General features: G+C 65.8%; 100 protein-coding genes (2 of these 100 running past the window's edge). 50 read left to right on the top strand and 50 right to left on the bottom strand.

The features are described 5' to 3' along the window. The 3 genes from AB4Y72_RS08725 to AB4Y72_RS08715 all read right to left on the bottom strand — a co-directional run. Positions 1-72, bottom strand: the start of a protein-coding gene (locus AB4Y72_RS08725) for an NERD domain-containing protein (RefSeq protein WP_441425761.1). Its footprint begins 1449 nt before the window's first position; the window shows 72 of its 1521 coding nt (coding positions 1-72); it begins with the start codon at positions 70-72; the stop codon falls past the left edge of the window. Beyond that, the gene (locus tag AB4Y72_RS08720) at positions 69-4784 is read right to left on the bottom strand and encodes a sacsin N-terminal ATP-binding-like domain-containing protein (protein WP_441425760.1); all 4716 of its coding nucleotides are present in this window, start codon (positions 4782-4784) and stop codon (positions 69-71) included. The genes AB4Y72_RS08725 and AB4Y72_RS08720 overlap by 4 nt, the downstream gene beginning before the upstream one ends. Before the next feature lie 357 nt (positions 4785-5141). Then, entirely contained in the window at positions 5142-5999 is an 858-nt protein-coding gene (locus AB4Y72_RS08715) for a DUF3883 domain-containing protein (protein ID WP_441425759.1), read from the bottom strand. A 636-nt stretch (positions 6000-6635) separates the two neighbouring features. On the opposite strand from AB4Y72_RS08715, the gene AB4Y72_RS08710 reads away from it, so the two are divergent. Beyond that, the gene (locus AB4Y72_RS08710) at positions 6636-8234 is read left to right on the top strand and encodes an SIR2 family protein (RefSeq protein ID WP_441425758.1); all 1599 of its coding nucleotides are present in this window, start codon (positions 6636-6638) and stop codon (positions 8232-8234) included. A gap of 78 nt (positions 8235-8312) precedes the next feature. Here the strand turns inward: AB4Y72_RS08710 and AB4Y72_RS08705 are convergent, their stop codons facing one another. Beyond that, positions 8313-8981 carry an NUDIX domain-containing protein gene (locus AB4Y72_RS08705; protein ID WP_441425757.1) on the bottom strand — a complete coding sequence of 223 codons (669 nt, stop codon included), beginning with the start codon at positions 8979-8981 and terminating at the stop codon, positions 8313-8315. Between the two features lie 93 nt (positions 8982-9074). Here AB4Y72_RS08705 and AB4Y72_RS08700 point away from each other — a divergent pair, with 93 nt between their 5' ends. The 25 genes from AB4Y72_RS08700 (at position 9075) to AB4Y72_RS08580 (ending at position 35580) form a co-directional block, all read left to right on the top strand. Then, entirely contained in the window at positions 9075-10040 is a 966-nt protein-coding gene (locus AB4Y72_RS08700) for an ARPP-1 family domain-containing protein (RefSeq protein WP_441425756.1), read from the top strand. Next, positions 10037-11530 (top strand): ADP-ribosylglycohydrolase family protein, encoded by a 1494-nt coding sequence (locus AB4Y72_RS08695; protein ID WP_441425755.1) that lies wholly within the window; start codon positions 10037-10039, stop codon positions 11528-11530. Before AB4Y72_RS08700 ends, AB4Y72_RS08695 begins: the two co-directional genes overlap by 4 nt. Positions 11531-11590: 60 nt before the next feature. Next, on the top strand, positions 11591-13282 hold the full coding sequence (locus tag AB4Y72_RS08690) for an NERD domain-containing protein (protein WP_441425754.1): 1692 nt from the start codon (positions 11591-11593) through the stop codon (positions 13280-13282). An 84-nt stretch (positions 13283-13366) separates the two neighbouring features. Then, a complete protein-coding gene (locus tag AB4Y72_RS08685; protein ID WP_441425753.1) occupies positions 13367-13921 on the top strand; it encodes a hypothetical protein in 555 nt (184 codons plus the stop codon). Then, complete coding sequence (locus AB4Y72_RS08680; protein ID WP_441425752.1) at positions 13918-14520, top strand: hypothetical protein; 603 nt, start codon at positions 13918-13920, stop codon at positions 14518-14520. The genes AB4Y72_RS08685 and AB4Y72_RS08680 overlap by 4 nt, the downstream gene beginning before the upstream one ends. 145 nt (positions 14521-14665) lie before the next feature. Further along, on the top strand, positions 14666-15088 hold the full coding sequence (locus AB4Y72_RS08675) for a YybH family protein (protein ID WP_441425751.1): 423 nt from the start codon (positions 14666-14668) through the stop codon (positions 15086-15088). 164 nt (positions 15089-15252) lie between these two features. Next, positions 15253-16953 (top strand): alpha-amylase family glycosyl hydrolase, encoded by a 1701-nt coding sequence (locus AB4Y72_RS08670; RefSeq protein ID WP_441425750.1) that lies wholly within the window; start codon positions 15253-15255, stop codon positions 16951-16953. A gap of 407 nt (positions 16954-17360) precedes the next feature. Then, positions 17361-17948, top strand: coding sequence for a PASTA domain-containing protein (locus tag AB4Y72_RS08665; protein ID WP_441425749.1), 588 nt, complete (start codon positions 17361-17363; stop codon positions 17946-17948). 339 nt (positions 17949-18287) lie between these two features. Further along, the gene (locus tag AB4Y72_RS08660) at positions 18288-18923 is read left to right on the top strand and encodes a YbjQ family protein (protein WP_441425748.1); all 636 of its coding nucleotides are present in this window, start codon (positions 18288-18290) and stop codon (positions 18921-18923) included. 625 nt (positions 18924-19548) lie between these two features. Then, entirely contained in the window at positions 19549-20865 is a 1317-nt protein-coding gene (locus tag AB4Y72_RS08655) for a GmrSD restriction endonuclease domain-containing protein (protein ID WP_441425747.1), read from the top strand. Between the two features lie 241 nt (positions 20866-21106). Then, positions 21107-22213, top strand: coding sequence for a DUF475 domain-containing protein (locus AB4Y72_RS08650; RefSeq protein ID WP_441425746.1), 1107 nt, complete (start codon positions 21107-21109; stop codon positions 22211-22213). Between the two features lie 57 nt (positions 22214-22270). After that, positions 22271-22861 (top strand): TerD family protein, encoded by a 591-nt coding sequence (locus AB4Y72_RS08645; protein WP_441425745.1) that lies wholly within the window; start codon positions 22271-22273, stop codon positions 22859-22861. Positions 22862-22923: 62 nt separating this feature from the next. Beyond that, positions 22924-23433 (top strand): TerD family protein, encoded by a 510-nt coding sequence (locus AB4Y72_RS08640; protein ID WP_441425744.1) that lies wholly within the window; start codon positions 22924-22926, stop codon positions 23431-23433. 15 nt (positions 23434-23448) lie between these two features. Next, complete coding sequence (locus tag AB4Y72_RS08635; protein WP_441425743.1) at positions 23449-24030, top strand: TerD family protein; 582 nt, start codon at positions 23449-23451, stop codon at positions 24028-24030. Between the two features lie 30 nt (positions 24031-24060). Continuing rightward, positions 24061-25257: a toxic anion resistance protein gene (locus AB4Y72_RS08630; RefSeq protein WP_441425742.1), complete on the top strand. Its 1197-nt coding sequence runs from the start codon at positions 24061-24063 to the stop codon at positions 25255-25257. Between the two features lie 34 nt (positions 25258-25291). Then, positions 25292-25813, top strand: a complete 522-nt coding sequence (locus tag AB4Y72_RS08625; protein WP_441425741.1) for a hypothetical protein — start codon at positions 25292-25294, stop codon at positions 25811-25813. 8 nt (positions 25814-25821) lie between these two features. Beyond that, positions 25822-26364 (top strand): TerD family protein, encoded by a 543-nt coding sequence (locus AB4Y72_RS08620; RefSeq protein ID WP_441425785.1) that lies wholly within the window; start codon positions 25822-25824, stop codon positions 26362-26364. Between the two features lie 2 nt (positions 26365-26366). Continuing rightward, the gene (locus AB4Y72_RS08615) at positions 26367-27158 is read left to right on the top strand and encodes a hypothetical protein (protein ID WP_441425740.1); all 792 of its coding nucleotides are present in this window, start codon (positions 26367-26369) and stop codon (positions 27156-27158) included. 34 nt (positions 27159-27192) lie between these two features. Continuing rightward, positions 27193-28374 carry an HpcH/HpaI aldolase/citrate lyase family protein gene (locus tag AB4Y72_RS08610; RefSeq protein WP_441425739.1) on the top strand — a complete coding sequence of 394 codons (1182 nt, stop codon included), beginning with the start codon at positions 27193-27195 and terminating at the stop codon, positions 28372-28374. Then, positions 28371-31001, top strand: coding sequence for a phosphoribosyltransferase domain-containing protein (locus AB4Y72_RS08605; RefSeq protein WP_441425738.1), 2631 nt, complete (start codon positions 28371-28373; stop codon positions 30999-31001). The genes AB4Y72_RS08610 and AB4Y72_RS08605 overlap by 4 nt, the downstream gene beginning before the upstream one ends. Then, positions 30998-31843, top strand: coding sequence for an HAD family hydrolase (locus tag AB4Y72_RS08600; RefSeq protein WP_441425737.1), 846 nt, complete (start codon positions 30998-31000; stop codon positions 31841-31843). Before AB4Y72_RS08605 ends, AB4Y72_RS08600 begins: the two co-directional genes overlap by 4 nt. Before the next feature lie 311 nt (positions 31844-32154). Then, the gene (locus AB4Y72_RS08595) at positions 32155-33048 is read left to right on the top strand and encodes a potassium channel family protein (protein WP_441425736.1); all 894 of its coding nucleotides are present in this window, start codon (positions 32155-32157) and stop codon (positions 33046-33048) included. A gap of 151 nt (positions 33049-33199) precedes the next feature. Next, complete coding sequence (locus tag AB4Y72_RS08590) at positions 33200-34072, top strand: PhzF family phenazine biosynthesis protein (protein ID WP_441425735.1); 873 nt, start codon at positions 33200-33202, stop codon at positions 34070-34072. Positions 34073-34237: 165 nt separating this feature from the next. After that, entirely contained in the window at positions 34238-34822 is a 585-nt protein-coding gene (locus tag AB4Y72_RS08585) for a histidine phosphatase family protein (RefSeq protein ID WP_441425734.1), read from the top strand. A 23-nt stretch (positions 34823-34845) separates the two neighbouring features. After that, positions 34846-35580 (top strand): YoaK family protein, encoded by a 735-nt coding sequence (locus AB4Y72_RS08580; RefSeq protein ID WP_441425733.1) that lies wholly within the window; start codon positions 34846-34848, stop codon positions 35578-35580. A gap of 54 nt (positions 35581-35634) precedes the next feature. Here AB4Y72_RS08580 and AB4Y72_RS08575 read toward each other — a convergent pair whose 3' ends face one another. Next, entirely contained in the window at positions 35635-36108 is a 474-nt protein-coding gene (locus tag AB4Y72_RS08575) for a hypothetical protein (RefSeq protein WP_441425732.1), read from the bottom strand. A gap of 162 nt (positions 36109-36270) precedes the next feature. Here AB4Y72_RS08575 and AB4Y72_RS08570 point away from each other — a divergent pair, with 162 nt between their 5' ends. After that, entirely contained in the window at positions 36271-36696 is a 426-nt protein-coding gene (locus tag AB4Y72_RS08570) for an HD domain-containing protein (RefSeq protein WP_441425731.1), read from the top strand. Between the two features lie 28 nt (positions 36697-36724). Here the strand turns inward: AB4Y72_RS08570 and AB4Y72_RS08565 are convergent, their stop codons facing one another. Further along, entirely contained in the window at positions 36725-37039 is a 315-nt protein-coding gene (locus tag AB4Y72_RS08565) for an ester cyclase (RefSeq protein WP_441425730.1), read from the bottom strand. Here AB4Y72_RS08565 and AB4Y72_RS08560 point away from each other — a divergent pair. Genes AB4Y72_RS08560 through AB4Y72_RS08550 form a run of 3 tightly spaced genes read left to right on the top strand, consistent with a single transcriptional unit; the run spans position 36953 to position 38734 of the window. Continuing rightward, positions 36953-38038: a sigma-70 family RNA polymerase sigma factor gene (locus tag AB4Y72_RS08560; RefSeq protein WP_441425729.1), complete on the top strand. Its 1086-nt coding sequence runs from the start codon at positions 36953-36955 to the stop codon at positions 38036-38038. The genes AB4Y72_RS08565 and AB4Y72_RS08560 overlap by 87 nt on opposite strands. Positions 38039-38042: 4 nt before the next feature. After that, entirely contained in the window at positions 38043-38531 is a 489-nt protein-coding gene (locus tag AB4Y72_RS08555; RefSeq protein WP_441425728.1) for a hypothetical protein, read from the top strand. Then, positions 38528-38734 carry a hypothetical protein gene (locus AB4Y72_RS08550; RefSeq protein ID WP_441425727.1) on the top strand — a complete coding sequence of 69 codons (207 nt, stop codon included), beginning with the start codon at positions 38528-38530 and terminating at the stop codon, positions 38732-38734. Before AB4Y72_RS08555 ends, AB4Y72_RS08550 begins: the two co-directional genes overlap by 4 nt. Before the next feature lie 90 nt (positions 38735-38824). On the opposite strand, the gene AB4Y72_RS08545 is transcribed toward AB4Y72_RS08550, so the two are convergent. Further along, positions 38825-40186: an MFS transporter gene (locus AB4Y72_RS08545; protein ID WP_441425726.1), complete on the bottom strand. Its 1362-nt coding sequence runs from the start codon at positions 40184-40186 to the stop codon at positions 38825-38827. Between the two features lie 585 nt (positions 40187-40771). Between AB4Y72_RS08545 and AB4Y72_RS08540 the strand changes: the two genes are divergently transcribed. Continuing rightward, on the top strand, positions 40772-41506 hold the full coding sequence (locus AB4Y72_RS08540) for a TM2 domain-containing protein (protein ID WP_441425725.1): 735 nt from the start codon (positions 40772-40774) through the stop codon (positions 41504-41506). Positions 41507-41682: 176 nt separating this feature from the next. Here AB4Y72_RS08540 and AB4Y72_RS08535 read toward each other — a convergent pair whose 3' ends face one another. The 4 genes from AB4Y72_RS08535 to AB4Y72_RS08520 form a co-directional block, all read right to left on the bottom strand. Then, the gene (locus AB4Y72_RS08535; RefSeq protein WP_441425724.1) at positions 41683-42450 is read right to left on the bottom strand and encodes an amino acid ABC transporter ATP-binding protein; all 768 of its coding nucleotides are present in this window, start codon (positions 42448-42450) and stop codon (positions 41683-41685) included. After that, positions 42447-43481, bottom strand: coding sequence for an amino acid ABC transporter permease (locus tag AB4Y72_RS08530; protein WP_441425723.1), 1035 nt, complete (start codon positions 43479-43481; stop codon positions 42447-42449). Before AB4Y72_RS08530 ends, AB4Y72_RS08535 begins: the two co-directional genes overlap by 4 nt. Positions 43482-43487: 6 nt before the next feature. Then, positions 43488-44390 carry an ABC transporter substrate-binding protein gene (locus tag AB4Y72_RS08525; protein WP_441425722.1) on the bottom strand — a complete coding sequence of 301 codons (903 nt, stop codon included), beginning with the start codon at positions 44388-44390 and terminating at the stop codon, positions 43488-43490. 81 nt (positions 44391-44471) lie between these two features. Continuing rightward, positions 44472-45743 (bottom strand): alpha-hydroxy acid oxidase, encoded by a 1272-nt coding sequence (locus AB4Y72_RS08520; protein WP_441425721.1) that lies wholly within the window; start codon positions 45741-45743, stop codon positions 44472-44474. Positions 45744-45849: 106 nt separating this feature from the next. On the opposite strand from AB4Y72_RS08520, the gene AB4Y72_RS08515 reads away from it, so the two are divergent. Beyond that, a complete protein-coding gene (locus AB4Y72_RS08515; RefSeq protein WP_441425720.1) occupies positions 45850-47505 on the top strand; it encodes a PucR family transcriptional regulator in 1656 nt (551 codons plus the stop codon). A 39-nt stretch (positions 47506-47544) separates the two neighbouring features. Here the strand turns inward: AB4Y72_RS08515 and AB4Y72_RS08510 are convergent, their stop codons facing one another. From AB4Y72_RS08510 to AB4Y72_RS08500, 3 genes are all read right to left on the bottom strand, one after another. Next, on the bottom strand, positions 47545-48945 hold the full coding sequence (locus AB4Y72_RS08510; protein WP_441425719.1) for a diacylglycerol/lipid kinase family protein: 1401 nt from the start codon (positions 48943-48945) through the stop codon (positions 47545-47547). Positions 48946-49127: 182 nt separating this feature from the next. After that, positions 49128-49463 carry a cupin domain-containing protein gene (locus AB4Y72_RS08505; RefSeq protein WP_441425718.1) on the bottom strand — a complete coding sequence of 112 codons (336 nt, stop codon included), beginning with the start codon at positions 49461-49463 and terminating at the stop codon, positions 49128-49130. 106 nt (positions 49464-49569) lie between these two features. After that, a complete protein-coding gene (locus AB4Y72_RS08500; protein WP_441425717.1) occupies positions 49570-49887 on the bottom strand; it encodes an acylphosphatase in 318 nt (105 codons plus the stop codon). A gap of 257 nt (positions 49888-50144) precedes the next feature. Between AB4Y72_RS08500 and AB4Y72_RS08495 the strand changes: the two genes are divergently transcribed. Beyond that, complete coding sequence (locus tag AB4Y72_RS08495; protein ID WP_441425716.1) at positions 50145-50405, top strand: YegP family protein; 261 nt, start codon at positions 50145-50147, stop codon at positions 50403-50405. 126 nt (positions 50406-50531) lie between these two features. Here AB4Y72_RS08495 and AB4Y72_RS08490 read toward each other — a convergent pair whose 3' ends face one another. The 3 genes from AB4Y72_RS08490 to AB4Y72_RS08480 form a co-directional block, all read right to left on the bottom strand. Continuing rightward, a complete protein-coding gene (locus AB4Y72_RS08490; RefSeq protein WP_441425715.1) occupies positions 50532-51011 on the bottom strand; it encodes a hypothetical protein in 480 nt (159 codons plus the stop codon). Between the two features lie 22 nt (positions 51012-51033). Continuing rightward, positions 51034-51348: a hypothetical protein gene (locus tag AB4Y72_RS08485; RefSeq protein WP_441425714.1), complete on the bottom strand. Its 315-nt coding sequence runs from the start codon at positions 51346-51348 to the stop codon at positions 51034-51036. Positions 51349-51458: 110 nt separating this feature from the next. Beyond that, entirely contained in the window at positions 51459-52223 is a 765-nt protein-coding gene (locus AB4Y72_RS08480; protein ID WP_441425713.1) for a hypothetical protein, read from the bottom strand. 306 nt (positions 52224-52529) lie between these two features. Between AB4Y72_RS08480 and AB4Y72_RS08475 the strand changes: the two genes are divergently transcribed. Both AB4Y72_RS08475 and AB4Y72_RS08470 read left to right on the top strand, forming a co-directional pair. Beyond that, entirely contained in the window at positions 52530-53786 is a 1257-nt protein-coding gene (locus AB4Y72_RS08475; protein ID WP_441425712.1) for a mechanosensitive ion channel family protein, read from the top strand. Between the two features lie 173 nt (positions 53787-53959). Further along, on the top strand, positions 53960-55735 hold the full coding sequence (locus tag AB4Y72_RS08470) for a glycoside hydrolase family 13 protein (protein ID WP_441425711.1): 1776 nt from the start codon (positions 53960-53962) through the stop codon (positions 55733-55735). Positions 55736-56149: 414 nt separating this feature from the next. On the opposite strand, the gene AB4Y72_RS08465 is transcribed toward AB4Y72_RS08470, so the two are convergent. After that, positions 56150-57049 carry a pullulanase X25 domain-containing protein gene (locus AB4Y72_RS08465; RefSeq protein WP_441425710.1) on the bottom strand — a complete coding sequence of 300 codons (900 nt, stop codon included), beginning with the start codon at positions 57047-57049 and terminating at the stop codon, positions 56150-56152. A 290-nt stretch (positions 57050-57339) separates the two neighbouring features. Then, positions 57340-59073, bottom strand: a complete 1734-nt coding sequence (locus tag AB4Y72_RS08460; protein WP_441425709.1) for a SulP family inorganic anion transporter — start codon at positions 59071-59073, stop codon at positions 57340-57342. Between the two features lie 219 nt (positions 59074-59292). On the opposite strand from AB4Y72_RS08460, the gene AB4Y72_RS08455 reads away from it, so the two are divergent. Further along, positions 59293-60267 (top strand): aldo/keto reductase, encoded by a 975-nt coding sequence (locus tag AB4Y72_RS08455; RefSeq protein WP_441425708.1) that lies wholly within the window; start codon positions 59293-59295, stop codon positions 60265-60267. Between the two features lie 89 nt (positions 60268-60356). Here AB4Y72_RS08455 and AB4Y72_RS08450 read toward each other — a convergent pair whose 3' ends face one another. Continuing rightward, positions 60357-61472 carry an adenosine deaminase gene (locus tag AB4Y72_RS08450; protein WP_441425707.1) on the bottom strand — a complete coding sequence of 372 codons (1116 nt, stop codon included), beginning with the start codon at positions 61470-61472 and terminating at the stop codon, positions 60357-60359. A 48-nt stretch (positions 61473-61520) separates the two neighbouring features. Between AB4Y72_RS08450 and AB4Y72_RS08445 the strand changes: the two genes are divergently transcribed. Then, on the top strand, positions 61521-64178 hold the full coding sequence (locus AB4Y72_RS08445) for an ABC transporter (RefSeq protein ID WP_441425706.1): 2658 nt from the start codon (positions 61521-61523) through the stop codon (positions 64176-64178). Between the two features lie 272 nt (positions 64179-64450). Beyond that, positions 64451-65116, top strand: a complete 666-nt coding sequence (locus tag AB4Y72_RS08440; protein ID WP_441425705.1) for a transglycosylase family protein — start codon at positions 64451-64453, stop codon at positions 65114-65116. Positions 65117-65307: 191 nt separating this feature from the next. Here AB4Y72_RS08440 and AB4Y72_RS08435 read toward each other — a convergent pair whose 3' ends face one another. Further along, complete coding sequence (locus AB4Y72_RS08435) at positions 65308-65835, bottom strand: hypothetical protein (RefSeq protein ID WP_441425704.1); 528 nt, start codon at positions 65833-65835, stop codon at positions 65308-65310. A 275-nt stretch (positions 65836-66110) separates the two neighbouring features. Between AB4Y72_RS08435 and AB4Y72_RS08430 the strand changes: the two genes are divergently transcribed. Next, positions 66111-67007: an MSMEG_6728 family protein gene (locus AB4Y72_RS08430; protein WP_441425703.1), complete on the top strand. Its 897-nt coding sequence runs from the start codon at positions 66111-66113 to the stop codon at positions 67005-67007. A 777-nt stretch (positions 67008-67784) separates the two neighbouring features. Further along, positions 67785-68792 (top strand): response regulator transcription factor, encoded by a 1008-nt coding sequence (locus AB4Y72_RS08425; RefSeq protein WP_441425702.1) that lies wholly within the window; start codon positions 67785-67787, stop codon positions 68790-68792. Here the strand turns inward: AB4Y72_RS08425 and AB4Y72_RS08420 are convergent. Then, positions 68789-69487, bottom strand: a complete 699-nt coding sequence (locus AB4Y72_RS08420; RefSeq protein ID WP_441425701.1) for a signal peptidase I — start codon at positions 69485-69487, stop codon at positions 68789-68791. The genes AB4Y72_RS08425 and AB4Y72_RS08420 overlap by 4 nt on opposite strands. Positions 69488-69580: 93 nt before the next feature. Beyond that, a complete protein-coding gene (locus tag AB4Y72_RS08415; RefSeq protein ID WP_441425700.1) occupies positions 69581-70195 on the bottom strand; it encodes a TasA family protein in 615 nt (204 codons plus the stop codon). A 182-nt stretch (positions 70196-70377) separates the two neighbouring features. On the opposite strand from AB4Y72_RS08415, the gene AB4Y72_RS08410 reads away from it, so the two are divergent. From AB4Y72_RS08410 to AB4Y72_RS08385, 6 genes are all read left to right on the top strand, one after another. Then, a complete protein-coding gene (locus tag AB4Y72_RS08410) occupies positions 70378-71313 on the top strand; it encodes an SDR family oxidoreductase (RefSeq protein ID WP_441425699.1) in 936 nt (311 codons plus the stop codon). A 42-nt stretch (positions 71314-71355) separates the two neighbouring features. Next, positions 71356-71745: a DUF1622 domain-containing protein gene (locus AB4Y72_RS08405; RefSeq protein ID WP_441425698.1), complete on the top strand. Its 390-nt coding sequence runs from the start codon at positions 71356-71358 to the stop codon at positions 71743-71745. Positions 71746-71786: 41 nt separating this feature from the next. Further along, positions 71787-72575, top strand: a complete 789-nt coding sequence (locus AB4Y72_RS08400; RefSeq protein WP_441425697.1) for an isocitrate lyase/PEP mutase family protein — start codon at positions 71787-71789, stop codon at positions 72573-72575. 77 nt (positions 72576-72652) lie between these two features. Continuing rightward, positions 72653-73486, top strand: a complete 834-nt coding sequence (locus AB4Y72_RS08395; RefSeq protein ID WP_441425696.1) for a YqjF family protein — start codon at positions 72653-72655, stop codon at positions 73484-73486. 97 nt (positions 73487-73583) lie between these two features. Next, on the top strand, positions 73584-75644 hold the full coding sequence (locus tag AB4Y72_RS08390; RefSeq protein ID WP_441425695.1) for a DUF222 domain-containing protein: 2061 nt from the start codon (positions 73584-73586) through the stop codon (positions 75642-75644). A 315-nt stretch (positions 75645-75959) separates the two neighbouring features. Then, positions 75960-77126 (top strand): alpha/beta hydrolase, encoded by a 1167-nt coding sequence (locus tag AB4Y72_RS08385; RefSeq protein ID WP_441425694.1) that lies wholly within the window; start codon positions 75960-75962, stop codon positions 77124-77126. A gap of 41 nt (positions 77127-77167) precedes the next feature. Here AB4Y72_RS08385 and AB4Y72_RS08380 read toward each other — a convergent pair whose 3' ends face one another. The 5 genes from AB4Y72_RS08380 to AB4Y72_RS08360 all read right to left on the bottom strand — a co-directional run bounded on the left by AB4Y72_RS08380 (position 77168) and on the right by AB4Y72_RS08360 (position 83774). Then, entirely contained in the window at positions 77168-78934 is a 1767-nt protein-coding gene (locus AB4Y72_RS08380; RefSeq protein ID WP_441425693.1) for a gamma-glutamyltransferase family protein, read from the bottom strand. A gap of 106 nt (positions 78935-79040) precedes the next feature. Next, positions 79041-79169: an MFS transporter small subunit gene (locus AB4Y72_RS08375; protein WP_441425692.1), complete on the bottom strand. Its 129-nt coding sequence runs from the start codon at positions 79167-79169 to the stop codon at positions 79041-79043. 1 nt (position 79170) lies between these two features. Further along, positions 79171-80565 carry an OFA family MFS transporter gene (locus tag AB4Y72_RS08370; RefSeq protein ID WP_441425691.1) on the bottom strand — a complete coding sequence of 465 codons (1395 nt, stop codon included), beginning with the start codon at positions 80563-80565 and terminating at the stop codon, positions 79171-79173. Positions 80566-80726: 161 nt separating this feature from the next. Next, positions 80727-83201: a Tex-like N-terminal domain-containing protein gene (locus AB4Y72_RS08365; protein WP_441425690.1), complete on the bottom strand. Its 2475-nt coding sequence runs from the start codon at positions 83199-83201 to the stop codon at positions 80727-80729. Positions 83202-83228: 27 nt separating this feature from the next. Next, the gene (locus tag AB4Y72_RS08360; RefSeq protein WP_441425689.1) at positions 83229-83774 is read right to left on the bottom strand and encodes an SOUL family heme-binding protein; all 546 of its coding nucleotides are present in this window, start codon (positions 83772-83774) and stop codon (positions 83229-83231) included. 232 nt (positions 83775-84006) lie between these two features. On the opposite strand from AB4Y72_RS08360, the gene AB4Y72_RS08355 reads away from it, so the two are divergent. Further along, positions 84007-87642 carry a TM0106 family RecB-like putative nuclease gene (locus AB4Y72_RS08355; protein WP_441425688.1) on the top strand — a complete coding sequence of 1212 codons (3636 nt, stop codon included), beginning with the start codon at positions 84007-84009 and terminating at the stop codon, positions 87640-87642. Between the two features lie 379 nt (positions 87643-88021). Here AB4Y72_RS08355 and AB4Y72_RS08350 read toward each other — a convergent pair whose 3' ends face one another. The 15 genes from AB4Y72_RS08350 to AB4Y72_RS08280 all read right to left on the bottom strand — a co-directional run bounded on the left by AB4Y72_RS08350 (position 88022) and on the right by AB4Y72_RS08280 (position 103347). Next, the gene (locus tag AB4Y72_RS08350) at positions 88022-88837 is read right to left on the bottom strand and encodes a triose-phosphate isomerase family protein (RefSeq protein ID WP_441425687.1); all 816 of its coding nucleotides are present in this window, start codon (positions 88835-88837) and stop codon (positions 88022-88024) included. Positions 88838-88890: 53 nt separating this feature from the next. After that, positions 88891-90240, bottom strand: a complete 1350-nt coding sequence (locus tag AB4Y72_RS08345) for an MFS transporter (RefSeq protein ID WP_441425686.1) — start codon at positions 90238-90240, stop codon at positions 88891-88893. Between the two features lie 91 nt (positions 90241-90331). Continuing rightward, complete coding sequence (locus tag AB4Y72_RS08340) at positions 90332-90460, bottom strand: hypothetical protein (RefSeq protein WP_441425685.1); 129 nt, start codon at positions 90458-90460, stop codon at positions 90332-90334. Between the two features lie 13 nt (positions 90461-90473). Next, complete coding sequence (locus AB4Y72_RS08335; RefSeq protein ID WP_441425684.1) at positions 90474-91241, bottom strand: SDR family NAD(P)-dependent oxidoreductase; 768 nt, start codon at positions 91239-91241, stop codon at positions 90474-90476. A gap of 34 nt (positions 91242-91275) precedes the next feature. Next, complete coding sequence (locus AB4Y72_RS08330) at positions 91276-92298, bottom strand: 3-hydroxyacyl-CoA dehydrogenase family protein (RefSeq protein WP_441425683.1); 1023 nt, start codon at positions 92296-92298, stop codon at positions 91276-91278. 2 nt (positions 92299-92300) lie between these two features. Further along, the gene (locus tag AB4Y72_RS08325) at positions 92301-92783 is read right to left on the bottom strand and encodes a ribose-5-phosphate isomerase (RefSeq protein WP_441425682.1); all 483 of its coding nucleotides are present in this window, start codon (positions 92781-92783) and stop codon (positions 92301-92303) included. Further along, positions 92780-94552 carry a dihydroxyacetone kinase family protein gene (locus AB4Y72_RS08320; protein WP_441425681.1) on the bottom strand — a complete coding sequence of 591 codons (1773 nt, stop codon included), beginning with the start codon at positions 94550-94552 and terminating at the stop codon, positions 92780-92782. Before AB4Y72_RS08320 ends, AB4Y72_RS08325 begins: the two co-directional genes overlap by 4 nt. A 134-nt stretch (positions 94553-94686) precedes the next feature. Further along, positions 94687-95691, bottom strand: coding sequence for a sugar phosphate isomerase/epimerase family protein (locus tag AB4Y72_RS08315; protein WP_441425680.1), 1005 nt, complete (start codon positions 95689-95691; stop codon positions 94687-94689). 78 nt (positions 95692-95769) lie between these two features. Continuing rightward, entirely contained in the window at positions 95770-96861 is a 1092-nt protein-coding gene (locus AB4Y72_RS08310) for a 2-hydroxyacid dehydrogenase (RefSeq protein ID WP_441425679.1), read from the bottom strand. After that, positions 96858-98198, bottom strand: coding sequence for an MFS transporter (locus tag AB4Y72_RS08305; RefSeq protein WP_441425678.1), 1341 nt, complete (start codon positions 98196-98198; stop codon positions 96858-96860). Before AB4Y72_RS08305 ends, AB4Y72_RS08310 begins: the two co-directional genes overlap by 4 nt. 132 nt (positions 98199-98330) lie before the next feature. Next, on the bottom strand, positions 98331-99041 hold the full coding sequence (locus AB4Y72_RS08300; RefSeq protein WP_441425677.1) for a GntR family transcriptional regulator: 711 nt from the start codon (positions 99039-99041) through the stop codon (positions 98331-98333). A 293-nt stretch (positions 99042-99334) separates the two neighbouring features. Continuing rightward, positions 99335-100405, bottom strand: coding sequence for an alkene reductase (locus tag AB4Y72_RS08295; protein WP_441425676.1), 1071 nt, complete (start codon positions 100403-100405; stop codon positions 99335-99337). Between the two features lie 78 nt (positions 100406-100483). Then, on the bottom strand, positions 100484-101539 hold the full coding sequence (locus AB4Y72_RS08290; protein ID WP_441425675.1) for a 2,3-butanediol dehydrogenase: 1056 nt from the start codon (positions 101537-101539) through the stop codon (positions 100484-100486). 267 nt (positions 101540-101806) lie between these two features. Next, positions 101807-102307, bottom strand: coding sequence for a hypothetical protein (locus AB4Y72_RS08285; protein ID WP_441425674.1), 501 nt, complete (start codon positions 102305-102307; stop codon positions 101807-101809). Positions 102308-102753: 446 nt separating this feature from the next. Continuing rightward, entirely contained in the window at positions 102754-103347 is a 594-nt protein-coding gene (locus AB4Y72_RS08280; protein WP_441425784.1) for a DUF6318 family protein, read from the bottom strand. 725 nt (positions 103348-104072) lie between these two features. Here AB4Y72_RS08280 and AB4Y72_RS08275 point away from each other — a divergent pair. The 3 genes from AB4Y72_RS08275 to AB4Y72_RS08265 all read left to right on the top strand — a co-directional run bounded on the left by AB4Y72_RS08275 (position 104073) and on the right by AB4Y72_RS08265 (position 105600). Next, positions 104073-104507 (top strand): pyridoxamine 5'-phosphate oxidase family protein, encoded by a 435-nt coding sequence (locus tag AB4Y72_RS08275; RefSeq protein ID WP_441425673.1) that lies wholly within the window; start codon positions 104073-104075, stop codon positions 104505-104507. Positions 104508-104622: 115 nt separating this feature from the next. Beyond that, positions 104623-105057: a very short patch repair endonuclease gene (locus AB4Y72_RS08270; protein WP_441425672.1), complete on the top strand. Its 435-nt coding sequence runs from the start codon at positions 104623-104625 to the stop codon at positions 105055-105057. Positions 105058-105243: 186 nt separating this feature from the next. Beyond that, entirely contained in the window at positions 105244-105600 is a 357-nt protein-coding gene (locus AB4Y72_RS08265; RefSeq protein ID WP_441425671.1) for a hypothetical protein, read from the top strand. Positions 105601-105612: 12 nt separating this feature from the next. Here the strand turns inward: AB4Y72_RS08265 and AB4Y72_RS08260 are convergent, their stop codons facing one another. From AB4Y72_RS08260 to AB4Y72_RS08230, 7 genes are all read right to left on the bottom strand, one after another. Next, positions 105613-106863, bottom strand: coding sequence for a 5-methylcytosine restriction system specificity protein McrC (locus tag AB4Y72_RS08260; RefSeq protein WP_441425783.1), 1251 nt, complete (start codon positions 106861-106863; stop codon positions 105613-105615). 100 nt (positions 106864-106963) lie between these two features. Beyond that, positions 106964-109192 carry an McrB family protein gene (locus AB4Y72_RS08255; protein WP_441425670.1) on the bottom strand — a complete coding sequence of 743 codons (2229 nt, stop codon included), beginning with the start codon at positions 109190-109192 and terminating at the stop codon, positions 106964-106966. 93 nt (positions 109193-109285) lie between these two features. After that, positions 109286-109594 (bottom strand): hypothetical protein, encoded by a 309-nt coding sequence (locus AB4Y72_RS08250; protein ID WP_441425669.1) that lies wholly within the window; start codon positions 109592-109594, stop codon positions 109286-109288. A 58-nt stretch (positions 109595-109652) separates the two neighbouring features. Continuing rightward, the gene (locus AB4Y72_RS08245; protein WP_441425782.1) at positions 109653-110084 is read right to left on the bottom strand and encodes an acyl-CoA thioesterase; all 432 of its coding nucleotides are present in this window, start codon (positions 110082-110084) and stop codon (positions 109653-109655) included. Positions 110085-110182: 98 nt separating this feature from the next. Then, complete coding sequence (locus AB4Y72_RS08240) at positions 110183-112123, bottom strand: ABC transporter ATP-binding protein (protein ID WP_441425781.1); 1941 nt, start codon at positions 112121-112123, stop codon at positions 110183-110185. Between the two features lie 146 nt (positions 112124-112269). Then, entirely contained in the window at positions 112270-114003 is a 1734-nt protein-coding gene (locus AB4Y72_RS08235; protein WP_441425668.1) for an ABC transporter ATP-binding protein, read from the bottom strand. A 321-nt stretch (positions 114004-114324) separates the two neighbouring features. Next, positions 114325-115343: the final stretch of an MDR family MFS transporter gene (locus AB4Y72_RS08230; protein WP_441425667.1), read on the bottom strand. It continues 1066 nt past the right edge of the window; the window shows 1019 of its 2085 coding nt (coding positions 1067-2085); its start codon lies off the right edge, out of view; the stop codon is at positions 114325-114327.

Here is a 115343-nt window from a genome sequence, read left to right as displayed (position 1 = left end):
CCGAGCAAGCGATCGTTCCCCGGCGCTTACGGACTTCTTCTCAATGTCGGCCAGGCTTGGAACCAGGATCATCCCTGCTGCTCCTTCCAGAGCTCTTGGTAATCGTGGTATCCGAGGAAGTCGTTCATAGCACCCCAGTTGTCGGCAACGTCGACGATCAAGCACTCTTCCTTGCCGCCGTTCTCCTTACCGCGCAGTCCTCGTCCGGCCATCTGGATGTAAGCCCCAGGGCTGAAGGTTGGACGCGCGATGTACAGGGCGCGTACGCCCGGTGCGTCGAAACCCTGGACCAGCAAGTCACAGTTAGCGAGCACCTTGATTCCGCCATCCTGGAACTCCTTAATGACGTTCCGGCGTTCCTGGCGTCCGGTCTGGCCACTCACCGAGGCCGCCTTCACACCGCGATAACGCAAGGACGCGGCCAGCACCTGGGCGGATAGCACACTCGGCGTGAATACGAGGATCGGCCAGTCCGGATCCTGCTGCAGGATGTGCTCCACAAGGATTCGCATACGCTGCTCGTTACGGCCGATTCTCTCGTAGATGGAGCGGTCGATGAGCCGGCTCGACTGGAGCGTGTTGCGTTCCGCGTGACTGAGATCGACCTCGACGCCCGTCGGAAGCACCTCATGCCGGACGCTCGCGAGGACGCCGAGCTTGACGAGCTCCTTATATGCATCGGACTCGAACGCCGTGAGCCGCTTGGTACCGAACCTCGCGACTAGCTCCTTGGTACCGCTGTGGTCTCCTGCCCGGCCCCTGAACGGGGTCGCCGATAGGCCCACCAACGGACGTTCCCAGTTACGTCCGTCCACGCCAAGCCATCGCAATATCGTCGTGTAGCGCGTCGATCCACCCGCACGATGTGCCTCGTCAATAAAGACCGCGGTCGGCTTGCTGAGCCACTCATAATCCGGGCGATCCATAATCGCCTCAATCTTGGCGTCTGTAGCGACGACTACGGAGAGCTCGGTGTCAGGCTCGTGGACTGTATTGGTGTCCCACAGCCGACAGATTGTCAGAGGGCGCTCGTCACCCAGGTATCGCCAGACTGTCTGGAAGGTCTGCACTGCCTGCTCGCACAACTCAGCGGACTGGGCTATCCACAGGATCGTCCCGGACAGGACCTCATCGACGAATAACTTGAGCGCCGTCTCAGTCGCCACACGGGTCTTGCCCGCTCCCGTCGGCAACTCGACCATTCCCTTCTGCGCGGGGCCGTCCGCCGACGGCTGGGTCAGAACCGTCCGAAGCTCCTCGCTGATCTTCTTCTGGTAGCTGTGGAACTTGTTGAGTCGGACGGCTCCGGCAACTATGAATTCTTCCGGACGCGGTTGGTTCCGCTGCCCTGCGAACTCCGGGCCGAAGCCCATCTTGCGCACCCAAGAAATGGCTGCCGGGGTACCCGCCCAGGCCGACGGTACGTCCGAGAAACCCTCCTCCCGAAAGCGATCCGCAAGTATTCTCAGCGAATCGGAGCCGTAGACGGTCAGGAAGAGCTCGGCGACCGAGGTGTTGTCGTCAACGAGCCCCTGGGCCTCCAACGCGGTCCACAGGCCAGTCGGCAGCGCGTCCCGCAAATCGTCGGGCCCGATGTACAAATCGAGACGATCAGCGTCGGACTCGATTGCTTGCGCCTGCTGACGCAGGAGTTCCAGCCGATGGTCGAGCCCGGCCTTTAGCACCGCCGCCAGCCGCGAGTTGTCGAGGCGAAGGCCGAATGCTTCGTTCACGAAACCCAAGATCCGTCGTTCGTCGGCATCGTTACTAACAATCAGCTCAGACCCATCGAGGTGCCAGTCCAATGGCTGATCCTCGACACCATCCTCGGTGGTTACGCGCTTGGCTATCTGGAGCGCCCGGGAAACCCTGGAGGAGCCCAGACGCACTCCGAACTCCTTACGCAGCCCGGTGTACACGTCGAGGATCCGCTGAGCGTCCTGCTGCCCGTCGACAACCATGGAGAAAGAGAAACTGTCTTCGAACCGACGACAACCCACGAACTCGACCATCTCGTCAATCTGCTCCGTCGCTACCCGCAGATACGGGCGTTGGCGGGTGCGCAGGAATTCCTCCTGCTCGTCGGTCGTGGCGAGGTAGACGGTCGAAGGTGCATGCGCCTCAATCGTCTGCTTGACACGCGCCGGCACCGTCGCAGGTTTAGTGCCCGCGAGTCCGATCTTGCTCGCAGTCAGCACGAACTCGATGAGGGTGCCGTTGTCGTCCACACGTGGGAAGAGCTCGCCCTCAAGCATCTCGCGCAGGACGTGAGGGGGGACCGCATCGAGCGTGTCCGGGAGGTCGAGTACGTTCAACGCCTGGTGCGGCCCCTTGTAGAGCGGCAATAGGCCACCGAAACGCACCAACGAGGGCGCGACGACGTCACGCAGCGGACGGTATCCGCGGGTCGTATTCAACAGGCCCGCCTGCTCGATCGCCCAACGCGCAGGTGACGTAGCCGCGAATGTACGTCCAGTGTCGGCGTCCTCAAAGATCCATTCCCCTTCGGCGAAGGAGAGAAGGGATGATGTCCAGTTCTCGCGGATCTGAGGTGACGCACCCGCGTCACGGAGCATGAAGAGCACCGAGAAGGGTCCTGGGCCTTCACCGGGGCTCAACTCGATGGACCTTATCGGCCTTTCACCAGGCCCTTGCTTCGCGTTAAGCTCGGTGAGCGTTGCCTCAACGAACGCGCCATACGCCAGCTCATCCTCCAGCGCAAAGTCCTTCACCGGCTGCTGCACCACACCCAGCCTGTGGGCGACGTCAGGTACGCAGCGACGACGGTCGAGGAGCCGCGATGCGACATCGTCAGGGAGAACAACGTCAAGGTCGATCACCTGCTGCGGCCAGGCCCAGCCACCGTCACGAGTCGGCACTTTGATCGACGCCCTCGACGACCCCATTAACTTCGCAGCAGCAGGGGCGGCCACCGACAGAACAGCGTCCCATAGCTTGACAAGGTCGTCGTCATGAGGTTCAACGGGAAGAGTAGCCAGCCGTGCGTTGAGGATTGCCTCGGGGTCGAGGTCCCGGAACCCTCGTCCCCGGAGGAGCACTTCGACGCCTTCCTGGGCGAGGAATGCGGTGTCTACGAAGACGGCCCCTTCTATTTCAAGGTCTTCCTCTTGGTGGAGGAAGACAATGTCCCTATCGATTAGTGCACGCATGCCTGCCGACGTCGGGATTACCTTGGCCGTCGCAATCTCATCAAGACCAGGGTTTTTACTAACAGTGCGGAACGCATTGGCCGCCGACGTGGGGTCATCACCCTCGGCCCACTCTCGGAGCCAAGACAGAAGGCCTCTCTTCGGCATCTGCTCCAAAGCCAGTTTGGTGTCCCGTGCGCTCGGATCGAAGTTAGAACTGGTCGCGGCTAGGAGTAGATCCCGCAGACGGGACGCGCGTGTGCTATTCGAATAACAGCGCCAATGCGGGACATCGTCCCCTGTGTTCGGAGACAGGATCCAGCCCTTATGAACAGGCTCCTCGAAGCGGACGGTTAGATCGAGCGGGCGCAGTTCAGCACCATTGCAAAGTACAGCTACAGCATTTGGAATGAGCGCGTCCGCTCCCGCGAGTCGCAGCACATGCGATGACAAGTTCTCGTCGCCAAAACCGTGGCTTTCCTGGCCACGGCCGCGGGCGGGCATGTAGTCCAGGTGTGCTGCGGGGTCGGCTTGGGTCCTAAGCCGAGGCAAGAGACCCACGAAAATCTCGGCAAGTGTTCGAAGCATTTCCCGGTTGTACTCGTTCTTGAGCAGGGTAGTCCGGTCATCGTTTACGCTCCAAGGCGCGTTGAACAGCGCAGACGCGGATGTGGTGTCCTGCAAGCGGAAATAGGACCAGAACTGGCCGATCCGCAGAAGATTCTGTTGGGCTGGTACCGCAACTGTAACCTTGACCTCGCTGCGCGACACCGCTTCTCCAACCAGCTTTCGCGCCTCGGCCGAGGGGGCGTGCATCCGGCTCTCGACCATCCACTCGCTACCTTCGCCATCGGGGCCTTCAATCCTAAGGACTCCCCCGCCCAAGTCTCGAGAGACATGGGTAGTTTCAAAGGGGTCAGGACCAACGACACGGAGCTTGACTTCACGAACAGCCTCAACAAAAAGCAGGAACTCCGAGTTGAAATTCTCGATCTCCTCGCGAAGGTGCTCAAGGTTGGATGCGAACGGGAGCTTCACGATCGTGGACGCCCAGACTGCCAGCTCAGCAAGGACCGCATCTTCCTGGATCTCTTTTGCTGCATCCAGGAGTGTCGCCGTACGTAGGACCGGAAGTCGCTGCCCGGTTGATACCCCGGCAAGGGCCTGGCGTGCGTGTGAGGAGTTGAACTCGAATGAGACGGACCGGCTAATCACTTGCGGCGACTCGCTCACGGCAAGTACCGACTTGAACCCGAGACCGAAACGCCCAATCTCATCACCACGCTTGCCACTGAGGTGTGCGTGCGTAATGGCGACTAATCCGGACTTCGAAAAGGGGCGTCCCGAGTTTGCGCAGTAGAGGGTGCGCGAAGCGAAATCGAGTACGATCTCAACTCTTCCGACGCCACCCAACTCGGCGTCATCCCCACCAGCCATCGCGTCGGCTGCATTCTGGACAAGTTCGAGAAGTGTGCGATTTGCATATCCCCCGGTCCGGATTGACTCCTCGTGGTTCGCATGCTCAGCGATCAACGTGGGCTTCGCCCTATAGGCAGCTATCGCACTCGCAAACTGATCGTTTATTTCCCGAACCAGCACTTCGTCGGCGACCCAGCCGGTAGTTGCTTGTGCCATCCACTCCCCCAAATCTTGCCGATGCTGCCTTGCACGGTCGTGGCAGGCACCGACGCCTAAAACAAAGATAAATATGATGCAAAAACAAGTTCTACCATGCTGGAGCCTGGGGGCCGCGACACCTGCGCCAGATACTGACTCCGAGTCGTGAACAGGCCCTTCAGGAATCAACAAATTCAGGCCTTGGAACGCTCGGGCGGTGCGACATCAAGTTGCACAACAACCTCCCAGCCGGCGCGTACGGCCGCGCCGGTGCGCGCAGGCGGCCTTATCCCCCTATCGTGTCTAAGCCGAGGAAGCCTCCGCATGCCCGTAGTTACGATTTCAGGCGTACTCATCATCCGGCTCGAGTAAAAGTCAGTGGGCCAAGGCTGGACGCGGCAGGGCCGAAAAGCCGTTCGATTCAAGGACGCAGCTGGCGTCCAGACTGCCGCGTAGTCGGAACCATGCCGGAGCATGCCCGAAGTTGAAAACGCGAACCAGCTGATAGAAATCGGATTGCTCTCTGGATACTTTTAGCTCATTAGTCGTTACAAAAAAAGCTGTTTCCGCGCGGGATCTCGTCGTTTTTACCTCGATCAGCTTTTCCTTGCCGCTCTCTTCAAACGAAAGGATGTCATAGCCGTCTCCGTCACCGCGCGACCGGCTGACGTGATCGATTTTCCGGGCCAGGTTGGCTTTGCCCGCTTTGACAAGTCGTCGATGTTCGAGGTCCGCTACGGCAAGTTCGCCAGCCAGCCCGAGCGCCCGGTTTCTGGCTTCAATTGCAGCGTAGTCCGGGCGGCCGATTTGGGCCCTCATCGGATTCGATGCGTCCGGGACAATTATCGATGGAACGCTGGAGTTGACGAAATCAAGAGCGCCAACTGGCCTCACCTCGGGCGCTTGCAAAGCTTCGGCGAGTACGAGCTCGATGATGGATGGGCTTGATGCCAACTGGCGCTGTACCTCGGGAACCACCGACTGCTGGTAGTTCTGAGCCGGCTGGTAACCGCGGATGGGCCTCAAACCAAGTTTCATCAGCACTGCCGAGACGTTTTGGTGTTTGAACTCAACAGCTGATTCAGACCTGTTGGAGAGCAGCGGCAGAAGCGCCTTCCGGTGTTGGCTCTTGTTGTACGGCTGTCCGGATACCTCCAGTCGCAGCATGTCCAAGTAGCTTCGCACGGTCGCTGCCACTTCAGCTTCCGACCAATCCGTTGGTTTGCCTGCCATGCCGCCCCCCATACCTGAAATATCAATTGCTCCGGGCCAGGCTACATCACGCAATTGAGCGCAGGGGGCTTTTGACGGCGCGGAATAGATGAGTGATGAGCCGTTAGGAGCAACGCAGAGGGCTAGGTCAGCTTTGGGAGCGGTTCCCATCACCTCCGTTCCACGTCCCCAGGAAAATCACAAGAAACGATCTCAAGCTCGCGCTGACGGCTGACCGGCGGAAATGGCTAAGCCGCCAGCAGGAGGAGCCACCTTCGAGACGTGACTTGTTACAGGTACGCTCCGGGACGTTGGAAGGCCGGACGGGCACTTGGCCGGGGGTGAGGCGGAACCTCGACCAGAGCTTGTCGAGCCGTTGCTCTCCACGAGAGAGGCAAGATACGGGTTCCAGCAAATCACTTGCGTGGAGGCTGGCTTCGCTACCGAATATCGCTCCTAGATTGGCTCCGGACTGCCGAACCTGATGCAGACCGATATAGCGCCCCGTCGTGAGCATCTTTCGTGCAGACCCCCGGGGCTGTCGCTGATCTGCCGCTCTCCCAATAAAGTTAGCCACAGCACCAGAACGTTCGCCGGAACGGTTGGCAGGCCGGGCGCCGCAAACGAAATGTAGAGCAACAGGGTAGAGGTACAAAAATGACTGACTCACACCTATTCGTGACAATGGGGAACATTTTGCGCTTCCGCTGCGACGCCTGGCTAGCTCCGACCGACGAAGAGCTCAACTTTCACGACGGTTGGACGGACGGAGTCAAGGAGCTGGCCGAAGCTGCATTTGCGTCTGCCGGTCCGTCGTTCCGGCAGGGGAAAGCCTTCGCGGTGGCAGCAGAGGACTGGCCCCGCGATGAACCCCTTCCAGTCTTCACGTCAGTCCCGTTTCGAGGTGTGGAGTCAGCTAACGACTTGGGTCCTAGGATTGCGGCGTTCCTCCACGAGGCGGCACGCGCAGTCTTGTTGAGTCCGCGCGCCGGGACAGTACAATCACGCCGGGTGCCCTTGCTAGCACTTCCTTTCTTCGGCACAGCAGCCGGAGGCGGAGATCTTCAGCGAGGGGAGATCATGCGCACCATCCTTCGGACTATCGTCCGAGAATTGCCAAGGCTGGAATGTGATGTTGTCCTGATCCTCAAGGACGAAGCCGCGTTCGCTCTCGCTCAAGATATCCGCAGAGCAAACGAGGACACCTACTGGTCGCGGCTTTGCCAGGAGCACTTGGCCCAAGCCAAGAACCTGGCTCTCAAGGCCAGGAGAGGGCGGCTAGTTCCTTTCATGGGCTCTGGGGTGAGCGTCACGGCAGGTGCCCCTTCCTGGGAAGGTCTGCTGGACAAGCTGGCAGAAAGCGTCGGTTTGGACGGCGGTTTGGCGATGCCGTTTCGGAAGCTCAGTCCCCTTGACCAAGCCAATATCCTGCAGTCCTTGCACGAATCGCGGCAAAGAACCGCTGATGAGGAGAGAGGATCTTTTGGCTCCCTCGTGGCGAGCTTCGTGAGAGTTGAAAAATACGGACTCGCACCCACGCTTTTGGCGAATCTGCCATCTGACGGAGCGATCACGCTGAACTACGATTCGCTTTTCGAGACCGCGAGTGCCGATGCAAGTCGGAATCGGGCCATAATCCCCCAAGATTCGACGACCGCAAATGTCGACACGGGTTCGCGTTGGCTCCTCAAGCTTCATGGCTCCGTTTCACAGCCGGACTCAATCGTGCTGACGCGCGATGACTACCTCGGCTACAACACGAATCGGGAGGCCTTGTCAGCACTCGTCAAAGCGCACCTGATGACCCACCATTTGCTGTTCGTCGGCTTCGGACTGAAGGACGATCACTTCCACGAAATAGTCCATGATGTTCGCCGCGCAATGCCCAATGATGCTGGCGGTTCCGGGAGTCTTGGCACGGTGCTAACGCTCAATACAGATCCGCTACAGGAACTCGCATGGAAGGATAAGCTCAGTTTTATTTCCATGGAGGATCCTTCGTCAAGCGACTCCGCGCGTACCCTGGAAATCTTTCTTGATGCCCTGACCTGCTATTCAACCGAGAGCCACTTCTACTTCCTGGCGCCCAAGTATGAAGGTGGACTCAATGCAAAGGAGAAGCAATTGAGAAGAGAAATTCTCAAGTTGAAGACTCTCCCGGCAGCTGTCGGCGAAAGCAGCGTAGTCGGAGTCATCGACGAAATGCTGAGGACCCTGGGTTGGTCCGAGAACGCATCCTACGAGGGGGAGCTCTAAAATTGCCGCTTACGTCAGCGGCGCCGAGAGCGCGCGATTAGCCCCAGAGCACGCGCAAAGACAGAGACTTCTCGAAAATTAATTGCCTCGCATCCACAGCCTTGACGGCCTCCCCCGCGTCCCGTCGGACATCCGGCCCGTTCCCGCCAGCTTCGGCTCCATGAATCGCCGGAACGTGTCGCGCATCAACGTCGAGTCCGCGACCGTCTCGTGCAGTTCCCGCAGGTCCTTCAGCGTGAACGGCTCCGCCAGCAGCTCCCCCGGGTCCGGCGCCTCCGCGTAGGCGGCCCGAAGCCACTCCACCGCCTTCGCCACTATGTCCGCGTGGCCGTACGGCAGCCCGGCTATCAGCTCCGGCTCCCCTGTCACGGAGGCCAGCCGGACGCCGTCGGACTTGAGCGCCTCCTCCAGAGCCGGGAGCGAGACCACGGCCACGTGCGCCACGGACAGCACCCAGCCGCGGTCGTCGCGCCCCGGCTCGTCAAAGACCTGGAGCTGGCGCGGCACGCGTCCGGAGATTCCGGCCTTCTCCCGCAGGCAGCGCAGCACCGCGTCCGCGAGGGTCTCGCGCTCCCGCAGAAAGGTGCCGGGCAGCGCCCACCGTCCGTGCTGATGATCCTCCGCGCGGCGCACCAGCAGCACGCAGACGGAATTGTCCGCCACCGTCAGCACCGCCGTGTCCACCGCCACCGAGGGGCGCGGGTAGTCGAGCAGGGACGTTCCGGGGCCGTTCTGGGAATCCTTCACGGGATTATTTATTTCAGTATTGCGCTAAAGATGCAAGCCGTGCATACTGGATTCAATTAGCGCAGAACTGATCTAAATCAACCGGAGGTTCCCATGAAAGTCCCCCAGCTCCACGTCGGCGCCGGCAGCACGCTCGGCCCGCTCAGCATCTTCCCCGTCTGGACCTCCGGTCCCGGCAGCCTCGGCATCAGCACCGGGACCCACGCCGACGTGGCCGTCACCGAACTCGCCAGCGGCGCCCAGGTCGCCCGGCTCACCGTCACCAACAACGGCCCGCACCCGGCCCTGCTCCTGGAAGGCGAACTGCTCGAGGGCGGCCAGCAGCACCGGACCTGCGCCCGCGACGTCGTCCTGGGCCCCGGCGAAACCCGCGACATCGACACCTTCTGCGTCGAGGCCGGCCGCTGGGAGGCCGGGGAAACCACCCACCGCCGGCAGGCGCGGCGCGCCCCGCTGAACGTCCGGTCCGAGCTGGCCAACGGCCCCGGCAGCCAGCGCGGAGGCAACCGACAGGGCCGCATCTGGGAGCGGGTCGGCCGCTTCGACGCAGCCCGAGGCGCCTCGGCGACCAGCTCCCTGCTCGAGCACATGGACCTATTCACAGAGGGCCGGAACGTGCGCAACCGCGTCGACGCCGCGGATGGCCCGACCGCCCTGGAAGGCCAGCGCGGCGTCGTGATCGGCCTGGGACAGCAGCCGCTGCTCCTGGAGGTCTTCGGCACCCACACGCTGTTCCGCCGGCACTACCGGCAGCTGATCGATTCCGCGCTGCTGGACCTGGAACTCCTCCCGCCCCAGGCGCTGGCGTCCGGTCCGATGCCGGGCCAGCGCGCCCGCGACTTCGCGGCCCGCGTCCAGGCGATGGACTTCGGCACGTTCGACGGCGGCGCAGCGGCCGTCGAGGTCCGGAGCCACGGTTCGCTCCGCAGCCGCAACATCGCCCGTGCCGCCGGCACGGTGTCCGCCGCCGGCATCGCCGTCGAACTTCCCACCCGCCGCCCCCAGCTGGCCCACCTGACCGGCTGGAACACCCAACACCCCCTGATGGAGTTGGCATGAAACTGACCCCCTTACAGAATGACCGCGCGGCCGGCGTCCTCGTCGCACTGGCCGCGGGCGACGCCCTCGGAGCCGGCTACGAGTTCGGCGCACCGCTGCCGGACGGCGTCGAGGTCACCATGAAAGGCGGCGGACCGTTCGGGTTCGCGCCGGCCGAGTGGACCGACGACACGTCCATGGCCATCCCGATCGCCCAGGCACTCCTTGAATCGGCGTCCGACGCCGGGGCCCCCTTCCCCGCGGCGCTCACCACAATCGTCCGGGCCTGGACCTCCTGGGCCGCCGAGGCCAGGGACGTCGGCGCCCAGACCAGCGCCGTCATCGCCGCCGCCGGTCGGCTGGCTTCTGATGCAGGCCGGAGCAAGGTCCGGGCCGCGGACTTCAGCGCCGCGGCCGCCGACTTCCATGCCCGCACCGGCCGGAGCGCCGGCAATGGTTCGCTGATGCGCACCGCACCACTGGCGCTTGCCTACCTGGACCGGGACCCGGCCGAGTTGATGGCTGCCGCCGGGGTACTGAGCGCTCTGACCCACGCCGACCCGGACGCGCAGGAAGCCTGCGGCCTGTGGTGCGTGGCGATCCGCGCGGCGGTGCTGACCGGGCGGATCGACGTCCGGGCCGGGCTGCCGCTGGTGTCCGCCGAGCGGGCGGCCCTGTGGCTGGAGCGGATCGAAGTTGCCGAGCGGTCCCGGCCCCGGAACTTCACCAATAATGGCTGGGTAGTCGAGGCGTTCCAGGGCGCCTGGAGCGCCATCCACTTTGCGGGCCTGTCGGCGTCCGGTCCGGCGCATCTGCGGGCGGCGCTGAAAGAGGCCGTCCGAGGCGGCCGGGACACCGACACCGTCGCCGCCATCGCGGGCGGCCTGCTCGGTGCCGCCTACGGCTACACGGCAGTGCCCTTCGAATGGCGGCGGCGCCTGCACGGATGGCCCGGGCTTCGGGCACGCGACCTCATGATGCTTGGCATGGAGCTGGGCCGGGGCGAGGGCCGGCGGCCCATGTCATGGCCGCGCGCCGAGCGCCAGGACTACAGCATGTGGAGCCGCACCGACGCACTCGTCCAGCACCCGCAGGACGCGGGCGTCTGGCTGGGCGGCGTCGGATCCCTCGCCAGGGCGGCCGATTTGGGAATCGACGCATTGGTATCGCTATGCCGGCTGGGGACTTTGGACGTGCCGGGTGTGGCGCCGGAAGACCACGCCACATTCTGGATCATCGACTCCCCCGTTGCGGAAGACAACGCGCACGCCGCTTTTGTGCTGGGCGACGCGGCGGCCGCCGTCGAACGTTTCCGCGCTGAAGGCAAGACAGTGCTGCTGCACTGCGTCCGCGCCGAGTCTCGGACTCCCACAGTGGCGGCGCTATACGGGGCGGGGGTCGCGAGGATCACGGCGTTGGAGGCACTGAAGGACCTGCGGCAGGTGCTGCCCGGGGCGCGGCCTAACGAGTTGTTCATGGAAGTCCTGACCAACAACACTGGCGCGGCATAGGATTGGGCCAAAATTGGGGATCTTTTCGACGCGTTTTCAACGCGGCAGTGAGGGGCAGCTGTGAAGTGCATTCCGGAGGAACCTGATTTCAGCGATGGCCAGATGGCCGAGAAGGTCCTTTGGGAGGCGCTCAAGAAAAGCCTTCCGGATGACGCGGTCTTGGCCCACTCGGTTCAGGTTCGGAACGGACGGGCGGAACATGAGATCGACATCTTGGTCCTGTGGCCCGGCGTCGGCATGGCTGCCATCGAGGTGAAGGGAGGGCGGGTCTCCATTGAGAACGGTCAGTGGTACCAGTCCGACAGAGTCGGGGCCCACCGGATTCATAGTCCTGTCGCGCAGTCCCAGGGATCGCTGCATGCCTTCAAGAGCTGGATTGGCGACCAGCTCGGCACCCCACTGACGAGCCGCTTCGCCTATATGACCGCTCTCCCCTACACCCCGGTGCCACGAAATTGGGAGATGGCCGGTTGCCCCCGGACGCTGGTCCTCGACCAAAACGACGTCGTATCTCCCGCAGATCTGGTCCGGACTGCGATTGAGCGCGAAGGCGGCGGAGCCTCGCCGCTGGCCCCGGCGTACATGGAACGCATTGTCCGTCGGCTGGAAGGCACCCTCGGCTCCGGCTCCGAGGGATCACGCGACCCCAAGGAACTGGAAGACGCTCAGGATCATCTGACCCAGCGCCAGTCCATCCTGTTGCAAGCTACCCGATCACTCTCCCGGATCAGATTTACGGGCGGGGCCGGTAGCGGCAAGACGTGGCTGGCCGTGGAAAAGGCACGGATGCTGTGCAAACAAGGCAAGCGGGTGGGCCTTTTCAGCTACAACAAGGGTCTCAGCCAGTATCTGCAGGACCGGGTGTCGGGCTGGCGTCATGCCCAGCCCGCCTTCACCGGCGAATTCCACGACTACGCCCGCAAACTCGGGGTGCCGGACGGGAAGGGTTCCTCCTACTTTGAGGAAGAACTGCCTCAGCTGCTCAAGGATCTCGCGGTCGACCTGCAGCCGCACCAACGGCTCGATGCCGTCATCGTCGACGAAGCCCAGGACTTTGCCCCTTTGTGGTGGCAGGCGCTGCTTGCCACCACCACGGACGACGCCGAGATCTATGCCTTTCTGGATGATCACCAGGATGTCTACCGGCGCTGGGGCAGCCCGTCCACCAATGGTTCGAGCTCCCTCGAAGAACTGGTAACAATCCACATCGACGAAAACCTCCGCAACACACGGAAGATCGCCGAGACCTTCAAGTCCTTCGCCGGCGAGCATTTCACCCCCAGAGGCAGCACGGGCCTGCCCGTTCGGCGAGTTCAATGCGCCACTGAAGACGCCCTCGACGTTGCGGGCGACTGCATCGATGCCCTGATCGACGAGGGCTGGGCGAACAACCAGATCGCGATGCTTACCACCAAGGACCGGCATCCCATCCATCAGGGCTACTTTGACCGGGATGCCACAGCCGAATACTGGCGCGAGTTTCATGCCAACGACGGCGAATTCTACGGCCATGTCCTGGGATTCAAGGGCCTGGAACGCTCCGTGGTGGTTCTGTGCGTGAACGGCTTCAAGGATCTGGGTCGCGCCGCGGAACAGCTCTATGTTGGGCTGTCCCGGGCGCGGAGCTTGCTGGTCGTTGTCGGGGACTCTGACCTGCTGGAACAAGCGGGCGGACCGGACTTGAAAACCGCACTGTCCCGGGCCGAGGCATGGGTGCCCGCCGCCGTCGGCCCCTTGCGCGGAAACGACTAACCCCCGAGGGCAGACAATGTCAGTGGGGTGCGTCAGAATTAAAGCAGCGGGGCCGCCCCGTCTGATACAAGTTCTGAGGGATCCATGGGAGAACCGGCACAGGTCACCGACAACTACGCCCAGTTCATCGCCCGGCTTGACACCGCCACCGAGGATCTCAGTAACCGGCGTCAGTCACTGAACAGGTCACTCGCGATCCTCACCCTGCTCAGGGATCAGAACCTCGCCGGCCTGGAGTCGTGGGAGCAGCGGCGGGCCAGGACCAGCAAGTTACTGGCGGACCACTCCCACGGGCCGGAAGCGGAATCCCTCAGGGAGCTCCTGGAGGTCGCACTCCGGATGGAGCCGATGTTCCGCAACCGAACCGAACGGATCGGGCAGCGGCTAGAGCTGCTCCGAAGACGGTCCGACGAACTCACAAAATCGCTGGCGGCACTTGAGCAGAGCAAGGCCAAGCTGGAGTCCTCCAGAATGCTTGCGCAGGAGCGGGATAATTTAAGTAGGGCTGTGGCGACGTTGGCGGGCACTCCGGAAGGCCCGGTTGGGGGCCTGTCCGACGCGGGCATCCTCGACGATCTCAAGAAAGCCCGTGAGGCAATCGTCCTCGCCGAGGCACTTCTGGAAGTGAAGGGAAAATGAGCAACTCTCTCTCCAAACCCGAGCAAAGGTTGCTCGTGACGTTTACATCCCAGCAATGGAGCGGTCGGCCGGGTATGGATGCCGTTTATTTGTGTCTGGGGCTCGGATTCGTCGGGTTCGTCGTTTGCCTGGTGCTGATGATCTTCATGGCCGGCCTTCGGGACCCCGGAGCCGCGGCACTCTTCATCGTCGGCTTTGCAGTCGCGTTGACAACTTTCATCGTCTTGGCGAAATCTTCCAGCGAGAAGAAATTCCTGATCGGCATCAACCAGAGGGTCAATGACACCATCCTCGAGCTGACCGGCAATCCGGACGACCAACTGTCGCTGCGTGGTTTCAGGAGGTTCATCGAGAACGGGCAGCGCATTCCGTTTGCTGTCCACGGGGTGCCCGGCCTTGAGCTGGTCGCCATCAGGGAAGGCGAATCCGCCGTCGCAGGGCGAAAGCATCCAGCGCAAAGCCTGACGGCACCGCCGAGTCCATCGTCAATCCACCCGCCGCTCGTTATAACGACCGAATTGATGATTGCCGTAACGCCGCCTGATTACGGAACTACCAGCTTCGACCGACTTCTGAAAGCCACCCTCGACACCGGCTGATCGCAGACTCGAGTCGCCCGGCGGAAGGCTCCCCCTCCGGCAGCACGCGCCGGTCTGGAAGATTCTGGAGGCCGGGAGCGGGCGGGCGCGGAGCCGCTAAGGTGCGTCAGACCCGGTCGCCCCGACGAGTTGGATGGTGAGAACCATGGACCTTGACGACGTGAGAGACCAGTTTCTTCAGGCTGTAGATCAGTTTGCTAAAGGCGACCCGGGACCCGCCAAAGCCATCTTCTCCCATCTGGGGGACGTATCGCTTGCCAATCCCTGGGGCCCTCCTGCTGTGGGCTGGGAGCGGGTGTCCGAGGCCCTGGATTCAGCGGCGGCACGATTCAAAGACGGACGCGTCACCGCTGTTGATACCCTCACCAAGCACATCACGTCCGATCTCGCCTGCTTCCTGGACATCGAACACTGGCAGGCCAAAGTCGGAGGAGGAGACGAAATATCGCCGTTTGATCTGCGGGTAACAAGCATTTATCGCACAGAGGGCGACACCTGGGCACTCGTGCACCGCCATGCAGACCCGATCACCACACCGCGGGCCCCGGACGCCACGCTCGGAAAGTGACGCCCGGGAAGGTTCACCGGTTCCCCGGAAATTCAGGCGCCGTCGGCGAGGAGATACCCGGCGGCAAGATCGCCACCGTACCGTTGGTCATTGTGGCGCTCACCCCTCCAGTGCCGGATCGTCGAAGGCCTCACGGCCGGTACCAGTGAGTGAGCGTTGCATCCTTGAGTTTCGAATCGTTGCCGCTGGAGCACTCCCCCGTGCCCTCTGAGGCGCCGCTGACCGCCGCGGCCGACTGGTGGCAGTCCGCCGTGATCTACCAGGTCTACCCGCGCTCGTTCGCCGACGGCGACGGCGACGGCGTGGGCGACCTCGCCGGGCTCATCGCCCGGCTGCCGTACATCGCCTCCCTTGGCGTCGACGGGATCTGGATGACCCCGTTCCAGCCCTCCCCGCAGGTGGACCAGGGCTACGACGTCAGCGACTACTGCGGCGTGGACCCGCTGTTCGGCACCATGGAACAGTTCGAATTCCTGCTTTCTAAGGCCCACGCGCTCGGCCTGAGGATCCTGCTCGACGTCGTCCCCAACCACTGCTCCTCGGAGCACCCGCTGTTCCAGGCGGCCCTCGCGGCCGGCCGGGGCTCACCGGAGCGGGACATGTTCCACTTTGTGCCGGGTCCGGTGGGCATGTCTGACGGCGGCGGCAGCGCCGACGCTGCGTCCGACGACGCCAACGCGTCGGCCCGCGACATCCCGCCGAACAACTGGCCGAGCGTCTTCGGCGGCCGGGCTTGGAGCCGCGCCACCCCCGACTCGGCCACGGACCCGGACTGGTACCTGCACCTCTTCTCGGCCGGCCAGCCGGACTGGAACTGGCGCAATCCCGCCGTCGGCGATTTCTTCGACGGCGTGCTGCGCTTCTGGTTCGACAAGGGCGTGGACGGGCTGCGCATCGACGTCGCGCATGCCCTGTTCAAGGCCGACGGGCTGCCGGATTCGCCGTCCGAGGGCGGGGTGGTGGACGGGCTGCGGTCCAACCCGCAGGTCTCGGACCAGGAGGATGTCCACGAGGTCTACCGCCGCTGGCGCACCCTCGCAGAGAAGTATGAACCGCACCGCCTGCTGGTGGGCGAGGTCAACCTGGAGCCCGCCCGCGCGGCCCGCTACACGCGGGCGGACGAGATGCACCAGGCCTTCGCGTTCGCGTTCGTGAAGCTCGGCTGGGACGCGGAGGCGTGGGCCACCGTCGGGAACGAGCTCGAGGCCGCCCGGCAGCTGCACGGCGGTGCCCCGACGTGGGCACTGGAGAACCACGACATCGTCCGTTCCGTCACCCGGTTTGGCGGCGGCGAGCTCGGCAGCCTCCGGGCGCGGGCCGCGATGGTGGCGCTGCTCGGGCTGCCCGGCGCCGCGTACCTCTACCAGGGCCAGGAGCTCGGGCTGCCCGAGGTCGACGTCCCCGTCGAGGCCCGGGTGGATCCGATGTGGGCCCGCGGCGGCGTCTGCCGCGACGGCGCCCGCGTGCCGCTGCCGTGGACCGAGGACGCGGCGCTGAATCACGGGTTCTCGCTCGGCAAGAACGCGACCGCGCCCTGGCTCCCCATCCCCGCGGGCTGGGGCAGCCACGCCGTCGAGCGTCAGGAGCAGGACCCGAACTCCGCGCTCAACCTGACCAAAGCGGCGCTGGAACTCCGCCGGCAGCTATGGAAGAACGAAATCTTCACCGCGGACGACGGCGGCACCTGGCGGGTCGAAGCCGGGCACCTGCTCATCTGCGAACGTAACGAGCACTTCCTCGTCGCCGTCGCGATGGGCACCGAACCTGTGCGGCTGCCCAGCGGCACAATTCTCCTGACTGCAGCGCCGCTGGCTGAAGAAGGCTGGCTGCCGCCGAACAACGCCGCGTGGGTGGTGCAGGGTTGAGCATGCTTTGTCACTGCGTGGGATCGAGCCAAGGGTGGCCCCCATTACGGGAGCTTGGCCGTCTGGGCGAATGCGTCGGTCTCTAGAGCGCAGACATTTCTGCCATCACCCTGTGCATCCGGGCGGACACCGCTAACTCCGTCGACTCTGCCGCTGAATTCTGGACCTACCTTGCCGGGGCCCGGGACTTCGCCGGGCTGGCCGAGAAGCACCTGGCCCGTTTGCGCGGGGCGTGGAAGGCCGCCGAGGTGACCGATGGAATGGTCTCCGATAGAGGGTGCACACGCCTTGGAATTGTGATCGTTTTCCCAGAGAACTGATAGCTTATTCCCAGCGAGCCCATCGGAAGCATCAGGCAACCACGCCCTTCCCGACAGTTGCGGCCTCGCTGCAAGCAGGGGGAAATCTTGAAGAAAACACTCACTCTCGTAGTGCTCGCCGGTCTCATGCTGACGGGCTGCGGCAGCAAACAGGCATCGGTCCAGGCGGAAACCGCCAAGGCAACGGCGGTAGCCGAGAACACCATCGAGGTACCCGACGTCGTCGGCCTCACCCTCGACAAGGCCATTGACCAGCTCAAAGACCTCGGGCTGAAAGGCCGCGCCACGGATGTGACCGAGGGCAAAACGATCATCATCAGGAAAAACTGGCAGGTGGCCAGCGAGGATCCCCTCGCCCACGCGAAGGTCGCCGAGGGTTCCACCGTAGAGCTGGGGGTCAAGCACCTCACAGATGAAACGCCGACGCCGACACCGACTTCCACACCTACCCAGGTCGCGGCAAAGGTTGTGGTTCCTGTGGCCCCGCCGGTCGTGAAGGCAAAGCCGGTGGCCCCACCCGTAGTGAAGGCACCGCCCGTGGCGCCGCCGGTCGTGGAAGCTCCGCCCGCCGTGGCGCCGCCCGTTTACAGCGGGATCATTTGCAACGACGGCTACGCCTGGCCAAACCCGACCCGCCGCGGCGCCTGCCACGGCCACGGCGGCATCCGAAACTAGGACTACTTGACAGGATGTCGCTGGCCCTTGAGCCAGCGACATCCTGCCTAATGCGCTCACGTTGCCGGCAACCGCAAGTGGAGGTTGACGCCGTCGGCGAGTCATGGGCGGCGAGTCTTATGGGACCCTCGGCACCCAGGCCCGAAGACCACAGGCCTGGAGCGAATTCCTTTTCGCCGTCGCGACAGGCGGAACCCCGGTCGATTCACCTTCGGACATTCTAGTGCTCGGTCAGAAGTGTGAACTAGAACCGGTGAATTGCTATCTCTATGCAACCTTGATCATCGATATCGATCCCACCAACCAGCACGCCGTGCAGTATCCACGATAGAGAGCTACGTGAAAACAAGAGACATTGCCAAAAAATACCAACTCGATCCAGGCGTTTTCGATCAGTGGCTAAAGCAATCCGACTTCCAGTGCAGGTCCGGAATTACTGGCCTAAGCGTCGACGACGACGTCAACACGGACGAAGTAGTCGCCCGTTACCACGAGCACCTTATCCAGGAGAAGGCCAGGATAGCTCAGGAGCAGGAACGCCTCGCGTCACAGCGGGCCACAGCCGAGCAAGCTGAGCTTGCGAAGCAGCAAGCACTAGCGAGCATGCTAATCACCTCCGGCTTCAACTTTGACGGCCACACCGTCACCAAATACTCAGGCTATATCTCTGGCGACGGTGCGGTATCGATGGACCGCCCAACGCACGGCTGGCTTGGGGGCGTGAACAAGGATGTCGGCGCCGACTTACTGTCCGGGCTGTCGCACATCAGGCAAACCGCTCTAAAGGAATTGAAGGAAGCAGCGTACGCACTCGGATGTAACGCTGTCATCGGAGTGGACTTCGACTACTTGACCTTGGACCCCGAGACTGCGACTAGCTCAGGCGGAACACTGTATCTGCCGTTCTTATTTGCTGTGACCGCGAATGGCAACGCTGTTGTGATCGAGAAGAACGAACAGACTAGTTTGGCGTAACGGGCTGTTCCGCGCGCAGAAGACCATCCCCAAGGGTGGGATAAACGGCCCCTCATTCGGCCCGCCACGACAAGACCAGTTTGGTAACCCCAAAGGTTTGGTCTGCCTAACCGGTCTTGCCGTCTCGACTAACGGTGTGAACTATCGCCCGGCAAAGCCTAGGTCTATTGCCCACGGAGGTTAGTGACGGTCGGGAGTGGAAGCGCCACCACCGCTACAGCCTCGACGGGACTAGGGATCAGGTCCTGGCCGCCTTGTTAAGTCGCGCCGATGCTGCCGGGTGATCGTTACCTTCAACAAAATGAAAAGGCATGGGCACGGACCTTCGGGCAAGCGGGGGCGGGCCGGTTGGGAGCCCAGTTGATTGCGTCGTTGGGGACACGCGTATTGACGAAGCAGTATGACGGAAGTCAATCGACGTCGTTGCGAGGCCATATACTCCCCATGGCGCACTACAGCGTCAAGGGTCGGGCACCAGCGGCGAAGCTTTTGGGGCCGAAAACATGGGGATGACAAATTGAATAGGTTCAAATCACTGGGCAAGCAGGACTCGTACTATAAGCCCAAGTCTCTACGGAAGCCGAGAGCTTCAACATTCGTTGTCGGAGCACTTGCTCTGGGGGCCATGGCTTTGGGCGCCAGCAGCGGCGGGCTCGGTGGGGCACTCATATTCCTTGCCATATTTGCCGCGCTGACCGGCCTCTACGTCGTGATCACGGGCCGTCGCTCGTGGGCACGGCTGCCAGGCAGCCGAAAAGTTGGCGGCGTCGTCCTTGCGGCCTCTCTGGTGCTTTTCGTGGTCGGCGCGATAGCACTCCCGCCCCGGTCGGCTGAAAGCATTGCTGCCGAGGCTGCTTCGGCGAATGAAAAGCAAGCAGCAGAAGAAGCGACCCGCGCTTCCGACGCTTCATCACAGGCTTCCTCGCCCACTCCTTCCCCAACGCCATCGCCGACGGACACGGGGGAACCAATGGACCCTGAAAGTGTTACGAAACTCGCCACAAGCGTCAGCTACAAAGCACCGAAGAGCCAACCAGCATACGCAACGAAGGCACTCGACCTTCTCGCAGCGCTGCCCGTCAAGGAATCCGCGGCGACGCCAGCGTACGACCGCGCCGAGTTTGGCCAAGCCTGGGCCGACGTCGACAGGAACGGTTGCGACACTCGGAACGACATTCTCAAGCGAGACCTGACCGACGTAGTTTTCACTAGCGACTCGACGTGCAAGGTAGACAGCGGCACTCTGGCCGACCCCTACACTGCAACAACTATTCAGTTCCAACGCGGTCCCAGCACGAGCAGCGCCGTACAGATTGACCATGTCGTCGCCCTCGGTGATGCATGGATAAAAGGGGCCCAGCAGTTGACGGAAGCTCAGCGTATGGCGTTTGCCAACGATCCCCTGAACCTGCAGGCCACAGATGGACCGACCGACGTCCAGAAGGGGGAAAGCGACGCTGCTGCGTGGCTGCCGCCGAACGAGAGTTTCCAATGCAAATACGTTGCACGACAGATATCCGTCAAGGCGACTTACGAGCTGTGGGTAACGCAGGCCGAGCACGACGCGATGGCCCGCGTACTGGCAGACTGCGCCAGCCAGTTGGTCCCGACCAGTGAGAAGGCGGCGGCCGCGGTGAAGGCCGCCAAGACTTCGACGGTGCCTAGCCCCGCGCCAAAGGTGGCCGTGGTTGCTCCGGCACGGAGGACGCCCGCACCTGCTCCGCACGTTCCGGCGCCAGTTTACGTCGCGCCTGCCCCGGCACCCTATGTCCCACCGGCGCCTGCCCCGGCACCCTATGTACCGCCAGCGCCGGCACCCGCGTCAGTGTATTACGCCAACTGCACCGCAGTGAGACAAGCAGGGGCCGCCCCAATCTATGCAGGCCAACCCGGTTACAGCAGCAAGCTCGACCGTGACGGCGACGGCGTCGCCTGCGAGTAACAAATATCGCCCGCTCCTGGTCCGGCTAGTGTGCGATAGAGCCGCCCTCGCAGTTGGACCAGGGCTATGGCGGGAAGAGAACGATCACAATCAAAAAAACTTGGGGGCGTCGCAGGACAAAGCGTCGCACCCGGCGCATATGATGTTGCCACGAAGTCTTGGGGGATAACTTCCGGGACGTTTTCTGCCGTCCTGCCGGCGCCGTTCGGCCAGGGCCCTTCGTTCCGGGAGTTGTTCCAGCGTGTTCCTCAAGACATTCGGGTGGTCGTTTGCGGTCACCCTCATCGCATTGGTGGTCGCTTTCCTCTATGGCGGGCCCCAAGCCCTGATCCTTTGCCTCATCCTGGGCATTCTTGAGATCAGCCTCAGCTTCGACAACGCCGTGGTGAACGCTCGAATCCTCGAGCGGATGAACCCGTTCTGGCAAAAGATGTTCCTCAGCGTGGGCGTCATCATTGCCGTCTTCGGGATGCGCATTTTGTTCCCGTTGCTGATCGTGGGAGTCACCGCCGGTCTAAACCCGATGGAAGCCGTCAGCCTGGCCATGGAGAAGGGTGACCCGCACACCCCAGGCAGCTACGGCTATCTGCTGCACGAAGCCCACCCGCAGATTGCGGCCTTCGGTGGAATGTTCCTGCTGATGCTGTTCTTGGACTTCATCCTGGCCCACCGCGATATCAAGTGGATCAAGTTCCTTGAGATCCCGCTCGCCCGTTTGGGCAAACTCGAAGGCGCATCTTTGATCATCGGCATGGCGGCACTGGCCATCGCCGGGGCTGTTTCCGGGGAGAAGCAGGGCATCGTCCTGCTCGCGGGCCTCCTCGGCATGATCACCTACTTCCTCGTAAACGGCCTTGGAAACCTCTTCGACGTCGATGAAGACGGCGACATTGATGCAGCGGATGCGGACCTCGTAGTGCACTCGGGCCCCTCCGGTACGGCTCAACTTGCCGGCAAGGCCGCCCTCATGCTCTTCCTGTACCTGGAAATCATTGATGCATCCTTCTCCTTCGACGGCGTCATCGGAGCTTTCGCCATCACCTCCGATCCCATCATCATTGCCCTCGGACTTGGGTTCATCGGCGCCATGTTCGTGCGCTCCCTCACCGTGTTCCTGGTCCGGCAGGGGACGCTGGACGAATTCGAATACCTGGACCATGGTGCACACTGGGCTATTGGCGCCCTGGCAGTCATCCTTCTGGTAACAATTGTGATTCCAGTCAACGAGATCGTTACCGGCCTCATCGGCGTGGTATTTATCGGGGCCGCATTTATCGGCTCGATTCGACGCAATAAGAGGGCACTTGTCGCCGATGAGGCCAAGACCTTTGAGCCAGCGAACAGCTAGCACCCCGGCGTCACAGAAAAATCAGCATCAGTCATCACTAGGAAAGTGAGTAGTTCAATGGGTTTGAGTTTGCAAAAAGGCCAGTCGCTGTCACTAACGAAACAGAATGGCGATTCGATGACGAACGTCCGTCTGGGCCTCGGCTGGGACTCCGCCGTCCCCGCAAAAAAGGGATTCTTCGGCGGGACCAAGACGGTGGAAATCGACCTTGACGCGTCGGCCATCCTGTTTGACGCGCAAGGCAAACACCTCGACACGGTGTTCTTCAACCAGCTCACGAGCAAAGACGGCTCCATCCGACACACCGGGGACAACCTGACGGGCGAAGGCGACGGCGACGACGAAACACTCATGGTCAACCTGCCAAACGTGTCACCGGCCGTCTCGCACATCGTGTTTGTCATCACCAGCTACAGCCAGCAGACCTTCGACATGATCCAGAACGCCTTCTGCCGCGTTATCGATGACTCCGCGGCAGGCAGCCCGGAAGTCGCCCGCTACGACCTCACGGAATCGGGACGGTACACGGCGATGGTCATGTCCAAACTTTCGCGAAACGGGAACGTCTGGAACTTCCAGGCCATCGGTACGCCAGCTAACGGACGTACGCCCGGCGATGTCCGCGGCGCCGCAGCGTCGGCCCTTTAGTCCGATTGGACCAGCGCTCTCAAGCGCTAATTAACGTACACACCAAACTTAAGGAGTACCTCTTGTCTAGCCTGACTCTGAGCAAGGGCAGCAATCTGTCGCTAACCAAAGCCGATCCGGGCCTCCGCAAAGCCATGATCGGCCTCGGCTGGGATCCGCGGACCACCGCCGGCGAACAGTTCGACCTCGACGCCTCGGCACTTCTGGTTCGTGCAGACGGCAAAGTTCGCTCTAATGCTGACTTTATCTTCTACAACCAGTTGTCCACGCCCGACGGCTCGATCGTGCACCAGGGCGACAACCGCACGGGTGAGGGTGAAGGAGACGACGAGCAAATCCTAATCGACCTCGATGCCGTCGCCGCCGACATCGCGAAGATCGTCATCGTCGTGTCGATTGACCAGGCAGAAGCGCGCCGCCAGAACTTCGGCCAAATTCGCGATGCCTTTTGCCGGGTCGTCAATCAGGAAACGGACAACGAAGTTGTCCGTTACGACCTCACTGAAGATGCTGCGGCGGAAACCTGCATGCCCCCCCCCCCCCCCCACCACCCCGAACTTTCACCAGACTGAACAAGGAGAACAACCATGGCAGGCCTGACTCTTACCAAAGGCAGTAACCTCTCGCTCACCAAGACCGATCCGGGGCTGAACAAGGTTCTCGTCGGGCTGGGCTGGGATCCCCGCACGACTACGGGCGACGCCTTCGACCTTGATGCCTCCGCGCTCCTGCTTGGCGCCGACGGCAAGGTCCGTAGCTCGGCGGACTTCATCTTCTACAACCAGCCGGCGGCAGCCGACGGCTCGGTGATCCACAAGGGCGACAACCGATCCGGCGAGGGCGACGGCGACGACGAAGTGGTCGCCGTCGATCTCTCGGCCGTCGGCGCAGATGTTGAACGAATCGTCTTCGTGGTCTCGATCGACCAGGCCGACACCCGCCGCCAGAACTTTGGCCAAGTGCGCTCCGCCTACTGCCGGATCGTCAACCAGGAGAGCGACGCAGAGGTGGTCCGCTACGACCTGAGCGAGGATGCCGCGCCCGAGACCTGCATGATCTTCTCAGAGCTCTACCGGCACAACGGCGAGTGGAAGTTCAAGGCCGTCGGACAGGGATACGCCACAGGCCTCACTGGTATTGCCGCGGACTTCGGCGTTCAGCTCGGCTAAGTCCGAGACCACAGAAAGAGAGACTTAACAATGAGCATGCAACTCACCCCGCCTGAGACTTCGGCCGCCAACCCCCTCGTCCTGAATGCCCCGGAGGCTCCGGGCATCGTCAAGGAAGACGACGCTCCGGGAATGGTCCCCGTTCCTGCGGAACGTCAGCAGGAAATCAATGCACAGGCGCGTGCCTTCATCACCGAAGTGTCGGCCATGAGCCCGTTCAGCCCCGAGTACTCCAGCAAGATCGATGGCATCAACCGGCTTGGCGGCCAGCAGCTCGTGGCATCCGCCAACACTTCGAGCCGGCTCCTGGAGCGGTCCTCCACCTCGCTGGCCGGCGCCAAGAAGTCCGGCAGCAGCGCCCAAGTGCAGGTCGCCTCAACGCTCGGTGAGCTTCGTTCCACAGTGGAAGACCTGACGCCGAGCAACGCTGACTTGGGCGTCGGCCGGAAGATCCTCGGAATTATTCCCGGCGGCAACAAGCTGGCCAAGTACTTCCAGAGGTACGAGAGCGCCCAGACCCAGCTCGATAAGATCATCAAGTCCCTGATGGCAGGCCAGGACGCCCTGCTGAAGGACAACGCCTCGCTGGCACAGGAAAAGACCCAGCTGTGGGAGACCATGCAGGGACTGAGTGAATACGCAGTCTTTGCCAAGGCCCTGGACACAGCAACAGCCAGCAGGATCGACGAGATGAAGATGCAGGGGCAGATCGAAGAGGCGGGCAAACTCGACTCCGATGTGCTGTATCCGATCCGCCAGCGCCACCAGGACATCCTGACCCAGCTGGCCGTCTCGGTCCAGGGTTATCTCGCCATCGACATGATCCGCAAGAACAACACCGAACTGATCAAGGGCGTGGAACGGGCGCGCACGACGACGATCTCCGCTCTGCGGACCGCCGTCATTGTGGCCCAGGCCCTGGCCAACCAGAAGATGGTGCTGGACCAGATCGACGCCATCAATACAACGACGAACAACATGATCCTCAAGACAAGCGAAATGCTCAAGGATCAAACGGCGCGGATCCACCAGCAGGCGGCGAGCTCCGGTGTCAGCGTGGAAACGTTGCAGAAGGCATTCGACAACGTTTTCCAGACCATGGACGCCATCGACACCTTCCGTTCCCAGGCCAACAAGAGCATGGAAGGCACCGTGCATGCCCTCGAAACCGGCCTTGAGCGGGCCCGCCCCTACCTTGACAGGGTGCGGCAGCAGGAGGGGAATTAGTGGCCGTCAGCCCTGAGCAATAGGCTTACGGGCTATGGTCGCAAATTTCTTAGGCTCGCTGTTCGGCGGCGGAGCGGCACCCCGCTCCGCCGCGGTTGCGGGTACCGAACCTCCACTTGTCCCGAATCCGGCTGCGGACGAACTAGCAGTCACCGGGGCCGCGCTCGAAGAGCTGCGGCGGACTGTACTGGGCAATGGCGCGCAACTGCCCACGGTCGTAGTGTCACGGCTCCTGCAGCTGGCCGACATCCTGGGTGCCCTCATTGCCTATATCGGCCGGTCAGGTGCATCGACGGAGCAGCGCGTGCTGCTGAACGCCGTCATCACCGACTATCTGCCGTCACCGCTGCGGGCATACCTGATGCTGGCCGCCGGGTCGCGGCGAGACGAATCCACCGACACGGCTGTGCTGCTGGAACAGCTCGACACGCTCTACTCCACCGTCAAGAACCTGGACAACCAGGTCCGTACGGGGGCCATTACGGAGCTGGCAGTCCACGGCCAGTTCCTCAGGGACAAATTTGATATTGATGGTCTACATCTGGAAGGACGCTAGTGGCTTCTATGGTCGCGGGCAGCAACGCCGCCCTTACTGCTGAGAACCCCGGACTGGACAAAGTGCTTCTGGGAATCGGCTGGGACATGGTCCCTAGCCGCGGCCCGCAGGCCGAGCTGGTTCCGATGGTGATCATGTGCGGGACGGACGGCCGCGCCATTTCCGATGAGCATCTGGTCTTCTTCAACCAGATCGCCAGCCCCGAAGGCAGCATTTCCTTCGCCGGCGCGGAAGACCAGGAACAGATCGACGTCGACCTCAACCGAGTGCCCGAGTCCGTCCACAAGATCGCCGTGCTGCTCTACGTGGATCCGGAGGTGCGGGGACCGGGTACCTTCGGGGCCGTCAAGAACGCCTACCTGCGGGTCGCCACCGACCAAAATCGGGAACTGCTTCGTTTCACGGTGCCACGGGGAAACCTCGACACGATCAATGCCATGATTCTCGGGGAGCTCTATCGGCACGCCGGGGGCTGGAAATTCCGTGCCCTCGGCCAAGGCTACGAGGCCGGGCTCGCAGCCGTTGCCGCCGACTTCAAGTTGAGGCTCTGAGCATGGCGCTAGACCGAACCTCGCTGCGGACCGACATCGGATACCTCAGCCGGCGCAGGAAGGCCGCGACGCAGCCTGAGCCGCTTCGACCCGCTGCGCAAATTGCAGCAACGTCCCCTGAGCTCGGCACCAGCCGGCCTTCGCCCAGCGGACTGACGCTGGGAGCAAACCGGGCGCGCTCCGGCGGACTCACGCTCGATGCCCGCCCGGCGCCCGCGCCGTCCGCGAAAGCCTCAGTGGCTTCAGAGCCGGGGCCCCGGCCCGCTCCGCACACGTCGGAGCGGCTGTTCCCGGCCCCGGATTTTGGCAGCGTCCGCGAGTTGGGGGAAGCCAACCCGGTAGTTCGCCTGAACGCGAGACAATCCGCGATTGGCTCGCTCTTGGTGACCGGGGTTCGCTCGGTGGCCTGGGAAGACCAGCAGCTCACCACAGGTGCCCACCACGTGGAGGGGCACAAGGCCGGCACCGCCATCCTTACTCCCGGAAACCGGCCCCTGGCCGGCATGCAGGACGGTGCCGGCATCGTGTCCCTGCGCCACGTCCGGCTCGTACGTCGCCTGCTGTTCGTCGCAGGAGAGACCCCGATGACGATCGGAGTCTTCGACGGCGCTGCCGCCGCCATTTCCCCACGAAACGATGCCGGGTTGCGGAGCGTCCTGTATTTCGCGCGGGTCGGTGCGCTCCTGGAGCTTCGCGCCGAATTTGTCGCGGCAGACGCCTCCGACGCAGCCATCTGGGCAATTTTCGGATTCAATATGACTATTCCACTGGACCAACGGGTCCTGCTGCGCTGACCGGGCAGCGCACTATGGCAACAACTAGGGGACAATGCAGCACTTCAAAGCCTTGGCTGATTCCGTCAAAGATCGGCTTTTCCACCTGCGCCCCGAATACCTTCACCGCACGTCGGACCCCGGTCTGCTCGCCGTCGCGCTGGGCGCCACCCTTTACTCGCCGGCCACAAGGGGCTCGCTGGCACACGGAATCCGCAAGCAAGCGGCGGCGGGGTGCCTCAGCATCGTCGTCTGCCTCGAAGATGCCGTTCCCGACGAGGATGTGCCCGCCGCGGAGGAGAACCTGCTTGTTGCTTTGGCTGAATTGTCCCAGGACGATCCGGGCGAACTCCCGCTGATCTTCATCCGGTGCCGTACGCCCGAACAGCTTCTCGACGTCGGACGACGGGCGGGTGCCGCCCTCAGAGTCGTCTACGGCTTCGTCCTGCCCAAGTTCGAGAACGAGACCGGGCGCGGGCGCGCCTTCCTGAAGGCACTACAGGTGTTGAACGAAGAAGCCGGACGCACCGGGGACTCCGAGGAACACCCCTTGAAGGCGATGCCGATCATCGAGGACCTTTCGACAACTCACTTGGAGTCGCGCGTCCGAGTGCTAACGGACAACCTGGCCCTGGTCGAAGAATTCCGTGACTTGGTGCTGTGCGTCCGAATCGGTGCCACGGACATGTCCAGTGCCTTCGGCCTGCGGCGTTCGCGCGACCTGACCATCTACAACGTCAAGGTGGTCGCCAACATCATTGGCGACGTCGTGAACATCTTCGGCCGCCCAACTGACGGCTGGGTCATTTCCGGACCTGTCTGGGAACACTTCGTCAACACAGAACGGATCCTGCGGCCTCAGCTGCGGTCCACCCCGTTCGAGGCCGTCAACGAGGGCCGGCTCCGGCAGCGCATCCTGCTTGACAACCTGGACGGGCTGATTCGCGAAATCGAGCTGGATCTCGCCAACGGCCTGCTGGGCAAGACGGTCATCCATCCCAGCCACGTGCCCGTGGTACACGCCATGTGCGTCGTAAGCCACGAGGAATACCTCGATGCCCTGGATATCGCCGGGAGCGACGGCGGAGGCGTGCAGGCATCGTCCTATGGAAACAAGATGAACGAGTTCAAGCCACACCGCGCCTGGGCGGAGCGCACTCTGCTGCGTGCCAGGGCCTTCGGGGTCGCAAGGCCCGGCGTCAGCTTTGTCGAACTACTAGAAGCGAGCATGCGGTGAAGCAAATCTCTACGGATGCTCCCTGGAGCGGTGGCTACGTGCGCCATGCTCTGGGCGTCAACGTGGCCTCGGACCACAGTCGCAGCGTGCTGCCGGTAGAAGCACTGGTCGGACTGGCGCTGCGGCGCAATCCCAAAAGGGCCCATCTGCTTGTCTCCCGGGTGCTCGCCAAGCACGTCCCCACGGAACCAGGGATCGCGACGTCGGCGGGGCAGCTTCTGGGGCTCCTGGTCCGCCGGGAACTCCAGGTCCCCTCCGCTGCCGGTCCGGACGCCGCCACCGGATCACTGACAGCCGTCATTGACGAGGCCGCGGGCAGGCTGGCGCGTTTCCTGGACGGGGACACGGCCCCGAGCGACGGCACGGCCCCCGACGAGGACGGCCGACGCCGCAGGCTTGCCGATTTGGCGGGCTTGGGCGAATTGCTCGCCCGATGGCAATCAGAACTTCCCGGCGTCGTGACCATCGGTTATGCAGAAACCGCCACCGGGTTGGGCCAACTGGTGGCCGGACAACTGGGGACGTATTACATCCACTCCACCCGGCAGAGCAGCAGCGGGGTGGAACCCTACGGCGCGTTCGAGGAAATGCATTCGCACGCAACTTCCCACCAGTTGCTGCCGACTAGCCGCGCCGCCCTGAACCTTGCCGAGACTGTGGTCCTGGTGGATGACGAACTGAGCACAGGCTCCACGATTATCAACACCATCCGCGAATTGCACCGCACCGCACCGCACCGCCATTACGTCGTCGCCTCCCTAGTGGACTTGCGCTCCCCTTCAGACCGGGACCGCTTCGAGGACCTGGCGCGCGAACTCGGCTCCAGAATCAGCGCCGTGGCGCTGGCGCAGGGAAGCATCCAGCTGCCGGAAACGCTCGCGTCGGACGCGGCGGAGCTGATCAGCAGGATCCCGCTCTCGCGCGCAGCGGTCCCCGCGTCGAGCCGGATTCAACTGCTGGACCTGCGCGGCATCGTGCCGCCATTCCGCAGCGCCCGCTTTGGGGTTGCCGGGCGTCTTGATCCGGACCAGCCGGAGGGCATCGCAGACGCTCTGGCCGCGAACCTCGGCGGCCGCGGCGAGGCAGGGGCCCGGGTCCTGGTCCTCGCCACGGAGGAATTCATGGCGCTGCCCCTGGCGGTCGCCGGCGCGTTGCAGGACCTACGCCCTGACACCGACATCCGCTATTCCACCAGTACCCGCTCACCGATCGCAGCGCTGGACGAACCGGACTACGCGATCCGTTCGGGGATTGCCTTTGGCAGCGACGACGACGCCCCGGACGGACCCGGGCCTCGGTTTGCCTACAACTTCACGCACCCAGGAGGGCGCTTCGATACCGTGCTGATCATGGCGGAACCCGGCACCGCGGAGTCCGGGCTCCTAGGCCCCGGCAAGATCGCCGAGGCCGTTTCCGCCTGGGCCGACGATGTCCGGTTGGTAATGTTGCCGGTCCAGCAACCGTTCCCGACGCCACTGCTCGGCCCCGCCTTTGGTTCTTATCCCCCGGAAGACGTCCAATGGCTGCTGAAGGACCTGAGTTCTGCCCAGCTGGAAGCACCGAGAGAAGAGCGTGAGGCCGCCATCCAGTCCGGCAAGGCCAGTTACGCCGAATCGCTGCCGCAGGAGTTCGAACCCTCGCCCGAATACGGCGCCCTGTTCCAGTCCGCTCTGGAGAGCACCGCGGTCCGGATTGCGCACGCCGTAGGAACGCTTACCGAGCAGGTCCTGAAGCTGCGCGGCAACGCCCCAGTGTTGGTTTCCCTTGCCCGCGCCGGAACTCCCATCGGGATCCTGATGAAGCGTTGGGCCTGGGAGGTCCACGGACTGAAGCTGCCGCACTACGCCATCAGCATCGTCCGCGGCCTCGGCATCGACCAGACCGCCCTCGGCTATCTCGCGTCCCGACACAACCCGGACGACGTCATGTTCGTCGACGGTTGGACCGGCAAGGGTGCCATCGCCCGCGAACTCGCCGCCGCCGTCGAACTCTTCCGACAGACCGACGGGCCGGCGTTCCGTCCCGACCTCGCGGTCCTCGCGGACCCGGGACACAGCGTCCGGATATTCGGCACGCGGGATGACTATCTGGTCCCCTCAGCCTGCCTGAACTCGACGGTCTCCGGTCTCGTCTCCCGCACCGTTTTCAACAAGGCGCTGATCGGCCCCGGCGATTTCCACGGGGCTAAGTTCTACTCGGAGCTCTCCGGCAGCGACGTCTCCCGTGACTTCCTGGCGGCCGTAACGGCCCAGTTCTCCGGGGTCCGGGACGACGTCCTGCGAGCAGCAGCCCACGCCCCCTCAGACATCGCCGGGCTCCCGGAAGCAGACTGGTCCGGATGGTCCGCTGTCGAGCAGATCAGCCGCAGCTTCGGCATCAACAACGTAAACCTGGTCAAACCGGGTGTCGGCGAAACCACCAGGGTCCTCTTGCGGCGGGTGCCTTGGAAGGTGCTGGTGCGCCCCGAGGCTGTGCCAGAACTTGCCCACGTGCTGCATCTGGCCGAACAGCGCGGCGTCGAGGTACTGGAGGTCCCTGACCTGGCCTACAGCTGCGTCGGACTGATCCATCCTGTACACACGCCGGGAGCAACGGGCGCTGACGGCAGGGCCGTGGTAGACGTATGAGCGTCCAGTCGAGTGGCGCGCCGGTAATGGTGGCCAGCGACCTGGACCGCACGTTGATCTATTCGGCGAACTCCATGGCGCTCGTGGGAAGCGACCACCTTGCGCCCCGGATGGTGGTCGCCGAGGTGTATGACGCAGCACCGCTGTCCTTCATGACCCGGACAGCGGAGGAGCTGCTGGAGGGGATCGTGGAGCGGAGCGTCTTCGTTCCGGTCACCACCCGCACACGGGCGCAGTTCTCCCGGGTGCGGCTGCCCGGCTCCGGCCGTGGGTACGCCGTGACGACGAACGGCGCCGAGCTGCTGCACGACGGCGAGCCGGACGGCGACTGGTCGCGGCACATCCAGCGGTCTTTGGAGTCAGCCTGTGCGCCCCTGGACGACGTGTTGGGCCACCTCAGAGGCGACGCGGCAGTCCCCGCCGTATTGAGGGTCCGGACCGCCGAAGATTACTTTGTGTACTCGATCGTTGACCGACAGTCGCTGCCCGACACGTATCTGGACGAGCTCAGCGCGTGGTGCGCGGCCCGCGGTTGGACGACGTCGTTGCAGGGACGGAAGCTGTACTGCGTGCCGGCCCCGATCACAAAGGAATCCGCGGTGGACGAGGTCCTGCGGCGGAGCGGGTCAGGTCTTCTTGTAGCCGCGGGCGACTCCCGGCTGGATGCGGGCATCCTCAAGCTGGCGGACATCGCGATCCGTCCATCCCACGGCGAACTCGACAGCGACTCGTTCACCCTGCCGAACCTGACTGTGACTTCGGCTTCAGGAATCCTGGCCGGCGAGGAGATCCTGCGTTTCGTCAGCGGCGTCCTGGCGGAAACCCTGGCTCCGCTCCCCTAGCTTGTCCCCGGGCAGGGGCCGACTGACCAAGCCGCGTTCCAACCCGTCTTCCGCCGGGTGCGCTCCGACCGGCACCCTGATTGCGGATCATTCGGAGGTGTCGAATACTGCACGCTACCCCTTGACGTCGTTCCGGCCCGCCCACAGGCTGCGGCAATTTGACGGTCGCACGCTAGGCACGCACGTGCTCGCAATCGTCCTAGGAGAGGTCGGCGAGCAGCTGGGGAACCCGCCCGTCGGGGGCTATCCCGTGGGCCGGTTGCCCGGAACGTGAGGCTGCTCGTCGAAGAGTGCCGCCTCTAAGATGAGGCATGGACTTCGAGGACACGCTCTGGACGGTTTTGGGGGCCGGGCTAGTTCTGCTGATGCTCGTTGACGTCTTTCGTACCCTTCTTTATCCGCACGGTTCCGGTCCTCTGGGCAGGGCGATCATGCGCGGATTCTGGCTTGTATCGAGAAAACTGCGGGGCCGGGGCTCTTTCATCGCAGCACCCTTGGCGATGGCCGCTGTCATTGGTACTTGGGCAGGCTTGGCGGCCATCGGCTGGGCTCTGCTCTATCTGCCTCATCTGACGGACGGTTTTGTTTACGGAGCCGGGGTTCCACTGCGGGCCGACTTTGCCGAAGCCCTCTACATCTCTATGGTCACCCTTTCCACTGTGGGGTTTGGCGATATCGTGGCGGCGGATCCGCTGCTCAGGCTGGTTGTTGCCCTCCAGGCCGTCGCCGGTTTCGGGTTGCTGACAGCAACGGTCACTTGGATCCTGCAGACGTTTCCGGCCCTGAACCGCCGCCGGGCCCTTGCCCACCAGCTGACCCTGTTCAGGGACGCCGCAGGTCCGGCAGGTGTATTGGCCATGGATCCCAGTCACGCTACCGGACTGTTGGAGGCAATTGCAGGAAACATGGCTACGGTGACCATAGACCTGCTTGCGTTCCATGAAACCTACTACTTCCGTGAAATTGAGCAGCGCGGGTCCTTGCCCGCAACGGTGGCCTACGCCCAGGAGCTGGCATCCCAGGCCCAGCACAGCGAGAGCCCTGAACTGCAGTTCGCTGGACGGATGCTCCACGCGGCGCTGGACGGACTCGCGGAGGTCCTTCGCGGCAAATTTGGCCATTCCGGAGCCACATCTTCCGATGTGTTCGACAGCTACGAGCTGCATCACCGGCACCGACGGCCAGGGGAACCGGACAAAAATTAGCATCACGGTCATCGCTGACGCTGGCGCGGTGGCTGGACTGATTCGTTTGAGAAGTTGCGCGTGATTACGACGCCCCGGCACCAAGAAATAAGGGCAGGCACGGCGCCCATCACGGCCTCCGCCATCTGGACCGCTGTGCGACGATGTCCGAATGGAACCGACGTCGGAAGTACTGCGCTATGCCGCCTTCACCACTACCCCGGACGGAGGAAATCCGGCGGGCGTAGTCCTGGACGCAACCCGGCTCGACGACGCCCGGATGCAGGCCATCGCGGCCGACGTTGGCTATGCGGAAACGGTCTTTGTCACGGAGGCCGCGGTCGACGGCGACGCCCGCCGAAACCGTGTGCGGTACTTCTCCCCCATCGCCGAGGTGCCGTTCTGCGGCCATGCCACGATTGCGTTGGCCGTCGCACTGTCAGGGCGTGATGGGGCGGGGACCTTTATCTTCGACACGCCGGTGGGGCCCGTCGCGATCGAGACGGCAGGCCAGGGCGCGGCGGTGACGGCCAGCTTCACGAGTGTGGAGCCGCGGGTGACCGAGTTCCCCGACGGGGTTCTGAGCGCCCTGCTCGGGTTGCTCGGCGTGGACCGGGGCGAGCTGCACCCCGCGTACCCGCCGATGATCGCTTTTGCCGGAAATTGGCACCCCATTCTCGTCTTCGCAGAGCGAAAGACCTTTGATTCGTTCGTTTTCGACCCGGATTCCGTGCGCACGCTAATGGATGCCCAGAACTGGGCCGGCACCGTCACGACGCTGTATGAGATGAAAGCAGACGAGATGGGGCCGGGCGAGTTCGACGCGCGCAACCTCTTCCCGGTGGGAACGATCACCGAAGATCCGGCGACCGGGTCGGCTGCCGCTTCCTTCGGCGGATACCTCCGTTTGCTCTCGCTCGTGGAGCCGCCCAGCCGCGTGATCGTGCACCAAGGCGGCCATGTCGGCCGCCCGAGCGTGCTCACCGTCGACATTCCTCCGTCCGGCGGGATTATCGTGAGCGGTGGGGCCGTCGAAATCAGCTGAGTCGTACGAGTCGACGACGGCGCCATCGCCGTCACCGGGAGCGGACAACATTTCCAGTCATGGACTTCAGGGAGCCAGCCCGGGGCCTGCTGCGGGGCAGTCTCCTTGCAGCTTCACGAAGCGCCGGTTTCCGGGGCCAGTCCCCACTCAGGGCAGAATGGGCGAATGACCCTTACGACTTTCGCACTCATTCGCCATGGCCAGACCGACTGGAATGCGGAGCGCAGGCTCCAGGGATCCACCGACATTCCGCTGAACGACGTCGGCCGCACCCAGGCGCGGGACGCCGTCGCTGCCTTGTCCGGTTATGAGTGGGACGCGATCGTGTCCTCGCCGCTGAGCCGTGCCGCGGAAACGGCGGACCTGATCGCCGCCGGGCTCGGGCTCAGCGTGACCCGGCGCCTCCCGGAGCTCACCGAGCGTAGCTACGGACCCGCCGAGGGCCTGCAGGACGGCCCCGAATTGGACGCCCTGCGCACCCCAGGCGGTTTCCGCGGCGCCGAAAGCGACGACGACGCGGCCAACCGCGGGTTGGCCGCGCTGGAGTCCCTGGCCGAGGAGTTCCGCGGCGGCCGCGTCCTGGTGGTCGCGCACGGTTCGCTGCTGCGTGTGAGCCTCAGCAGGGTGGCCGGCCAGGATCTGCCGAGCATCGATAACGCCGCACTGAACCTGGCCCACCACCACGCCGTCGACGGCTGGGAGCTCGAGTACCTCAACGGCGAGCGGCTGACCGCGGCCGCCATCAACTGACCCGGCCCGGAAAGAGTGAACCCATGCTGAAACGACTGAAGGCCGCCGAACAGGCCAGGCTGCACCTGATCCTCATGCTCGTGTTGACGTTCTCCACCGGCGTCATCGACGCCGTCGGCTATCTGGGCCTTGACCGGGTCTTCACCGGCAACATGACCGGCAACGTGGTCATCCTGGGCATGGCCCTGATCGGTGCCGACCACCTGCCCGTCGTCGGGCCCTCGATTGCCCTGGCCTGTTTCATGCTCGGCGCCGTGATCGCCGGCCGCGCCCTTCGGCCCGAGGCCGCAGGCTGGAGCCGGCGCACCACGGCCCTGCTGACCGCCGTCGGCGTCACGATGGCCGCCGTCGCCGTCGTCTTGTTCTTCCATGCCCCGCACGCCGGCGACCCCGTCACCCTGGCGATCACGGGCGCGCTGGCGGTCGCGATGGGAATCCAGGCGGCCACGGCCCGGCACCTGAGCGTCAAGGACGTCACCACCGTGGTGGTGACCTCGACGCTGACCGGGCTGGCCGCCGATTCCCGCTTCGGCGGCGGCAAGGGCGCGCACGCAGGCCGCCGGTTTGGCGCCGTCGTGCTCATCCTGGCCGGCGCCACCGTCGGCGCGGCCCTGCTGCACGTCCATCCGGGCTACGGCGTGCTACTCACCGCGCTGCTCACCACGGGTGTGGCCCTCACCGGTGGCATCGCCCGGCATCAGATTCTGGACGGAAATCCTGCCATCGGAGAATCCGCGACGGTGGCTTCACACCGCTGAGCTCGTAGCTGTACTGCCAGAGGCGTGAAGGACTCCGCCGTCGTACTTTGCGTCTTAGGCCCCCCGGTAGATCTTCAATGCCGCACCGTAGCCCAGCGGCAAACCGTGGCCGTGCAGCCAGGACACTAGGACTTCCAGCGCTTCTGCCTGGCTGAGAACCTGGCTCCGTTTCGGCCCCTTTTTCGGCTTGTTTCCGGCGTCGTCGGCCGCGGAACCGAGGCCAATGCGCCAGTTGTGCGTAGTTTCGCCGTTGGTCTGGGCAACCTCCACCAAATAGCCCTTACCGGTATTCGCGGCCTGGGCGTAACGTCCGCGGCTTTGGCCATGCAGGTCCTTCGTCTGGACCGTAAACCAGTCGTCTTTGCGGGTGATCGAGCGAGCAAGAGCGATCAGCTGATCCGTTGACTCCAGATCATGCCAGCCCATGTATTTTCGTTTCCGCTGGGCCTGCCATTCCAGCGACTCCTCCGGCTGAACGCCGAGCATCAGTTCAAGTTGTGTATCGGGTAGCGCCAGAGTTTCCAGCATCCCTCGCCCCTTTCGTGGGTCATGTACAGGACCACGATGTGCCATGGCACTGACATTCTCGGGTCCACGCGAGGAATGTCGCGACCGGTTGATAGCCTGCGAATACCGGCCAAGATCTAACTTGGCCGGTCGACAGAGAGGGTCTCCATGGAAACCCAAGAATTGACTTCCGAAGTAGCCGCCGCGAAAGCGATCGCGACCATCGCCCACCGGGGGCAGACGGACAAGGTTGGCGTCACTTACATAGAGCATCCGCGCCGCGTGGCCGCCCGGCTCACGGACCCGAAGCAGGTCGCAGTCGCCTGGCTGCATGACGTGATCGAGGATTGCGGCGTCACGGCCAACGACCTGATCGCCGCCGGAATCAGCCGTGAGGTGGTGGACGCCGTCGTCCTCCTGACGCGGACCGAAGCGAACGAGGGCGACGGATACTACCGGGCAATCCACAAGAACCCCAATGCCCTCGCAGTGAAGTTGGCTGACATTGAGGACAACACGGATCCGGCGCGCACCGCGTTACTGACTGCAGAAAAGCGGGAGCGCCTAGCCGCCAAATACGCACACGCCCGGGAGATCCTCGAGGCCTAACCCTCCCGGGCCGACATGTCGGCCGCCGTCATGCGGGCAAAGCTCCGATCTGCTGCACGAGGGTCATGGTGTCCGTGGTTCCCCAGTGCTCGGCGATCTTGCCGTCCTGGAGGCGGATGATGTCGATCCGGCCGGATTCGACCGTCCCGCCCGTGGCCGCAATGCCCAGCAGTGGTGTCTGCCGGTTGCCCCGGAAATTGTCACACCGACCGCATAGTCTGCCCTCACGAGCTTGAACCGTCCGGCAGGGGATGACATGGCTGACCTGATCCACAAGGCAATCGGCAGGACACCATCCCCGCCTGCACGGGCTGCCGCGCTCCCTGAACCATTCGAGCCGCATGATCCTGGCCGGCCGGAACTGCTGGCAGCTGGCGGCGGGTTCACCGACGACGCCGTCGCGGACTACCTGCGCCGGCTGAGCCGCTACGACCTGCTCACCGCCGAGCAGGAAGGGGAACTGGCGCAAGAGATCGAGGCGGGCCTTTTCGCGGAACACCTCTTGGCGGACGGAACATCGCGGCCCGGCCAGGATGCCGACGAGCTCCGGACGATCGTCCTTCTGGGCAGGCGTGCCGGCGACACACTAATCCACGCCAATCTCCGGCTGGTGGTGTCCATCGCCAAGCACTACACCCGCCGGGGACTCGACCTTCAGGACTTGATCCAGGAAGGAAACCTGGGACTGCTCAAGGTCGTCCGCACGTTCGACTTCACCCTGGGTTTCCGATTCTCCACCCACGCCACGTGGTTCATCCGGAGCGCCATCACGCGGGCATTGGCCGATCAGGCCCGTCTTATCCGGCTGCCGGCTCACGTCGTCGATCAGCTGCAGAAGGTCCGGTCAGCGCAGCGGACCGCCGCGATGGCAGGGGCCGTCTGTAGCAGGGAAGATCTCAGCCGGATGACACACTATTCGATCGGGAAGGTCGAGTGTCTGCTTTCCGTGGACCAGCCGGTCCTCTCCCTGGACGCGTGGGGGCCAGATGGCCAGGGTGGAACCGAGGCCCTGGCCGAACACCTGTGGGATCCCGCCCCCGACGCGGCCGAACCGCTTTTCCATGAACAAATGAAGGCGCAGGTCCATGCCGTCCTCGACACACTCGAGGCATGCGAAGCCCGGGTCATTGCGATGCGCTTCGGCATGACGGGTGACGGAGGGAAATCCTTGGACGCCGTCGCGGAGGCGTTCGGCATGTCCCGCGACCGCCTACGCCACATCGAGGTCACGGCGATGGAGAAGCTCAAACACCCGTCCCGGTCCAACGCCTTGCGGCCGTATCGGTTTGACGACGACAGCCCATTCGGCACCGGTAACCGTCCGACCCGCGGCTTAGGCTGATCGCATGTCACCAACTCCGTCTCCGACACCGATCGAGGTCTTCGTGCACACCGGCCCCGCCGAGTGGTGGCAGATTCTTGCCGCTCTTGGCCCGCTGGCTGTGCTCCTCGGCGCGCTGGTCGCTGGGGTTATCGGCTGGCGGACCCTGAAGCAGAAAGCTGAAGCGGACAACCGCGCCGAATGGTGGAATCGGACCCAATGGGCCTTGGACGCCGTCTACTCCGGGGACAAGAAGCGCGGCACCATCGGGCTGAAGGTCCTCAAAGTCCTGGGTGAAAGCGAATTGGCCGGCGAGGGCGAGCTCGCCGTCCTGGAAGCGGCATCGGAGAAGCCTCTCGACCAAGCGGCCCAGGCCCGTGCGGCCCGCGCGATGGCCGAAGCGCCGGCTCCGGCGCGCCTCACGCCGTCGGGCGCCACAGTGGACGGCGAACCCGCATCGGGCGACAATGAAGACGACCGCAATCCCGGCGAAACTGGAGGAGAGCCACGATGAGCGCCTCAACGCCCCCGGTCCATCACGGCGCCCACGCCGCGTCTGCACAGGTCGAACCGGAAGCAGTTTTCGACGACGATGACCGCGCCATGCAGATCGCGGCGGCCCAGCTTCGTGAAGTTACAGACCGCCGGCTGGGCAAGGTGACCCCTGAATGGGTTAAGGCCCTCGCCCAAGAACCGCCCCCCGGCCGCACCGACTGAGCGCTGCGGGCCAGGGACTCGGCACGGTCGGCGGCTGCTGGCTGGCTTGCGGGGCTGCGGCTTGGGCGCCCGGGTGCGAGCCGGCGTCCCTCAGACCCGCCGCTCCCGCCAGCGTAGCGACACCGCGAGCACCAACGCGCCCAGCCCCAGCATCACGAACACCATCAGCCCCCAGTTCGCCTGGTTGACGCCGGTGCCGTAGAAGATGCCGATCAGCACGGTCGCCGTGATCGCGCCGAGGTAGCGGCAGGTCTGGAAGATGCCGGCGGCAACCCCGCGCTCCTCCCGCCGGGTGGACACGTACATGCCCTGGCTCGAGGAAATCGCGACCACACAATACGGGACCCCCAGCAGGGCGGTCAGGGCGAGCACCACCGGGACGGCCAGGGACACCGTCAGCAGCCACATCGCCCCCGACGCCACGATGAGCAGCACGACGCCGGCGATCAGCACCCGCCGTACGCCGAATCTGTCGATCGCGCGGACCGCGAACGGCGTCCCGACCACGGAGATCGCGGCGAGGGGCAGCATCAGCAGGCCCACGACGCCGGGGTCGTAGCCGCCGGCGGTCTGCAGCAGCTGCGGCAGCCCGAAGAACGCAAAGTAGTAGACGCCGTTGAACAGCGCGAAGCCCAGGTAGACCAGCAGCAGCGGGCGGTTGCGGCCCAGCAGCCGCAGGTCCAGGAACGGCGGACTGAACCGCAGCTCCCGCCACGCGAACAGCACCGCGAGGAGCAGCCCTCCCCCGAGAAGCCACCACCGGTAGGCGGGCAGCACGTTCAGCAGCGCCATCATCACCAGCACCAGGGCGCCGATGAACGCCCCGATGCCCGGCAGGTCCGAGTCCCGCAGCAGCTCCGAGACCCGGCCGCGCTCCCGCCCGCCGTCCGCCGGGGCAAAGCGCCGCACCACGAAGATCGCCACCAGGGAGAGGGGGACGTTGATCAGGAACAGCGCCTGCCATCCCACCAGGCTCACCAGCAGACCGCCCACCACCGGCCCGACAGCCGCCGCGGACGTGTTCGCCATTTGGATCCGGCCCAGCGGCCGCGTGGACTTCACGTTCGCCTGCCGTGCCAGCGCCGCGACCATGACGACGGCGCTCGGGTAGGCGGTCGCGGTGCCGAGGGCCATGAACGCCCGGGCCACGCAGAGCAGGGCGAAGTTCGGCGCGAACGGAGCGAGCGCACAGGTCACGGCCACCAGCACCATGCCGAGCATGAAGAGCCGGCGCGGGCCGAAGCGGTCGGCGAGCCGGCCCATGAGCGGCTGGCCGGCCGCGGAGGTGAGGTAGAACGCCGTGATCACCCAGGTGACCGTGGCGACGTCGAGCCTAAAGTCCTCGCGCAGCACCACCAGGGCGACGGCGATCATGGAGGAATTCAGCGGGTTCAGCGAGGTGCCGAGACTAAGTCCGGCGACGGCGAGTCCCGTCCGGGAAGAGTTGCTCACGGCAACAGTCTGTCCCAAGGCCGCCGCTGACCGGAACTTCGTGACGGGCAAGTTCGACGCCGGCTTCTTCAACTGCGGGCGTTCAGCGAATCATGACCCGTGGGCGATCATGTCGCGAGAATTGCCGACTGTATCCGCGTGCTTTGAATTTGACCCATCCTGCACGTTGCTACTCGAATGCTGAATCGTCGAGTCCTCGGGTGAATAGGTCTTATCCGAAGTTTTCCGGGGCGACGATCACTCTGGTATTCCAAGAATCAGATGGCACTCTGTTTGCTGACCCCGGCTTCGAGCTCCTGATAAAAGTTGCGTTCTTCGCGACAGCGTAAGGCGATGATGACGTCAAACTCGATTGCACGGCACTCTTCTGTGTATTCTCTGAATGGGCAGCGATGCCGCACATTGCTTTGGGGGAAATGGGCTCGGATACGATAAAAATCGGGCTTGGTCCGCAGCGGTCCCGGCTGCTCCCAGCGCACAATTTCGCGCCCAGAACTGGCCAAGTTGCCAGCCAATAGATCTCGAACCGCATCCCGCATTCAACCTCCGCCGCCCGCCACAGGGCTGCCCAAGAAAAGGGTCTCAATGAGCCAGCCAACACCCCCTCCCGCAGGGCCCCCAGCATCGTACCCGCCGGCGCCCGCACCCTACCCGGGAGCTCCTGCGGGTTATCAAGATGTCCCTGAAGCATTTCGGAAGACTCAGTCCGGCCAGCAGTACGCCGTCGGCGGCAAGTCGTTTTTGACAGCCTGGCTTCTGTCCCTGCTCCTCGGTGTCTTCGGTGTTGACCGCTTCTACCTAGGCAAGAACGGTACCGGCATCCTCAAGCTCGTCACATTTGGTGGCTTCGGAATCTGGGCTCTTGTGGACCTGATCCTCATCCTCACCAACAAGCAGACAGACAAGCAGGGAAACAAACTTTCGGGTTACGACCAGCACAAAAAGGTCGCCCTCATCGTCACCGGGATCGTAATGGTGCTCGGCTTCATCTTAAACTCGACCCGACCCGCTCCGGCGTTGACCCCTGCCGCTACTCCTGCAACTTATCCGGCCGCTTCGACTGCTGCCCCCGCCCCTGTGGCAGCCGCACCAGCAGCTCCGTCCGCGCCCCTGACGGCTGTCATTCCGGCAGCCGTAGCGGGGACCAACGCCGAAGCATTGGACGATGATCTCAAGGCTCTCGGCTTCAAGAAGGTCATTTACAATGCGGATACAGGGAAAACCGTTCTCTTGCTCAGTAACTGGACCGTAACGGGCATCGACAATCCCGGCGTGGAACAGTCGATTAATAAGGCCGTGGTCGTCCACGTGAGAAAGTAGTCCACCGGGCTCCGACGCGGACGGACCACGAAGTTGGTCCGTCCGCGTCGGAGCCGCGAACCGCGGTAAACACTGTAGCGAGTCACTGACTGCGGGCGACGAAGTCCTAGATGTTCCAGGCCCGCACGTCGATGCCGGCGCAGCGGCAAAGCCACAGCGTAAGGCGGAGAACGACGTCAGAGGACCTTGGACAGGAACGCCTTGGTACGGTCGTGCTGCGGGTCGTTCAGGATCTGGCGGGGCGGCCCGGCCTCCACCACCACGCCGTCGTCCATGAAGACCAGGGTGTCCGCCACCTCGCGGGCGAACCCCATTTCGTGGGTCACCACGATCATGGTCATGCCGCTCTTGGCCAGCCCCTTCATGACGTCCAGGACCTCGCCCACCAGCTCCGGGTCCAAGGCGCTGGTCGGCTCGTCGAAGAGCATCAGCTTGGGGTCCATGGCCAAGGCGCGGGCAATGGCCACCCGCTGCTGCTGGCCGCCGGAAAGGTGCGCCGGGTAGGCATCGCCTTTGTCCCCCAGCCCGACGCGCTCCAGCAGTTCCATGGCCCTTGCCGTGGCGGCGGCCTTGGAAATCTTCTTCACCCGCATGGGAGCGAGGATGATGTTCTCCACTGCGGTCAGGTGCGGGAACAGGTTGAACCGCTGGAAGACCATGCCGATTTCCTGGCGTTGGAAGGCGGCTTCCTTGAGCTTGAGTTCGTAGAGCTTTTCGCCTTTTTGCCGGTAGCCGACCAGCTGTCCGTCGACCGAAAGCCGGCCGCCGTCGACCACCTCGAGGTGGTTGATGCACCGCAGGAACGTCGACTTACCCGAACCGCTGGGCCCCACAATGCAGAGGACCTCCCCGGGGTCTACTTCCAGGCTGATCCCGCGCAGGACCCTGTTGGATCCGAAATTCTTGGAAACCTTCTCCGCAAGAACCATTGGCACTTCGGTCATCCCTTACCTCCAAAATCAGTGCCGGGCGGCGTACCCGGTGTACCCGGTGCGCCGGGGCCGGCCATCGGTGCCGGTTCGGGCGCGGCGGACGCCTTGCCTGACTTGGCCCGCCCGGTTCCGCGGGAGAACCGCTTTTCGATGAAGTGCTGGCCCACCATCAGGACGGAGGTGAAGAGCAGGTACCAGAGCGACGCCACAATCAGCAGCGGCACCGGAGTGAACGTCACGGCGGAAATGCCGCGGGACACCCCGTACAGGTCAATGCTCAACGGGATCGCGGCCACCAGGGAGGTGGTCTTGAGCATCGAAATCACTTCGTTGCCGGTCGGCGGAATGATGATTTTCATGGCCTGTGGAACCACGACGTAGCGCATGGTCTGGCCCCAGGACATCGCCAGGGCCGTCGAGGCCTCGGCCTGGCCCTCGTCCACGGACAACAGACCGGCCCGCACGATTTCAGACATGTAGGCGGCCTCGTTCAAGGCCAGCCCGATCACGGCGGTGATGAACAGGTTGGTGAAGATATCGTTCGGGACGGTGATCCACGGCGTCGTGAACGGAATCCCCACTGTGAACACCGGATAGATCAGGGCCACGATGCCCCAGAACACCAGCTGCACGTAGACAGGGGTTCCGCGGAAGATCCAGATGTACAGCCAGGCGATGCTCTTGAGCACCGGGTTGGGCGAGAGCCGCATGATGGCCAGCAGCAGGCCGATGACGATTGCGCCGATCATCGCGTAAATGGTCAGCCACAACGTGACCCACGCGGCCTGGCTGATCCGGCGGTCAAAAATGTACTTGCCCACATCCGGCCAGCCGTAGTCCGAGCGCTGGGCGGCGTCCAGGACAAAGACCGCCAACCCGAGCACCAGCACGACGGCAATCACGATCCGCCACGGGTGCCGCAGCGGGATGGCGACTATCGCCTCCGCCGGTGCGGTGTCCGTGTCCGGTCCGCTCCGGGTCCGGGCCCGCAGCTTCCTCTCAGGCTCCGACTCAATCATCCTGTCGGATTCCGGCTCGCTCATTTGCTATCACCCTTTGGCTGCCACGTTGAGGGTTGCCGTCTTGACGCCGCCGGATTCGACGCCCCACTTGGACAGAATCTTGTTGTAGGTGCCGTCGTCGATCAGCGCCTGGAGCGCCTTCTGCAGGACCGGCGTAAATGCACTCCCCTTGGCCACGGGCATCCCGTAGGGTGCCACCTCAAAGGCGTTGCCGGCGGTCTGCAGCTTGTCCTTGGTCTTGGAGATGGCGTAGAGCGTGACGGGCGAGTCGGCGCTCATCGCGTCGACCTGTCCCACCACGAGGGCGTTGGTCGCCTGGTCCTGCGCGTCGTACTTGAAGATGGTGATCGGCGCCTTGCCCGCGTCCGTGCACGCCTTCGACTTTGCCGGAACCTCGTGGGTGTCCTCATAGGTGGTGGCCTGGACGGCGACCTTGAGCCCGCACGCGTTGTTCGGGTCCACGGTCTTGCCCTTGGGGGAAGCCCACTGGATGCCGGCAGAGTAGTAGTTCACGAAATCAACCTGCTTTTCGCGTTCCACCGTGTCGGAGAACGACGACATTCCCATGTCGTCCTTCCCGGCCTTCACGGCCGGGAGAATGTTATCGAAGGTGCCGATGTCGAAGTTGACCTTCAACCCCAAAACCTTGCCCAGGGCGTTGGTGAGGTCCACGGACCAGCCCGCCGGCGCGCCGTTGTCGTCCTTGAACTCGTTGGGCGGGTAGTTGTTGGCCATGCCGACGTTGAGCACGCCTGAGCTCTTCATTTTTTCCGGGAGCGAGGCGGCAAGGGAGTCATTCTTTTGCACCTCGATGGCGTCGGAGGTCCCGCTGGCGCCGCTGGTGGCGGCGGGTTCGCTGTTGTTGACACAGCCTGAGAGCGAGACCGCCGCGGCTATGGTGAGAACGGGAAGAAGGTATCGGGTGCGCATGGCTTCCTTAGCTGTTCGGGGATTCTCTAGGCTCCCGCAACGCTGCGGGAGGGCACTGCATGACTGCTTATTCAGAACTCATCAATTCGTGTTTCCCGGCACTCTCGTTTCCAGAATCTCTCCGGAATGACGAATGTCCCGAAGAATTTCCCCGCCTCGAGCCTTCAACTCGGAAATGCTGGAGACGCCCACTAACGTCATGGTACGCCGCAGTTCATCGGCGAAGATGTCTATGATGCGTTCGACGCCGGGTGAGCCGGCCGCCACCAATCCGTACAGGTAGGCCCTGCCGATTGAACAGGCATCGGCTCCCAGTGCCAGCGCCTTGAGGACGTCGCTCCCCCGGCGGATGCCGGAGTCCACATAGATCTCGATCGAATTCCCCACCCGGTGCCGCGATTCCTGGAGGACATCCATGGGGCTCAGCATGTGGTCGAGCTGGCGTCCGCCGTGGTTGCTCAGCTGGACGGCGTCCAGGCCAATGCGGGAGGCCTTCGCGACGTCGGCCGGGTTGACGCAGCCCTTGAGCACGATCTTGCCGTGCCAGGCCTGCCGCAACGCTTCCAGTTCCTTCCATCCGCTGCTGGCGTCCGAGTGGCCCAGGATGTGCTGCCACATGGTCGGGGTGACCACGGAGGTGGCTGCGGGACTGCGCGGATCCAGATTGGGAAAACTGATGCCGTCCGACTTCAGGAAGTTGATCCACCAGGACGGACGCCGGGCGATATCCGCGATGGTGGACAGCGTCAGCGCGGGAGGCGCGGTGAAACCGTTGTGCAGGTCCCGCTCCCGGGATCCCAGCGCCCGGGTGTCGACGCCGATAATCAGGGTGGTGAATCCGGCGGCTTCGCAGCGCGACAGTTTGTCCCTCAGCGCCTGGGCGTCGGGGGTGAGTCCGAAGTTAAACCAGCGGTCGAGATCCGGGTGCTGCTCTGCGATGGTTTCCATCGGAACAGTGCTGAGCCCGGCCAGCCCGTAGGGGATGCCGGCCCGGTCGGCGGCTGCCGCTACGGCCAGCTCGCCCTCGGGATGGAACAGCCGGGTCGCTCCCGTAGGGGTGAGCGTGAGCGGCAGGGCGCTTTCTTTTCCGAGCAGGGTGGTGGTCGTATCGGGTCCGGACACCGGGCCCCAGGTGGGCATCAGGGCCCACGCGTCGAAGACGGCCCGGTTGCGGCGGAGAGTCACCTCGTCTTCGGACCCGCCGTCGAGATAATCAAAGATCCCGGCCGGCAGGACCTTGCGCGCTGCCTTCCGGAATTCCTCGACGTTGTAGGCGCCCGCCAGCACGCGCCGTTGGCGGGACAGGACGGGGGCCTTCACCTGTACGAGTTGCCTGGCTTCGCTGATTTTCAATGACGACCTTCCGTTGTACTGTCCTGCGTTATGGTTCAGCGTAGGAAATGACGCTCCGCATCACTATGGAGTTATCGACAAATGAGGGGCTAATCATTAGTAGCGAATGCCAAACAGCATCTTTGGTGTCCCGGTGACGACGCCGGCGGTGGAAACGCACGCACTGCCCACGCTGGCCGACGTCGCCCGCTCCGCGGGATCGGAAATTCTCAGCCTGGTGGAGATGCCGTCCGATGATCAGCAGATCGTCGCCGGCTCAGTCCTCTACGACTCGACCGCCCGGCCCGCCAAATTCCCTGGCGCCGTTGCCCTGGCCATCGGCTTGTCTCTTTCCGGGAAGCGTCTGGGCGCAAAGGTGCGCGAACTCAGCGACGCCGGTTACGTAGCCATTGTCTACAAATCCAACGGCACCTCGGACGAAGCCTTGCGGGCGGCCGCCCGGGACAACGGGATGGCGCTCTTCCGTGCCTCCGACTCGGTGCCGTGGAACCAGCTCGCGGAGATCATGGACGCCGCGGTCATCCCCCACCGGCAATCGGGACGCACCCTGGTGGACATCCGCCCCGGCGACCTTTTCGACCTGGCCAACACGGTGGCGGCCCAGGCCGGCGGTGCCATCGCGATCGCCGCGCCCGATCAGACGATCCTGGCGTATTCGACACTGCCAGATCAGCCCATTGACGAGACGCGCAGGAGTTCCATCCTGCGTCTGCAGGTACCGCATTCGGTGGAAACCGACCAGGACTACCGCCGTGTCCATGCCTCCGCCGACCCACTGAATGTCACGACGGAGGATCCTCTACTCCGGCGCACGGCCATCGCCATCCGGGCCGGCGACTCCGTCCTGGGCTCGCTGTGGCTCCTGGAACTCGCGGACCACCACAACGAGGACGCCAACCGGATCCTGCGCGAAGCCGCCAACGTCGCCGCGCTGCACATCCTGCACAAACGCACCAGCTACGTCTCGAACCTGACCCGGCAGATCGACCTGGTCAAGCCGCTCCTGTTCGACCCCAAACGGGCAGAGCTGGCGGCTATCAGGCTCGGGATCTCGGCGGCGTCCGTCCGGGTCGCGGCGGTCGGCGTCTGGCCATCCGATGCCGCAGCGGCCGAGACCCTGCAATCCCGGCTTCGGCTCTTCGACACCATCCGCACCGCCTGCGCCATCAGGCTGCCCTCCGCCGTCTGCGGGCTCTCGGACAACATCGTCTACATCGTGCTGCCGCAAACCACCGAATCTTCACGCCAGTTCCAACGCGGCGCGCTTCTGAAAATCGTGCAGAATGCCCGGCGGCTGCTCTCCCGCCCGGTCCTGGCCGCGCTGGGGGTCGCGGCGACGATCGACCGAATTGAAGATTCCCGCGTCAATGCGGAACTGGTCCTGTCCGAGCTGGTGCGCAGCGTCGCCGAAGGCCGCGTCGCCGAGGATTCCGACGACATCGTTGCCGACGACGACGCTCTCGGCTCTCGGCTGCAGCTGCGCCAGCTCGTCTCGTCGCTGACGACGTCGGGCCAGTTGCCCGGCGCCCATGCCCTCCGCATCGCTGCCTACGACGAACAGCACAAGAAATCCTTCGAGGAGACCATCTACGCCTACTTGAGCTGCGGCGCGAACGCGATCGAGGCCGCCAAGTCTCTGGACGTGCACGTCAACACGGTCCGGTACCGGTTGTCCCAAGTGGAGCCGCTCTTCGGCATCGACCTCGACGACGGGGACACGCGCCTGCTGGTGTGGCTGCAGTTGTGGGCCAGACACAACTAGCAATTCACACGGTTCACAGCCTTGTTCCGCCGGGCCCGGTCAGTCACCCGCGGACGGCGGAGCTGCCGGCGGAGCAGCCGGAGCCGACGGCGCGGCGGGTGCGGACACTGCGGCCCCGTGCCGCCGCCCCCAGGCCAGTTCACGGAGCCGGACCAGGTCCAGGGAGGGCTGGGGCGGGGGGACGCCCGGCCGATTCCGCGGAACCAGTACCCGCAGCGCGCGGGGTTCGATGGTGCAGCGCACCGGGGTGGTCATCAGCAGGGCCTCGCCGTCCACTCCGACGGGGATCTCCGGCACGTCGGCGCCGACCACCACCTCCGAGGCGGCGCGTTGGATCAGGCCGTGCTTGGTCGCCCGACGCAGGAGGCCCACGGCTTCGCGGGTGCTTTCAGCTGAGATAGTGACTGCGCCGAGCACGCCGCGGTCCAGCTTGGTCCGGCGGCCCAACCCCGCGAGATCATTGCTGCCGTAGGGGCCGTTGCTCACCAGCACCGCCTGCGGACCGTCCACGGTCTCGCCATCCATCTGGGCCCGCAGCCGGGCGCCCTTGTCGCCCCTGATGAGGTCCGGAAGCATCTCCAGCACGGTCCCGGCCTTGTCGTCCCGGTACGCCGGGCTCTGCACCACCTCGGCGTACACGCCAAAGGACGAGTTGTTGACGAACGTGCGGCCGTTGATCTTGCCGAGGTCCACGTGGAGCTCCACCCCGTCCCGGAGCGCGTCCAGGCAGCCCGTCGGATCCTCCCGGTCCAGCCCGAGATCCAGGGCGAAGTGGTTGCGGGTGCCGGCGCTGATCACCAGGAACGGCAAGTTGTGCTCGGCCGCAATGCCGGCGACGAGCGCCTGGGTTCCGTCACCGCCGGCGACGCCGAGCAGATCGGCCCCGCGCGCCACGGCCTCCCGGGCCAGCGCGTCGACGTCCACCGGCCCCGGACCCTCCAGGAGGGCCACCTCGGCGCCGAGCTCCTCCGCCTTCCGTTGAAGATCGAACTTCACCACCTTGCCGCCGCCGGACCGCGGATTCATTACCAGGAAGGCATGTTTCCAGGTGGGGGCGGGGTACTCGGTCATCGTCGTGCCATCGCTCCGCTCCCGGAGGGCCGCACGGGCACAGGCCACCGCCACGACCACCAGCGCGATCGCGATCGTGACCTCCAACACCAAGCCCGCCCGGATGTGAAGGATCAGGATCACCAGAGGGGCGAGCACCGCCAATCCCAGCGCACACCAGCGCAGCACACCGCGGCTGATGAGAAACCAGTAGATCCCGGCCACGGTCACCACGAGGCCGCCGGCAGCCGTCAGGAGCAGAAGAACAGTCCCTGCGAAACCCGCAGCCCCCAGGAGGACGGCCGCGGCGAGGAGCACCGCGACGTACGCTGCCCTCGCCCACCACCGCCGGGACTCCGGGACGTCCTCGAAGGAGCCGACGGCAGTCACTGTGCGCCCCGGTCCTGCGTCATCACGACGGCGGCGGTCACCCTGGTCCGTGCCGTGCCCTTCGCATTGCGCAACTGGCGCGGGTGCATGAACTCTTGGACGTCCCTCGATTTCACTTTCGGCCTCTCCTTCGCCTGGCTATCTGGCCGTGGCTGCGGGCCAGACAGAACCAGGCCGTCGGTTCAGGTTTTGATCTTGGCCACGGTCATCAGGATCGCCGAGTCTTCCTCGGCCTCCAGGCTGTGCAACCCCTCGGGCACAATCAGCAGATCGCCGGTCTTGCCCTGCCAGGATTCGGTGCCGGCGCGCAGCCGCACACAGCCGCGGAGCACAAACACGGTCGCCTCGCCGGGGTTTTGGTGCTCGCTTAGTTGCGTCCCGGCCTTGAACGCCATGACGGTCTGGCGCAGGACTTTCTCGTGCCCGCCGAACACCGTGTCAGCGGCCCGCCCGCTCCCGGCCGCAAGGGCAGCCGTGACCTGCTGCCGGGCAAGGGCATCGATCGAAATTTTCTGCATGGGCACACGCTACTCGCCTCGCGCCGCGCTGCCGAGGGTCCTTTGCCCCGGACACTGGCCTCAGGTGGTCTCAAGGCATCGGTCTCGGACGCTGGTCTCGGCAGAACTAGTACGACACCTGGAACCCACCGAACTCCCCGGTCGCCGCCGAGACCGACTCCTGGACCTCCTCCACCCGGCCCGGCGCCTCAGGCGAGCGCAACCAGCGGCGCAACTCCAGCACCACAGGCTGCGGCCCCTCCGCCACGATCCCCACCGTTCCGTCGTCGTTGTTCCGTACTGTGCCGGTGAGCCCGAGCTCCTCGGCCTTCCGGACCGTCCAATAACGGAAGCCGACCGCCTGGACCACACCTGACACCCGCGCGTCCAGGCGCACCGGCTCGCCCAAATCCGTGGAAAACTGCGCAGAATGCTTGTCAGCCATGCTCCCAATGTAGCGCCCGGGCCGCCCCGGGGGTCAGGCCTCGCAGACTCCGTCACACGGGTCCAGTCTCACCGTCCAGACACCGCAAGCTCAGCCTCACCGTCCAGACATCAAGGGACCTTTGCCTCTTTCGCCGATGCCAAAGTCCGCGCAAGGCTGGTTCGCACCACTGAGCAGTATGTCGAAGACCCGGCAACAGCACGACGAAGTGCTCTTACCCTCCCCCGGCGGCAACAGCTGCCCGAAAGGACAAGACAATGGCTGGACAATTCGAAATCTTTACCGACGCGGAATCCAACGTCCGGTTCCGGCTTCTCGCCGCCGACGGGACCGTATTGGCCATATCCACGGCATTCGAGGACAAACGCCAGGCGGCGAACGGCATCATGGCCGTCCGCGAGTGCGCCGGCACCGGACTGATCCGGGAGGCCCGCAGCAACCCGTGGACCGGACAGCGCGCCGGCAAGACCGCCTCGCCGGCACCGACACACCGCCGCAGGCACCTGCCCGCCGTGTAGCGCACGGCGTGCACGGCGCCTGATGCACTGCCTCTTGTAGATCACTCCACAGTTAGATCACCCCGCAGGTGCCCAGCCAGCTCGCTGGCCGACAACGTGGTCGGCTGGCGGGCGACACCGCTGTGGCTACTTCGCCGGTTCAGTGGCTGTTTCCGTGCCGGCGGGACGAAGCGACGTGATCATCTTCTTGACGTCCTGGTACTCCGCCGTGGTGGCGTAGAGCTTCGCCTTCTCCAGATACGGCAACCCTGCGTCGCCCGGCGTCGTGTTCATCGCGGGGTCGTAGACCTGCCCGAACAGCGCGCCGCTCGGCGGCCAGAGGAACAGCTGGAACATGGGGCATGACGTGGGGCCGGTCTCCTCCGGCATCATGGTGATCCCGTACGACGCAATCGTTGGCGGGGATGGCTTCGCCGCGCTGAAATCACCGCGGGCTTCAAAGACGTAGCGCGGCGGCCTCTGGTCCGCCGTACCGGGTTCGGCGAGGGCCTGCATCGGCTGAGAATCGATGAGCAGGTAGGGCTGTTGATCGCCGCATTCGGCGCCCGTGACGATGTTGGTGCGCAGCGCGGCCATCTGCTTCCCGGCGGCATTCACCACGTCCACGAATTCACCGCCCAGCGGCGCTTTACCGGCCGGGTCTTTGACGGTCCATGCGGCCGGGTAGTCGAAACTCAGCGTCCCGTCCGACGTCGTGAACGTCTTCCAGCCGGACGACGACGACGGCGCCGCCGACGTCGGTGGGTTGCCCGGCGTCGTGGTCCCCTGCGTTGACCCCGATGTGGTCCCCGGCGTTGTTTCTGACGGCGTTGTCGACTGCACGTCCGACGACGACGGTCCCGGCGTTTCCGGTGGAGCGGTTGCCGACGGCGCGGATCCAGAGGATGTCCCCGGCGTAGTCGCTGCCCCGGAGGTGGCGGGCGGAGCCGCGGGAGATCCGCAACCGGCCAAGAGCAGGGCTGCGAGCGTCAGCGCCGTAAGGGGCCGTGCCAGAAACGCCGCCGAAGACGCCGCCACCCGCTGTCTCATCCGCCTTGCCACGAGCCGCGCCGCCTACTGCCCAGCCGGACGCAGCGAGGTAATCATTCTCTTGATGTCCTTGTACTCGGCGGTGTCCCGGTAGGCCTCCGGCGTGTCGACATTGGGCTCGTTGCCAGGGGTGGTGTCGAAGGGGTTGTAGACGCCGCCGAACGACGCGGCGCTGGGCGGCCAGGTGAAGGACTGGGAGATCGGGCAGGCATCACGCCCGGACGGTTTGGGCGCCGAATTGATGCCGTACGCCATGACGTTGGCCTTGGTGGGGTCCGTCTCCGACGGATACAGCCGCAACTCAAAGATGAAGTGCGGGGTCACCCCTTGCTGGGCCAGGGCCGGGACGGGGTCGAGATCCAGCACCGAGTACGGGATCCTTTCCGTGCAATCAGACCCCGCGGCCACATTCGTCCGCAGCGTGGCCAGCGATTTGCCATGCGGGTTGAGGACTTCGAGGAACACCCCGGACGGCGAGGCCTCGGCGCTGCGGTCCTTGATGGTCCAGTCGGCCGGGTAGTCGAACTGCAACTGCCCGTCCGGGGTCTTGAGGGTCTGCCAGTTCACCGCCCTCGGCGCGGGCGTGGCCGAGGGCGAAAGCGACTCGGCCGGCGGCGCGACGCTTGGACCGCTGCTTGCGCCGCTGCTGGCGGGTGCGGACGTCAGCGGAGGCACGGTGGGCACCTCTGGCGAGGCCGTGTCCGGGCCGGGGGCCGCGGCCGAACCACAGGCTCCGAGCAACGCCGCAACCAGGAAGCCGGTCGCCGCCGCCGCGCTGATTCTTGTCACGCCAATTCTTGCCACGCTGATTTTTGCCGCGCTGATTCTTGCTGTGCCGGTTTCTGTCGTAGCGGTGCTTGCTGTGCCGGTTACCCCGAGTACCCCGAGTCGACGCATGTCACCCTTCCCCTGGACGCACGTGGTTGGACCATTCTGTGCGGTCCGGGCGCAGAAACTAGAGCCAAAAGTCCCAGGCGTGCGGCCGAGGCGCGGCCGGTCCTGCCGCGGCGTCGCCTGTCTGCAGCGGCGTGACCGGACCCACGTTGACATTCGGCCGATTTCAATTGGCCGCGGAAGCTTGCTAGAGCTTAACTAATGCAAGAGTTCCTCACCCAAGCAATGCCGTTCCTGGCCATGGCCCTCGCCGTGGTTGCCGGACTCATAGTGTCCTGGCTGGTGCGCAAGATTGTGCTCCGGCTCAACCGGAGCAAGCCCGAGCTGCGCGAGACCTCCCGCGTGGCCCGGTTGCCGCTGCGCTTCTCCCTATGCCTGATCGCCGTCCGGATCGCCTTGGCCACGTCCACCGGAGACTTCGAATGGCGCCACGGCCTGGACCATCTGCTGTTGATTGCGCTCATCGCTTCCCTGGGCTGGCTGGCCATCGCCATGCTGCTCATCGTCGAGTCGATGGTCCTGAACCGGTACCGGGTGGACGTCGCGGACAACCGCCGTGCCCGGCGGCTGCGCACCCAGGTGATCCTGGCCCGGCGGATCGGCGTCGCCCTGATCGTGGTGGTGGCCCTGGGCAGCATGATGCTGACATTCCCCGCCGTCCGGGCCCTGGGTGCCGGGCTGCTGGCCTCCGCCGGCGTCATCTCGATCGTCGCCGGTCTCGCCGCGCAGACCTCGCTGGTCAACGTCTTCGCCGGCATCCAACTGGCCTTCACGGACGCGATCCGGGTGGACGACGTGGTGGTGGTCCAGAAGGAGTGGGGCCGGATCGAGGAGATCACCTTGACCTACGTGGTGGTCCACATCTGGGACGACCGCCGGCTGATCCTGCCCTCGACGTACTTCACCACTACCCCGTTTGAGAACTGGACCCGGCGGCAGTCCGAGGTCATGGGCACCGTGGAGTTCGACCTCGACTGGCGCGCACCGGTCGACGAGATGCGCGGCGAGCTGAAGAAGGTCCTGGCCGAGACCCCGCTGTGGGACAAGCGCGTGGGGATCCTGCAGATCACGGACGCCACCGCAGGCTTTGTCCGGGTGCGTATCCTGGTCAGCGCCGCGGACAGCGCCTCCCTCTTCGACCTCCGCTGCCTGATCCGCGAGGAACTGGTGCTGTTCCTGCAGCGGAACCACCCGACGTCGCTCCCCCACGTGCGCCTCGAGTCGCTGCCGTCGGGCGCCTCGTCTGCCGCGTCCGACGCCGGGACAGGTCCCCAGCGACCGGGGTCCCGCCGGCCGGGCAAGGTTTCCGCAGCCGACGAGCACCCGCATCACCCGGACCCCCACGACTCCCAGCTGTTCACCGGGTCCATCGAGGCAATCCAGCGTTCCAAGGCCTTCTCCGGCCCCGGCGAGGATGTCTTCGAGGACCGCGACGCCGCGATCGCCTCGCAGAACTAATCCCGCCCGGGGAGAGAACTAGTCGCGCCCGGACCGTTCGAGTCTGACCTGCCCGGGCCGCCCGCGGACCGGGCAGGTCTTCCCAGCCTCCGCCGGCTGGTCGATAATCAGACGTTGGCGGGACTGCAGCAGCGCTGCCCCCTTTTGCCCGCCGGAGCAGCTGAGGAGTCCCCATGACGGTCGAACAAGCCCCCGCGGAAACGATTGGGGCGCCGGCCCGCGACTGGTTCCAGCGCGCCGTCGTCTATCAGATCTATCCGCGCAGCTTCGCCGACTCGAACGGTGACGGGATCGGGGACCTCCCCGGCATCATCAGCAAGCTGGACTACCTGCAGCGGCTGGGGGTCGACGTCGTCTGGCTCTCCCCGATCTACACCTCGCCGCAGGACGACAATGGCTACGACATCAGCGACTACCGCAACGTCGATCCGCTCTTCGGCACCCTCGAGGAACTCCGGGAACTCACCGACGGGCTGCACGCCCGCGGCATGAAGCTGGTCATGGACCTGGTGGTCAACCACACCTCCGACGAGCACCCCTGGTTCATCGAATCCCGGTCCTCGAAGGACAACCCGAAGCGCGACTGGTACTGGTGGCGGGAACCGCGCGGGGGCGCCGGCGCCACCCCGGGGCCGGCCGCGGCACCGAACAACTGGGGCTCGGCATTCTCCGGACCCGCCTGGGAGTTCGACCAGGGCACCGGCGAGTACTACCTCCACCTCTTCTCCAAGAAACAGCCGGACCTGAACTGGGAGAACCCCGAGGTCCGCGCGGCGGTCTACGAGATGATGAACTGGTGGCTGGACCGCGGCGTGGACGGCTTCCGGATGGACGTCATCAACTTCATCTCCAAGGACACCACCCTCCCGGACGGCCCGGTCGCCGACGGCAAGCTCTTCGGCGACGGCACCCCGTTCTACATCGACGGCCCGCGCATGCACGAGTTCCTCCAGGAGATGCACCGGGAAGTCTTCGCCGGACGCACCGGGGAACTGCTCACCGTCGGCGAAATGCCCGGCGTGACCGTCGCGGACGCCATCCTCTACACCGACCCGGCCCGGGCCGAGGTGGACATGGTGTTCCAGTTCGAACACGTCGCCCTCGATCAGGAACAGGGCGACAAATGGCGGCCCAAGAAACTCCAGCTCACCGAGCTGAAGCAGACCCTGGGACGCTGGCAGGACGGCCTCGCCGAGACCGGCTGGAACAGCCTCTACTGGGGCAACCACGACCAGGCCCGCGCCGTGTCCCGCTTCGGCGACGACAGCGCCCAGTACCGGGAGCTCTCCGCCATGATGCTCGCCGGGATCCTGCACCTGCACCGCGGCACGCCCTACATCTACCAGGGCGAGGAACTGGGCATGACCAACATGACGTTCGGCGCGATCAGCGACTACCGCGACATCGAGGTCCTCAACCACCACCGCGAAGCCACCACCCACCTCGGCCACACCGACGCCGAGGTCCTCGCCGCCCTCGCGCCGCTGAACCGGGACAACGCCCGCACCCCGGTCCAGTGGGACGCCACCCGGCACGCCGGTTTCACCACCGGGGCGCCCTGGATCGCGGTCAACCCGAACGCCAACCACATCAACGCCGCCGCCCAGATCGATGACCCGGACTCGGTCTACAGCTTCTACCGCCAGGTCATCGCCCTCCGGCACGCCGAACCCGTGGTCTCGCACGGCACCTTCACCATGCTGCTGCCCGACCACCCGCACGTCTACGCCTTCACCCGGGCGCTGGCTGACACCACGCTGTTGGTGCTGGGCAACTTCTCCGGTCAGGACCAGGAGGTGACGCTCGACGACGCCGACGTTGCGGTTGATTGGGACGGCGCGGACCTGGTCCTGGGGAACTACCCCGCGGATCCTGCGGCGCCCCGGCTGCATCTCCGCCCGTGGGAGCTGAAGGTCCTGCGCGCGGGAGCGACGCGGCCGGACCGGTAGACCCGGACGAACGGTCCCGCGCACTGCGCACTTTCGACAAAAAGGATCCACAAAGAGCAAGGGAGCCCGGCATGACCATTCCACCGACACCCGAACCCGATCCGTTTCCGCCGGAACCGGGGCCCGCTACCCCGCCGCCGGAGCCCGGGGAACCGTTCCCGCCGGAGCCCGGTCCGGTCACGCCCCCGCCGGTTCCGGGTCCCGAGCCGGTTCCCGGACCCGCGCCAACGCCGTCACCGGCGCCGGGTCCGTTCCCGACGCCCAATCCCCTCCCGATTCCCGACCCCGGCCCGGTACCGCCGAGGCCTGACCCGACCAGGTTTTGACCCCTCGCCGCCTTTAAGAAGCAACGCGGGGTCACTAACGGCCCGGAATGGGCTCTAAGTGACCCCGCGTTGCTTCTTGTTCGAGGCGCTACGGCAGGACGATGTCCCGGGTGCGGTGATCGTACTGGATGACCAGCAGGCCGCCGCCGTGGTGGACCTCGTGGTTGGGGCCGTCGAAGACGCCGAACGCCCCGTAGTTCTCGTCCCAGGAGCGGTTCAGGGCGATCTTGAAGGAGTAGAAGCCGGCGGGGAGGTCAGCGGCGATCTTCCACAGCTGGTCCACCAGGTCCAGTTCCATCTGGACCTCATCATACTGCGGCGCCCAGTTGGCGGGCGCGCCCAGCAGGATGTTGAAGTCGCCGGCCACTGCGACGGCGTCCGGCTGCTCGATGGTTTCGGCGCTGACGGCGGGCGCTTCGGTTGCCGGAGCCGCGGGGGCTTCTGCCGGCGCCTTGGCGGCGGGTTTGCGCTTCCGCACCACCTTGGCCACCGGGGCCACGGCCTCCTCGATGAGCTTGGCGGCCTTGCCGGCCACCTTGCCAGCTTTCGACGGCGCTTCCTCGGCCTTTGCGGCCGGCGTTGCAGCCTTCGTGGCTGCCTTCGCGGCGGGCTTCTCTGCGGGGGCAGACGGCAGCGGGGTGCCGGCCGGAACCGGAGTGCCGGCGTCGAGCGCTGCACTAAAGGCGGCCGGCTCGGCGAACGCAACCGTGGCACGCTGGCCGTCGTCGGTGATGGACCAGCCGGAGCGGCCCTTGACCAGCCAGCCGGCCTTGACCAGCTTGGCCGTGGCGCTGGTCAGCGTCTTGTGCCCGCGGGGAATGCCGCCGCTGAGGAGTTCGCGCTCGTGGTCGTTGAGGGGCACCCGTGCGATTGCCTCGCCGAGGACGGCTCCGGCGTTCAGCTTCTCGCCGGTCCATCCCTCCTCTGTCAGCACATCCAGCACGGCCTTCAGCCGAAGGTTGGTGTTTTCCGCGGTGTTCGCGCCCATGGGTCTCCTTTAGAAGCAATTGATCCACCTGCATTTTGCCAAGGAATCATTGGTTTTTGCGAGTCGGATCGGTTAACTCTATGTGTCGTGACCCACTATGACAGCGCCCACGGGAGCGCGGGAAGGACCGACTCACCGCTACCCGCCAGTAGAAAACCAACGCGGGGTCACCTGCGGTCCATGGAAGACCCTGGGACCGGCCGTAAATGACCCCGCGTTGTTCTTTCGGTCAGGCGCCACGCCCGCTCGCGGGTCAGCCAGCCCCCGGGCAGTCACCCGTCAGTCACCGCTTAGTCCCCGGCGCTCCATTGCGCCCCGGTCAGAGCCATGTAGGCCTCCACGGCAGCGTCGAGGGTGGGGTAAAAGTGATGTGGATCGATCTCTTGTTTGAGCCCGTAGAGTTCGATCTTGTCCTTGACCCGGTGTTTGAGTTCGGCAAACACCAGGGAGGTGCCCTGCGCGTCCAGCTCCCGATCCAGCTCGATCAACACGTCCGCGGCGGTGGTGTCCACGTCCGTGATCGGTTCGGCCGCCAGCAGGATCCACCGCGGCTTGGGTTCGGCCCGGGCCAACTGACGAATGTTGTCGCGGAAGGGTTTGACGTTGGCGAAGAACACCGGTGCGTCCCAGCGGTAGATCACCAGTCCGGGCAGGTGTTTCGCGTCCGGGTGATAGTTCACATCGTGAAACCCCTCGTAGCCCGGCACCCGCCCGATCACCGTCTCATAGGGCCACCATGCCCGGCGGAAGATGTTGAGGATGGATAGCCCGACGGCGATGCCGATGCCGGGCAGCACACCCAGGAACGCGACCCCAAGGAAGGCAGCGAGCGACAGGCTGACCTCGGACTTGCTCTGGCGCCACAGATGCACGGTGCCGGGGATGTCGGCCAGGGACACAGACGCGGTAATCACCACGGCCGCCAGGGCAGGCTGCGGCAGGTTCCGGAACAGGCCCGGCAGCAGCACAAGCATGAGTAAGACCAGCACGGCGCCCGTCACACCCGTGAGCTGTGTCTTGGAGCCGGATCGTTCCGCGACGGCGGTCCGGGAGCCGCTGGTGCTCACGGGGAAGCCCTGGAAGAACCCGGCGGCCAGGTTCGCGGCACCGATGCCGATCATCTCCTGGTTGCCATGAACCTCCTGGCCGGAACGCGCCGCGAACGCCGATGAATTCGAGATCGTGTCCGTCAAGGACACCAACGCGATGCCCAGCGCCCCAGCGAACATCAAGCCGATGTCTGAGAGCTCCACGTTGGGGATGGTGAACGGCGGGAACCCGCGCGGGAGTTCCCCGACCAGGGAGACGCCACGCGCTGCGAGGTCGAAAACCGTTGTCGCCGCGATCGCGAGGACCACCATGACGAGCACCGCGGGGACCTTGGGCAGCCACCGCTGCAAGGCCAGTATCAGCACGATCCCGGCAACGCCGACCGCTGCGGCGGCAACCACTGTTTCGCCGTTCGCCACGCCCTGGACGAAGCCGACGAGGTCACCGACGAAGGTTTCGCTGCTCACCGAGAACCCGAAGAGCTTCGGCAGCTGACCCACCAGGATGGTGAGTGCGAGGCCGTTCATGTAGCCGATCATCGTGGGTTTGGAGATGAGGTCGGCGATGAAGCCGAACTTGGCCACGGACGCGAGGACCATGATGAGGCCGACCATGATGGCCAGCAGCGAAGCGAGCGCCACCGCCTTCTGCGGGTCGCCGTCGGACGCGACGAGCGGCAGGACGGTCGCGGCGATCATCGGGCCCAGTGCGGAGTCCGGTCCCAGGACCAGAATGCGGGACGGGCCGAAGACCGCATAGGCGAGCAGACAGAGGATGGTGGTGTACAGCCCGGTGATGGTGGGCAAACCTGCCAGCTCGGCATAGGCCATGCCTTGGGGAACGAGCAGCGTCGCCAGGACGACTCCGGAGATGATGTCCTTGCCGAACCATTCCTTCTGATAGGTAGCGGGGACGTCGAGTCCAGGCATCACCCGGCGCAGCGAGCCCATGCGCCGGCGTCCAGTCTTCGTCATATCCGCACTCTGCCGCGCGACGGCGATCGGCGCATCCCCCGGCGAGGGTGACCCGGGTTCAAACGGGGCAGTGGGCCGGTCGTTGTGTCCCCGGCGCGATCGGCCTAGAGTGGCGGTCTACCCACTGCGCACCGTCCCGCCGCCCGGACATGTCCCGAACCGGGTGCGGCGTCAGGTGCCGGATCGGGTGTCCAACACATTCCCGTTGAGGAGATATCTATGGAAACCCGCACACTCGGTTCACTCACCGTCTCGGCCTTGGGTTTGGGCTGCATGGGCATGAGCGAGTTCTACGGCCACGGAGAGGAAAACGAGTCCGTCGCCACCATCCAGGCCTTTCTCGACGCCGGCGGAAGCCTGCTCGACACCGCGGACATGTACGGCCCGTTCACGAACGAAGAGCTTGTCGGCCGGGCCATCGCCGGCCGGCGCGACGACGTCGTCCTGGCCACCAAGTTCGGCAACGAACGGCGCCCCGACGGATCCTGGGTGGGCATCAACGGCTCCCCCGAGTACGTGCGGGCCGCATGTGACGCAAGCCTGCAGCGTCTGGGCGTGGACCACATCGACCTGTACTACCAGCACCGGGTGGACAAGACCGTCCCGATCGAGGACACCGTCGGAGCCATGGCTGAACTGGTACAGGCCGGCAAGGTCCGGCACCTTGGCCTGTCCGAGGCCAGCGCCGACACCATTCGCCGGGCCCACGCCGTGCACCCCATCACCGCCCTGCAGACCGAATACTCGCTGTGGGAGCGCGAGCCGGAAACCAAGGTCTTCCCGGTCCTCGCCGAGCTCGGCATCGGCTTTGTCCCCTACAGCCCGCTGGGCCGCGGCTTCCTGACCGGCCAGTTCCGCAGCCCCGAGGACTTTGCCGCGGACGATTTCCGCCGGCATTCCCCGCGTTTCCAGGGCGAGAACTTTGACCGGAACCTGCAGCTCGTCGACCGGGTCAAGGAGCTCGCAGACGCGAAGGGCTGCACCCCGGGGCAACTCGCGCTGGCCTGGCTGCTGGCCCAGGGCGAGCACATCGTTCCCATCCCGGGCACCAAGAAAATCAACCGGCTGCGGGAGAACCTGGGCGCTGCCGACGTCGAACTCACGGCCGAGGACCTGAAGCGCCTGGACGAACTGGCTCCCGCCGGGGCGGCCGCCGGGGCGCGGTACCCGCACATGGACTCGATCGACGTCTAAGCCGGCCGTCCGACGTCCAACGCGGGGTCACTTACCGCCCATCCGGGGCCTCCGGATGGGCGCGGAGTGACCCCGCGTTGCTTGGGAGATCAGTGTCCGGAGGCGGCGAGTTCGGCCAGGAGTTCGGCCTTGCGGTCCTCGCTGGCGAAGGAGGAACGGATCGAGTTCGCGGCCATCCGTACGCAGTCGAACTCTGAGAGGCCGATCACCGATTTCAGCTGCGCGAAGTTGTCATCGACGTAGCCGCCGAAATACGCGGGATCGTCCGAGTTCACGCACACGTTCAGACCCGCCGCGAGCATCGCCGGCAGCGGGTGCTCGGCCAGGGTGTCCACCGCGCGGAGCCGGACGTTGGACAGCGGGCACACCGTCAGCGGCATGAGCTCATCCACGAGCCGTTCCACCAGCTCCGGATCTTCCATGCACCGGATGCCGTGGTCGATCCGCTCCACGCCCAGGATGTCCAGCGCGTCGATGATGTACGACGGCGGGCCCTCCTCGCCGGCGTGTGCGATCCGGTGCAGCCCGGCGTCCTTGGCCCGGGCGAAGAGCCGCTCGAACTTGGCCGGCGGGTTGCCCACCTCGGCGGAATCGAGGCCGATGCCGGCAATCGGGGCGTCCATGGCGGTCAGCTTTTCCAGCACCTCGAGGGCGGCTTCCTCGCTGAGGTCACGCAGGAACGCCGCGATCAGCAGGGTGGAGATGCCGAACTCCTCGCGGGATCCGGCCAGCACCGACGCCACACCATTCACACAGGTCTCCAGCGAAACCCCGCGGGACAGGTGCGCCTGCGGGTCCAGCATGATCTCCGCGTGCTTCACCCCGGCGAGCGCCGCGCGACTCAGATAGGCCCGGGTCATGTCCGCGAAGTCCTGTTCCGTCTGCAGCACCGCCATGTTGGCGTAGTACAGGTCCAGGAATGACTGCAGGTCGGTGAACTCATACCGCGAGCGCAGCTCATCCAGGTCAGCGTAGGGCAGCTGGATGCCGTTGCGTTCGGCCAGCGCGAAAATCAGTTCCGGTTCGAGCGTTCCCTCGATGTGCAGGTGCAGTTCGGCCACCGGGAGCGCGAGGACTCCGTCGGGGATCTCGGCAAATTCGGGGGCCTCGCCGTTATCCGGGCCTGGCGCGTCGGTGCCGGCGGCTGTGTTGGTGCCGTTGGCGGCGCCGTTGCCGGCATTGGTGCCGGCGTCGTTGGTTTCCATTCGGTAAGGATATGCCCGGTGCCGCCCGGAGCAGATAGAGTCGAATCAATGCAAACTACACAGCATGCTTCCGATTTGCCGCGCCCGACCGTCCCGGATCTTGCGCCGGGGAGCCCCACGGACGGCTTTGTCCGGGTACGCGGCGCCCGGGAAAACAATCTGCGCAACGTGGACGTGGACGTGCCCCGCGACGCGATCGTCGCCTTCACGGGCGTCTCCGGCTCGGGCAAGTCATCCCTCGCGTTCGGCACCATCTACGCCGAGGCCCAGCGCCGCTACTTCGAATCCGTTGCCCCCTACGCCCGCCGGCTGATCCAGCAGGGGCACAACCCCAAGGTGGAAATGATCACCGGGCTGCCGCCCGCCGTCGCGCTCCAGCAGCGCCGCGGGACACCGAGTTCACGCTCCACGGTGGGCACGCTCACCACACTGTCCAACTCGCTGCGCATGCTCTTCTCCCGCGCCGGCAGCTACCCGGAGGGCGCCAGCCCGCTGGACTCGGACGCGTTCTCGCCCAACACGGCGGCCGGCGCGTGCCCGGAGTGCCACGGCCTGGGGATCGCGCACACCGTCACGGAGTCCTCGCTGGTCCCGGACACCTCGCTAAGCATCCGCGACGGCGCCATCGCCGCGTGGCCCGGCGCGTGGCAGGGCAAGAACCTGCGCGACATCCTCACCCACCTGGGCTACGACGTCGACACCCCCTGGCGGAAGCTGTCCAAAAAGGACCGCGACTGGATCCTCTTCACCGCGGAACAGCCCGTGGTGGAGGTGACACCGCAGCGGGACCGCGTCGCCAAACCCTACAAGGGACGGTTCTGGAGCGCGAAGAGCTACGTGCTGCATACCCTCGCCGACTCCAAGAGCGCCACCATGCGCGAGAAGGTGCTGCGCTTCATGGAAACCGGCCCGTGCCCGGTCTGCGGCGGCAGCGGCCTGACCCCCGCGGCCCTTGACGTGACCTTCGCCGGCCGCACCATCGCGGACCTCAACGCCGTCCCGATGGCCGAACTGGCGGACATCATCCGCCCCACCACCGAGCTCACGAAGGCCGGAACCGCCTCCCGCAAACAGTCCTCCGGCGAGGGCAACGAGGTAGCCGTCGCCATCACCCGGGACCTCCTGCAGCGCGTCACCGTACTCCTGGACCTGGGCCTGGGCTACCTGGCGCTTGGCCGGTCCACCCCCACGCTCTCCCCCGGCGAAATGCAGCGGCTCCGGATCGCCACCCAGCTGCGCTCCGGGCTGTTCGGCGTGATCTACGTGCTGGACGAGCCCTCCGCCGGGCTTCACCCCGCCGACGCCGAGCCCCTGCTTGCGGTCCTGGACCAGCTCAAGTCCTCCGGCAACTCGGTGTTCGTGGTGGAGCACAACATGGACATCGTCCGCCGCGCTGACTGGCTGGTGGATGTGGGTCCGCGCGCCGGTGAAGGCGGCGGCGACGTGCTCTACAGCGGACCCGTGGCCGGCCTCGCCGGGGTGGACGCGTCCGTTACCCGCCCGTTCCTGTTCCCGAACGGTTCGGCGGGCTCTGCCGGTAAGTCTGCGGGCACCACGGACGACGGCGGCGCGCGCGACGGTTCGGACGACGGCGGCGGTGCGGTTGGCAGTGCGGGTGGGGCGGTTGGCGGCAGCCGCCGCGAGGCCGCGGGCTGGCTGGAACTGCGGGACATCAGCCGGCACAACCTGCGCGAACTCGACGCCAATTTCCCGCTGGGCGTGCTGACCGCGGTCACCGGCGTCTCCGGCTCCGGCAAGTCCACACTGGTCAGCCAGGTTCTGGCCGAGGTGGTGGGCGCCCGGCTCCATCCGGACACTGCGGAGACCGGCTCGGGGGCGACGGCACCGGAGGACCTGGCGGCCGAGGCCGGCGAGACCGCCGGGCCGCTCAATGTCGGGCCGGTCAGCGGGCTGGACCAACTCGACCGGCTGGTCAAGGTGGATCAAAAGCCGATCGGCCGCACGCCGCGCTCCAACCTGGCCACGTACACCGGCCTGTTCGACGCGGTCCGCAAGGAGTTCGCGGCCACGGACGAGGCGAAGGCGCGGGGCTTCGGCGCCGGCCGTTTCTCCTTCAACGTGGCCGGCGGCCGCTGCGAGACCTGCCAGGGTGAGGGCTTCGTGGCCGTGGAGCTGCTCTTCCTGCCCGGCAGCTACGGCCCGTGCCCGGAATGCGACGGCTCGCGCTACAACCCCGAAACCCTTGAGGTTACATACAAGGGCAAGAACGTTGCGGAAGTGCTGGGCCTGACGGTCAACGCCGCGGCCGAGTTCCTGGAGGGCGTCCCGGCGGCGGCGCGCAGCCTGCAGACACTGCGCGAGGTGGGCCTGGGGTATCTCCGGCTCGGCCAGCCGGCCACCGAGCTCTCCGGCGGTGAGGCCCAGCGCATCAAACTCGCCACCGAACTGCAGCGCGCCCAGCGTGGCCACTCCCTCTACCTGCTGGACGAGCCCACCACGGGCCTGCACCCGGCCGACGTCGAACTCCTCATGGCGCAGTTGCACCGGCTCGTGGACGCCGGGAACACCGTCATTGTGGTGGAACACGACATGGATGTGGTGGCCGCCGCAGACTGGGTGATCGACCTCGGCCCGGCCGGCGGCGACGCCGGTGGCGAGATCGTGGCGACCGGGACCCCGGCCGCCGTCGCACGCTCCACAACAAGCCGGACCGCCCCGTACCTCGCGGCGATGCTCGAAGGTTGAGGTCCCGAACGTCGTCATGTCCGCAACAAACGCTAACGGCGGCGAAATGATAACCACAGCAGCGCTGAAAATAACGTCTTGATAACGGGCCGGGCCTGACTTAACCTAGTATCCATGCCCGGCCAACGGGTATTGCATGCCCGGTGCTACCACCACCAGATACTGCCCGACCGGTAGACACCGAATATGACCTCTATTGTCAGGGGCGGGCAGTGGCGCCATAACGTCCGGGGACGGACCGAGCGCTGGTGGCCCTCAGGAGCATCTGAACCATGAAGACATCAACCTACAGCACTGCCGCGCGCCGCGGCATCACCCTGGCGGCCGTCTCGATCGCAGGCGTCGCGTTGTCCGCGTCGGCCGCGAGCGCGGCCGTCCCGGCCACAGCCCCCGCCTCCACCTGGGATTCGCTGGCCCAATGCGAGAGTGGCGGCAATTGGTCCACTAACACGGGAAACGGCTACTCGGGCGGTCTGCAATTCAGTGCCAGCACGTGGGCGGCCCATGGCGGCACGGGGTCCGCGGCGACCGCCAGCCGTGAACAGCAGATCGCCGTCGCCCAGAAAGTGCAGGCCAGCCAGGGTTGGAGCGCGTGGCCAGCCTGCGCCGCGAAACTGGGACTGAGCGGTGGCGCGCCGGCTCCGCAGAAGGCGACCACGTCATGGCGGCCCGCCGCGGTTTCCACCCCCGCCACGGTGCCCGTCCGGCAGGCAGCTCCCCAGCCGGTCCCCCAGGCGGCCTTCTCGGCACCGCGGCACGTTGCTCCGGTAGCAGTGAGTGGGAAGACCTACACCATCCGGAGTGGCGAGACCCTCAGCACGATCGCCGGGAAACTCAACATCGCCGGAGGCTGGCGCTCGCTGGCGGACGCGAACACGTCGACCATCAGCAACCCCGACCTGGTGTTCCCGGGCCAGGTGTTGCAGCTTCCCGCCTAGGGCTGTCACAGCACTCCGTGAGAGCCGCTATCCCGTGACAGCCACCATCCCGTAACAGCACCATCCCCTGATAGCACTATCCCGTAACAGCACGACGCCGAAGCGATCCCGCAAGGGGACGCTCCGGCGTCGTGCTGCTTCAGCGGGCCGTTGCCCGGGTGAGCCTGTTGGCTCGGGTGCGCCGTGCCGGCTCAGGCGGCCTGCGGGATCTCCCGGATAATCCGGACTTTCCACGCGGCGTCGTCGCTCGTGTCCAGCAGGGCCACGGTACCCATGGCCAGGTGCAGGGCCACCCGCTTCGCGGCTAGAAGTTCAAGGTAGAGGCTCTCGTTCATCCGGGCCGGGGCGTCGATGACGTACTTCACGGCGTCGCGGACCTTGCGGTAGTTGGCGCTCCGCTCCCGGTGCAGGTGCAGTTCCAGCATCCGGCGCTGCTTGATCCGGGGCTCGTGACGGTTCAGCCAGGACACCGCGGTGTGGACGGCCACCACCAGCACGATGGAGACGACGTAGATCTCCCAGCCGCTCGAGAGCAGGAACATCGGCAGGTTGGCGATCGCCACCGCGGCGATGAACAGGCGCAGGGCCACCAGGCGGCGCATGGTCAGGGCCACGGCGGCCATGGCGGCGCGGAAGCCGTTCTGCTCCTTAAGGGCAGCGACAGGATCCAGCGTGAATTCTTCGAGCACCACAATCCCGTGGGCATCGGGGCTGAGCATTTGCCCGTACTTGGGCACGAACGGCGCCGGCGCAGCAGTTGCTGTGGGCGGTTCTGCTTTCAGTGGCTCTGCGGCTCGCGGCTCTGCTGATTTTGGCTCTGCTGTTGACGGCTCTGCTGTTATGGACATGGGCGTGTCTTCCGGGGCGACGGGAGTGGTTCATGTTATTTTAGCGGCTCATCAGAGTCCCTGTCTTCCCTGTTCCGTGATGTGAGCGCGCTCACCGGCGCAGCCCAGCAATTGGCGCATTTGGTCCGTGGCCTCAAACTGGAAAGATGCAGACTTTCCTCCCCTTCCCCGATTTCCAGCAGAGCGCCGCGGTTTTGGACCGCGAGCGGCTCGGCAAGCAGCGCGTTGAAGCCTTGCAGATCCTGCGTGCGCTGGTGATCCCGGAGTACGGCTGGCAGTCGCACCCGGCTATCCGGATGTGGATGGGGTATGTTCCCGCGCTGACCATGTACGGCCTGGCCATGGTGGATGAATGGACGGCCCGCGGCGGCGAGGACACCACCCGCGACAAGATCCTGGAGTTCGCCCCGCAGGCGGCCCACCCCGATTACGCCGCCAAGATCCCGATGCCGCCGTGGCTGGGCAATGCGGACTTGCACCTCAGCCACCGGTCCCGGCTGGTTGCCAAGGATCCGCGGTTCTACGCCAAGATGTTCCCGGGCACCGATCCGGACCTGGAGTACGTCTGGCCCGAGCCGAAGCACGAGCTCCTGCCGGAGGACCCTGCGGGAGAGCGCATGTGGGTGTTGCGCCTGCCGCTCGCCGGCACCGAGCCCGAGCAGCTCAAGACCGTCAGCCTGCCGCCCGTGGGACGCGCCAAGGCCGCGACGGATGACGACTACCAGTTCGTCTACGCGGATTCGGGCTCACGCCGCCCGTCCAAGGTGCGCAAGCTCCCGCCGAAGCAGCTGGTGAAGAAGCCCACCCGCAAGCGCCAGCAGCAGGAAGAGGCGTTCACCACCCTTCCCGGCAACTCCGTGGTGGCCATCCCGGTCAATGGCGGCACGTCCTTCGCGATCGGCAAGGTCCTGGGCCGTCCGATCACCGTGGACGGGCAGTTCGCCCGCAACTTCCAGGTCGACGAGATCGTGGATCGTTCGGCCTTCGATTACCCGGCGCTGCTGCAGGACCCGCGCGCCTTCTTCCCGATTCCGGCGAGGTAACCGAACGACGCCGGGCGGGCCGCCGTCCGTGCCGATTGCCGGCGTCGGGCGGTGTCGGGCGGCCCGACGGACTTCGACGGGCGGTTCAGCAGGTGACGGTTCGTACCAGCGGCGCTCCGGTCCACGAACCAACCTGCGCGGACAACGTAAAGGTGTACTTCCCTTTGCCGCCCCAGTTGGTCATAGATACTTGGCGACCGACGGTTATCGGGGTCAAAGTCGGCGATTCGCCGGGCAGCGTCAGTGCCGCTACGTAATTCGTTGCGCGGTCCACTAATCCAAACCCAGTGATAGTGATGGTCGCGCCCTTTCCAGCGTTCGTGCACTGCAGTGTGCCGTTGACGGATGCCGGGGCCGGGATCTGGTAGGTCCCAACGCTCATTGTTGCAGCGGTCTTGGCCGTAAACGCAGCACAGGCCAGCCCGGGAGCCCCCACCACCAAGGCCACGGCCACAGGGACCGCCAGCAGCCCGCGCCAATGTGCCAGCCGCGCGGGCGACACCCGCGGGGCTGCGGCAAAGGGCTGAGCGAGGTTCACTCGGGGCGCTTTCTGTTTCGGACGGTGATCTTACGGCTTCAACTCTGACAGCCGAGCTTCAACCCAGCGCCGGGTAAAACTTCAACATTTGCTCAAGAAAACCGTGTTAGCCTGAATCGCACTGTTGCGCCTGTGGCTTGTGTCACATCCCGTGACGCATGGCGTGGTTGCTGCACGCGGGTCGCTTGGTCTTAGAAGCTGGGGTTATGTTGAATTCACCGGGCAGTCAGCTACGCGCCGTGGTTGTAGATGATGACGTCGACGTTCGACTCCTCATCCGTCGGACACTTCAGTTGCAGGGTTTTGTCGTTTTTGAGGCCGGCTCCGGAACCGAAGCCCTCCTGAAGATCCAGGAACACCAGCCGGATCTTGTCACTCTGGATCTGGACCTGCCCGATTTGGACGGCGTGGAGGTGTGCCGCCGGCTGCGCAAATTCTCCGACGCCTACGTCGTCATGATCACGGCCCGCACGGACGAGATCGACGAGTTGATGGGACTGGAGATCGGCGCCGATGATTTCATCCGGAAGCCGTTCAGCCCGCGCTTGGTCCAGGCCCGTGTGACGACGGTGATGCGGCGCCACCGGCCAACCCCTCAACGCCCCACGCCGCGGCGCCGCGCGACGGATTTCATGCCGGTCGCGCCCGGCAACTCATCGTCAGGGTCACCCGGATCAGCTAACGCGCTGCCGCATAATCAGCGTCGCCGGGCGGACGACGTTGTGCACGAAGCGGGTTACGCACCCTTCCCGCTGACCGCTCCCCCTCAGGCCGAGCCCCCACGACGCCGGGCGAGCGACGTCTCGCCCGTCTCGCCCGAGTCTGCCGACCCGCCGTTGCCCGAGGCCACCACCGCGGGCGGCGCCGGTATCCACTCCCTTGCCGACGGCGTCGTCCGGCACGGTCCGTTAGTTGTTGAGGCCGAAGGGCGGGCGGCGTCCATTGACGGCGTCGAACTGGAGCTGACGCGCACGGAATTTGACCTGCTGGAGGCCCTGGCCGGGGCGCCGAAGCGGGTGTGGACCCGCAGGGCCCTCTTGACCAAGGTGTGGGGCACCGAGTGGCCTATGGACGAGCATCTCGTGGAGGTGCATATCGGCAACCTGCGCAAGAAGCTCGGCGACAAAGGCCGCGAACCGCGGTTCATCCGCACGGTACGCGGCGTTGGCTACCGGATGGCGCCGGTGGAAGCGGCGAGCGATCTTGTCGACATGTCCAGCCTCCACGATCACGCCACCGCGGGTTAGCTCCTGAGTTTTTCCGGACCAACGCCCGGATCATCGTCCGCAGTTAGCTCGGCGAGCGCCCCGGAGACGGATTCCCTGGGCTTCCGCCAGATCGCCGTCAGCACGACGACGACCAGCAGGGCAGACGCGCCGTAGAGGAACACTGACTGGATCAACGGCTGACGCAGTGCCCTGATGACGTCGCCAAGATACGGCACCACACCCGCTTGCGTGTAGACGTAGTCCTCGGACAGCACGGCAGTCCAGGGATCTGCCCCTGCATTGGCGTCACCCTTGGTGGTCACGGACGTGGTGCCGGCGTCGTCGCGCTTGATACGGGCCACCCGGTGGGTCTCAATCCGGTGATCATCAATCGGGATGCTGTACGTAATAACGTCCCCAACCTTCAGTTCGGAGACCGGCGTTCGCACGCTGACCACCACGTCGCCCGGGTTGATTCCTGGCGACATGCTCCCCGTGAGCATGGTGGACGTCTGGTAGTTCAGGAAGCGCGGCCCGACGGCGAGAAAGAGGAATACCAGGGCAGCGACAATGAGGATGAGGGTGAAGATGGCTCGTCCGGCCGCGGCAGTAGCCTTGGACACCGGGCGCCCGCGGGCGGCGGGCGCCCGCACGGCTCGACGTCGTCCATGGCTGGCCCGGACGCCGTCGAATTTGGCCGAGCTGCGGGTTTGCACCTGATCCGTCGTGCTCACAACTGGTCGCTCCTGCCTATGAAGATGCTGCCGAAACCGTCAGGGACCCGGACTGGCCGTATGCCGACCGGTCCGGGTCCCTGTGAGGTGTGACTACTTGTTGGTGACGCCGCGGGTCACAGCGCTGAAAGCGAAGGAGACACCGTTGGTCAGGCCTTGGAAGTCGTCATTCGCGGTAGTCGGAAGCGACATCTTTACGCGAAGAAAGTCGGTCTTTCCAACGCTCGTGGATGTGAGGCCCGACAACGCCATGTTCTGTCCGATCACGGCGCGCTTGGCAAGGACGGCAGTGCCTTGTGCAGGCGTCCCCGCAGCACTGCAGGTGTATGGTCCGGTTCCGGACCCGGTCCACGCAACGGGGCAGGTGTCGATCTGCAACTGAAGGCCGTTGCTGAGGTCCGAGGTCAGGAGATTCGTGGAGGAGGCCGTGGTCGTGAGTGCGATCCCGGCCAAGTCGATGGTGCTCCCGTTAACCAGGTTGAGGGTTCGTTCCATGGTGTCACCCGGAATGACCTTTGCGGCCTGGACGCTGATCGTGCCGGCGTCGGCACCAGTCAGCACCACCCTGGCAGCGTCGACCGTGGTTGAAGCAGACGTGCTGGCGGTGAAGCCACCGTAGGTGCCCATGCCGGCCACGCCTGCAGCGGCGGCGAGGAGTGCAGCGGAGGCAAGGACCTTGCTGGACGTGGACTTGAGGCTGAGACCCATGAGATATCCGTTTCGTGGAGCCGGCCGTGGCCGAGCGAAGTAGTCGTATCCGCCAGCCCCCGGCTGACCCATACAACGATGCCCGGACACCTTCAAGGCAATGCTTCAGTGGGCTGCAAGATCACTTCAAGATTTGCTCAAGCCTGACCGTGGCGGCTCCCGAAGGCTGGCAGACTGGCCTTATGACTGTACTGCTGGCCGGTTGCGGCGATCTGGGCACCGAGGCCGGGCTGCGTTTCGCCGCGGCCGGCCACCGCGTGGTGGGGTGGCGCCGCTCGCCCGAGAAACTTCCGGCCGCCATCGAGGGGGTCGCCGCGGACCTGAGCTCGAGTGAACTGCCGCCCGTCCCGGCGGATACCACCGCCGTCGTGGTCGCGATTGCCGCGGATTCCCCTACAGAAGATGCTTACCGGGCCGCCTACGTGGATGGCCTCGCCCACGTGCTGGACGCGGTTCTGGCATCCGGGGCCGGCGTCCGCCGGATCTTGTTTGTCTCCTCGACCGCTGTTTACGGCGACGCCGGCGGCGGCTGGATCGATGAACGCACGACGCCGGAACCTGGCGGCTTCTCGGGCCGCATCATCCGCGAAGCCGAGGAACTCCTCTACAGCCGCCTGCGCGGCACCGGCATCACCCCGGTGGTGCTGCGACTCGGAGGGATCTACGGTCCGGGCCGGACCCGGCTGATCGACCAGGTCCGAGGCGGAACTGCGGTGATGCCGGCGTCGTCGCGCTTCACCAACCGCATCCACCGGGATGACGCCGCCGCTGCCATCGTCCACCTGTGCACCATGGACACGGTTCCCGGGCCCGTGTATCTGGGCGTCGACGACGAGCCGGCCGAGCTCGGCGACGTCCTGGGCTTCCTGGCCGCCGAGCTGGGGCTCCCCCAGCCGCCGTCGGAATCCGCCGGTGGGTCCGGGGACGGCACTGGCGCATCGACGTCGAACGGTGGCACTGGCGCGAATGGCGCGGCGCGCAGTGGCGAACCGTCCCGCGGCGGCAACAAGCGGGTCAGCAACGCGCTGCTCCGCAGCACCGGTTTCGAGTTTCACTACCCGAGTTTCCGCGAAGGCTACCGGGCCATCCTTGCCGGCGTCGGCGTCCGGCACCCCTAAGCCCAGCCGCGATGTTCACCGCCCACTTCTCTGAGGGGAACTATGGATTTTCAACACATTATTGAGTCGGTCGGCGGCTTCATGGACTTCGCCGGGGTGGCTGTCATGGTGATTGGCGCCCTCGTATCCATCCCCCTGGCGCTACGCGGATACCAGCCGGAACGCCTGCCAGCGGGCTCCGAGCCGCTGACGGTCTACCGCTCGTACCGGCAGCTGCTGGGCCGCTCCATCCTCCTTGGCCTGGAACTGCTGGTCGCGGCCGACATCATCCGGTCGGTCGCCGTCACACCGACCTTCGAGGGGGTCGGCGTGCTGGGCATCATTGTGCTCATCCGGACCTTCCTGAGCTTCTCGCTCGAGCTGGAAATCACGGGACGTTGGCCGTGGCAGACGCCGCGCGGGGGTCCCTCTAGTTCTTCCGTGACCGGCTGAAACCCCTTCCGGGCGGCGCGGCATCCCGCTAGGCTCGCGGGATGACAGAAGCAGCGCATTCTCTCGCCCCCAAGGCCACCGAACTGCTCCGGCTGCACCTGGCCCCGGAGATCCTCCAGGTCATCAACGTCTGGGACGCCGTCACCGCGAAAGTGGTTGCCGACGTGCCGGGGACGAAGGCGCTGGCTACAGCCAGCCACTCCATCGCCGCGTCCCGCGGCTATGACGACGGCGAGAACATCCCGGTGGATGACATGATCGCCGCCGTCGGCCTGATCGCTGCCGCCACTTCGCTGCCCGTCACCGCAGACCTTGAATCCGGCTACGGAAACCCCGGCGAGACGGTGCGCAAGGCGATCGGCGTCGGGATTGTCGGGGCCAACATCGAAGACCAGATGCGTCCACTCGCCGATGCCGTTGACCAGATGCGTGCCGCGACGCTCGCTGCCGAGGCCGAGGGCATCGATTTCGTCCTCAACGCGCGCACCGACGCTTTCCTCAAGGCAGGGAGCCGCGATCCCGCCGCAGTACGGGCCGAGGCAATCGAGCGCGGCCGCGCGTTCCTCGATGTAGGCGCCACCACCGTGTTCGTGCCGGGCCTGCTGGACGAAGCCACAGTCGCCGCGCTGGTGGAAGGAATCGGCTGGAACAAGGTGTCGGTCATCAACGTGCCAGGGTCGCTGGCCCCGGCCAAACTGCAGGAGCTGGGCGTGGCCCGTATCTCATACGGCCCGTGGACCCAGCGCGTAGCGCTGACGGCACTGGCCGAGGCGGCGGCGGAGCTGCTGGCCGGCGGTGCACTTCCAGACGGCACCAGGCCGCTGAACTAGTGCGCCACCCCTGACCCCGAGAGTCGCACCGCCTATGTAGACGGAGCGGTACCCCCCACCGAGAAGGGCACAAGCTCATGGGCCTGGATCCCTGGCCGGAAGCCCCGGACCTTCCGCAACCGATCATCATGGATCAGCACTGGACCGATGCCGTCTTCCTGCACTGGCGCATCCCTGAGCCGGTAGCGGCGTCGTTCATGCCGCCCGGCGTTGTCCCGGACAGCTTTGACGGATCCGCCTGGGTGGGGCTGATCGGTTTCCGGATGCTGGGCGCGGGTCTGGGCCGCGGACCGGCCGTCCCGTATTTCGGAAGCTTCAACGAAATCAATGTGCGCCTCTACTCCCGCGAGCCGGACGGCACCCGGGGCGTCGTGTTCCTGAGCCTTGATGCGTCCCGGCTGGCTGTTGTCCTCGCTGCCCGGGCTGCCGGGATCCCTTACGTCTGGTCGCACACCAGCTTCCTGCACGGGGAGACCTGGCGTTCCGCGGGACCGCGCGGTCCCGCGCCCGGTGTCGACCCGGTGGGTCCAGGCGCCGGCGTCCAACCGGTGGGCTCAGGCGCCATCCCCGCGGGGCCAGGCCCGGAGGTCGGGTACGCGGTGCGTCGGTTCCGGGGCGGAGCCCGGACCGACTTCGCCGTCGTCCCCGAGTTCGACGTCGAGGCGACCGACCCGTTATCAATCCACCTGACGGCCCGGTTCGGTCTGCATTCCCGGTTGAGGGGCAGGACCCTTTACATTCCCAATACTCATAGTGCGTGGCCGCTGTACGGGGCGCGGCTTACCCGACTTGAGGATCAACTTGTACGGGCTGCGGGAATCGACGTCACGGGACCGCCGGAATCTGTCGTTTTCTCCCCCGGTGTCCGCACGCAATTTGGCCGGCCACGCGTCCTAAACCACTCGACGTGAATGCGGCCTGATCGCTGGCCGACCAGTGCCCCGCGCCTGCCAGTGGTAAAGCGCGATGCCCGCTAAAACTGTCGGACCCCCCAACTAGATTTGAGTCATGGAAGCCGCCAGGGATTTCATTCCTTTCGAGGACGAGGGGCAGGGCGCGGACCGGGACGCGGTCCGGGCCCGGGAACTCGGGGTGGACGGCGCCCTGGCCGCGCTGCGCGCCGTGAGCGCGACGGTGGTGGAGGACGCGGCGTCCTGGGGCTTGGCGGCCGCGTCGGACTTCGCCGGCAACGTGGAGGAAATCTCCCGCACCGTGGAGTACTTGCAGGTCGTCGCGGCGTCCGCGGTGGACCGGGCCCGGAAACAGTCCGCGGCGGACCCCGGCAGGGCCGGCACCTCGTGGACCACCGGCTGGCGCGACGACGCCTCAGGGTCCGCGCCGGCATCCCCCGCGGCAGGCGCCGAGACCGTCACGGCCGCCGAGACCGGCATGGCCGGCCTGACAGGCGCGGCTGTGGCCCGGGAGGATGCTTCACCCGGTGCCGTGTTCCCCGCTGTAGCCGTCGAGACGCCCGTGGATGACGGGTACCGGAATACCGCAGAATTCCTGCGGGCACGGCTGCTGATCGGCGCGGCGGAGGTCGGGCGCCGGCTCGCCCTCGCCGAGCGTCTGCTGCCCCGGCAGGGGCTGGCCGGACGGCTGGTGACCGCCGTGCACGAGGAACTCGGCGCCGCCCTCGCCGCCGGCGAGATCGCGTCCCGGGCCGCGACGATCATCACCGCCGCACTGGACCGGGTCGGGCACGTCTGCGATGCGGAGGCCGCGGCCCGGATGGAACACGCCCTGACCCGCACGGCCGCCGAGAACGACCAGGACTTCCTGGCCCGGGTGGCCCGCGGCTGGACCGATGCCCTGGACCAGGACGGCGCCGAACCCTCCGAGGAGCTCCTGCGCCAGCTCCAGGGCGCCTTCATCCGCCGCCAGCGCCACGGCCTGCACCACCTCGAGATCTTCGCGACCACCGAGCAGTTCGAACACCTCCTCACCGTGATGAACACCGGCACCAACCCCCGCACCGGCACCACGGGCCCCGGCACTACAAACACGGACACGCCCCCGGCCACTTACGCGGCCGAGGACTCCGCCTCCGGCGAGGGTCCCGCGACGGGCGATGCGGCTGGGCGGGATTCCGCTGCGGGTGAGACTTCGGCTGCCGCCGGCACTCCCGGCTGGGGTTCCGCCGTCTTCGCTGCCACAGGCTGGAAAACCGCCCCCGTCGGCGCCTCCCCGGACGGGACGGTCAGCGCAGCCGGCGCGTCGGCCTGCGGATTTCAGGCTGGCGGCGTTTCGGACGATTTGGGCATCCCGGACACCGCCCCTGATCAGGCTGCCATGCCCGCCGCGGAGGACCGTCCCAGAATGCAGGACCGTCCCGCCCTCAAGGACCGTTCCACAATGGAGGACCGTCCCGGCGGGGAGGAGGACCCAGGTGCTGCGGGCCTGGACCTGCGTTCCCGGGCGCAGAAGCTGCTCGACGGCCTCGTCGGGGGCTGCAAGGTAGCCCTGGCCACCGGCGCCCTGCCCGTCGCAGGCGGTCTGCGCCCGCAGATCATGGTCACCATCGACTACCGGGACCTGCTGGCCCGGCTCGGCACCCCCGCCGAAGGCACCGCGGCTACAGAAGCAGCCGGTGGAGCCGGCTCGGACCTCACAACCCGAGCGGTGCAGGAGACCGGATCGCTGCTGTTCACCGGCCCGGTCACGGCCTCGACCGTGCGGAAAATCGCCTGCGACGCCGACATCATCCCCGTCCTGCTCGGCGGCGAAGGACGGATCCTGGACATCGGCCGGGCCTCCAGAATCTTCCCGCCACACCACCGCAAGGCCCTCATCGCCCGCGACCGCGGCTGCGCCTTCCCCGGCTGCACCATCCCGGCCACCTGGTGCGAGGCCCACCACATCACCTACTGGTCCCAAGGCGGAACCACCGGAACCGAAAACGGCGTGCTGCTCTGCTCCCACCACCACCACGTGATCCACAAGGAACACTGGACCATCCAGGTCAAACGCGGCATCCCCTGGTTCATCCCGCCACCCCACCTCGACCCCCGCCAGCGGCCCCGCCGCAACCACTACTTCAACCCCGCCAACCTCACCACCCCCGCATAACCACGCATAGTGACCCCCGCATGACCATGGCCCCCTAGCCGCAGCCATTTCTACGGCCGTCAGGCACCACGCGGCTCGGATCGGAGCGTCCACGCCACTCGCCCGTTCCGGCTATCCCCGGACGAACTAACCACGGACGGACAGTGAAGCTCGGAGCGTTTCTGGAACCAGTTATCTCGATGATGGAGATATTATTGCACTGTGAAGGATGCGATGCCTGAGGATCCAGACGGCCCTGCTGTCCCCGCACGTCCGAATGCCCAAGCGGAAGGGCCCGGGTCTAGAGAGACCGACCCACCGCCGCATGGCGCCGACATGAAGTCCGCGCACCTCACGGCCCCTCCTCTCGCGTCCCAAGGCCTCGACTCCGGGAGTGTCGAAGCGACGGGCCTCAAGCGAGGAGTCTTGAAATGGAGCGGCGCCGTCGTAGCGGCGGCGTTGATCGTCGTTCCGCTCTGGATGCTGTTGAGTAACCCGGCAGTACTCGGCGGCCACCCCGCGTTGCCGATCCTGCTCTTGGCGGCGGTCGCGTCCGGTCTCGCCTGGGCGCTGGTCCTGGCCAGACACTGGAATCTGACGAAAGACCGCAATCCGCTCCATCACGGGCAACAGGCAGACGGCATCTCGCCCGCGCAGCGGCACACCGGCGATGCGCCCTCCTCGCAGCGGCACCGCAGCAACCGAACCCGCGGAAGCGTCACATCGCGTTTCAAGTGGCGCCGCGGTAATGACCAACACAGCGGAGTGTCCCGCTGGAAGTTCGCGCGCGGGATCGCGGGCAGGCTCTTCGTTCTCGGATTCGTGGCCGTACTGGTGTGGCTCAACCCATTCCCCTACCAACCCGGAAACACCGCCGCATCCGCATCCACATCCAGCGTGACCACCACAGAAGACGCCACCTCGATCACGCTTGCTCCGGAGGGCAAAGCCACCACGGGGCTCGTCTTCTACCCCGGTGCCAAGGTCGATGCGCACGCCTACCAGGACGTCCTAAGACCACTTGCAGCCGCGGGCCATCTGGTCGTCATCTTGAAAGTGCCGCTGGGCATCCCCCTGCTGGAAACGGACCAGGCCCGCGCCGCCATGGACCGGCATCCTGAGATCGGCTCGTGGGCCGTCGGCGGCCATTCGCTGGGCGGCGTGAGCGCCTCGGCCTTCGTGGCTTCCAACCCCGACGTCTCCGGGCTGCTGCTGTTTGCCTCGTACCCGGCGGAGAACATGGCGGACGCCCAGGGGCTCTCGGTGCTGTCCATCTCCGGCTCAAACGATGGCCTGAGCACCCCGGACAAGATCGCCGCGTCGAAGCCCCTGCTCCCGCCGACCACCAGGTACGCAACGGTTGTGGGCGGCGTGCACGCGTTCTTCGGCGACTACGGCGAGCAGCCCGGGGATGGCGAGCCCGGCATCAGCCGGGAGGACGCGCAGCAGCAGATCGTCACTGAATCGCTCCGCTTCATGGACCAACTCCAGGTTGCCGGCTGACAATTGAGCTCAACAGCATCGTCCGCTGAACGCCCCGCCCGCTACCGGCCCGCGGCGTAGCCTTGCGCACCCCGCGGATTCGCGGCCGCCTGCAGGACCCCGGTTTCGGGATCCCGTACGACGGCGGACAGCCGACCCAGCGTCCAGTCGCGGGCCCGGGTGACAACGTGACCCCGCCGCTCAAGGCCCTCGATCACGTCCTCCCCCAACCGGTCCTCCACGACGGCGCCCCCAGGCTCCCACGTGCGCGGCCAGAAAGACCCGGGCATCGACGTCGTATGGAAGGTCGGCGCGTCGATTGCCTGCTGCGGCGAGTAGCCGCCCACGATGGTCCGCAGGAGGTAGGGCAGCTGCCATTGGTCCTGCTGGTCGCCGCCGGGCGAACCCAGCGCCGTCACGGCCCGCCCGCCGCGCAGCACCAGGGTAGGCGTCAACGTGGTGCGCGGGCGCTTGCCGGGCGTCAGCGTGGAGGGCGTGCCGGGTTCCAGCCAGGTCATCTGCAGCCGGGTGCCCAGGCAGAAGCCCAGCTCCGGGATCGCGGGCGAGGACTGCAGCCAGCCGCCCGAGGGCGTAGCGGAGACCATGTTGCCCCACCGGTCCACGACGTCGATATGACAGGTATCGCCGCGGGTTTCCCCCGTCGGCGCCACGGTCGGTTCCCCGACGCCCAATCCGGCCACGGGGGCGTTGCCCGGTAGCGCCGGCGGTTCGTAGTTAGTGCGCAGCGGCGGCAGATGCGGGTGGCGGCCAGGCACGGTACCGGGACGGAAGGCATGGGAAGCCAGGTCCGTGATCAGGGCCCGGCGGCTGGCGCAGTAGTCAGCGGACAGCAGGTAGGCCAGCGGCACCTCGGTGTCGCCGTAGAACGCCTCGCGGTCCGCCAGCGCCAGCTTTTGTGCCTCCAGGATCGTGTGGGCGCCCAGCTCAGTCGACGGATCAAGGTAGCGGTCCTCGAAGCCAGCTAGGATCGCAAGCGTTTGCAGCAGCGCCGGCCCCTGGCCCCAGGGTCCGGTCTTGGCGATCGTGTGGCCGCGGAACTCCACGGTGGCGGCGGCCTCATACCCTGCTTCGAATTCCGCCAGGTCCGCCAGGGCAAGCACCCCGCGGTGATCCGTGCCCGAGGAATGCCGGTGCGGTGCCTGGACCGATTCCACCATGGCCCTGGCCACGAAACCCTCGCGCCACTCGCGCCGGGCCGCATCGATCCTGTCTTCGCGGGACGAGGTACCCCGGGACAGCGCGGACCCGGCGTCGACAAGCCGTTGCAGCGTCCGGGCGTAGGCCGGGTTGCGGACCACTTCGCCCTCGGCCGGGATTCGGCCGCCGGGCATCCACAGCTCGGCTGATGTGGGCCAATGCGCCTGGAAGAGGGCGGACACGGCCGCGATGGTGGTTCCGACCCGGCCCAGCATCGGGTGGCCGTCCCGCGCGTAGCCGATCGCGAATTCCAGCACCGCGCCCAGTTCCCACGTTCCGTGGTCGCGCAGCAGCAGGAACCAGGCGTCGACGGCGGCGGGCACCGCCGCGGCCAGGGCACCGGAGCCCGGCACGAGGTCCAGCCCTTCGGCCACGTAGTGCTCCACGGTGGCCCCGGCGGGCGCCGGCCCCTGGCCCATCAGGACCACCGGCCGGTCCGGTTCGTCGGCCGTGACGAAGATCCCGGTCATGTCACCGCCGGGGCCGTTGAGGTGCGGCTCCACGACATGGAGCACGAACGCTCCGGCCACTGCGGCGTCAAAAGCGTTTCCGCCGCGTTCCAGCACGGCCTGGGCGGCCGCCGTCGGGAGCCAATGCGTGGACGCGCTCATCCCGAAAGTGCCTTGCAACGTGGGGCGGGTGGTGAACGCCTCGGGGCGGGTGAAAGGCACCCGTCCCGAGGCCGGGCGGTCGCTGAGGACTTCTGTAACCCCGGTGTCAGCCAAACAGCGCCGCCACGTGGGTGAGCGTCTCGTAGACGCCGTACACGAGCGGAACTCCAACGAGGCCCCACGCGATAATCAATTTTCCGGTGGACGGTGTCACCGGCGTCTGTGCAGTGCTCATCTCAGGCCTCCATGGCGGGTTCTTCGGACCGGACTCGGCCGGAACGGGGTTCGTGGAAGCGCGCCTCCACCGGCGAGACCAGCAGGTTCGCCACGAAGCCGATCACCAACAGCCCCACCATGGTCAGCAGGGCGGGCTGGTAGGACGCGGCATTCAGGGCGCCGGGCTTACCCTGCGCATCCAGGAAGGCATTGACGATCAACGGCCCGGCAACGCCCGCCGCGGACCAGGCCGTCAGGAGACGGCCGTGGATGGCGCCGACCTGGAAGGTGCCGAAGAGGTCGCGCAGGTAGGCGGGGGCAGTCGCGAACCCGCCGCCGTAGAAGGAAATGATGACAAACGCGAGGGCCACGTAGAGCACGGTGGACGTCGAGCCGGCCAGCGCAAGGACGGTGTAGAGCAGCGCGCCGACGCCGAGGTACACCATGTAGATGCGCTTGCGGCCGGTGGCATCCGAGGTGGCGGACCAGGCGAACCGGCCGGACATGTTGCCGATGGACAGCAGCCCCACGAAGCCGGCGGCCACAGCGGCGCTGACCAGGGAGGTGCCGTCAGGCTGGCGGAAGAAGTCCTGGATCATCGGCGCGGCCTGTTCCAGGATGCCGATGCCCGCCGTGACGTTGCAGAACAAGGCGATCCACACGAGCCAGAACTGCCTGGTCTTGACCGCGTTCCGGGCGGAGACGTTCTCCGTGGTGACCAGCGCGGCGGCCTTGACCTTCGCGGGGTCGAAACCTGCCGGCGCCCAGCCCTCGGCCGGGACCTTGATGGTGAAGGCGCCGAACATCATGTAGGCCAGATAAACGACGGCGAGGGTCAGGAAGAGCTTGCCCACCGAATCGCCGCTGGCAACCCAGCCCTTGGCGCCGGAGTTGGGGTCGTACATCTTGAGCAGCGCCGTGGAGACGGGGCTGGCGATCAGGGCGCCGCCGCCGAATCCCATGATGGCCATGCCGGTGGCGAGTCCGGGCCGGTCGGGAAACCATTTGATCAGGGTGGACACCGGCGAAATGTAGCCGATTCCCAGCCCGATGCCGCCGACGACGCCGTAGCCGAGGTAGACGAGCCAGAGCTGGCCGCTGAAGATGCCCAGGGACCCGATCAGGAAGCCGCTGGCCCAGAAGACGGCGGAGGTGAACATCGCCTTGCGCGGCCCGTTCCTGTCCACCCACGTGCCCATGATGGCGGCCGAGAGGCCGAGCATCACGATCGCGATGGAGAAGATCACGCCGATCTCGGTCAGGCTGGCGCCAAAGTGCTTCACCAGCGCCGTCTTGTAAACGCTCGTCGCATACGCCTGGCCGATGCACAGGTGCACGGCGAGCGCCGCAGGCGGCACGAGCCACCGGTTGAATCCCGGCGGGGCAATAGTTCGTTCGCGGTCCAGCCAGCCCATACATGCTCCTCTGCTCGTCAACGACACCGGTGTCCAGCACTTTCAGGCGAAGGTCACGCGGTGGAGACCGTTGCCTCCGGCAATCATGGTGCAGATGATAAGCAAACGTCGTATTTATGCGCCGAGCGGCAGCTGTGTCGCGATGAACGGTGGAAGCGGTGCTACTTCCCCAGGCCAGCCTGCCGGAGCGCCTCGGCCATCGCGGTGTTGGCCGGAGCCGGACTGTTCCGCGGCTGGGGCGTGGTCCGCGGCTGGGGCGCAGACCGTTGCGGCTGGGGCTGCCGTCCAGCCTGACGCGGGGCCGCCGTCGTGGGCGCGCCCGGCCGGTCACCCGACCGGCCACGGGACGACGGCGCGCTGCCGCCGGAAGCTGCCGGTTCGTCGTCGAGCCTGAGCGTGAGCGAAATCCGCTTCCGCTCCGGATCCGCCTCGAGCACCTTGACCCGGACTACCTGCCCGGACTTCACCACCTCGCGCGGATCGGAAACGAACCGGTTGGCGAGCGCGGACACGTGCACCAGCCCGTCTTGGTGCACCCCGATGTCCACGAATGCGCCGAATGCCGCCACGTTGGTCACGGTACCCTCCAGCACCATGCCCGGTTTGAGGTCGGAGATCTTCTCGATCCCTTCCGAGAACGCGGCCGCCGCGAAGGCCGGACGGGGGTCCCGGCCCGGCTTCTCCAGCTCGGCGATGATGTCCTGCACCGTGGGCAGGCCGAAGGAGCCGTCCACGAAGTCCCGCGGATTCAGCGCCGCATAGCTTCCCGCCGCCGGCACTTTCCCGGCGGCCGCCTTGATTTTCCGCGCCACCGGGTAGGCCTCGGGGTGCACGCTGGAGGCGTCCAGCGGTTCCGCTCCCCCGGTGATCCGCAGGAAGCCCGCGCACTGCTCAAACGCTTTGGCGCCGAGCCGCGGGACCTTTTTCAGTTCCCTGCGCTTGGTGAACGGGCCGTGCTCGTTCCGGTAGGCCACGATGTTCTCGCTCAGCAGCGGCCCGACGCCGGCCACCCGGCTCAGCAGGGCGGGTGAGGCGGTGTTAACGTCCACGCCCACCGCATTCACACAGTCCTCGACCACCGCGTCCAGGCTGCGGTCCAGCTTCGCGGCGGTGACGTCGTGCTGATACTGCCCGACGCCGATTGACTTCGGCTCGATCTTCACGAGCTCCGCGAGCGGGTCCTGCAGCCTCCGGGCAATCGAGACGGCACCGCGCAGGGACACGTCCATGCCCGGCAGCTCGGCCGCGGCGAGCGCCGAGGCCGAATAGACGGACGCTCCGGCCTCGGACACCACGATCTTCTGCGGTTTGATTTCCGACCCCGTGGCTAGCTGTTTCAACAGGTCCCCGGCCAACTTGTCCGTCTCCCTCGACGCCGTGCCGTTGCCGATCGCGACGAGTTCGACGCCGTGCTTCCTGGCCAGGCCCACAAGGGTCCGCAGCGCCTCGTCCCATTTCCGGGCCGGGGCGTGCGGGTAGACGGTGTCCGTGGCAACCACCTTGCCGGTGCCGTCCACCACCGCGACCTTCACGCCGGTCCGCAGCCCCGGGTCCAGGCCCAGGGTGGCGCGGTTCCCGGCAGGCGCGGCGAGCAGCACGTCGCGCAGGTTGGCGGCGAACACGCGCACGGCCTCATCTTCGGCTGCGGCAAACATCCGGCTGCGCAGGTCTGCCGTCAGCCGTGCCAGCACCCGTGAGCGCCACGCCGTCTGGGCGGTCTGCAGCAGCCAGCCATCGGCGGGCCGGCCGCGGTCGGCAACCCCGAGGTACCTGGCCACGGCCGCCTCGTAACGGCCGCGCGCGGCGGTGAGGGCGGCGTCGTCGTTCGGGTCAGCCTCGGCGAGGTCCAGTTCCAGCACCCCGTCCTTTTCGCCGCGCAGCAGGGCCAGGACGCGGTGCGACGGCATCCCGGACGGCTGCTGGGAGAACTCGAAGTAGTCCTTGAACTTCTGCCCTTCGGCGTCCTTGCCCTTCTTGACCCGGGACACCATCCGGCCCTGTGTCCAGAGCCGTTCCCGCAGCGTCGCCGCCAGGTCGGCGTCCTGCGCGACGCGCTCCACCAGGATGGCCCGGGCGCCGGCGAGCGCCGCGGCGGCATCCCCGATCGCATGTTCGGCGTTGAGATATTTGGCGGCCTCGCGCTCCGGGTCCAGCTCCGGGCGCTTCAGCAGCGCGTCGGCGAGCGGTTCCAGGCCGGCCTCGCGGGCGATCTGCGCCTTGGTGCGCCGCTTCGTCTTGAACGGGAGGTAGATGTCCTCGAGCCGCGACTTCGTGTCGGCCCCGACGACGGCGGCCTGCAGTTCCGGGGTCAGCGCACCCTGCGCGGCGATCGCCTCTAGGATGGTCCGACGCCGGTCCTCGAGTTCGCGCAGGTACCGCAGCCGCTCCTCGAGGTCGCGCAGCTGGGTGTCATCCAGCGTCCCGGTGGCTTCCTTGCGGTACCGGGCGATGAAGGGCACGGTGGATCCGGCGTCGAGCAGGTCCACGGCGGCCTTCACCTGCCAGGCCTGCACCCCGAGTTCGGCCGCGATCTGGGCGGCGATGCCGGATTCCTGGGTCTGGGGGGACGTGGCCTTAGGCGACGGACTGGAGGCGGGTGAGGCGGGACGCTGCGGGAGTTGAGTCACCCTGTCCATTTTGCCTTACCCGCGTCCACGGCCTGGTTAGACCGGAGGGGGTAGTGGCTCCTCGACGTCCTGAACAACCTCATTGTGGCGCAGGAGCCAGGGCTTGAACGGCGGATCAAAGCGGGCGAATCGTGGCGGCCCCACGGCTGTTAGCCCGGCCACCACCAGGGCAGCCTTGAGGCCGTTGTTGTGCCGTTCAAAAGCAGCTTCCGAGCCGCTGCCCGTGAACCGGAGGGCCGCGGCCAGGGACCCGGTGATGTCCCGGACTTTGACGTCGGAGTTCGCCGGGACCGGCGCCGTCGCCGCCGTCAACCCGGCGGGGAGCACGAAGGCAACCACAAAATCAGCGGGCTTGTCGCTTCCCGGCAGCGGACCGCTCTGCAGCACCGGGGCGGTCATCGCCAGCTTCTGTTGGGCGGTGTTGCTGCCAGTGATGTAGTTGAACAGATGCCGGAAGGCAGCGTTCCCGGCCCGATCAAACGTCGCGTTGACCTGTATTTCGGCCACAGCATGCGGGGGATACCGGCGCAGCTCGAAGTGCGCGTAGCGCCGGACCAGCTCATAGGGTTGCTGTTCTGTCATGGTTCTCAGACCCTACGCCGATCCTGCGACAGGAGACAGGGGTACCTCGCCTCTTCACAGGTTTCTGGTGGCTGGCAGCGGAGGTCCCTGCTCGGGCTTCCTGCTTCCTTGTCGGGGGTCTTTGATAGCTTGAACAACAGAGGGCGGGACTCGGTTCATGCCGGATCTCATCAAGTGCAAGGCTTAATCAGACGAGGGCCATCCATCAGAGCGCAGCAACAACGGGGGCACAGTGTTTTTCCTTGAACCTGAGGTGCCGGGGTCATCACCGGACCTGGTCTATTCCGCGAGCGATCTTGTGGTGGCCGCTAGCTGTGAGTTCCAGCTGCTCCGGAAGCTCGACGAGAAGCTGGGCCGTGCCCCCAGAGCTGTCTTCGACGAGGACGAGATGCTCCAGCATGCCGCCGTGCTGGGTGACCGCCACGAGCGCAAAGTCCTCGACCGTTTCATCGAGGACTTCGGCCACTGGGATCCCGCCGCCGGACGCGGCGTGTACGACGTCGTACCTGCGGACACCATGGACCGCGCCACCCTGTCCGCTAAGCATGCTGAGTCCATTGAGGCGCTGCGGGCGGGCGCCGACGTCGTGTTCCAGGCGGCCTTCTTCGACGGCCGGTTCCATGGCCGGTCGGACTTCCTGGTGCGGGAGCCGGACGGAAGCTACGCCGTCTTCGACACCAAACTGGCACGCCACGCCAAGGTGACGGCCCTGCTCCAGCTGGCGGCCTACGGGGACCAACTCATGAAGGCCGGGATCCCTGTGGATCCGGCGGTGACACTCGTTCTGGGCGCTACTGTCCAGTTGGCCGACGGCGGCTTCGACTACGTCCGCAGCCACCACAAACTTGCGGAGATCCTCCCGGTCTTCCGCGAACGCAGGGACCGCTTCCTCGGGCTGACCGCCGCGCACATCGCACAACCGGGAACCGTGACCTGGGGTGCGCGCGGGCTCACCGCCTGTGGCCGCTGCGACTACTGCCAGGAGCAGGTCAAGGCCACCGATGATTTGCTCCTCGTGGCGCGGATGAACTCCGTTCAGCGCAAGAACCTCCACGAACGCGGCATCTATACCGTCGCCGGCCTGGCACAAGCGCGTCTGGCCAACCCCAGTCCCCCGCTCCAGCGCCTGCAGGAACAGGCCCGGATGCAGAGCCGTACCGGCACTGCCGACGGCGAAGTCTGGTACCTCAAGGACGGCGAAGAGCACAGTATCCGTTACGGCGTCCTGCCCGGGAATACGCTGGCCGAGCTGCCCGCCCCGAGTTCGGGCGATATTTTCTTCGACTTCGAGGGCGATCCGTTGTGGCAGGAAAGCGCCACGGGGGTCTGGGGGCTGGAGTACCTGTTCGGCGTGATCGAAGCACCCACCGGGCCCGGCAAGCCCGGGGTTTTCCGGCCATTCTGGGCCCACACCCGGGAGGCGGAGAAGCAGGCGTTCCTCGACTTTCTGGACTACGTGGAGAAGCGCCGGCGGGACCACCCGGACATGCACGTCTACCACTACGCCGCCTATGAGAAGACGGCGCTCCGGAAGCTCTCGGTGATGCACGTAGCCGGCGAGGACATCGTGGACGAGTGGCTCCGTGAGGGACTGCTGGTGGACCTGTACCAAACGGTCCGGAACAGCATCCGAATCTCCGAAAATTCCTACAGCATCAAGAAGCTCGAGCCGCTCTACATGGGCACGAACCTGCGCTCCGGCGATGTGAAGGACGCTGGGGCCTCCGTGGTTGCCTACGCCCACTACTGCGATGCGCGCGACGCCGGCCGGCTCGAGGAGGCGGCTGCGATCCTCGCCGGGATCTCCGACTACAACGAATACGACTGCCTCTCGACCTTGGAGCTGCGGAACTGGCTGCTCGGTCTGGCCAGGGAACGCGGGATCAAGCCGGGCGGGGCCGCGTCAGACGGCGCCGCGGCTTCCGGCGCCGCGGCTTCCGGCGTTGACATGGGCGGCGATGTCGGCCCCGACGGCGGGCCGCCGGGAGTTGACGCTGCGCTTGGCACCGCCGAGCTGGCGCTGATGGAGTTCGCTGAGCCGGGGAGCGGCTTAACCGAGGACGACCGGAAGGCGGTTGCCATGCTGGCCGCGGCTGTGAGCTACCACCGTCGGGAGCGCAAGTCATTCTGGTGGGCGCACTTCGACCGGTGTGAGCACGGTCCGGACACGCACGAGCGGGACAGGAACGTTTTCCTCGTCGAGTCCGCTGAGATCCTCGACGACTGGCAGCAGACGGGGAACAAACTTCCGGAGCGGCGGGTCAAGCTGACCGGGACGGTGAGTCCCGGGTCGGACCTCCGTGAGGGCAGCAAGTGGTTCCGCATGTACGAGCTTCCGCTTCCCGCCGGATTGGAAGGTACCGGCAAGGACGGAACCGGACGGGGCGGATGGTTCGGCACCGAGGTCGTGGAGCTGGGGCACGAGGACGGCAAGGACACCGTCATCATCCGGGACCGGCTGCACCGGAAGATACCGCCCCACAACGACCTTCCCATTGCTTTGACGGAGGACCAGCCACTCGCCACCAGGAGCCTTGAGCAGGCACTCGCAACCCTCGCTGACACGGCGGTCGCTGGCCTGGGGTCTGGATCGCTCCCCTGCCATCCTGCGCTTGACCTTGTCCGGCGCCTGCCGCCGAGGCTGACCGCTGGAGCACCGCTGCCAGCACCCGGCGAAGGCCCCGACCGCTTCATTGACGCAATCACGGCGGCGGTGCTGGCCCTGGATCACTCCTACCTGGCCGTGCAGGGTCCACCCGGGACAGGCAAGACCCACGTGGGTTCCCACGTCATCGCCCGACTGGTGGAGCGCGGCTGGAAAGTCTGTGTGGTCGGCCAGTCCCACGCGGTGGTGGAGAACCTGTTGAAGACCGCCGTCACCAAGGCCGGGGTCGACCCGTCGCTGGTAGCCAAGGACGTGAAGCACAACGATGCCTTGCCGTGGGCCCGGCGCACCGGCAAGGACGTTGCGGAGCTGCTGGGTGCCCCCGGAGGCGCCCTGATCGGCGGCACGGCGTGGACGATGACCGGCGCCACCGTCCCGGCCGGCTCATTGGATCTCCTGGTGATCGACGAGGCCGGCCAGTTCTCGCTGGCCAACACGCTCGCGGTGGCGCAGGCCAGCAGCCGCCTGCTGCTGCTCGGCGACCCGCAGCAGCTGCCGCAGGTCAGCCAGGGCAAACACCCCGAGCCGGTCGACGAGTCGGCCCTGGGCTGGATTTCCGCCGGCCACGCCACGCTTCCGCCCGAGCTCGGCTACTTCCTTGCCGATTCATGGCGGATGAACTCCGAGCTGTGCCTGGCCGTCTCGGAGTTGTCCTACGAGGGCCGGTTGCGTTCCGCCCCTTCCGCCGATCTGCGCCGTCTGGAGGGCGTTCCCTCCGGGATCGAAACCGTCATGGTGCCGCACAGCGGGAACACGACGTCGTCGCCCGAGGAAGCTGCCGAGGTCGTCCGCCAGGTGCGGCGCCATCTGGGTCTGAGCTGGCATTCCGAGCAGGGCACCCGGCCGCTGAACGCCGCTGACATCCTGGTGGTGGCGGCCTACAACGCCCAGGTCAACCTCATCCGCGATGCTTTGGACGCCGCGAATCTCTCCGGCGTGCGGGTGGGGACCGTGGATAAGTTCCAGGGCCAGGAGGCTGCAGTGGTGCTCGTGTCCATGGCGTGTTCTGCGGTGGTGGAAGCCCCGCGGGGCATGGAGTTCCTGCTCTCACGCAACCGGATCAACGTGGCGGTGTCCCGCGGCCAGTGGCGCGCCGTCGTGGTCCGGGCCCCCGAACTGACCAACTACCTCCCCGCCCACCCCGAGGGTCTGGAACAACTGGGCGGGTTCATCGGCTTGTGCCAGAGGTCGGTCCGCGCGTAGCCCCAGGGGGGACATGCCCGTTCTGTGCTCCTAGCCCAGGAGGACATGCTCATTCTGTGCTCCTGGCCCAGGAGGACATGCCCATTCTTTGGCTTCGCCAATGGACACTGCGGCATCATGCCCATTGCTTGCGGTCAGGGCTGAGCATGTCCACTCTTGGCCATCCACGCCCCGGGAACATGCTCATTCCTTGCCCCTAGCTCAGGAGGACATGCCCATTTTTCGTTCCTAGCTCAGGAGGACATGCCCATTCTTGGGCCTGGCCGGGGGACACCGCGGCACTATGTCCATCCCTTGCAGTCTGGGCTGAGCATGTCCACTCTTGGCCATCCGCGCCCGGGAACATGCCCATTCTTCGCTCCTAACCAGGGGAACATGCTCATTCCTTAGCTTGACCAAGGGACCCAGCACTTCGCGCCGCGAGCAGCAGTGCCTCGTCGAGCACACGCCCGAAGTTCGCTGGGTCGTGCGCGAACCGGCCCAGGAACAGGCCCGAGACACCCTCGAGTGTGGGCAGCAGCCCGGGTTTGGCCGAACCGCCATAGATGATCGGCAGCTCCGGCGTCCCGGCCGAGGCGAGGCGGCCGCGGAGCCCACGGACGACGTCGGACACGTAGACTGCGTCCGCAGGCTCGGCCGCCCCAATGGCCCAGACCGGTTCGTAGGCCACCGCCAAACGGCCGGCGAGACTCCAGTCGGCGTCGACGGCCGATTCGATCTGGCGGTACACATAGTCCGCAGCCGCGTCAGGCTCCCCGCGCTCAGTCTCCCCCACACAGAGCAACGGGGTGATCCCGGCGTCATCCGCCGCGCGGGTCTTGAGTGCCACCATGGCGTCGTCCTCGCCAAAGTGGCGGCGGCGTTCGGCGTGGCCGATTTCCACCAGCCGGACGCCGAGTTCCGCGAGCATGGACGGCGCCACCTCCCCGGTCCACGCGCCGTCGGCCCAGCCGCAATTCTGGGCGCCGAGCAGCAGCGGCGACCCGGTCACCAGGCGCGCTGCCGCGGGCAGGACAGGAAACGATGGAATGACAAACGGGACAACCCGCCCGGCCGCGAGGGCCGGACGGGTGTCCACTTCGTGCCGCAGCCGCTCCAGCCAGTCCAGACTGTCCCGGTAGCCCAGGTACATCTTGGTGCTGACACCGACCATGATCCGCGGGGGGGTGGTCAGGCTGCTGGGGGTCTGCTGCATTACGGTGCTTTCTGTTTGATACAGGAATCAGGTGAGCTGATCCGAAGGTACGGTTACTGTTCCAGCAGCTCGTCGGCCTTGTTCCTGAACCTTCTGGTCGCGAACATCATTGCCGCGGCCAGGAACGGGAGCACGCCCAAGGCGTAGACACCCATCGTTCCGGTGTCGGACGCCGTCATTTGGTTGACAGAGGTCCGCAGGATCGGCGCGACGAAGCCGCCCAGGTTGCCGAGCGAGTTGATCAGGCCGATGCCCGCGGCTGCGGCCGTACCGGTCAGGAACGCCGTCGGGTAGGACCAGGCGATGGGTCCGATGGAGAGGAAGCTGCAGACGGCGAGGCTGATGAAGATGATGCCCAGGGCCGGAAGGTGGTTGGCGCCGGCCCAGGCCGAGCCGAAGATGCACAGGCCGGTGGAGATGAAGAGCCCGGTGCCCCAGACCCGGCGGCGGATCACGGTGTTGGCCGCCTTGCCAATGAAGTAGCAGGCGAAGATGCCGAAGAACCACGGGATGGCCGCCAGGAGTCCGACGGCGAGGCCCACCTTCTGCCCCGTCAGCTGCGCCACCTGCTGCGGCAGGTAGAACGTGACGCCGTAGACGGCGACCTGCAGGCAGAAGTAGATGACCGTGAAGTACCAAACCTTGCCGTTCTTCATGGCGGCCAGCACACCCCGGGGACCGGTCTCTTCCTTGACGGTATCCTCCAGTTCCATGACGTCCAGGAGCGCAGCCTTCTCGTCCTTTTCCAAGAACTTCGCGTCCTGCGGGCTGTTGATCAGGAAGAAGTACGCCGCGACGCCGGCCAGGACAGCCAGCAGGCCTTCGACGAAGAACATGACCTGCCAGCCCTGGACGCCGGGAACCTGGTCGCCGATGTTGATCAGCCAGCCCGAAAGCGGCGCGCCCATCATCTGGGAAAAGGGCTGCGCCAGGTAGAAGATCGCGAACATCTTGACCCGGACCTTGTTGGGGAACCACGCGGCCAGGAACATGATGACGCCCGGGAAGAGACCGGCCTCGGTCACGCCCAGCAGGAAGCGCAGGATGATGAAGGAGGTCTCGCCCTGCACAAACGCGAAGCAGGCGGAGACGATCCCCCAGGTGATGGCGATGCGGGCCAGCCACACCTTGGCGCCGAATTTCGTCAGGAGCAGGTTGCTCGGGATCTCGAACAGGGCGTAGCCGATGAAGAAAATCCCGGCCCCCAGGGCGAAGGCGCCGGCACTAATGCCCTTGTCCACGCCCAGCGCCGCCTCGGAAAAACCCACGTTGGTGCGGTCCAGGAAGGCCACCACGTACAGGATGACGAGCATCGGCATGAGCCGCCGGGAAGCCTTGGAGATGGCCGATTTCAGGACCGGCGTCTCCAGGAGCTCCCTGGTGGTTGGTGTTGCTACGGACATCAAAACTCCTCATTGAGTGAATCAGATTGAGTAGATCAGGAAGGTAGAACAGGTGAAACAGTGGGCGCGAACCGCCGGTGTGGAACGCCTGCTATCGCGAGAAGGCGATGATCAGCACCCCGGCCAGGCAGGCCAGGATCCCGACGGCGAGGTAGACCTTCCGGCCTTTGCTCCAGGATGTGAATCCAGTGCCGGCGGAGGTGGGGCTGTGATTGGCCATGGGGGCTTCTTCCCTAGTGCATGTAGAGTCCGCCGTCCACATTCAGCGTCTGGCCGGAGATGTACCCGGCGTCCTCGCTGATGAGGAAGGCGATGGCGGCGGCGACGTCCCGGGTGGAACCCACGCGGTTGACAACGAGGTCTTGGGTCAGCTCGTCCTTGCGTTCCTCGCTGAGGGTTCCGCCCATGATGTCCGTGTCGATGGGGCCCGGAGAGATGGCGTTGACCGTGATGTCGTAGGGGCCCAGTTCCCGGGCGGTGGACCGGGTCAGGCCGATCACCCCTGCTTTGGCCACCGAGTACGGCGTCTTGGAGAAGGTGCCGCCGCCGCGCTGGGCGGAGACGGAGGAGATGTTGACGATCCGGCCGATGCCGTTCTTGACCATGGATTCGGCCACGCGGCGGGTGGCGTAGTGGACGCCGTTGAGGTTGATGCTCAGCACCCGGTCCCATTCGGCGGCGTCGAGTTCGAGGTACGGGACCGGCGAGCTGACGCCGGCCACGTTGGCGAGTGCCACAATCTGCGGCAGTTCGGCTTCGATTTCGTTAATGGCGGCACGCACGGATGCCTCGTCGCCGATATTGGCGCCCGCGCCGTAGGCCTTGACGCCGTATTCGGCGGCCAGTTCCTTGGCCGTGGCCTTGCAGCGGGCGTCGTCGAGGTCAATGATGCCGATGTTCCAGCCCTGCGCGGCCAGGTAGCCGGCGGTGGCGCGGCCGATGCCGCGCTCGGACACGGCGCCGGTGATGATGGCCGTGCGTTCTGCGGGGAAAGTGCTCATGGGTGCTCCTGAAAAGTAGGAAAAGTGAGTGGGTTCAGCTGATGGGTGCGGGACCGAGATCCTCGAGCAGCTGTTGCATGGCCACATATGCCTTGTTCCGGTACGCGATCAGCTCCGGCGTGCGCTCGGCCGGGACGTTGAGGAACCCGGCCCCGGACTTGGTGCCCAGCTTGCCGGCCTCCACCAGGTCGGTGAGGATCTTCGGCGTCGCGAAGCGTTCCGGGAAGTCGGTCTGCAGCGATTTGTAGCAGAAGTTGTAGACATCCAGCCCGGCCATGTCGGCGATGGCGAAGGGCCCGAAGAACGGCAGCCGGAAGCCGAAGGTGGTGCGGACCAGCGTGTCGATGTCCTCCGCGGTCGCGATCTCCTGCTCCACCAGCTGGGCGGCCTCGTGGAACAGGGCGTACTGGAGCCGGTTGAGCACGAAGCCGGTGACGTCCTTGACGACGGCGGTCTGCTTGCCGGCGGCATGGACGAGCTCGCGGACGGCGCCGACCGTGGCCGCCGACGTGCCGGCGTGGGGGATGATTTCGACGCCGGGGATGAACGGGGACGGGTTGGAGAAGTGAACGCCCAGGAACCGTTCCGGGTTGGTGACCGGTTCGGACAGGTCGGCGATGGAGATCGTGGAGGTGTTGGAGCCGATGATGGCATCCGGGCGGGCGGCCGCGCTGATGCGGGCCAGGGTCTGGTGTTTGATCGCGATGACCTCGGGGACGGCCTCTTCGATGAAGTCGGCGTCCGCCACGGCCTCCTCGATGTCCCTGGCGGCCCACAGGTTTTCCTTGAGCACCTCCGTGGAGCCTTGCGGGAACAGCCCGGCGGCAACGAATTCGTCCGATTCGGCCAGGAGCCGCTCGAAGTTCTTCTGCGCCACCTCGGCGGACACGTCGGCCAGCGCGACGCGCGCGCCGCCGAGTGCCAGGACCTGCGCGATCCCGCCGCCCATGTAGCCGGAGCCGACGACGGCGATCTTGCGGGCGGCGTTGACGGTGCCTGCGGTGTCCGGTGCAGTGTTCGCTTCGAAAGCCGGGACGGGGTTAGGTGATTCGGTCATGGTCAGACTGCCTTCGTGTATTCGGGTTCGTACGAGCAGATGGCATCCACCTTCGCGGCGGAGGAGGAGTTTTCATCGAAGCGGTGGCTCAGCCATTCGCCCACGAGCTTCTTCGCGAGTTCCAGCCCGATGACGCGCTGACCCAGCGTGAGCACCTGGGCGTTGTTGCTCAGGACCGACCGTTCCACGGAGTAGCTGTCATGGGCCGTCACGGCACGGATGCCGGGAACTTTGTTGGCCGCGATGGCCACCCCGAGGCCGGTGCCGCAGATCAGCAGCGCCCGGTCGGCGTCGCCGTCGGCGATTTTGCGGGCCGCGTCGACGGCCACGTGCGGATAAGCGGTGGAGTCGTTGGCGCCGACTCCCACGTCCAGCACGGACGCCACCCGGGGGTCGGCTTCGAGCAGCGCCTTGAGGGCATTCTTGTATTCAACGCCGGCCTCATCGTTGCCGACGACGATGCGCCAGCCTGGTGTTGTGCTCATGCTCGTGCTCCTTGCTTGGCCGGCTCGTGGTGGGCGAGCCGGGATTCTGTGTCTGCAGTGTCGGTGTAGGTGGAGATCCGGGCCGCGATCAGCGCGAAGGAAACTGCGCCGGGGTCCGGGTGGCCGAGGCTCTTTTCGGCGAGGGGACGGGCCCGGCCCTTGAGCGGCCGGAGCCCGACCGTCCGGTCGGCCGCTGCCTGCGCGGCTTCCGCCGCTACGGCGAGCGATGCGCCCACGGAGGTGCCGCCGTCGAGCGCGCCTAGGAAGGCGTCCCGGAACGGCACCAGCGCATCCACCATGGTTTTGTCCCCCGGCTGCGCCTTGCCGAGTTCGGTGATGGCGTCACCGAAGGCGGCGACAGCCGCGGCCGCGTCCTCGCCGGAATAGCTGTCGCGGTTGCCCAATGCGAGTCCGGCCGCGATGATCGCCGAGCCCCACAAGGCGCCGGAGGTTCCACCGGCGCGCTCGCTCCAGGCCTCCCCCGCAGCGGTCAGGACCCGCGACGGGGAGGCGCCGCCGTCGTTCGCCACCGCCTGCTCGGCGGCGGCGACCGCCGCGTCCACCCCGCGGCGCATACCGATCCCGTGGTCGCCGTCGCCGGCGATGGCATCCAGCCGGCCAAGTTCGTCCTCGTGCTCAACGATCACGTCCCGCGTCTGGCCGAGGAGGTCTGCCGCCAGCCGGCCGAGGACGGCCGCCGCGGCGGTGGGGCGTTCGACGTCAGCGGCCTTCTCGGCTTCCGGCCCGGCAAGTTCGCGGCGGGCGCGGGGCGCCAGGTTGCCTTTGCGGAACGCGGGCGTGTCCGCCGGGGCGGCCCAGAACTGCTCGAGTTCCTCGTCAAGCCACAGCAGCGTCAGGGAGAGTCCGGACATGTCCAGGCTTGTGACGAGTTCGCCGCATTCGGGCTCCACCACGGTGAGCCCGGCGGCGCTGAGGAGCTTCTCGATCTTGCCGAAGAGCAGGAAGAGCTCGTCGTACTTGACCGTGCCGAGGCCGTTGACGATCGCGACCACGCGGGTGCCGGCGTCGTCCGGCTTGTCGGCCAGGAGCTTGCTGACGAGGAGTTCTGCCAGCTCGGAGGCGGTGGGCATGGGGTGATCGGAGATGCCCGGTTCGCCGTGGATGCCCAGGCCGAGGGACATGTGCCCGGCCGGGACGTGGAAGAGCGGTTCGTTGGCGCCGGGCAGGGTGCAGCCGTCGAAGGCCACACCGAGCGACCGGGTGCGGTAGTTGGTCCGGATGGCCAGCCGTTCGACGTCGTCCAGGCTCAGTCCCGCCTCCGCGGCGGCGCCGGCGATCTTGAACACCGTCAGGTCCCCGGCGATGCCGCGGCGCTTTTCGATCTGGTCCAGCGGGGCGCTGGCGATGTCGTCGGTGACGAGGACCGTGCGGGTCTCGATGCCTTCGGCGTTGAGGCGCAGCTGGGCCTGGCCGAAGTGCAGGACGTCCCCGGCGTAGTTGCCGTAGCTCAGCAACACGCCGCCGCCGGCGTTGGCGGCTTTGGCGACGCGGTAGACCTGGCCGGCCGCGGGCGAGGCGAACATGTTGCCGCAGGCCGAGGCGGTGGCCAGTCCCGGCCCGACGAGGCCGGCGAACGCCGGGTAGTGCCCGGAGCCGCCACCGACCACCAGGGCAACCTGCCCGGCCGGGACCTCGGTGGAGCGGACGACGCCGCCGTCCACGCGGGCCACGTAGCCGCGGTTGGCCGCCACGAAGCCGTCCAGTGCCTCATCCGCGAAATCAGCGGGATTGTCGAAGATCTGGGTCATGGTTTCCTCATTGAATCCGTGTTGGAGAAGTGAAGCTGGGTGGATCTGGGATGGTGCGGCCGCCCCCAAATGGCTTGACGGCCGCACCGGGCGTTGGGATGGGCGCCGGGTTCGGCGCCGAATCACACGCCGGCTTAGGCGCTGGCGAGTTCCGCGGCTGCCGGCACCTGCCGGCCCTGTGCAACCTGGCTCTGGCCGAGGGCGTATCCGTCGGTCTTCGGCAGGACCTGGCGGCGGAGGTAGTCCTGGTTGCTGGCCGTGACGGACAGGCCGTCTCCGCCGTAGTGCTCGGTGCACAGGATGCCCTGGAAGCCGACGGAGAGGGCCACCTTGAAGGCCTCGCGGTAGTTGATGAGGCCGCTTTCCATCGGGGCCGGCATGGCGACGTAGGTGTCCCGGGCGATGTCCTCGTCGCGGATGTAGTTCTTCATGTGCCAGTAGTTGGAGTACGGGAGGGTCTTAGCCACCATCTCGCGCCAGTCCTCGATCGGCCGGTGCAGCCGGATGAGGTTGCCGATGTCCGGGTTGAGGCCGACGTTCGCCAGGCCAATGTCCTGGACCAGCCGGACGGAGGAGTCCGCGGTGCCGAGGTACGTGTCCTCGTACATTTCAAGCGAGAGCAGGACGCCGACCTCGGCCGCGTGCTGGCCGAGGTCGCGCAGGCGGCTCACAGCGTTGCCCCACGCTTCCTTGTCCCCTACCGGGTCCTTGTACCCTTCGACGGTCCAGAACCAGAGCTGCTTCTGCTGCTCGGCGGTGATGGCCTGGTGCAGTCCGAAGGACACCACTTCGCAGCCGAGCTCGGCGGCGGCGTCGATGGTGCGGTGGCTGTAGGCCAGGTTGGCCTCCCAGTTTCCGGCCTCGATCACGCTGCGGCGGATGGCTGAGATGACGGGGATGCCGATGCCCACGTTCTCCGCAGTCTGCTTGAACTCCGCAAGTCGGGCGGCGCTGAGGTCGCCGGGGCGGACCCAGCTGTCCGTGAGGTCCGCGTCGGCAAAGCCGGCGTCCTTGACCTCCTGCAGCACCTCGGCCCAGGCGGAGGCGTCGGCGTCGTTGATGTGGTTGCCCTGCGCGTCGGTCCCGGGGAACTGCAGGAGCGCTGCGGTGATGGGCCAGTTTTCGGCTGTATAGGCCATGGGTTCACTCCTTCGTGGAATCCTGTTTCCTATAGGATTTACTATCCAATGGGATGTTGTCAAGGTCACACCCTTGGGCTACCCGCCTTTGGCGGCGTAGGCCGCGGTTGCGAAGACCTCTGGGTTCAGGACGCTGGCAGGGCGCTCCCCTGCCGCGACTGCCAGGATCGAGGCAATGGCGCTGGCGGCGACGTCACGGGTAAAGTCCTCGGTCCAGCACAGGGAATGCGGGGAAAGCACCACGTTGTCCAAGGTCAGGAGCTCATCGTCGGGAAGCAGTGGTTCCGGCTCAAAGACGTCCAGGCCGGCGCCCGCGATCCGGCCGTCCCGCAGCGCGTCCCGGAGTGCATCCGTGTCCACGAGTTTTCCGCGGCCGATATTGATCAGGTAGGCGGATGGTTTCATCCTGGCCAGGGCCGCGGCGTCGATCAGCTTTTCGGTCGCCGGGGTGAGCGCGGCGCAGAGCACCACGTAGTCCGAGCGTTCCAGGAGTTCATTCAGGCCCAGCAGCTCGACGCCGAGTTCGGCGGCCTCTGGATGGCGGCCGCTGCGGTTGTTTCCCACCACCTTCATCCCGAGGGGGGCCAACAGGCGCGCGAGTTCAGCGCCCACGCTGCCGAACCCCACGATGCCGACCGTCTGCCCCACCAGCGGGGCACCCCGGTAGTCCTCGCGCCGCGTCCAGTCAGAGGTCCGGGTCAGCCGGTCCTTGGCAAGGAGGTTGTGCGAGAGCGCCAGGAGCAGGGTCAGCCCGGCCACTGCCAGCGGCCGCCGGATGGCGTCCGGGGTGTTGGTGACAACGACGCCGGCGCGGGTGCAGGCGTCCAAGTCGATGGTTTCGTAGCCGGCGCCGAACCGGGCGATCAGCCTCAGGTCCGGGGCGTGGTCCACGGTGCGCGCATCGAAGGCGATGTGTCCCAGTGACAGAACAGCGTCGACCCCGGCCAGGTCGGCGAGCGGCACCGGGTCTGTATAGCTGGGCAGGACGCCCCAGCTGATGCCATGCTCGCCGAGCCGCTGCAGCCCGAGGTCCCCGTGGATCGAGGTTCCGTCGGGCCGGGCGGCATCGGCGGTGACGGCTACGGTAAAAGGCGAGCGGGCGGTTCCCGCCGGGGCGGCCGCCGTGGTGGCGACCGCCGTCGTCGTCAATGCATTTGTTGCTGTGCTCATGCGTCCGTTCGGCTTTCAGTCTGCGTTGCTGCGGTCTTGTCCTTGATGGGTTCCCGGACAAGCACGGTGTAGGCCACGGCGGCGAGGGCCGCGATGATGCCGCCGATCACGAACGACGGCGCGTAGGAGCCGGTGGCGTCGGCGATCACGCCGGTCAGCAGCGGGGCAAAGGCGCCGCCGAAGTAGCCGCCGAAGTTCTGGATGGCACCGACGGAGGCAACCTGGGAGCTGTCGACAATGTCGCCGGGCATGGCCCAGGCCGCTGCCTGCATGGTGGCGACGAAGCCCAGTGCCACGGTCATGACACCGATGGCGAGCGGGAGGGAATCCACGAACGGAATGAGGCAGATCAGGATGCCGGCGGCGATCGCGGCTATGGACATCACGTGGCGCTTGGCCAGCAGCGGATCGCGGCCCGCCTTCTTCGAGTAGCGCGTCATGACCCAGCCGCCGGTGATTCCGAGGATGGCGGCGCCGAGGTACGGGATAGCCGCGAGCCAGCCGGAGCTGGCGATGCTGGCGCCCCGCTCTTCCTGCAGGTAGAGCGGCAGGAAGACGATGAAGATGTTCCAGATCCAGATGACGCAGAAGAAGCCGGCCATCATGCCCCAGATTTGGCGGTGCTTGAAGAGCCCGAGCCACGAGACTTTCTTGGCGGTCAGGAGCTGGGTGCTGCGCTGGCTTTCGATGTAGTCCAGTTCGGTCGCGCTGATGCGCTTGTGCTCTTCGGGAGCGCGGTAGTACAGGAAGAAGGCAAGGGCGAGCACGAGGCCCGCGACGCCGAGGAAGAGGAAGATGGCCTGCCAGCCGAAGGCGAGCATGATGGCAGTCAGGATGGGCGGTGCGATGGCCGGCCCCCATTTGGAACCGCTGTCCCAGATGGCGGTGGCCTGTCCGCGTTCGGCCCGGGGGAACCAGTCCGCGGTCAGCTTGGCCGATGCCGGCCCGTTCGGGGCTTCGGCGATGCCGAGCAGGAAGCGGAAGGTGACGAACTGCCACATCTTGCTGCCGACGGCCATCAGCGCGGTCGCAATGCTCCAGCCCGCGATCGCCAGGAAGTACATCCGGCGCGCACCAAGTTTGTCCACAAGCCAGCCGGCGGGCAGCTGGGCAAAAGCGTAGGTCCAGGAGAACACAGTGCCCAGGAGGCCAATGTCCGTCCGGGTCATGCCGAAGTCTTTAATCAGTTGTGGCGCGGCGATGGAGACCGCGCTGCGGTCCATGTAGTTGATGATGCCGGCGGCCAGCGCCCAGCCGAGGATCCACCAGCGCAGATTCTTGATGGTGCGGCGTGTTGCCGATTCCTTGGGCCCTGCGGCCAAAGTTTCTGTTTGCACTCTTCACTCCCCTTGTGATCGACGGCCTCATTGCCGCACAATCGAAGATCCTATAGGGTCTCCGATCGACTGTGAAGAGGGTCACAAAATTCGGGCGCGGAAGCCTGCTGCGGCCGCCCGCGGGAGGAGGAGCTATTGGGCGGGGGCGTCCGCGATAGCGCGGCCGCGGACCTTCTGCACATGCTCGGCCATGGCAGCCGCGGCCTTCTCCGGGTCGCCCGAGGAAAGGGCGTCCAAGACGGACTGGTGTTCGGCGATCGCCTGTTCCGCGTCGGTGATACCCACGCCGCCAAACAGGCGGAAACGCTGGACCTGACCGCCGAGGGCGGCATAGGCGGCGACCATGAACTGGTTGCCGGTCTGTTCGGCGATCAGCCGGTGGAAACGTTCATCAGCTTCCAGGTAGTCACGGTATTCGGCAAAGGACGGGCCCCGTGGTGCCTTTTTGAGGTCGGCAACGGCCTTGGCCAGAGCGTCGCGGTGCGCGGGGGTCAGCCGGGCGCACGCAAGCCGGGCGTTGACAGGTTCGATGGCCAGCCGCGCCTCCATGAGCTCGGCAAAGTCTTCCCTGGTGTACATCGGCGCAACCCGGTAGCCCTTGAGCGCGACGCGGCGGACCATTCCGGTGTGTTCGAGCCGGGCAAGTGCTTCGCGCACCGGCGTGGGCGAAACATCGAGCTCCCTTGCGGTTCCGTCGATGCTCACCGCGGCTCCCGGTTCGAGCCGGCCATCCATCAGCGACGCCAGAAGTTCTTGATAGACGTGGTCCGCCAGGACCTGCCGGCTGACCGGGCGGCCCGCGGGACGGCCCTCGGAGCCGCTGCCGGTGGAAGCTAGTTGCATGTTCAGATCCTATAGGACCTGGCACCACACGGCTTCCCCCTGAGGGACATGCTCATGCACACACTTCAGCGCGGGACATGTCCAGCCTTCGGCGCGTTGAACCGAGGGGACATGCTCATTGTTAAACGCGATCAGTGGGCAGAATGGCATTCTGCCCACTGATCGTGGCTGCGGCTGAGCATGTCCAGTGGCCGAAATGTGCAGCCAGGGACTTGCCCGGCCGCGCATGTCATCGCGGGACATGTCCATCTGCGAGGGCGGCGCCGCGAGAGAGAGGCTCGCCGCCCTCGGTCCTAGTTCTGGTACGCGGGGTAGTCCGTGTAGCCCGTGGCGCCGTCGGCGTAGAACGTGGAGGGATCAGGCTCGTTGACGGGCAGGCTTTCGCGCCAGCGGCGGGCGAGGTCCGGGTTCGCGATGGCAGGGCGTCCGACGACGACGGCGTCAGCGTGGCCGTCTGCCACGAGCGCCACTGCCTCGTCACGCGTCGTGATCTCACCAAAGCCGGTGTTCACGAGGAACGTCCCGCCGAAGCGCGCGCGGAGGTCCTGGACGAGAGCGCTCGTCGGCTCCTTGTGGAGGACGCTCAGGTAGGCCAGGTTCAGCGGGGCCAGGCCATCGACCAGCAGGCCGTAGGTCTTCTGGACATCGGCCGCGTCCAGCTCAACAGCGCCCTGGACGTTGTGCTCGGGCGAAATGCGGATGCCCACCCGGTCCGCGCCGACGGCCGCAACAACAGCCTCGGCCACCTCGATGACGAAGCGGACACGGTTCTCAGGCGTTCCTCCGTAGATGTCATCGCGCTGGTTGGCCGCGGGGGTCAGGAATTCGTGCAGCAGGTAACCGTTGGCGGAGTGCAGCTCCACGCCGTCGAACCCTGCCTCGATGGCCTTGCGGGACGCCGTGACAAATTCATCGACAATGCCCGGCAGTTCCTCGGTGCCGAGGGCACGCGGGACGGGGAACGGCTTCTTTCCGGCGTAGGTGCGGGTTTCGCCGTCGATCGCGATGGCGCTGGGCGCCACAACCTCATGGCCGCCCGTGGTGTCCTGGTGCGTGACCCGGCCGGCGTGCATGACCTGGGCGAAGATCCGGCCGCCTTCGGCATGCACGGCGGACGTGACATTGGACCAGCCCTGGAGCTGCTCCGGCGTCACCAGGCCGGGCTGGCCCGGGAAACCCCGGCCGGCGGGGCTCGGGTAGGTGCCCTCACTGACGATCAGGCCGAGCGAGGCACGCTGACGGTAATGCTCAACCACCAGCGGCCCCGGGATTCCTTCCTCGCCGGAGCGAAGGCGGGTCAGAGGCGCCATCACGAGCCGGTTGGGCAGTTCCAGCTCGCCGAGAGTCAACGGGGAAAACAGCATGCGCAATTCCTTTCGCAGTGAATGGGTTCACTGGCGACAACTGCAAGGCGCCTGCAACTATTCCGCGTGAGACTCGGATCACGGGTGGACGATGATTTTCACCGCGGTGTCGTTGTGGTGGATCAGCGTGTCGAAACCTTTGTCCACGAGGTCGTCCAAGGCGATTCTCCCGGTGATGAAGGGTTTCAGGTCGACTTTTCCTTCCTGGACGAGCTTGATGGCGGCCGCATGATCGCCGCAGTAGGCGATGGTGCCGCGCAAATCGATCTCCTTCAGCACCACTTTCTGCATATCCACTGTGGCCGGGTGTCCCCAAATCGAGACGTTGACGACGACGCCCGCGGGCTTTACGACGTCGAGCATTGTGTCCAACACGGCATTGACGCCCGCACATTCAAACGCCGCGTCGGCCCCGGCCCCTGCGGTCAGTTCGAGCACCCGCGCCTTGACGTCATCCGTACTCGGGTCAAGGACGTGATCCGCCACGCCGGATGAAGTCGCTTTGTCCTTGCGGGCGGCCGACAGCTCAGTAACGATCGTGGTGATGCCGCTGCCTTTGAGGACGGCGGCTGTGAGCAGGCCGATTGGGCCGGCACCCCCGACGACGGCGACGTCGCCGGCTTCGAGCCCGCTCCGCCCGACGGCGTGATAGGCCACCGCAAGTGGTTCGATGAGCGCGGCCTCGTCCAGGGGGATGTCGCCGACGGGGTGCACCCAGCGGGCCTCGACGACGACTTTCTCGCTCAAACCGCCGCCGCCGCCCGCCAAACCGATGAAGCCCAGCCTCGTGCACAGGTTGTAGTGCCCGCTGAGGCAGGGACCGCATTCATTGCAGACGAAGTACGGCTCCACGACGACGTTGTCTCCGACTGCAAGACCCTCGACCCCTTCCCCAACTTCCTCGACAGTGCCGGAGAACTCATGTCCGAGGGTCACCGGGGCTGCCTCGTGTGTAAGTTCATGGGGGTGGCCCGGCGGCGGGGTGAAAATGGGTCCTTCGAGGAATTCGTGAAGGTCGGTGCCGCAGATACCGCACCAGGCCACGGCGATCTTCACCGTTCCCGGGCGCAGCTCCGGCTCTTGGATATCTTCGATCCGGAGATCCTCGCGGGCATGGAATCGTGCTGCTTTCATGATGTTGCACCTTCGCATTCCGGGCCATGGATGCGCCCCGTCAGGCGCATCGACAGCGGTAGTTGGATTCTCACAACGGGGCCGTAGCCCCAGTCTGATGGCGCTGCCTGTGATTGTCACGGCCTGTCCGGGAAAGCGTGTGGGATGCGTGGGCTGCAGTTCGAACACCGGCGTCGGCAGTCCTTCCATCCGTGCTTTTACCTGCAGAGCCAGGGAGCTGGAGTAGTGCGGCTCTGGTGCAGACGCTGGGGAGGAGGCGGGCGGTACCTACGGCGGAGGCGGGCCGACTCCGGGGCAGCCTTGGCCTTGTGGATTTTGCAGGCAGGTGTCCGCGTAATTCCTGGTGATCGACCGCCAGACACTGACGGTCTGCGGCGTCGAGCTGAAGTGGCCCTGGCCGGGGATGGGCAGCGGCGGTCCGCCGTTCACGGAGTAGGTGCCTTGGAAATAAGTGGTCAGCACCACCGGGAAGTCACCGGTCCGTGCGTAGACATGGCTGGTCAGGGTCTTTTCGCCCCACCGGTCCTGGGGTAGCGGTCCGCCGGCCGCCGTTTGCGGGCCCAGGCCGGTGCCGTCGCCGTAGCTCCACGAGTACTGCACGGGCTTGGCGGTGACGTGGACGGCTTGAGCAAGGATCTTGATGTCGAACTGCTGATCTGAGGCGGTCGCGAAAAAGTTGGTCTCGGCTCCGCGAAGAGTATTAGGACTTGGCTGGGCCGTGGAAGTTCCCGGAGATATCGGAAGCTTCTGAAATTCCCGCTGAATCATGGCGGCAATTCTGGGCAACAAGTCTGCTGGTCTGGGATCGAAGAGACACGTCGGGCCGGACTGAAACGACCACGTCGGGTTGGGCACCCCCGCCGGCGCTTTCAGCCACACCACGGGGATGCCGGCTTTTCCGTCTGGTCCGCTCGAACAGTCCACTGCGCGGGCGAGACACTCGGTGTCAAAGTCGCCTCCGCCCAAGTGACATTGGAGCTCGTATTTGTACTGGAAGGGATCTGCAGGAACGGCGCCCGGTTCAAGAGCCACGAAGCGGCCCGTCGCAGGATCGAGTCTCCAGCCTCCAACATTTACACCCTGATTTCCGAAACCGGAGTCAATGCCCCCGTCTTCAGCCATAGCGACAGGAGCAGCCACTAACGACTCTGCTACGACTAGCCCGAGGAGCAACCACCTGAGAGTTCGGTTCATCGGTCGAAACACTGGCTGGCTCACCGGATTGGATGAAGTGCATTTAGTTGCCAGGCGCCATTCTTGAAGGCTGCGAGCATCACGTTTCCTGTATCCGAAGGTGGAGTTGGTGGCCGGAATTCCTTTCCGCCGGTGTCGAAATAGGTGATCTTTGCCTGCTGGACTTGGACGGCAATCTGATACAGACCATCGGATTGAGCTTGATAGGTCGTGTTTATTGATGGTGTCTCTATATGACCGCCAGCCAACCACCGACCACCCTCATAGTTCGTCTTCAATGACCGCGTGATGTTAGAACAGAACTCGCATCCAGCAGAAGTCACGGAGTCCAGTCCCGACGAGTTTCCAGTCTCATAGGCGAAATTCAGCTGCTCGAACCAGTACCGGGCAAACGCCTCCAGACCCGCCTTCGTCGGCGCCTTCGCTGCCTCGGGCAGCACTGGAACAGGGACGTTCTGTGCCTTGCCGCTCGCGTCGGCGGGTTTGTAGCTGGCGGTGGGCGTCGGGCTGGCACTCGGGGTGGACGGAGTGCTCGATGCGGACGGACTTTGAGGGGCAGAAGATGACTGTCCGGGCGGCGGTGTTCCACCCCCGCTACACGCTGTGATCGACATCAGGGAGATCGAAATCAAGGCGGCCGCACAAGCGCGCCAGCGACCGGATAGCGAAGTGCGAGATGTCATGGTCAGCTACTCCCCCGATAGAAATCAAGACGCGCGAGTCCAAACAATGCTTAAGGGTAACCGACGTCACATTTTGGACGTCAAGGTTATCCACAGGCCTTGGAATCGGCACCACGTTCCGTCGAGGACAGACCGGGGCACATCGGCCGGAGATACTCCGTCGGGTGTGCCCCGGCGCCGCCGGGTGAAGGGGGCCGGATCTAATCGCTACTTCTTTTTGACAGCCCCCAGTCCGGAACCACTGCAGGACGCCATGGCCCCCTGGCCCGTTCCCCAGTCGTTGCCGCGCGATACGGGCGCGGCAAGCGTCGAGCCCTCAGACGGCGTCGGTCCCGCGGCCGGAACGGTGTCCTGCGAATTGAAAGTAGACATAATTTCCCCATATTCGTGGCCGGGCAATTGCCCGGCCACGCGAGTGTCCGGTCCCTGCAGCCCCCAATAGACACGCAGGACCATCAGTTATCCATCGGCGCGGCACCGTGAAGGAACCACCGCTGGATAACGATGCAATGCGAACAGGATCAGAGTATGGAGAGGGTCTGACAATTCGGTTCCCGGCGACCGGCGGCCCCCGGGAACGGCCTGAAGGCGACCCCCGGCCACCCTTGGTCCTTTAGCCCCTAGCAATCGACCGGTGGGATCAGAACAATGAACCCATGATGTTTGAACACGAAGACGGCAATCCCATCCTCAAGCTGGACGACGAGCAATCGTGGAAACTGATTGACGGCACGAAACACGGCAGGCTGGTGGTCACCGTCGCCGGAGAACCCGACATCTTCCCGGTGAACTACGCGGCCAGCGGACGGAAACTGTTCCTCCGCACGGCCCCCGGAAACAAGCTGGCGGAGATGACGATCAATTCCAAGGTGCTCTTCGAAACCGACGGAATCCTCTCCGACGAAGCGTGGTCCGTGGTACTGCGCGGCACAGCGCGGGTGCTCGATCAGTCGGCGGACATCGCCGAGGCCGAGGCGCTCGGCCTCAAGCCCTGGGTTCCCACGTTGAAGGACTTCTACGTGGAGATTACGCCGAGCTCGGTCAGCGGACGCCACTTCCAGTTCGGCGAACACCCGGAACGGGAGATTTAGCGCCCGACGGCGAACCCCGGCCGCCGTAGGCGCCTGACGGCGCGCGGCCCGACGGCAAGTTCCGCCAGCCATTGCCAGCCGCAATCGCATGCCGTCGGCCGCCTAGACTTAAGTGATGGCGGACAGGCTGACTCCGGAGCGGCGCAGCTGGAACATGTCCCGCATCCGAGGGAAGAACACCAAGCCGGAAATGCTGGTCCGCAGGCTGCTGCACGCGAAGGGCTACCGCTACCGCTTGCACGGCAGCGCCGGCGGCGGCAAACTCCCGGGCAATCCCGATCTCGTCTTCGCCGGCCGTCGCAAGGTCATCTTCGTCAACGGATGCTTCTGGCATTTTCACGATTGCCGGACCGGCCAGCACGCGCCCCAAGCAAATGCCGAGTTCTGGGAAGCCAAGCGCACGCGAACCCGGAACCGCGACGCCGCCCAGCGGCTCCAGCTCGAACGCGACGGCTGGGATGTGCTCACGGTGTGGGAGTGCGAGCTGAAAGATTCAGCGGCGTTGGAGCAGCGTCTCGACGCCTTCCTGCAGGGCCAGCCACAGGCGTGAAGCTGCACAACAGCCGCTAAAGACCAGCAAGCCTTTCCGGCGGACGCAAGGGACCAGAGAAGTCCTGCGTGTCGCGCGGCCCCGCTTCCGGGGCAAACCGGATGTCTCAGCTAGTATTCGACTCCGGGGGATGTAGGCATATTTCGGTCAGTACCAACGCGTACTGCTAACACGGGAGAGCGCACAATGTCGCACTTGCTGATGTCCAACCAGGAGCCCGACACGGCTGCCGCGCCGGCAGATTCCAGCCCGGTAGACTCCGGCCCCACAGATTCGAGTCCCGTCCTGCAGTTCCGTCCCTTAGGCCGGTCCACGCACCGCGCCGGCCGCCCGCGCCAGCTCCGCGGCACGGACCCGGGTTTGGAACCGCTGCGCCGGCAGTCAACCTCGATCATTAACGAGGTCCTCGCTGGCACCGACCCGGAAGAAGCTGACGTGCGGGACAGACTGCGCTGGCACGTCGAGAACAACCCCGGCCAGCCGGAAAAGGCGCTGCTGGAGCACCTGCTGACGGTGGGCGTCCGGCAGGACGCATCCGCCTAATACGCTGAGCGGTTAGCTGGCTGACCTATCGATACTGGCCTGCCGGAGCACTTCGCCCCAGGACTGCTGGGCAAGATCGGCCACCGAGGCCAGGATTTCCGACGGCGGCTTGGACAGATCCAGCGGGAACTCGACAATGTCGATGTCGGTATTGAGAATCCGGCGCAGCTTGATTTCCCCTGCGCCCGGGTAAATAATCCACGCCGTCGGCACCCGCAAGGATGTGCAGTAGGCCAGCATCCGGTAATGGTCGCCCGAGAGTGACGCGCCGGCGTCGGCCGCGGCCTGGTACTTGGCGTCGTACACCATGACGGGCCGGCCGCCGAGGAAGTGGACGGCGCCGGGCTGGACGACGATCCGGTCCGAGTCGCGCACGGCCTCGTTCAGCAGGGCGTTGTAGCGCAGCCGCATCTCGCCCGGGTGGACGGCCATGGCTTCCCGCAGCGCTGTCCCGACGAAGTCCTCGAACACCTTGGCCATGTCCACCACGAACGACGCCGACTGCTGCTTGCCGTCGCCGGCCTCCGCCGAAGCGTTCCGCAGGATCAGTTCGGCGAGCCGGAGAACCGAGTGATACCGGCTGTTCATCCGGCTGGGCCGCCACTGCGGCAGCGGCGCGCCGGACTGAAGGCGCGTCACGGCGTCGAGCTTTCCCTTCAGCTGGCGCAGCCGACTCAGAACTTCGGGCCGCACACGCGGCACTTGGGACATCCGTTCCAGGGCGGCGCGCAAAATCCGGTTCTCCGCGATGTCCTCGGTGAATTCGTCGTAGGAGACCTCCAGCGGGACGATCATCCCAGGCCGGCGCGAAATCTGGTCCGACATCCGGATCCGGCCCTTCACGGTCCGCAGCGATTCCTCCACCATGAGGTAGCCCTGCAGCACGCCGCGACTCAGCGCCCGGTCGGCAAGCTGCGCCAATGATTCGGCCAGCGCGCTCCAGAGGTCGGTGTGTTCCACCGCGGCGACGGAATCGTCCCGGAATCCCTGGTCCCCGGCGTAGCCGAGCAGGAACAGGAGCCTGTTCAGGCCGAGCCGGCCCTTCGGCCGCACCTCCAGCTGCACCGTGGGGGTACGCACCGAACCGACGGTCCCCACGGGCTCGATGCGGTACAGGCCCATGCCCATCGGCGAGGCTTTCGCCAGGCCGCTGGAGTTGATGTAGGCCGCGGTGTTCGGATCCAGCCGCTCCACGAGACCGGCGGAGAGCTCATCGAGGACGATGTGCCGGCAGGACTCCGGGGCGCCGCCCCGCCGCGGCACACCCGGCCCGGACGATCCCGGGCCCTGTAGCTTCTGCCCCAGCCGGTTACGTCCCGGCGCACCCCGGTCCAGCACGGCGGAGCCGCCGGGCCCCGCCGGCCTAGGCGTAGGCAAGGCGGCCGAGGAGTTGTTCCAGTCCGAACCGCTCTTCGAGCTGGGCACGGTTGAGCTGGCCGTGGTAGTGCTCCTCCAGCAGCGGCATGAGCTCGTACTTCCAGATCCGGCGCAGTCCCTTGGGTGTCTGCGCGGACTTCTTCATGAAGTAGGAAGGCCCGATCATGAGGTCGCGGTCCCACTCGTCGATGGCGTCGTTCAACGCGTCCAGCAGCAGGGCCGGCGTCGTGTCCAGGTCACGGGCCTGGAGGAAGCGCAGCAGCGAGCCCTTCACCGGTTCCGTTTTCGGATGGAGCTCGATGAAGGAGAAGCGCCGCCGGATGGCAGCGTCCATCATCGCGATGGAACGGTCCGCGGTGTTCATGGTGCCGATGATGTAGAGATTGTCCGGCAGGGTGAACGGCTCGTTGGGGCTGTACTGGAGGTAGATCCGGTCATCACGGTATTCGAGCAGGAAGTACAGCTCGCCGAACACCTTTGCCAGGTTGGCCCGGTTCATCTCGTCGATGATCAGGAAGTACGGCTTGCTCTCGTTGCCGGGCTTGGCGGCCTCCTCAGCCAGCCGCCGGAGCGGGCCGGCCACGAGCTTGAAGGACACCTGGCCCTCGTCCGTCTTGTCCGGTCGGAAGCCCTCGAAAAAATCCTCATAGGCGTACGACGGGTGGAACTGGACCAGCTTGACCCGCTCGTCGGTGGTGTCGCCGGCGAGCTCGGCGGCCAAGTGCTTGGCAAGGTAGGTCTTGCCGGTCCCGGGCGGACCGTAGAGGACCAGCTGCCGGTTCTCTTCGAGCAATTCGGCGATTTCCTGCAGCGGCTCCAGGTCCATGTGCAGGGAGGCGGCGAACTCCGGCGTCAGCGGCCGGAATCCGTCACAGACAGGTACGACGACGTCCGGCTCCGCGGCTTCGTCGGCATCGGCTTCCGCTTCAGCCGGCAGGAGGGCTTCAAGCGACTGGATCACGCGGGTGATGTCCACGATGTTGCCGGATGTGGTCAGCTGCCGTTGCACGTGCCGGGGCAGCCCGGTGGCGTCGTGTTCCTCATCGAACCAGCGGACCTTGCGGCGGAGCCGGCGGTTGTCCTGCCCGTGTTCGGGTTCGCCGAGCACCACGCCGATCCGGACTTTGCCCGAGCTCTGGTAGAGCGCCAGGTCGCCCGGCTTCATGACGGTCAGGAAGGCGAACACGGCGGTTTTGGTGTCCTCGCGCTCCACGTAGCCGAGGTGCTTGTAGTCCTCGTCGACAGCGTTCTGGACGAGCCCGGCGGTGACGCCGGGGTCCAGCAGGCGGAGATGTTCGACGTCGAGCGTCACCGCTTCCTCGTCCCGCCACTCCGCCAGCAGCTCGGCGTTGTCGTGGTGCGTGCGCAACAACCAAGCCCGCCGGCCTGGGTCCCCGACCTTCCGCCACTGGCTGACCAGCTGGCGGGAGTACCAGTCGATGCGCTGCCCGGCCTGCTGGTCCAGGTGCAGGCGGATGCGGTGGATGTCCGCCGAAACTTCCTCGTCGCTGTCCCCCTTGGCCCCGCCGACCAGGGACGCGAAGGCGTCGCGGATTTCCTGGCGTTCGACGTCGGCAACAACGGGTTCGAAGTAGCTCGGCCAGACCAGGAACTCGATGCTGCGGCGGATGGCCGGCTGGTCATCCGGGGTCCCGGCCACCAGTTGGTGGAAGGCCAGCGGGTCTTTCACCGCGGCTTGGACGACGTGGGCCGGCCGCTGGGCGACGTGCCGCACGAAGCGGCACAGCCACTTCAGGTGGTCCCAGATGGTCCAGTTGAATTCCGCGGTACGGTCACGGATGACCCCGTGGTCCGTCATGCCGGCGTAGAGCTCGTCGGGGAGCTCGAGCGGCGGCTCCAGCCAGGACGCGGCCTCGGCGACGCGGGCGCGCTTGACCTTGAGCGACTTGACCTCGTGGGCCAGCGGCAAGGACTGGAGGAACAATAGCTCCACCGCCAGCTGCTTGGCACCGCGCGTGGCGTCTTCCAGGTTCTGCCGCAGGTTGGTCATCATCGGCGCCTTGGGGTCGGCAACGCCCCGTTCGAGGCGTTCCAGCAGCTCCGTGGCGGCGGGCACGGACCACGTCTTGGTCCGGCCGTCCAAGGCGGACGCCTTGCCGAGTAACCCCGGGCCCAGCACGAACCACGCCGCGTCTTCAATCTCCTTGGAGATACCGAGGGCACGGTGCAGGGCAGGCTTTTTGGATGGGGTCATACGTTCAATTTACAGGTTTAAGCTGAACGCGCGCATTTAACGCCGCCCCTAAGCTACCGCGCAGTAGATATCAGCCCTGTGGTCCGCCCGTGACTATTTCATGGCGGGGGAACGCCTGACGCCGAAGGTGAAGTAGGACCCGGGCCCGATGAAGTTCACCAGGGTGGCGACCCTCCACATCGCCTTGCTGCCGCGGATTTCCGAGGCGGGCCGGCGCGTAATGTCCCGTTGTGCTGCATAGAGCAGCGTCAGCTGGACTATCGCGCCGACGATAGTCCCGACCTTCGCCTTCGGCGAGAGCTCGTTCCACGTCTTCTTGCGGGGGTGCCGCTTGTGCATGTTGTGGTGCATATTCTTGCCCATGCCCTGGTGCAGGTTTTTGCCCATATTCACAGTGACCACGCCTCCTAATGCGTCGGGATTGTTCATTCTAGGAGTCATGCCAACGCCGCGGGTAGGGCTATTGGACCGGGTGGGCGCGGGTGTAGGGGGCCAGCCGCTCCTTCTGTTCCCCGGTCAGCCGCAGCACCCGCCCGGTGGCCTCATCAACGAACGCCAGATGGCTTGTCGCCCGGACGCAGTCCTCCCGGGTGACGGGATCCTGCACCAGGTAGTGGATGTCGAAGCTGGCGCCCTTGACCGCCCCGATCCACAGCTGGACCACGGCCGGCACGTTCCGGTATTCCAGCGTCCTGACGTACCTGATCTTGTGCTCGACCACCAGCGCCAGGGTCCCCGCCGGGATGTCGTTGAAGAGCGACACCAGAGGTTCGGTCCCGGGCAGTCCGGGCCCGCGGGGCGGGCCGAACGCGGCGATCCGCGCTTCCTCCAGGATCCGGACAATCTGGACGTTGTTGATGTGCCCGTAGGCGTCCATGTCGCCCCAGCGCATCGGAACTTCCACTTCGAGCCGCCGGCTTTCCGTGCCCGCCCCCTCCCCGGCTGGCCCCTCCACGGCCGGGCCTTCACCGGCGCGGGGCGCGGCGGCGCTCAGCTGTGCACCGCCGTCGCGTCTTCCGCGGCATCCGTCAGGGCCGCGTCCGCGTCTTCCCCGGCGAACTGGGACATGTACAACCGGTAGTAGGCGCCCTGCAGCGCCAGCAGGCGGGCGTGCCGGCCCTGCTCGACAATCCGTCCGGCTTCCATGACCAGGATGGTGTCCGCGTCCCGGATGGTGGAGAGGCGGTGGGCGATCACGAAGCTGGTGCGCTCGGTGCGCAGCGCAGCCATGGCCTTTTGCACCAGGGCTTCGGTGCGGGTGTCCACCGAGCTCGTGGCCTCGTCCAGGATTAGCAGCGACGGGTTCGCCACGAAGGCCCGGGCGATGGTGATCAGCTGCTTTTCGCCGGCGCTGACGTTGTTGCCTTCCTCGTCAATGATCGTGTTGTAACCGTCCGGCAGGGCGCGGACGAACCGGTCCACGAAGGTGGCCTTGGCCGCTGCCATGATCTGTTCTTCCGTGGCGTCCAGCTTGCCGTAGCGGATGTTCTCGTAGATGGTTCCGCCGAACAGCCACGCGTCCTGGAGCACCATGCCGACCTTGGCGCGCAGCTCCGACCGGCTCAGCCGGGTGATGTCCACCCCGTCCAGGGTAATGCGTCCGGCGTTGAGCTCGTAGAAACGCATCACAAGGTTGACCAGGGTGGTCTTGCCCGCCCCGGTCGGTCCCACGATCGCCACGGTGTGCCCGGGTTCGGCGGTGAAGGACAGGTCCTCGATCAGCGGCTTGTCCGGCGAGTAGCTAAAGGTGACGTGCTGGAACTCGACATGGCCGTCCGTCTTGGCCGGGAGGTGCTCGGTGGCGGTCTCGGCGTCCTGTTCGTCGGCGTCGAGGAATTCGAAGACCCGTTCGGCGGACGCGACGCCGGACTGCAGCATGTTGGCCATGCCGGCCATCTGCCCCAGCGGCTGGGTGAACTCGCGCGAGTACTGGATGAACGCCGTGGCGTCACCCAGGCTCATGGCGCCTGATGCCACCCGCAGGCCGCCGACGACGGCGATCCCCACGTAGCTGAGGTAGGAGATGAACTGCATGACCGGCATGATCATGCCGGACACGAACTGGGCGCCGAAGCTGGCCCTGTAGAGTTCCTCGTTCCGCTCGTCGAAGCGGGCCAGCATGTCGGCGTCGCGGCCGAAGACGCGGACCAGGTCGTGGCCGGAGAAGGATTCCTCGATCTGGCCGTTGAGCTCTCCGGTGTTCTTCCATTGGGCGGCGAAGAGTTTCTGGCTGCGGGCGCCGATCATGCCGGCGGCCACCCCGGAGAGCGGGAGCGCGACGAGTGCGATCAGGGCCAGCTGCCACGACACGATGAACATCATGATGACGATCCCGATCACCGTCAGGGCCGAGTTCACCAGCTGCGCGAATGCCTGCTGGAGCGCCTGCTGGATGTTGTCGACGTCGTTCGTAACGCGGGAGAGGATGTCGCCGCGCTGGCGGGTATCGAAGTAGTTCAGCGGCAGCCGGTTGAGTTTCTTCTCGGTGTCGTCGCGCAGTGTGCGGACCACGCGCATGACCAGCACGTTCAGGACGTAGCCCTGCAGCCACAAGAAGATGTTGGCGACGAAGTACATCACCAGCACCACGCTGATGAGGAACGCGAGCTTCTGGAAATCGACGCCGGCGCCGGGCACCACATCCATCCTGGCCAGCATGTCGGCAAAGTTGTCCTGGCCCTGGGCGCGCAGGCCCGCGATGAACTGGTCCTTGGTGGCCCCTGCCGGAAGCTGCTTGCCAACGACTCCGGCGAAGATCACGTCCATCGCCTGGCCCAGGATCCGCGGGGCGATAACGTTCAGGACGACGGCGACCGTCACCATGGCGAGGACCGCGATGATGCCTGCGCGCTCGGGCTTCAGCAGCCCCATGAGCCGCTTGGCCGAGGGCCAGAAGTGCTGGGCCTTCTTGGCCGGTACAGCGCCGAACATGCCGCCGTCGGCTTCGCCGGGCGTGTACTCCTCCTCGAGGAAGTCCACGTCTGTCACCTCGGCCGTGGTGGCCCCGCCAGCTGCGGTGTGCGGTGCTGTCCCGTCCGGGGCCTGGGCGGGCGGGCTGGAGACTTTCTCGTTGGTGCTCATGCCACTGCCTCCGCGCTCAGCTGGGATTCGACGATTTCCTGGTAGGTGCTGGAGTTTTCCAACAGTTCCTCATGTGTTCCGCGGTCCACGATCCTGCCGTCGTCCAGCACGAGGATCTGGTCCGCATCGGCGATGGTGGACACCCGCTGGCCAACAATGATGACGGTGGCGTCGGCTGTCTTGGCCTTGAGTGCGCGGCGGAGTCTGGCGTCGGTGGCGACGTCGAGGGCGGAGAACGAGTCGTCGAACAGGAAGACTTTGGGTTCGGTCACGAGGGCGCGGGCGATGCAGAGCCGCTGGCGCTGCCCGCCGGAGACGTTGGTGCCGCCCTGGGCGATCCGCGAGTCGAGGCCGCCCTTCTTGTCGCGCACGAAGTCCGCGGCCTGGGCAACGGTCAGCGCCTCCCACAGGTCCTCATCCGTGGCCTCGGGCTTGCCGAAGCGCAGGTTGTGCTCAATGGTTCCGGAGAACAGGTAGGGCCGCTGCGGCACCATGGCGACCCGCTGCGTGATCTCGGCCCGGTCCAGGTTTGTGACGGGGACGCCATCGAGCAGGACCTCCCCCGAATCGGCGTCGTAGAGCCGCGGCAGCAGGGCCAGCAGGCTCGACTTGCCCGCGCCGGTGGAACCGATGATCGCGACCGTCTGGCCGGGCTCGGCCGTGAAACTGATGTTGCTCAGCACCGGCGCCTCGGCGCCGGGGTAGGCGAAGGTGACGTTCCGGAACTCCACCCGGCCGGCCTTTGCAGCGGGCGCCACCGGGGTGAGCGGGGCGTGGATGGAGGGTTCGACGTCGAGAACTTCGCCGATCCGGTCGGCACAGACCGAGGCACGGGGAATCATCATGGCCATGAAGGTGCCCATCATGACGGCCATGAGGATCTGCAGGAGGTACTGCAGGAAGGCCGTCAGGGAGCCCACCTGCATCTCACCGGCATCCACGCGCTGGCCGCCGAACCACAGCACCGCGGCGGTGGAGATGTGCAGGATCATGCCGATGGCGGGGAACATCAGCACGAACAAGGATCCGATCTTCAGCGAGACGTCGGTGAGTTCCTTGTTGGCGGCGCCGAAGCGCTCGGCCTCGTGGGGCTCGCGCACGAAGGCCCGGACCACGCGGATGCCGATGATCTGTTCGCGCAGGACACCGTTGAGCCGGTCGATCTTCTGCTGCATGGAGCGGAAGAGCGGCATGAGGCGGACCACGAGGTAGCCCACCACCACCACGAGCAGGGGCACCGCGACCCAGACGAGCCAGGACAGGTTGAGGTCCTCGCGCAGGGCCATGACGATGCCGCCGATGCACATGATGGGCGTGGCCACCATAAAGTTCAGCGCCATGAGCATGAGCATCTGGACCTGTTGGACATCGTTGGTGCCGCGCGTGATCAGGGTGGGGGCCCCGAAGACGTTGACGTCCCGCGCCGAGAAGCTGCTGACCTTGCGGAAGACGCCCCGGCGCAGGTCCCGGCCGAAGGCCATCGCGGCCTTAGAGCCGAAGTAGACCCCGGCGATCGCGGTGGCCACCTGGATCAGGGCGACTCCGAGCATCACACCGCCGGTGCGCCAGATGTAGTCCGTGTCGCCGCGGGAGACGCCCTCGTCGATGATCTGGGCATTCAGGCTGGGGAGGTACAGCGCCGCGATGGTCGAAGCGAGCTGAAAGACGACCACAGCCGCAATGTATGGCAGATACGGCTTGGAATAGCGCCGCATAAGGGTGACGAGCATGCCCACGAGTCCTTTGGAAGACCGAATGATACGAAACCGGATACTGCGCATCTGGTTACTGCGAACAGTGACCGTTGACCAGATGACCGATGACGAGATGACCGATGATGAAGTGCGTTGGAGAGCTAATGGGAGACTAACCCGCAGGTCCGACAGCAATAGCGATCCAACTCTACGAAATCCCCCGCCCGGGTGGAACACGGGACACCGAAAATCATCCAATCGGTGTATTTTGACGCTTGCCAGCACATGAGAAGACCCCGCGGCGCCCTGGGGGCGGCCGCGGGGCCTCGAGGTTCCGGCGCTACCGGTACCCTTCACTTACTCCGTGCGGTGCCGGCCGTGCGTGGCGATGTAGTCGGCAGCCGCGCGCTGCATCTTGCGCTGCTTGGCCAGGTGCCGGCGGACGGCCGTGAGCTCCTTGGCAACCCGGGCCTGTTCCTCGGCAATCGCACGCTGCTCCGCAGCCTGCTCGTAGACGGCACGCAGCGCCTCGGCCAGCTGGAGCTGCTGTTCCGCCAGCAGTTGCTGCGTCTGCAGCAGCACGGGTACCACGTCGGCGGGCTCCGGCCGGTTATCGGCTACGAGGGTCCGGGCCCGCTGACGGGCGCCTTCCCGCTCCGCACGCTGCGCGCCGAACTCGTCCGGACGGGATGCCGGGTCCGAAGCCAGACCGGCCTCACGGCGGGCGGCGTCCGGAAATCGGGATTCGGCACGCTCCCGGCTGAGCACCTCGATGAATTCCCGGTCCAGGTCCACGATGCCGGTTCCCTCGGCGGACGAGGCGAGCTTGACGGCGTCGTCCGCGCTATTCCGCGAGGTGTGCCCCAAAGCAGTCGCTGAAGCACCTCCGGCGGCGGCTGCCGCGGCGTCGGCGGCCGCGTCTCCTGCGTGCCCGGCAGGTTCCGGCCGGATATCAACCGTGCGGCGCAGGGGGCGTTCCTTGATGAACAGGATGGCCACCAGGGCCACGAGGCCGACGATTGCCGCGATCGTGAAGACTTCGGCGATCGCGTCGCCGTAGGCGGCCCGCATGATGTCGCGGATCGGTGCCGGCATGTCCTTGAGGTCCATGCTGGCCCCCGAGGATCCCGCCGGAACCTTGATCCCTGCGGCCGCGAGCCCCTCCACCGCGAGTTCCTTGACCCGGTTGCCCAGGACGGCACCCAGGACCGAGACGCCGATGGCGCCTCCGAAGGACCGGAAGAAGGCGACAGAGGCGCTCGCCGTGCCGATGTCCTTGGCCTGGACCGTGTTCTGCACGGCGAGGACGAGGTTCTGCATCAGCAAGCCCAGGCCGATGCCGAGGATGGCCGTGTAGATGCCGGTCAGCCACAGGT

It is taken from the genome of Arthrobacter sp. YAF34, from assembly GCF_052113245.1.
Lineage (GTDB): Bacteria > Actinomycetota > Actinomycetes > Actinomycetales > Micrococcaceae > Arthrobacter.
The sequence above is the reverse complement of the archived record's forward strand: the minus strand, read 5'-3'. Positions and strand labels throughout refer to the sequence as shown.

Bases quoted from the DNA above. Each gene is read 5' to 3' on its own strand.
- AB4Y72_RS08720 (WP_441425760.1), bottom strand. From the start codon at position 4,784: ATGGCACAAGCAACTACCGGCTGGGTCGCCGACGAAGTGCTGGTTCGG.
- AB4Y72_RS08715 (WP_441425759.1), bottom strand. From the start codon at position 5,999: ATGGCAGGCAAACCAACGGATTGGTCGGAAGCTGAAGTGGCAGCGACC.
- AB4Y72_RS08710 (WP_441425758.1), top strand. From the start codon at position 6,636: ATGACTGACTCACACCTATTCGTGACAATGGGGAACATTTTGCGCTTC.
- AB4Y72_RS08700 (WP_441425756.1), top strand. From the start codon at position 9,075: ATGAAAGTCCCCCAGCTCCACGTCGGCGCCGGCAGCACGCTCGGCCCG.
- AB4Y72_RS08695 (WP_441425755.1), top strand. From the start codon at position 10,037: ATGAAACTGACCCCCTTACAGAATGACCGCGCGGCCGGCGTCCTCGTC.
- AB4Y72_RS08685 (WP_441425753.1), top strand. From the start codon at position 13,367: ATGGGAGAACCGGCACAGGTCACCGACAACTACGCCCAGTTCATCGCC.
- AB4Y72_RS08680 (WP_441425752.1), top strand. From the start codon at position 13,918: ATGAGCAACTCTCTCTCCAAACCCGAGCAAAGGTTGCTCGTGACGTTT.
- AB4Y72_RS08675 (WP_441425751.1), top strand. From the start codon at position 14,666: ATGGACCTTGACGACGTGAGAGACCAGTTTCTTCAGGCTGTAGATCAG.
- AB4Y72_RS08655 (WP_441425747.1), top strand. From the start codon at position 19,549: ATGGCTTTGGGCGCCAGCAGCGGCGGGCTCGGTGGGGCACTCATATTC.
- AB4Y72_RS08645 (WP_441425745.1), top strand. From the start codon at position 22,271: ATGGGTTTGAGTTTGCAAAAAGGCCAGTCGCTGTCACTAACGAAACAG.
- AB4Y72_RS08635 (WP_441425743.1), top strand. From the start codon at position 23,449: ATGGCAGGCCTGACTCTTACCAAAGGCAGTAACCTCTCGCTCACCAAG.
- AB4Y72_RS08630 (WP_441425742.1), top strand. From the start codon at position 24,061: ATGAGCATGCAACTCACCCCGCCTGAGACTTCGGCCGCCAACCCCCTC.
- AB4Y72_RS08625 (WP_441425741.1), top strand. From the start codon at position 25,292: ATGGTCGCAAATTTCTTAGGCTCGCTGTTCGGCGGCGGAGCGGCACCC.
- AB4Y72_RS08620 (WP_441425785.1), top strand. From the start codon at position 25,822: ATGGTCGCGGGCAGCAACGCCGCCCTTACTGCTGAGAACCCCGGACTG.
- AB4Y72_RS08615 (WP_441425740.1), top strand. From the start codon at position 26,367: ATGGCGCTAGACCGAACCTCGCTGCGGACCGACATCGGATACCTCAGC.
- AB4Y72_RS08610 (WP_441425739.1), top strand. From the start codon at position 27,193: ATGCAGCACTTCAAAGCCTTGGCTGATTCCGTCAAAGATCGGCTTTTC.
- AB4Y72_RS08600 (WP_441425737.1), top strand. From the start codon at position 30,998: ATGAGCGTCCAGTCGAGTGGCGCGCCGGTAATGGTGGCCAGCGACCTG.
- AB4Y72_RS08595 (WP_441425736.1), top strand. From the start codon at position 32,155: ATGGACTTCGAGGACACGCTCTGGACGGTTTTGGGGGCCGGGCTAGTT.
- AB4Y72_RS08590 (WP_441425735.1), top strand. From the start codon at position 33,200: ATGGAACCGACGTCGGAAGTACTGCGCTATGCCGCCTTCACCACTACC.
- AB4Y72_RS08585 (WP_441425734.1), top strand. From the start codon at position 34,238: ATGACCCTTACGACTTTCGCACTCATTCGCCATGGCCAGACCGACTGG.
- AB4Y72_RS08580 (WP_441425733.1), top strand. From the start codon at position 34,846: ATGCTGAAACGACTGAAGGCCGCCGAACAGGCCAGGCTGCACCTGATC.
- AB4Y72_RS08575 (WP_441425732.1), bottom strand. From the start codon at position 36,108: ATGCTGGAAACTCTGGCGCTACCCGATACACAACTTGAACTGATGCTC.
- AB4Y72_RS08560 (WP_441425729.1), top strand. From the start codon at position 36,953: ATGGCTGACCTGATCCACAAGGCAATCGGCAGGACACCATCCCCGCCT.
- AB4Y72_RS08565 (WP_441425730.1), bottom strand. From the start codon at position 37,039: ATGCGGCTCGAATGGTTCAGGGAGCGCGGCAGCCCGTGCAGGCGGGGA.
- AB4Y72_RS08555 (WP_441425728.1), top strand. From the start codon at position 38,043: ATGTCACCAACTCCGTCTCCGACACCGATCGAGGTCTTCGTGCACACC.
- AB4Y72_RS08550 (WP_441425727.1), top strand. From the start codon at position 38,528: ATGAGCGCCTCAACGCCCCCGGTCCATCACGGCGCCCACGCCGCGTCT.
- AB4Y72_RS08540 (WP_441425725.1), top strand. From the start codon at position 40,772: ATGAGCCAGCCAACACCCCCTCCCGCAGGGCCCCCAGCATCGTACCCG.
- AB4Y72_RS08535 (WP_441425724.1), bottom strand. From the start codon at position 42,450: ATGACCGAAGTGCCAATGGTTCTTGCGGAGAAGGTTTCCAAGAATTTC.
- AB4Y72_RS08530 (WP_441425723.1), bottom strand. From the start codon at position 43,481: ATGAGCGAGCCGGAATCCGACAGGATGATTGAGTCGGAGCCTGAGAGG.
- AB4Y72_RS08525 (WP_441425722.1), bottom strand. From the start codon at position 44,390: ATGCGCACCCGATACCTTCTTCCCGTTCTCACCATAGCCGCGGCGGTC.
- AB4Y72_RS08515 (WP_441425720.1), top strand. From the start codon at position 45,850: ATGCCAAACAGCATCTTTGGTGTCCCGGTGACGACGCCGGCGGTGGAA.
- AB4Y72_RS08505 (WP_441425718.1), bottom strand. From the start codon at position 49,463: ATGCAGAAAATTTCGATCGATGCCCTTGCCCGGCAGCAGGTCACGGCT.
- AB4Y72_RS08500 (WP_441425717.1), bottom strand. From the start codon at position 49,887: ATGGCTGACAAGCATTCTGCGCAGTTTTCCACGGATTTGGGCGAGCCG.
- AB4Y72_RS08495 (WP_441425716.1), top strand. From the start codon at position 50,145: ATGGCTGGACAATTCGAAATCTTTACCGACGCGGAATCCAACGTCCGG.
- AB4Y72_RS08475 (WP_441425712.1), top strand. From the start codon at position 52,530: ATGCAAGAGTTCCTCACCCAAGCAATGCCGTTCCTGGCCATGGCCCTC.
- AB4Y72_RS08470 (WP_441425711.1), top strand. From the start codon at position 53,960: ATGACGGTCGAACAAGCCCCCGCGGAAACGATTGGGGCGCCGGCCCGC.
- AB4Y72_RS08465 (WP_441425710.1), bottom strand. From the start codon at position 57,049: ATGGGCGCGAACACCGCGGAAAACACCAACCTTCGGCTGAAGGCCGTG.
- AB4Y72_RS08460 (WP_441425709.1), bottom strand. From the start codon at position 59,073: ATGACGAAGACTGGACGCCGGCGCATGGGCTCGCTGCGCCGGGTGATG.
- AB4Y72_RS08455 (WP_441425708.1), top strand. From the start codon at position 59,293: ATGGAAACCCGCACACTCGGTTCACTCACCGTCTCGGCCTTGGGTTTG.
- AB4Y72_RS08450 (WP_441425707.1), bottom strand. From the start codon at position 61,472: ATGGAAACCAACGACGCCGGCACCAATGCCGGCAACGGCGCCGCCAAC.
- AB4Y72_RS08445 (WP_441425706.1), top strand. From the start codon at position 61,521: ATGCAAACTACACAGCATGCTTCCGATTTGCCGCGCCCGACCGTCCCG.
- AB4Y72_RS08440 (WP_441425705.1), top strand. From the start codon at position 64,451: ATGAAGACATCAACCTACAGCACTGCCGCGCGCCGCGGCATCACCCTG.
- AB4Y72_RS08435 (WP_441425704.1), bottom strand. From the start codon at position 65,835: ATGCTCAGCCCCGATGCCCACGGGATTGTGGTGCTCGAAGAATTCACG.
- AB4Y72_RS08430 (WP_441425703.1), top strand. From the start codon at position 66,111: ATGCAGACTTTCCTCCCCTTCCCCGATTTCCAGCAGAGCGCCGCGGTT.
- AB4Y72_RS08415 (WP_441425700.1), bottom strand. From the start codon at position 70,195: ATGGGTCTCAGCCTCAAGTCCACGTCCAGCAAGGTCCTTGCCTCCGCT.
- AB4Y72_RS08410 (WP_441425699.1), top strand. From the start codon at position 70,378: ATGACTGTACTGCTGGCCGGTTGCGGCGATCTGGGCACCGAGGCCGGG.
- AB4Y72_RS08405 (WP_441425698.1), top strand. From the start codon at position 71,356: ATGGATTTTCAACACATTATTGAGTCGGTCGGCGGCTTCATGGACTTC.
- AB4Y72_RS08400 (WP_441425697.1), top strand. From the start codon at position 71,787: ATGACAGAAGCAGCGCATTCTCTCGCCCCCAAGGCCACCGAACTGCTC.
- AB4Y72_RS08395 (WP_441425696.1), top strand. From the start codon at position 72,653: ATGGGCCTGGATCCCTGGCCGGAAGCCCCGGACCTTCCGCAACCGATC.
- AB4Y72_RS08390 (WP_441425695.1), top strand. From the start codon at position 73,584: ATGGAAGCCGCCAGGGATTTCATTCCTTTCGAGGACGAGGGGCAGGGC.
- AB4Y72_RS08385 (WP_441425694.1), top strand. From the start codon at position 75,960: ATGAAGTCCGCGCACCTCACGGCCCCTCCTCTCGCGTCCCAAGGCCTC.
- AB4Y72_RS08380 (WP_441425693.1), bottom strand. From the start codon at position 78,934: ATGAGCGCGTCCACGCATTGGCTCCCGACGGCGGCCGCCCAGGCCGTG.
- AB4Y72_RS08375 (WP_441425692.1), bottom strand. From the start codon at position 79,169: ATGAGCACTGCACAGACGCCGGTGACACCGTCCACCGGAAAATTGATT.
- AB4Y72_RS08370 (WP_441425691.1), bottom strand. From the start codon at position 80,565: ATGGGCTGGCTGGACCGCGAACGAACTATTGCCCCGCCGGGATTCAAC.
- AB4Y72_RS08365 (WP_441425690.1), bottom strand. From the start codon at position 83,201: ATGGACAGGGTGACTCAACTCCCGCAGCGTCCCGCCTCACCCGCCTCC.
- AB4Y72_RS08360 (WP_441425689.1), bottom strand. From the start codon at position 83,774: ATGACAGAACAGCAACCCTATGAGCTGGTCCGGCGCTACGCGCACTTC.
- AB4Y72_RS08350 (WP_441425687.1), bottom strand. From the start codon at position 88,837: ATGCAGCAGACCCCCAGCAGCCTGACCACCCCCCCGCGGATCATGGTC.
- AB4Y72_RS08345 (WP_441425686.1), bottom strand. From the start codon at position 90,240: ATGTCCGTAGCAACACCAACCACCAGGGAGCTCCTGGAGACGCCGGTC.
- AB4Y72_RS08340 (WP_441425685.1), bottom strand. From the start codon at position 90,460: ATGGCCAATCACAGCCCCACCTCCGCCGGCACTGGATTCACATCCTGG.
- AB4Y72_RS08335 (WP_441425684.1), bottom strand. From the start codon at position 91,241: ATGAGCACTTTCCCCGCAGAACGCACGGCCATCATCACCGGCGCCGTG.
- AB4Y72_RS08330 (WP_441425683.1), bottom strand. From the start codon at position 92,298: ATGACCGAATCACCTAACCCCGTCCCGGCTTTCGAAGCGAACACTGCA.
- AB4Y72_RS08325 (WP_441425682.1), bottom strand. From the start codon at position 92,783: ATGAGCACAACACCAGGCTGGCGCATCGTCGTCGGCAACGATGAGGCC.
- AB4Y72_RS08320 (WP_441425681.1), bottom strand. From the start codon at position 94,552: ATGACCCAGATCTTCGACAATCCCGCTGATTTCGCGGATGAGGCACTG.
- AB4Y72_RS08315 (WP_441425680.1), bottom strand. From the start codon at position 95,691: ATGGCCTATACAGCCGAAAACTGGCCCATCACCGCAGCGCTCCTGCAG.
- AB4Y72_RS08310 (WP_441425679.1), bottom strand. From the start codon at position 96,861: ATGAGCACAGCAACAAATGCATTGACGACGACGGCGGTCGCCACCACG.
- AB4Y72_RS08300 (WP_441425677.1), bottom strand. From the start codon at position 99,041: ATGCAACTAGCTTCCACCGGCAGCGGCTCCGAGGGCCGTCCCGCGGGC.
- AB4Y72_RS08295 (WP_441425676.1), bottom strand. From the start codon at position 100,405: ATGCTGTTTTCCCCGTTGACTCTCGGCGAGCTGGAACTGCCCAACCGG.
- AB4Y72_RS08290 (WP_441425675.1), bottom strand. From the start codon at position 101,539: ATGAAAGCAGCACGATTCCATGCCCGCGAGGATCTCCGGATCGAAGAT.
- AB4Y72_RS08285 (WP_441425674.1), bottom strand. From the start codon at position 102,307: ATGATTCAGCGGGAATTTCAGAAGCTTCCGATATCTCCGGGAACTTCC.
- AB4Y72_RS08280 (WP_441425784.1), bottom strand. From the start codon at position 103,347: ATGTCGATCACAGCGTGTAGCGGGGGTGGAACACCGCCGCCCGGACAG.
- AB4Y72_RS08275 (WP_441425673.1), top strand. From the start codon at position 104,073: ATGATGTTTGAACACGAAGACGGCAATCCCATCCTCAAGCTGGACGAC.
- AB4Y72_RS08270 (WP_441425672.1), top strand. From the start codon at position 104,623: ATGGCGGACAGGCTGACTCCGGAGCGGCGCAGCTGGAACATGTCCCGC.
- AB4Y72_RS08265 (WP_441425671.1), top strand. From the start codon at position 105,244: ATGTCGCACTTGCTGATGTCCAACCAGGAGCCCGACACGGCTGCCGCG.
- AB4Y72_RS08255 (WP_441425670.1), bottom strand. From the start codon at position 109,192: ATGACCCCATCCAAAAAGCCTGCCCTGCACCGTGCCCTCGGTATCTCC.
- AB4Y72_RS08245 (WP_441425782.1), bottom strand. From the start codon at position 110,084: ATGCGCTGGGGCGACATGGACGCCTACGGGCACATCAACAACGTCCAG.
- AB4Y72_RS08240 (WP_441425781.1), bottom strand. From the start codon at position 112,123: ATGTTCGGCGCTGTACCGGCCAAGAAGGCCCAGCACTTCTGGCCCTCG.
- AB4Y72_RS08235 (WP_441425668.1), bottom strand. From the start codon at position 114,003: ATGCTCGTCACCCTTATGCGGCGCTATTCCAAGCCGTATCTGCCATAC.